The sequence below is a fragment of the Sorangium sp. So ce128 genome (genome assembly GCF_051525245.1).
In the GTDB taxonomy this organism is placed as follows: domain Bacteria; phylum Myxococcota_A; class Polyangia; order Polyangiales; family Polyangiaceae; genus Sorangium; species Sorangium cellulosum_B.
The window spans coordinates 11,651,563-11,765,337 of sequence record NZ_CP150313.1; the positions used below are offsets into that span (position 1 = coordinate 11,651,563).

The window sequence follows — 113,775 nt, forward strand, 5'->3', positions numbered from 1 at the left end:
AGGCGACTTAGCTCATCGCCGGTAAGGCCCTCGTACATCTCTCCTATTGTTGATGCATGTTTAACGTTCTGCTTATCAAGTCTTGCAGATTGGTGCCTCAGTACCTCGGAGAGCAGGTCGGCCACCGTTCTAACCGTTTGTGTCATCGCACCTACGTTCCCTATTTGATGAGCCGCTGTGAAGAAGCCGTACGAAGCTGACCACCCACGTACGGATCGTATCTGCCTTCATTACAATGGTCGCCCGGGCCGTCGCCATCTGCCTCGGATAGCCGTTCGCGTCGACCGAGTTTGCTCGGAGACATCAGCCCTGCGGTGGCCGCTTCGCGAGCCAAAGCCGGCGGTGCTGGCCGCCGTGCGGACTCCTGACGGGCGAGATGATGTTCTGATCGAGGTGCTCGGAAGAGAGCGAGCCCGAGGGGCGTCGGATGTATCGGAACCGACCATCGGCTTCGACGAACCGTCGAGCCAGGGCTTGTCGAACCGGCTCCGATCGCGAAGATCCGACAGCCTCGCCGCTTTCGCCATGCGCCCCGCGAACAGCGTCACCCGATCGAAGGATGGCGCGAACCCCGGATGCCTCCCGCCCTTGCGCTCGTGCAGCACGCCGGCGTAGCAGGACTTGCGCTGCGGACCCCAGAACTCGCAGCCGTCACAGCCCATGGTCGGGTTCACGGTGTCGTCGCACCACTGGATGCCGGTGCCCTGCATGTGCTGCTCCGGTCTACGTGCGGGTGGTGGCCCTGGTGCCACCCGGTACACAAAGTCGAAACGTCTCCACAATCCGGCCGGCCGACTTCAAGCACCCTCCGCGGGGGTGGCTACTCTGCCGCCGTGGCGTGTTTATCGGTACCTGCGTCGTTCTGCGCCTCGGTTTGCGCATCATCCGCGCCGGACGCCAGCCACGCGCCAATCTGTGCGCCCAGCTTGCTTACCCGCTCGATGAACGCTTGCTGCTGCGCGAGCGCCTGCTCGTACTTGGCCCGGAGCTCCGGCGAGGGCGGCGCGCTGCCAAGCGCCGGCAACACCTCGGTCACAAGCAGATCCACCCGATCGGTCCAGGTTTCTAGCGTCGCCTGAAGGCCGCGAAGGGCGTGCTCCGCGTCCGGCTGCAAAGACTGGTTCCTCGACGCCCTCGCCGCTGCGGGAGCGAGGCGCCGCTTCAGGTCGCGCACCGAGAGTCCCTCGGCAAGGACAGTCTCGATGTAGCCCTCGCGCTTCTTGGGGCTCGTGACCGTCGCGATGAGCTGCAAGTGCGAGAAGCTGATCGGGAGCCCGGTGACGCTCTCGCGCCGAAGGAGCTCCGACAGCTCTTTCGGCGACCAGCAAGCAGCCACTTTCGCGTGCCGGTAGAGCAGCGTCTTGTCATAGCCCAGCGCGACTGCGAGCTGCTCCACGCCGCGCTGCCCGTACTTGTCGGCGTCGTCCTGGATGGCGTTCACCAAGGCGCCCAGCCGATGCCGAACCTTCGCGTCGTCGGTACCCGCGACTGCGAGGGCCTCGCAAATCTTGTCGCACTCCTTGCGGAGCGCCGTGGTCATCTTCTGGAGCGTGCGCTCCGCACGGCTCGGCTTCGGTTCGAGGTCTTCCTTTCGCATCGCTTGGCTCCTTGCCGGGGGAATACCTCAGGCGCGGCAATCCGGGTCGTGCCTCGTGGCCATCGTGCACGGTCAGCCGCGGGACCGTCGGGCGCAAATATTTGGAATTACGAGGGATAATACTGATGAAGGAGGTCTCCGCACGGGAGATTCACGTCCATGAAGAACCACAAGCTCCTCGTGAAAGTGCTGCGCATCACCGCGGCGGTCCTGGCGATGGCCGCGCAGGTGCTCCTCGCCTGCGTGGGCTAGTCGCCCAGGCTGCCCCTGTCCACCGCGACCCTTCGTCCGGGCCGCGTTCCAATTCCGTCCAGATCGAACTGCGCTCTCATCGGCGCCCAGGAGGGATCCCCATGTCCCAGAACGACGAGAATGCCACGTCCGCTGTCTCCTCCTACGTCCTCCGCGTGTTCGCGAACGAGTCCGTGAAGAAGGGCGCCGCCGCCGCGGTCGCCGGCCTCCTGGTCGCGGCCGTGTCGGAGGCGATCTGGCCGTCGCGGTGAGCGAGCTGATCGGCGAGGCCCTGCTGGAGCTGCTCCGGCACGGTCTGCCCCGGCGCGTGCCAGCGGCTGCGAACATGCTCGACTGGCTCCGGGAGGCGGCAAGCCCGCCGCCCGGTGTCGAGCTCTTCAGCGCCGACGGCGCAGCGTTCACCGGCATCCTGATCGTCGACCGGAACCGGCCGATCTTCATGGTCGCCGCACGACAGGGCCCGGCGCCGCGCATCCACATGGGCCCGTCCGTGCCGCCCAGCACGCCGCGCTACGGTTCGCCGTACGGCCAGCGGTCCCTTTTCGACGAGGACGACGAGCCCTACTGGCGCGACGGCCATGCCGGCTGGCCGCGATGAGGCTGGCCTCGGGGCTCAGCGCCAAGGCGTGCAGCTCGGGGGCGCCCTGGCCGCGCCTGAGGACGAGCTGCTCCGCACCGTGCTGCGCAGCCGGCGCATCGCGGACCGGCTTGCCCGCGCCGCAGGCGGCTGGAGAGACCTGAGCGAGCACGAGATGGAGCGGCTCGGGCTCACGAGTGTCCAGCGCAGCGCCGTCCTGGCGTTGCAGCAGCTCGTCCGTAGCGGCTACCCCTCGCTGCCGAAGCACAAGTTCTCGTGCTCGGCGGACATTGCCCGCATCTACGCCGACCGGCTGGGCGGGCTCGTTCACGAGGTGATGCTCGGCATCGCGCTCAACGGTCGCAACGAGTTCATGGCCGAGCTCGAAGTGGCACGGGGCGGGAGGCACGGCGCCGCGCTCACCGTCGCCGACGCGCTGCGGCCGGTCATCCGTACCGGCGCCAGCGCGTTCGTCCTCGTGCACAACCACCCGGGCGGGAATCCGATGCCCAGCCCGGAGGACATCGCTCTCACGACGGCGATGAAGAGGGCTGCTGACCTCGTGAGCATTCCTCTGGTCGACCACATCATCATTGGAGGTCGCGGCGGAGGATTCAGCTCCATGCTCGACCTCTGCATCATCCAGTAAGAAGACTGCCGACAGACCGTACCGACTGCATCGTCGAGCCGCGCTGGTCGACAGCCGCGCTGACGATTCATCACATTACAAAGTCACATTCCTCAGGTCGCCCGCTGGCACGAGCTCTCGTGCTCCGGGCGCCTTTCCGTTTTCGAAGAAAGGAACATCTCATGCGCATCAACGGTCGTACGCTCCGCCCCTCGACCCTGGCCGAGCGCCGTCTGCTCTTGTCGCTCGGCACCGCCTCCCTGCGCGTGCCGCGCAGCATGAATCCATTCGCCGTCGCTCGGCGGCTGCGCCGCGCCGCGCTGGGCAACAGCCCCGATCACGAGTTCGCCCGCGACCTGGTGAAGGCGAAGAAGCGGCCCGACCAACTGCCGGTCCCCTCGCCGGATCTGGATCTTCCGGAGCCCACGAACCCCGATGAGGTTGTAGTCGTCCATGGCCGGGCGGCGTAGCGGTCTGGCAGGGCTGGAGCGCGTTCTTCGCGCGCTCCAGCCCGGGTCGCACAACATCGGGGATTACGTCGCCGAGCACGATGAAGAGCTCGCGGTGCTGCTCGGCGTCGACGCCAGCGAGCTCCGGGCGCTGGCCAGCCAGCTCGATGAAGAGGCGGCTCCACGGGTTCGCGCGCTCCTCCAGCATCGAGCTGAAGCCCGCACGATACGTCATCAGGCTTCCCGTCGCGATGCCGTCCTGGCGGCGGCCCGGCGGCTTGCCATGACCGCAGTCTGGCGGGACAGCGCGGCGCTGCTGGACATAAGCGTCCTCCTCGGCGATCTGCTCGCGGATGTGACGGTCCAGCACATCGGCCTGATGAGCCGTGTCTTCGCGGTACATCTGCCCCGCAAGAAGCTGGTCGAGGTGGCAGATGTGCTTCCGAGGCAGTTCGCTGATCTGGTGAGCTGGGTGGACCGGACCGGACTCCACTTCCGATGGCGCCAGGGGCGCGGCGGGCTGAGCCTCTACTCGCAGGCGGTGCCAGCCAGCGAGTCCGCCCACGTTCTCCACGTCAGCATCCCGGCTCCTGCCATCAGGAAGCACTGGCCAGCTCCAGCTTCCGCGGATCGCCGAAGCCGAGACGCTCCGCGCCCGAACCCCACGAACGCAGCGCTCTCTGCAGCCCGCACAACGGGATGGCTCGCCGAGGCCCTCACCGAAGCTGCGTTCTCGGCGTAGCAATCACGGCGGTCCTTCGTCCTCTGGTGGACCGCTGCTCAGGGCAGCGTGCGAGTCTCCCCGCGCAGCGCCCGCTTTCCTTCGCAACACACGCTCTCCACGACACGGAGTCCACACCATGAACAGCGCACCGGCGACGCTCGAGCGCGCCCAACGGCGGCTCGCTGCCGCTGGAGGCCGCCACATCGGCGATCTCATCTCCTGGAACACCGACCGCATCGATGTGACGCGCGAGGCAGCTCGCCGCGTCTTCGCGACTGAGGGGCTCGGCCACCTCATCCCGGACATGGAACCGGCCACCGCGCTCTCGCGCGCCGCGGCCGAGGTGAAGCGCCCGTCCGGCATCCTCGTCCGGCCCTTCGCCCGCCCCAAGGGCGACACGAGCGCCGCGGTGGGCATCTACGTGCAGAAGACCCGCGAGGGCGAGGCCGGCGACGAGTACGTCTGCGGCGCTCGCAGCCGGGTCGACCGGCACACGGGCACCATCGTGGGCCTGCCGCCCGACGGCGCGCCTTCGATCGCCGAGGCGCTCGCGCACGCCGAGGCCATGGCCGCCCACGGAAACCACCTCGTCGCGCACGCCGAGACGCGGGACATCTCCTTCGCCATGGTGGCTACGGCCAAGGCGCTCTCCGGCGTGCCGCTGCGGGACCGAGGCGGGTTCTACCTGCTGCCGCCGTCCACCTGCGGTGCCTGGCTCCGGCTCCGGCCGGGGCTCGAGCAGCTCGGCGTGAAACCGATCCGGATCGAGATGCACGACTCGCCCGACAACGTCGCGGTCGCCAGGGCGGCGGCGCAGGGCGCGCTGGAGGCGGACGTCGCGGAGCTCATCGCCGACCTCGACAAGGCGGCGTCCGAGGGCATGCGCCAGAACGCGCTCGCACGGCGGGTCGAGCTCTGCAAGGAGCTCACGGCCAAGGCCGAGCTCTACCGCGGCGTCCTGGCGGGGGTGGCGGACCGGATCACCGCACGCGTCAAGGAGCTTCAGCACAGCTTCCAGCTCCAGCTCGACGGTGGAGATGGCGTGTCGTTCACCATCCCCGTGCTCAACGACTGAGAAGGCCGGGATTGACGAAAGGAGACGCCTCGCCGTGGGTGACACCGCGGCGAGGCACCGGCGCAGCATGCCCGCTGCGCAGACACATGAGGTGATGATGAAGTCCACGACCAACAATTCGGGTGATATGGCGTCTGTACGGCACAGGTTTCGGACCGTGCGCGACAGCTTGCTTGCCGCTTTCCGGGAGCGTGAGAACGCGGTCGAGTGCATCCTGCTCGCTGCCCTCTCGGGCAATCACGCGCTTCTGGTGGGACCTCCGGGCACGGCGAAGAGCGCCATGTTCTTCGGGTTCCTGTCCTGCTTCCCCGATGCGCGGAAGTTCCAGACGCTGGTCACCAAGTTCGGGACCGAGGACGAGTACTTCGGCCCGGTGAAGCTCAGCGCCCTGAAGAACGACCTCTGGGAGCGCAACCTCGACGGCCGGCTCGCCGGGGTCGAGTGCGCGTTCCTCGATGAGGTGTTCAAGGGGTCCGACTCGGTGCTCAACGCCTTCCTGTCAGCGATGAACGAGCGGCTCTACAAGGGCCGGCCCATCCCGCTGCGGATGCTGGTTGGCGCCTCGAACGAGCTGCCCGAGGAGGAGAACCTGGCGGCGGTGTACGACCGCTTCTTGCTGCGGGACTTGGTCGAGTACGTGCAGGGGGATGCGACCTGGATGCAGCTCGTCGCGACGCCGCCGGCCTACACGGCCTCAGCTCAGATCAAGCTCGCCGAATGGGACGCGGCGCGGGCGGACGTCGGCCGGGTGACGCTGCCCGAGCGCATCGTGCAGGAGCTCCTCCGGATCCGGAACGAGCTCAAGGCCAACGGGATCGTCGTCTCCGATCGGCGCTGGATCGCGCTCACCCGCGTGCTCCGCGCCGCGGCCTGGCTCGACGACTGCGCCGAGGTCGAGCTGGACCACCTCGCCGTGCTCCGGTACGGGCTCTGGCAGAAGCCGGACGATCGCGGGCGGGTCGTCGCCGTACTCGACACGGTGGACCGGAGCGCGGTGGCGAAGGCGATCACGGTCGTGGACGAAGCCCTGCGCGCCTACGCCCACCGGCCCACGGAGGCGGCGGCTTACCTGGAGGCGCTCCCCAAGCTCGCCGCCGACATCACCGACGCAGCGAAGCGGGTGCAGGAGCAGCTCAAGGAGGGCGTGTCCCGCCGGGCGCAGGCGCGCATCCAGCCGAAGCTCGACGAGCTGAAGAAGGTCCACGATGCGCTCAAGGCCGATCTGTCGAGGCGCTACGCCCTGTAGGAGGTCGCGATGGGGACCTTCCTCCAGGCTCGGCGCGCACACCGCGCCGTGGCGGTTGCAGCGGACCAGGACGCCGCGCTCGCCGGGGACCTCTGGAACGCCATCGTCGGGGCAGGCGGCGAGCCGCTCGCGGGCTCCTTCGCCGAGGCGGTGCAGGACACCGCGCCGGTGGAGCACGCCGCGCTGCTCGCGTCCGACGACGTGGCGGCGGCGTACGCCTTCGAGCGGTTGTGGGGCACCCTCCCGGCCCTGGCCCCAAGGGCGTCGCCCTTCGAGCTGCGCGGCATCGCCCGAGAGACGTGGGCAGCCTTCGATGCGCAGGCCCGGCGCACCGAGCATCTTGCCGGGGGATTCGGCTGGGACGTCAGCGCGGCGTGGACCCACGCCCGCGATGTCGAGCTCGCCCGCGGGGATTTCCACCAGGTTGAACGCATCGCACGCCTCGCTGGCCGCATGTACGCGGCGCTGCGGGGTGCCCGGGCCAACCGGGTCCATGGCGTGCCCGCGGAGGTTTACTCGGTCGAGCAGGGCAACGACGTGTCCCGTCTGCTGCCGGCCGAGCAGGTGTTGCTCATGGAGCCCGTCCTGGAGACGGTCATCCTGGAGCGGATCGCCTCCCGGCGGGCAGCGCAGTACGCCGTGCGTGGCGAGGCGACGAAGTCGAAGGGGCCGTTGGTGATCGCGCTCGACGAGTCCGGGAGCATGCACGCCGCGCGGAACGAGTGGGCGAAAGCCGCGACCGTCGCGCTTTGCCGCGTCGCCTTCGATGAGAAGCGGCCGGTCGCCGTGGTCCACTACTCGACCTCCACCGTGGTCCAGGCCATCAAGCCCGGCGACACGGAGGCCGTGCTGCGGATGGTGCGCCACTTCCTCGGCGGGGGAACAGCCATCGGCCTCGCGCTCGGCATGGCCGTGCAGCAGGTCCGGCAGCTCGCCCAGCGGGGCCATCAGGGCGCCGACATCATCCTCGTCACCGACGGCGTGGACGGGGACCAGGCGGCTCAGGAAGCAGCCCTCCGCGAGGGCCTGGCGCTCGGGGTGCGGCTCTGGACGGTGGCCATCGAGTGCGAGGTGCCCGAGACCTCACCGCTCCGGACCAAGGCCGCGCACTACATGCGCCTCGGCGGTGCAGAGCTCGCGAAGGGTGAAAGCGTCTCTCTCCTGGCCGGCGCCACGTAATCCCAACCCGAGGAAAACAAGATGCCGGACAACGACGAGCTCGAGTTCGAGGTCATCGAGGCGTACACGCGCGCCCAGGCCATCGCCGATGGCACCCTGATGGACGTGACGTCAACGGCGCGAGAGATGGGGGTCAAGCTTCCCGTCGCCGTGACGCACTCCGTTTGGAGCCGCTACCTCATGCTGACTCCGGCAGCGCTGCGGGCCCGCAACGACGAGCGCGGCAGACTCTGGGATGTGCTGTGGATGTTCCGTGCGGCGGCCCAACGCGCACCGGAAGCAAACGAGATCATCTTCTCGCTGTACGTGGTTACCGATTCCGCCAAGCCCTCGTTGGTGGAGCTCAAGGCGGTCTGCGGTGCCGGGGACAACGCCGAGCCGGTGATCACGATCATGCTGCCGGAAGAAGATTGAGGCGACCGCAGCTTCGGGCTGGTCCCGGAGCTGCATTCTTGCTGCTCCTGCAGCTCTCGCGTGCTGCACACCGTCTCTGTGACGCCGCAGCCCGCCCATCTCCGCTTCAAGTAGTGCAGCCCGCGGCGACGCCAATCGCCCGGGCTGCGTGGCCGAAACCTCGTACCCCGAGGTCCCGACATGCTGAATGTAGTCCGCCCGCCCTCCGCGGGCCAAGGGGGCCGTACGCCGTCGCGCCGGCGCCCTCCCTCCCATCCGCCTTTCCCGACCGATATCGGAGCAATCCGGCTCCACACCGCGCCCAGCAGCCAGCTGGGGCTGTACGGCTCCCGCTCCGGCCCCGCAGGAGGCATGAGCGGGCGCGTGCGAAGCCGACGGCACACCGCTGCCGACCCGCACCTCTCGTCGCCAACCATGGCCACGCGCGCCGCACAGGCCGCTGGCACCACAGGACACAGCGGGCCGCGCGCTCCCGGGACGGCTGACCGCTACCGAAACTCTGAGAGGGGCGGGTGAGCCGCGGGCGCAATGGGGCGCGCCATCCACCCGCCGCGCCACATCCCCCGGCCCGACCGAGCATCGCGGCCGTCATGGCGGAGCGGGCCTTCATCGTGGCCACGCTCATCTCCTGCGGCGTCCCGGCGCGCGACAGCGCCGACGTTGCGCAGGCGGTCGTCCTGGGCGCCTGGAAGGCCATCGAGGCCGGCCGATATCGTCCCGACCCGGCTGCAAACGCTCGGCAGGTGCTTCGCCGCTGGCTCCGCGGTGTCGCCTGGCGGCAGGCGATGCACTACCTCGAGAGTGCTTACGTGCGTCACGAGGTCCTGCACCACGAGCCGCTCGGTCCTCTGCGCCACGTCGTGGGTCTGAATCTCGAGGCGCAACTCCAGGCGCGCGCCGAGATGGAGGCGCTTCTCGCGCTCTGGCAGATGCCGCTCTGGGCGCGCGAGGTGCTCGCCCTGGCGGCTCTGGGTCATGAGGGCGCCGAGATCGCGAGCGTGCTGCACCTGCACCGCGGAACCGCTGTCAGCCGGCTCCGCCGGGCTCGCAAGCTGCTTGCCCGCATGCGTAAGCGAAAAGGGGGGCGATGAACCTCGGGGATCCCAAGCACTGCATGAGTGTCACGTTCCCCGGCAAGCCAGTCATCCAGTGCGTATCTCCCTACGATATCGAGACCTACCTGGAGTCGAAGGACTACCAGTCGGAGCTCTCGGAAGAGCGCGACTGGCCCAGGGACATCCCCTACACCTGGTTGCCGCCCAGCTGGCCGGATCCGCGCGCCCCGCCGATCCGCATCCAGCCTCTCATCATCCGGAGACCACGGCTGTGCTCGCATCCGATGGAGAAGGTCATCGAGGTCATCGCGCACAACAAGGGACCCACGCCCGGCGAGGTGCTGCGCGAAATGGCTGTGCACTCTCAGCTAGAGAACGGCGAGAAGCTTCCTCCGCCCCGCCATCACGACACACACCGTGCCCTCTCTTCTGGAGGCAATCCACGATGACAGAGACTCGCCAGTACCCGGCGGACGACGACACATGGGACGGCCATACCGAACGCCCGCCACCGAACGGATCCACCCGACTCGACGACGCTAGCTAGTTCCCGTCCCGAAAAGCGAAAACAGCTTGCTTTGTAGGGTCCACGTGGCGCTGGGGGCGCACCCGCAGCTCGATTGGCGGCGAGCGGACCGCTGCCCTCACTGACCGCGGGATGCCGACGCGCTCGGCCGCTGAAGGCGCCAGCATCGCCGGCCGGGTCCAGGTCGCATCGATTTGGTGAGAAAACTCGCGCCCCAAGCGGAATTTGTCCATCGGAGGGATCCTGTCCGCCGTGTGGTCCCCCAGCACCGTCAGGGAGGACGGCACTCCGATGCGCAAAGCCTTTTTTCAGCAGCGACCGCTTGTTCCGCCTTCGATCGAGCATCCTCACGCCAGGGAGCTCCAGACAATCTCGGCAGTCCTGGAGCAAGTGCCTGCCGCAGCAGACGTCGTGCTCAAGGATTTGACCGGGGCAGGGATCGACGGCGACAGGGGACGGCAGGGGTTGAGCGCCGAGCAGGTACTGCGGGTGCTGCTCCTCAAGCAGATGCATGACCTCAGCTACGAGGAGCTGGAGTTCCACCTCGCTGATTCGGTGACGTACCGAGCCTTTTGCGGCTTCGGGATGGCCGATCGAGCTCCGAGCAAATCGACGCTACAGCGGAACATCAAGGCGGTCTCGGAGCAGACGCTCGAGGCGATTCATCGGATGATCGTGGCGTATGCGATTCGTGAGGGAGTTGATGATGGTAAGCGCACGCGCATCGACTCCACGGTAGTGCGTGCCGCGATCCACGAGCCGAGCGATTCCTCGCTCCTGAAGGACAGCGTTCGTGTCCTCACACGGCTGCTGCGCCGCGCTCGACGATGGGTGAAGGTCGAGTCGAAGGACCACCGCCGAGCAGCCAAGCGGCGCTCTCTGGAGATCAAGCGCGCAAGGTCTGCCGAAGAACGTCAGCCGCTGTATCGAGACCTGATCAGGCTCACAGAGAAAGTAACTAGGGCGGCGCTCCGCGCAGTGGAGGCGTTGCGGCAGGTACGCGTACAGACACCGCAACGCGACGAGATTGACCGTCTGAACAGGCAGATGCAGTACCATCTCGCGGCCGCCCGTCACGTGATCGAGCAGACCCGCCGTCGTGTGCTGGAGGGCGAGGTCGTTCCAGCGCAGCAGAAGATCGTGTCGATCTTCGAGCCGCATGTCGACGTGATTGTCAAGGACAACCGCGAGACCATGTACGGTCACAAAGTGTTCTTTTCCGCCGGCAAATCAGGCGTCGTGTTCGACGTCGTTGTGCCGCTGGGCAACCCCACGGACTCCTCGATGGCGGTGGGGATGGTTGAGCGGCACATCGAGATCTGTGGCAAGCCTCCGCACCAGGCGGCGTTCGATGGCGGCTTCACCTCGAGAGCAAATCTTGAACAGGTCAAGGGTCTCGGCGTCCGCGACGTCGCGTTCAGCAAGGGCAAAGGAATAGCCGTCGACGAGATGACCAAGAGCCCGCGGCTCTACCGAGCACTGCGCAATTTTAGAGCTGGGGTCGAGGCCACCATCTCATTCCTTAAGAGATCGTTCGGTCTCGACCGCTGCGACTGGCGCACGTTCACATCCTTCAAAGCGTATGTGTTGGGCTCGGTTCTCGCTGCCAACCTGCTGATCGTCGCACGCGCCTCCGCCGGGTAGCGCGCGCGTTCACGATCGCTGGCCGATCTTGGGCCCCGCGAGCGCGGGCCGTCAGGACTCGTGCGCCTGCTCCCCGGCCGTGGTGCGTCTGCGGCGCGCTCCGGCGCCGGGAGACGTTCCGCCCTGCCGTTCCTACTGTACGGATGCTCGTCTCCCCCACGCCGAGGCCACGCGGAGATGCGACTTTCGGGACGGGAACTAGCTACATGCGCAAGTGGATCACGGCGCTTCGGGAGTAAGTGGACCAGGGGCTCAGCGCGGCCGAAGATGCCACGCGCCCCGTCCAGGAGCGTGTTCTCTCGCGATACGAGGCGCGCCGCCGCATCGAGAAGGCGACCGAGACCATCTACAACCTGCTCGACGCTGCGGAGCGCGGCCTCCCCTGACGACCGCAGATGCAAGGGCCCCCACCTGCGCAGCCCCTGTCTGCTGCGGCGCGCACTCCTGTCTCGGCAATACCCTCACCAGCAAAGGACCTTCACCATGAACACTCACGTCAGCAAGGCTCGCGCCGTCCAGTCCGTGGTCGGTGCCATCGAGAAGCAATTCGGAAAGGGAGCCCTCATGTCCCTCGGAAATGGTGATTGCATCCCCGAGATCCGGGTCATCCGCACCGGCTCGCTCGCGCTCGACGCCTCTCTCGGCGTCGGCGGGTACCCGCGCGGCCGCGTCGTCGAGATCTACGGCCCGGAGTCGTCCGGCAAGACCACCCTCACACTGCACGCCATGCGCGAGGCCCAGCGGACGGGTGGTGTCGCGGCGTTCATCGACGCCGAGCACGCGTTCGACGTCACCTACGCGCGTGCGATCGGCGTCGACACCGACCGGCTCCTCGTCTCCCAGCCGGACAGCGGCGAGCAGGCGCTCGAGATCGCCGAGATGCTGACCCGCTCCTCGGCTGTCGACATCATCGTCATCGACTCGGTCGCCGCGCTCACGCCGAAGGCCGAGATCGAGGGGGACATGGGCGACCCGCACCTCGGGCTGCAGGCGCGGCTGATGAGCCAGGCCCTCCGGAAGCTCACGGGCATCGCGCACCGGACCGAGACCACCCTGATCTTCATCAACCAGCTCCGCCACAAGATCGGCGTCGTCTTCGGCAGCCCCGAGACGACCACGGGCGGCAATGCGCTCAAGTTCTACGCGAGCGTGCGCCTCGACGTGCGCCGGGTCGGGACCGTGAAGGCGGGCGAGGACACGGTCGGCGCCCGCACACGGGCGAAGATCGTCAAGAACAAGCTGGCGCCGCCCTTCAAGGAGGCGGAGTTCGACATCCGCTGGGGCAAGGGGATCGACGCCGCCGGCGACCTCGTCGACCACGGCCTCGCGACCGGGGTGATCCAGAAGAACGGCGCGCACCTCGCCTTCCGCGGCGAACACATCGGCCACGGGCGCGATCGAGCTCGTGAGGCGCTGCTCGCAAACGGGACGCTGGCCGCCGCTGTGCGCGCCGGCGTCGAGGCGGCTGGGCACGAGTCCCAGGCACGCCAACGGGTCGAAGCCGCGGGCACCTGAGCCCTCGGCAGCGACGACGAAGAGCAGGTGGACAGCCCGCAGCGCTCGCCGCGGGCTGTCTCCCCCGCCCCCCGCATCCGCCCGAGGTCCGCGCCTGCGCGAGCGGGCTCCTGCCGGGTGACTGCACCTCGCTGGAGTTGCCCCGCCACGGCCGCCGATCCCGTCGCGCGGCGCAGGCCGCGCTTTCCCATCAGCAACCGAGGAAAGATCATGCTTCAGAAAGTCCGAATCCAGGGTTTCAAAACGATCGTGGATGTCACGTTGGAGCTCGGGCAGTTCAACGTGTTCATCGGGCCGAACGGCGCCGGGAAGACCAACCTGCTCGAGGGTATCGCGCTGCTCGGCACGGCTGCGCAGGGCCACGTGGACCCCGAAGCCTTGAACGCACGCGGGGTGCGGGTGACGCGGACCCAGCAACGCACCCTCCTCAGGACGTCAGGGCGTCGGCAGACGAAGGTGATCATCGAGGCGTGGGCCGAGCAAGCCCGCTACGAAGCCAGGCTCCGGGAACCCAAGACTTGGTCGTGGTCATGGAACTTCGCCCGTGAGCGACTGATGGAGAACGGGGAGGAGCTTGCCGTCCGAGAGCACGAGGTGGGGCGCTTGGTGCTGGATCGAAAGACCGGAAATGTGGCCGCGATCAAGCCGGGGCATGATCGCGGGCTCGCTCCGCTGGTGTGCGCGACGCATGGCGGAGGGCCGCTCAGCACACTGCTCCGTGCCTTGGATCTGTTCGCCATCTACAGCCCGCACGGCTCCTCCCCTGAGTCGCTCAAGGGCGTGCTGCTCGAGTGCGCACCAGAGTTGCAACGAGAGCGCGTGCTCTGGCGACGGATCGTCGAAGAGGTGCGCAGGCTCGCGGAGTGGGCCGAGGATGTGTCAGACGAGGGGGTCAGCTTCGCTGACCGTCATCTGCGCAGCGATGCGCGATGGGTCTCTACTGGCGCCGCCGACGACGGCGCGCGGCTTATCCTGTACACGCTCATGCTGCTGCTGCTCCCCGAAGGCCCGTCCGTCTTGGCCCTCGAGAACGCTGACCACGCGCTGAGCCCGCGTCTGGCGTTCCGGGTTGCAGAACGGGTGCAGCATATCTTGCTGGACGAGCCCGGACGGCCGCAGGTGCTCATGGTCACGCAGCGCCCGGAGGTGCTCGATGCGCTCGACCTCAGGGACGACCGAGTGCGCCTCTTCATCGTGGATCGGAACAAGAGCGGGGCGACGGAGGTGGGTCGGATCAGGTACAGCGACGCGCTCGCCAGGTGCACGGAGAGCGGGATGACGCTCTCGCAGCTGTGGCTATCCGGTGCGCTCGGCGGGATGCCCAGCGTGTGAGAGCATGTCCTCACGTGAAGCACCTGCGCAGGTTCAAAGCACGCGGGGACAAGAGATCTCGAAAAGAACGACCGTGCACATTCTATATGGCAGTGCCGCGTTCGCTCGACATAAGCAAAATCCAAACTGCAACCGTGTTCAAGGTATATGGTCTGTTCAGTCTTTACCGGCGGCTGTACATCGTCGGTAGCTTCCCGTTGAACCTCAAGCGAGCTCGGGGATCGGCTGTTCGTGCCCGGCCACGAGGTCGTCGTGAATCAGTACGAGATCCTATGCCGGATGTGCGCGGCGACGTCGGCGGTGCGCAGATCATCGAGAAGTTGACGCCGTGATCCTCAGATCACATGGAGCGCCGCCAAACCGCCGCGATGGACCAGCCGCAGGATGTTACCCGGCTAGGTGCGGAGAGCTGGGAGGACGGACCGGGCATTCCGCCGTTCTCTTTAGCTCCAATGCCCAACTATTCACATCAAGAGGTTTGAACGTGCGATATCGAACGCAATCACACCGACTGAACTGAACGTCCCACCCGAACCTGAAGTGCGTCTCGTAGCAGTCCCATGGCCCGGGTGTCGCCGTCAATGATCATCGCTCGTCCTGCTGGAAATAGCTCGCATCGACCCACCAGCGGGGGCGGTAACTGCACCAAAAGTCGCTCAATATCGACATTGCGTCCACTTGTAAAGCGCCTGAGGTTCTCCCGGACGTCATCGGTTCCGACAACGCTAACAGTTGCGAGCGTACTCGCCGAGAGCGTCAGTCCGGTGGCCGTTGCGGCGAGCACAGTTGCATGCCCGGCACCTTTCTCGATCTCCTCGAGCCATGCCATCGGCGTAACGGTCACCTCCCGAGCTACGACTGGCGTATCGGCACACTGAGATAGGTGATCGAAGAACGAGCGCAGTGAACGCGGTGGGTCCGCAATCTGAAGCTCCGGTGTGGCGCTCTGAATCCGGAAGTTGACCTGTCGGAGCTCGACTCGATGAACTGTAAGCGATCCACCGGCTGGATCCTCGACGGTATCATCCCACTCGATGCGTTCGATGAACCTACCCGCCAGATGCTCGCGCCGGACCTCGTCGACTCGGAACCCTGTCGGCCGACGTCGGGTGTACTCCGCTTTAGCCATCCCATCGGCGAGTCGGCGAAGCGGCACGCCTGAAAGCTCGAGGCCAAGCCAGCGTGCGCGGATCTTCATGGTGCGGCTCCCGTGTCATCTTTCGTTCTATCGAGGCTCTGGATGGGCGCCTCTTTCGTTGCATCGAGGCTCTGGATGGGCGCCTCTTTCGCTGCATCGAGGCTCTGGATGGGCGCTGCTACCGACGATGAAATGACCGTGTCGACGGCGCTGCGAGCTGCCTCCTCGATAAGGCGCAGCAAGCGTGTCTTCTCCAACGGATCAGCTGCCGCCTTACTCTTCCTGTACTCGCCATCCGGGCGACGAGCAAACATTCCACGGATCGTATATGTGAACCCGGTACCCTCCTCGGGGTTGTCGAACCCGGACTCGAACTCGACGCGTGGTCCCGTCTGCTTATCTTCCGTCGCCGTCCAGACGATCGAGCGAACGAAGAAGCCCTGCTCAGTCAATTGCTTATACTGCGGAGCGTGAAGAATGCCCTCTCCCTTCAGAGCGATCTCCTTCACCTGTGCAATAAATACGGCCTCATCAGTGAGGATTTCCTCACCGTCACCCATGTCCGCCGAGGAATCCAGTTCATCGGAAATGGAGGCGTCATCATCGCCGGGCGGTGCCGTATCTCGTGTGTTCCTTGTGAAGCGGCTCGCCTTCACGGCCTTCACGTCCGCGAACTTGAAGCCCTTCACGCCTCGGATAAGAGAAAGGAAAAACTCGGTGCGGAGGGCTGGATCCTTCACGCCAGCGAGTTCAATCTTGGTCTCGAGAATCTCCTGATTGGGCTTACTCGCGAGTACACTGACGAGTTCGCCAAGCACTTCGTGGGCACGCGCTTGGTCTTGATGACGAACCACAACCTCGTCCTTCTTCGGGAGCTCGACATCGAAAGTGAAGTCGCGCTGTGTTCGCTGTACCAGCCTTGTTTTGCTCGGATCGAGCTCCGAGTAGCGAACGAAGATCCTCAGCCCCCCTTGGCGCTGCTCGATGGTGAACGCTTCACCGCGGTTCTGTCGGTTATCGCGCACGGCCTCCATCGCCTCCCTGACCTCGTCCAGCGATATAGCACCGGCCAGCGCTCGAGACGACATCTTCTCCGCGCGGTCTGCGGTATCGGTTGCCTCGATCAGGTCATTCAGGTCGTGCCAGCCGAACGGCAGAAGGGAGATCTGCTCGATGAGGTCCTCACGATCTTCGGAACTTGACAGAACCAGCCCGCGTCGCCGTGTGAAGTCGACCAACTTCTGCACCGTGAGTTTCTGGCGCGCCGCGCTCAACAGGTCGAAGATGTCCTTGTCGTCGGCAAAGTAGTTCGCCTGAATCATGCGCTTCGACATCGTCAGCGAGCCTCCATTCCGATCTCGATCTCACTGAACCTTCGGCGTACCAAGGGGACACTCTCGCACCTGACTCGGTCGAGGCGCACTTTCCCAAGTCCATAGAGAGATGTAGAGATCTGCTCCTTCGCCTTGTTGAAGTTGGCGATGCCCGCCCCGTCAGAGTCAACGAGTCGGACAGCGATCTCCGTGTCGCGGTCTACCGCTAGCATCTGGAACCTGAAGAACGAATCGATGAGGTACTTGAATTCCTCGATGCTGGTTCCGCGGTTGCGATAGTAAACGAGAAATTCGCGCTTCCCGCCGTTGTAATCCGGTCGGATGTGGATCGTGATCCAGGGGCCGGTAAGCATCTCGATCGTTGCAGCAGAACTCGACTGCTCGCGACGCTTGGGTCGGACCAGGTCCGGGTACCAGAACTCAGTTGCCACGGGCTCGAGAGGGATCTTTTTTCTCCCTCGTAGCGTCACGATATCCTGCGCCACGTTCACGAGGTACGACACATCTGGAGGGCCGATGATCGCCATGCGGCGTCTCGGAGGAAGTCGGAGGTTCGCCGGATCGACCTCTTCGACGATCTTGCAGAAGTCCTTGTCAAATTCGCCATCATGGTTGTAGACGAAGAGGAGGCCGTCGCAGCGCCACGTGTTTTCATCGTCTCCGTATAGTTGTTGCCAGCCAGCGCTGACGTTCGCACATTCCACCGACTTTCCTAGACTGGCTATTGCCCCAGCGACCTTCGCCTTCGTGATTGTGGCAGCTCCGTAGCTCTTCAGATCCACGTTCCAGTAGATCCGCTCCACGCGATACGGATCGTCGTACCAGAAGACGACGTCGCTCGGGTGTGTCAGCTTCCCATGACTTTCAACGGAACACGACCAGTTCTGGTTCACTGGTGGCCGCCGTGTCCATCCGAAGACATCGAAGATTTCCTCTCCAACCTTTTCCGCCATGCGGGCGATGTTGTCTGTTTCTGCCATGGTATCACCAGACACTATTATTGGCATCGCGGCCGGGCCTAATTCTCCGGCTCCGTGAGCCCGGGACGCCGGGCGAGCTCGTGGAGCAGGGGGTAGCACGCTGCGGCGATGTTCTCGAAATTCTCGAGGTCGATGATCAGGGCCTCTTCGCCCCGGAGCGAGCTGACCAGGGCCTACAGCGCAGCTACGTCCTTGGCTCCGAGCCCCGACGCGGTGCATGCGCCGTAGTACGCGGCCCAGATCCGCTCCGGACAGATGTAGGTGGAGGTAGCGGCGGAGGTTCTCCGTCGCGAGCTGGTCGCGCGGCTCATCGCTAACCTCGGCGGTGACTCGGTGCAGGGCCGCGAATGTGCGTGCTGAAGGGCGGGCTTGAGGCATCCGAGCTCAGACGGGAAACAGAAGACCCGGACCCCCATCGGCATCCCAGGGCGAACGCGGATCTCGTCGAGGCCGCCGCCCTTCGGGACGGAGCGGGGTCCCGGCTGGACTCGCTCACCTCGCCGATGACGCGCCAGGACAATGCTCCGCGAGCCCGGCTTGACTCGCCGCCGGCGTGGTTTCGACGCCCCGGGCCGAGCTGACCACGCGGGTCGCCTCGCAAGCCGATACGAAGGATGGCCGCTCTCCTGGTCTGGTAGCTCGCTCTGGACCAGCTCGCGTTGTGGTCATGAGAAGGACGCGACCGCCGCGTCTTTCGTCACCGTGATCAATGCGCCGCGAAACGCAGAGATAAGAACTATGAAGGAGACCTCCTCCACGGAGGTACTGCACCCATGAGCAACACCAAGTTCTTCATCAAGGCGCTACGTATAACGGTGGCTGTTTTGACGATGATCGCGCAGGTGATCCTCGCTTGCATGAGCTGAACCCGGTCGCTTCGCAGACTGATCCTCGAGCCCGCGCCCATCCTTCATTCACCCCCGGTCTTGTCTCACCGCGCGCGCCTGGGCGCCCAGGGGTCCTCATGTCCAACGTGTCCACTTTCGCCCCTCAGAGCCCCGCCCCCGCTGTCCCCTACATCATCCGCGTGCTCACCGCGGAGGCGACGAAGACGGGCGCCGCCACGGCCGTCGCCGGCCTGCTTGTGGCGGCCATCTCGGAGGCGATCTGGCCCTCGTCGTAGTGGGCCTCGACGGCGCCGTCGCCCTTGCAGGGGTTGCCTCAGGGGCGTTCCGACGCCCGCCCAGTCCTCACCGGTAAACCACAACCAGAAAAGCAGTCGAAGGCGGCGTGCGGGACTGCCGTGCACCGCCTTTGCATCTTCGGAGCCATGATATGAAGCAGTCTAAGAACGCGCTGTGTGCCGGTGCACTTTCAGTGTCACTGGCCGGGCTCGACGCGCATCTCGTTCGCATCAATGCTACGATCTCACGGGCACCGACCGCTTTCGAGATCATCGGCCTCAGCGAAGCGCGTCAGAGGGAAACCCGCATCCGCGTCCTCGCCGCCCTGCAGCAGCTCAACGTGGATCTCCACCAGCGCGGGGTCTCCGTCCGTGTTGGACCGGAGGAGGTCGCGAGCAGCGGCACCTTCGACGTGCCGATGGCTCTCACGATCCTTGCCGCGCTGGGGCAAATCACCACCGCGTTGTTGGAGGACACGGTGATCCTCGGCGAGCTCTCGCTCGGCGGCGCGATCCGGCCGGTGCGCGGCGTGCTCCCGAGCCTGCGCGGGGCCATCGTCCACGGCATCACCCGGGCGATCGTTCCCAGGGCGAACGCCCGGGAGGCCGCTAGCGTGCCCGGGATCCACGTGCTCGTGGCCAACAACCTGGACGAGCTCGCGCGCTACATCCGCGAGGGCGCCCCCCTGGAGAGCGCGGGGGAGCCACCGCTCTTCCCGATCGTTCCCCCGGCAGCAGTGCCGGACCTGGGCGACCTTCGTGGTATGCATGCCGCGCGGCGGGCCCTGGAGATCGCCGCGGCGGGCGGACATCACCTCCTGCTCATGGGCTCGCCCGGCGCCGGGAAGACGACACTCGCGCGGCGGATGTCAGGGATCTTGCTGCCGCTCTCGCTCCAGGAGGCGATCGAGGTCACCTCGGTCTACTCCGTTGCCGGGCTGCTCATGCCGGAAGTCGACTTGATAGGGGCGCGTCCCTTCCGCGCGCCCCATCACACGGTGAGCGGAGCTGGCCTCGTGGGTGGGGGTGAGCCCGTGCGGCCCGGCGAGGTCGCCCTGGCCCACCACGGGGTGCTCTTCCTTGATGAGCTGCTCGAGTTCCGGAGCAGCGTCTTGGAGACCCTGCGGCAGCCGCTGGCCGAGGGCCGCGTCACCCTCGCCCGGGGGCGCACGCGTGCGACCTTCCCGGCGCAGGCGCTCATCGTTGCCGCCATCAACCCGTGCCCCTGCGGGTTCGCGGGGGACTACGCGCGGCGCTGCGTCTGCTCCCCGGAGCGCCTGCGCGCCTACCGGGCGAGGCTGAGCGATCCGCTCTTCGACCACTTCGATGTCCAGGTGGCGCTCCCACCGGTCGACGTCGCCGCGCTCCAGAGCAGCTCGACGGGCGAGCCATCGCGCGTGGTGCAGAAGCGCGTCATCGCGGCTTGCGCTGCGCAGGAGGAGCGAGCACGACGTGGCGCCACATCCCGGGCCAACGCCCAGCTCTCCCCGCAGGAGCTCGAGCAGGTCGCGACGCCGGACGCGGCCGGGGCACGTCTCCTCGCCGAAGCAACCGAGCGGCTGGGCTTCTCCGCGGCGGCCTACAGCCGCGTGCTCCGGGTCGCGCGCACCATCGCGGACCTCGACGGGAGCGACGGCGTTCACGCCCGGCACGTCGCCGAGGCTGTGCATGCAGTACTGCTCCCCCCTTAGGGAACCGCGGCCACGCCTCCGGCCTGATTCGCCGAGCCCGTCGGCGTCCGGAGGGCACCGAACCGCGACAGCAGCGCAGCTCGCCTTCCTTGGTGAGCAACAAGAACGCGAGGGCGGCGTGCAGTCATTCCTGCGCGCCGTCGTCTTCGTTGGAGAATTGAATGCTGAGACTCGCGAAGAAGAAGACCGTAACCCCGCAGGTCGTGGATCGCGTCCTCCGTCGCTTCATCCGGAGGCTCCTTTGGGCATGCACGGCCGCGGACTCGCAGTGGGGCTACTACCACCGGTTCACGATCGCGATGATGAAGTCCTACCAGGACCTGCTCGCTGACCTCGGCCCCGTCGGCGACTGGGTGGTGCCGCTCGCCGAGGCGGATCACTGGGTCGACACCCTGACGCTCGGCTACCCAGGCGGGCGCGTGCTCGACATCCCGGACCCGTTCGAGGAGATCGGCTCGCCGCCCTTCCCTCTGCTCCACGAGGTCGTGGACTTCTTCCTGTCGATCGCGCAGGCCGTTTCACAGAAGGCCCGGATCACGGGCGCGGGACCGTCCTCGTGAACCGGAAGATCGCGACGGGGCCGTTCGCAGTGGGACCGGATGGGACGGTCTTCGTCAACCTGGCGCACGTCCGGGGTGACGTCTCAGTGGTGAAGGTCGTCCGAGAGGCTCAACGGATGGACGGGGTGCTGCTCCTCGGCATCTCCGTCTCTCGGCCGGAAAAGGGCGTGCTCGTCCAGGCCACCGACAACGCGGGCGCCGAGGCGGTCGCGAAGATGGTCGGCCTGCGCCTGCGCGAGCAGAAGCATCAAGGCCGGCGCTCTTCGTCGAGGGGGTCGCGATGAAGGTGCTGCGCGTCATCCGCATTGAGACGGCACGGGGTGGCGCGATGCACCTCATCACGGAAGCGGGCGAACGCGTCATCGTCCGCCGCAAGGAGGTCGAGGGCTACAGCACCGCCCGGGTCGTCAGCGTAACCGAAGAAGAAGTCGCCGATCGGCACCTGCTCACCGTCGAGGCTCTCCCTCGGCGCGGAGCGGAGCCGGCGCTCTTCTGAAGCATCAACGTGGCGCGCCTGGGGGAGCTTCCCTCGGGCGCGCGTCCACACGCGCCGCTCGGCGGCGCGATGGGAGAGGTCCATGTTCACGGAGAAGAAGCCAAGCGGCCCGCGGGTCGCGCTCGTGGGCTGCTCGGCCTCAAAACTGCAGCACTCAGCGCCAGCGCGCAAGCTCTACACGTCGGCGCTCTGCCGGGCCGCGTACAATTACGCCGAGAAAACTTGCGACGCGGTGCTCATCGTATCGACGTTCTACGGCGCGGTCGCACCGAAGGCGGTGATCCGCCCGTATGACCGAAGCCTGCGGCTGTACAACAAGCGCGAGCGCAAGGACTGGGGCGTGCGCACGGTCGGGCAGCTCCTGCCGTCGTTCAAGCTGCCGTCTCAGCTCGTGGTCCTCGCCGGTAAGCTGTACGCCGGCGCGCTCGCGCACGGAGCGCACTGGCACAACCTGCCACGGCCGGAGGAGCCCATGCGCGGCATCGCCGGCTGCGGCCCGCAGGTGAAGTGGCTCAGGGCGAACACCCCGGCCAACCGGACCGACGAGCGGGACTCGGGAGGTAAGCGATGACGCCGAGGGCCCGTGCGAAGGAGCTCGCCTCGTTATCGGAGCGGGTGCGGCGGCTCGTCGACAGCACGAACAAGTCCGAGGCGCTCCGGTGCACCGGGTCGATCTCGTGCCTCAAGAAAGAGCAGGCGCGAAAGTTCCGGAAGAACCTGCGACCGTTGTGGGCCGACGACACCGGTCGTCTCTGCTAGGGCCGCCGTGCGCACTGGTACATCACCATGGCGTCGGTCGAGCTCGACTCGCTCGAGGGCGCTACGTCAGAGCGAGCGCGTCCTGCCCGCTGGCGGGGAGCGCGAAGAGCGAGAGAGCTCGGTTCATCGAGGTCGACACGTTCGACAACGCCGTGATGTACGCCCGCGAGCACGGCGGAAGACTCTGGCAGGGGGACGATGACGGGCGCGTCGTCTGGTTCAACCCGCGCGTAAGCATGTCCGTGATCCTGACCCACGCCCTCCGCAAGGGCCGCCGGTTCGTCCGGTCGTGCCGTGAGTCCATCGAGCGCCGCCATCAACGGCGGGTGCTCCACTGACCCGCGCTTCTAGTAGGCCCAAAGAGACATGGCCAACTGGCCAGCACGTACTTCCACAAAAACGAATGCACGCGACACTGATTTAAGAGTGTACAGCGCGAACAGTGTAAGCTAGCCTGGACCTAGAGGAGGATGCGATGTCGATTCAGAAGGCGCTGCAATGGCGGACGCAGACTTTGCTCACTCGGGTGCGCGAGGCACGTGTTTCCGTTAATCATCAGGGTCTTTACGGCGAGAACAACGAAGGACTGCTCATCGAAGCGCTGCGCGAGCTGCTGCCTATGGAATGGGAACTGGGCAGCGGAGAAATTGTGGATGTGGACGGAGCGCACAGTCCCCAGTGTGACATCATCATCTACAACCGTCACACGCTCGCCCCTGCTTATGTCAGCCCGACCGGTCGGGTCGCCGTCCTTGCTCATGCCGTTGGAGGCGTCATTGAGGTCAAGTCGCTGTTGCACTCGGGGCCCGAAGTGGCGGAGCTATGTGAACAGACGGCGAGTTTGCAGAGGTTTTTGACGAACGCGATGACCCGTGGTCGCGACGAAGTACTGAGGGAAGCTGACGAGCAGGATGTCGACGAAACGGTGAAGGTCGAGTTGGACCGTATCTGCACAGAAAGTCACGTGTGGGGGTTCGCCTACGGTGCTGACATCCAGTTCGACACTATCAAAGACGCGCTCCCGCTGCGAGAGGGAGTCGCGCAGGTGTTCGCTCTCGATGTGCCACGCGCTTGGACGGAGATCCAGGAACTCTACAACGGTCTTGGGGATACGCCGACAAAGGATGCTGTCATGGAGTTTGCCGAAAGGATCCGGCAACCCAACGGCTTCAGCTTTTCGGTGGAGCCGTTCAACCAAGAGGGGCAAGCGACACTCGTCGCTACCGCATGGACGCACGGCTCCGATGCGCTTCGCGTATTAGTGAAAGAGGTGTCAGACCTGATTCGCAGGCGATCCCCGCTCCAGCTCGTCTGGTCACCCAAGGCGGCGGAGGTCGTGTACAGCGCCTACCATCCGTGGAAAAAAACCTACGAATAGCTTCCAGCTACGGCTACCGCTGCCTCGCGGTCAGGTTGCGATTTGGTGGGACAGAGTCATTGAGGCTCGGTTGTCTCCCGTAATCCTGCCGAAGATGCCGCTCGGACTCTGGGCGCAACAGATGCTCCGCAAGGGGAGGGTGCAGAAGGCACTGCTGACCACAGCGTCTGCGACTTGCTCGAGTACACCTTTCGTCGTCGGTCTGCGCCTAGGTAGCTGCGCCGCTTCGCGCTGGCGATCGACAAGTCGCATATCCGCACGCTCTACATCCCTCGCTCGATGCTGGTGACCCTCCTTGAGGCCCAGCGTCCGCGGGCAGCGAGCGAGCAGACCTTCCGCGAGGACGGCGCCAAAAAAAGGGATGACCCCGGCTACGAGACGCTCTCCGTCGTCGTGTTCGTCACCGGCAGGCTCGAGAAATCACAACAAGAGTTCGCTGGCCTCACCCGGTTCGGCATCCGCCCAAACGGCTCGCCGTCGCTTACTCTCATCCGGACGAGCACGCCAGCCTGGCCAAGACAGTGCTTTACGAGGTCGCGCTCTTCGCCGAGCTCACGGACGGGTAGAAGGCGTCGATCGCGGGCGGGTCGAGCAAGCGCTTCGCGTTCAGCGCGGCGCACGAGGTGACGCGGGCGCTGCTTCGCAGGTCGAACTACAACCGGGACGAGCCTAAGAAACTCACCGTGCGCTTTTGGTCTGAGGCGGCGGGCACGATGCCCTACTGGCAAGCCGTCGCGGGGGGAATGATCAAGGCGAGCGAGCTGAGGGAGCAATACGTGCGCGTGTACACCGTCGCGCTCGAGGCCACTGGCCGCGCCGGTAGCGCCCTGCTCCGAGAACGGCCGGAGACGTGGAAGACCGACCTCCGCGGCCTCGCCCCCCTCGACCGGTTGCGCACGCGCCCCGATCTGGCACGGACGGGGGATGTCTCGTCCCGGGACCCTCGCCTGCGAGGAAGAAGCTGCGAGCAGCCGACGGAGATCGCCGCGCGCTGCATCGACCGCCCCTGGTTCGGCAACTCCTCGACCGTCAGCCTCCCTGCCTCTCCGCCCCGAGGCGGCAACCGCGCCGGACCCCCGCTCGATGGGGATGAAGACGCGGCCGCCCGGACATGGAACCCGATCACTGGGACGGCTCCCCCTGGGCCGCCGCTGCCCATCGCGAGCAGGAGGACGGAGGGGGCCACGCTGGCCCACCGGGCGCACCCGCCGTAGGCTGGACGTAAGCGCCCGACCAACGCCATCGTGATCGTCGTCGTGGCGCCGGTTACCTATCCCCTTCGCGAAGGAGGAAGCGATGGCGACGAAGACGGAGTGGGCCGAGCGGGTGGAGCGATGGGAGCGCAGCGGGCTGAGCGCCGAGAGGTTCGCGCGGCGTGAAGGATACAAGCCGAAGCAGCTGTACTGGTGGCGCTGGAAGCTGCGCGCTGACCGGTCCTCACAGCCCTCGCCGTCGTCGTTGACCGAAGCACCGCGCTTTCTGCCGGTCCACGTGGTGACGGACGCATCGGCCGTCGCGCCGGAGCCGATCGAGATCGCGCTGCCCAACGGGCGGGTGGTGCGGGTCCGGCCGGGCTTCGACCCGGCCACGCTCGAGCGGGTACTGGCGCTCGCGGCCGAGGAGACGCCGTGCTGACGCTGCCGCCGTCGGTGCGCGTGTACATCGCAGCCGAGCCCACGGACCTGCGCAAGAGCTTTGATGGGCTGTCGGCCTTGGTCTCTCAGCGCTTCGGAGCCGACCCGCTCTGTGGGCATCTGTTCGTGTTCAGGAATCGGCGAGGTGACCAGGTGCGCGTCTTGTTCTGGGACCGCACCGGGTACATGATCGTGGCGAAGAAATTGGCTCGCGGGCGATTCCATCTCGCCTGCGACCTGCCCAAGGGGGCCACCCACGTCGAGGTCGAGGCGGCCGAGCTCTCGCTGATGCTCGAAGGGTTCGACCTGTCCCAGGCCGTGCGGCGCAAGCGCTGGAGGCCCAGCGTGAGAAAAATTGCTCCGTCGAAGCAAAGCTTGATGGATTCGCGCGGGATAGCTATCCCGCGCGCCACGTGACCAGTCCTGTTCAGTCCCAGGCACAACTGCCCGCCGATCTGGCGGACGTGCGGAGCAAGCTCGAGCAGCTGGCGGCCGCCGGGCAGCTTCCGGAGCTCATCGAGCTGGTGCTCGGGCTGCTGGTCCAGCTGCGCGACAAGAACACCGCGCTCTCGGCGAGGCTCGCGAGCGCGCTGCGCGAGCTGTACGGCCGCAAGAGCCAGCAGGTCTCTACCGAGCAGCTGATGCTGATGTTCGCCGAGCTCGGGGCGGGAGCGCCGCCGGGGTCGGCGGGCTCGGAGCTCGGCGCGGACGCTCCGCCGCAACCGGATCAGGGGCTGGTGCCGCAACCCCCTGAGCCGCCGAAGCCGCCGCGAGGACGGGGTGGGCGCGCGCCGCTCCCCGAGCACCTGCCGCGTGAGACGCGCGTGGTGCCCGTCCCTGAGGCGGAGCGGACGTGCCCGCAGTGCGGCGCGGACAAGAAGTGCATTGGCCATCGTACGAGCGAAGTGCTCGAGTTCGTGCCGGCGCAGTTCAAGATCATCGAGGAGAAGCGGGAGAAGCTCGCCTGCCCGCGCTGCCCGGAGCAGGGCGTAACGACGGCGGACAGCGAGAAGGTGATGGACCGAGGGCGTCCAGGACCGGGGCTGCTCGCCAGCATCCTTGTCGAGAAGTTCGAGGACTCGATGCCGCTGTACCGGCAGACGCAGCAGTACGCGCGCTTCGGCGTGTCGCTGTCGCCGTCGACGCTGGGAGACTGGTCCGCGTTCGCGCTCGATGTGCTCGCGCCCGTGGCCGAGAGGCTCGGGGAGCGGGTGCTGGACTCGTTCTATCTGCGCGCCGACGACACGGGGATGCGGGTGCTGGATCGAGATCATCCGGCGGGGGTGAAGCGAGGCCACATCTGGGCCTTCGTCGGCGCGGATCTCGTGGCGTTCCTGTACGCACCGGACTGGAAGGCGAAGCATCCAGCCGCGCTGCTGCAGGGTTTCACCGGCTACTTGCAGGGCGATGGGTACGCGGGCTATGGCGCGATGCTCCGCGGAGGCGACGACGGCGAGATGATCGTGCCCGAGGAGCGCCGGCTCGGCTGCGGGATGCACATCCGCGCCAAGTTCGAGAAGGCGGCCAAGGGCGGCGATGCGCGAGCGGCGGTGGCGCTCTCGTACTTCAAGGCCATCTACCGGATCGAGGCGACCTGCAAAGAGGAGGCGCTCTCCACGGAGGCGCGCCTGGCGCGCCGGCAGGAGCGGTCGCTCCCCGTTGTGGACGAGCTGTATCAGTGGATTAACGATCTGCACCTGCGGCTCGTGCCAGGCACGCCGCTCTGCATCGCTACCCAGTACGCCATCAATCAGGAGGCTGCGTGGCGGCGCTGCTTCACGGATGGACGCTTCGAGATAGATAACGGCGAGGTCGAGCGGCAGCTAAGACGTGTCGCGCTCGGAAGAAAGAACTACCTATTCGCGGGCTCCGACAAGGGCGCTCAGCGCCTGGCCATCGGCTACACGATCTTCGGCTCGTGTCGGATGCACGGAGTCAACCCGCTCGCCTGGGCGACAGACGTCATCGGCAAGTTGCAGGCGGGCTGGTCGCGCGACCAACTGGACGAGTTGCTGCCCGACGCCTGGGCGACATCGTCGCGCGCGGCTCCGAGCGCCAGCGACGCCGATACGACCTGAACAACGCGAGCCTCGGCCGGCGACGCAGGCGGATGCCGCCTCGCCGGGCCGTCTTTCAGGACCGCCTGTGTCCGCGCCGAGTGGTGGGCCGACGCCGCCCCGCGCCCAGCATCGTCGACCCCAGCGAGAGCCGCAAGGGACCGTGCCCATGGCGATGGCCGGGCGGTTACGGCTGGACAGCAGTGCCGGGATCGGTACTGACGTCGCTGAGACGACGAAACACTTGTGCAAGAGGAGAGTCCACGGTGGTCCGAGCACTCGTCAAAACTCGAAATTCCAGCATCAACTTCCTTACAAACTCGGCCACTGCCAGCTACTTCGCCACGAAGGAGCACGAGGTCTACTACCATGCCCTCAAGCACGTGGGGTCACGCCGGGAGTTCCACAGCGCCCTCGTCGACGTTTGCACCACGTTTATAGAGCAGGCTCTCGACGGAGCGAACGAACAGCTCATCGACGAGCTGATCGCGACTGCGAGGGCGACGGCCGTTTCCGGTCTGGCCGGGGGTGATCTGCTCGAGGAGGCGCGCAACCTCCACCCTCAGGGGTTTGCACTGCTCCAGCTTCAAGACCCGCTCTCCTACGAGTCGTTGAAGTCTGCCTATCGGGATGCCGCCAAGCGCTACCACCCCGATTGCGGAGGGTCGCACGACGCGATGAGCGCGATCAACACGGCGTACCAGATCTTCCATTCATTGCTCGAGTTCGCGACTCACTTGGACGGCGGACCCGACGATCCCGAGGCTTGCGTATCCAGCAGGGGGCACCGATACGCACCTGTCGAGACTACGTATACGCTATCGGCGTGTTGCTCTTCTCCGTCGCGCTCGACGAGTGGGCGCTCGACGAAGCGTTCAGCTGGCTAGAGCGGATCATGTCCAAGCCGTGGCAGCGGTCCCGCTACGCACGGGACGAGCACCAGCGCATCGATCTCATCGAGCCAGCCGCGAAGCTTGCCACTCGCTTCGCGCTCGCCGGGCGCCGCGCCGAGGCGGAATTTTCACTCGCCGTCGCTCGCGACGGACTGCGCATTGCGACCGCGCTAGGACTCTTTTATGACCGCGTCGTGCGGGAAGCGGAGGAAGCAGTTGTCGGCAAGCGGCGCCCGAAGGTGGTCCTCAATCACCCGGTACAGGCCGCGAACGCGTACCGGCTCGGGATTATCGACGCGAAGCGCTACGCCAAAATAACTGAGAAGTTGAGCGGCGCTGGCTCCAAGGACCAGCAGTACGAGGCGGTTCTGGCACAGTTCGTCGCTGCGGGCGGCTTCTTGCAGGCGTTGCCGACCGATGTCACGGCACATAGCAAACAGATGCGCGCACGGCTCGTGCCGGAGCCAGGGTACTTCATCGATCGCATCGCCGACCTTTCTGACGACCAGCAGGCGGAGTACCTCTCGGCGTACGGGCCTCGTCCCACCCTGCATCTTGTGCGGAAGTACGCGTCCGTTCGACTGCAGAGTCTCCTGGACACCGCGATGCTCCACCCCGGTGCCGTCCCCCTCGACCGCATAGAACGTGAGGCGCGCAGCATCAGCAAGTTGCTTCCCGGCTCCAGAGAGGGCTATGGGTCCGACGTCGCCGATGCGGTCCAGCTGCTTGCAGAGCAGCCCGAGGAGGAGCGCCGCGAGCGTCTTCTGCTTGTCGGCAGGCTGCACAAGAACGCCGGTCGACTGGCGATGGGTGAAGTGACGATCTCGATCGGTGGCATGGCAGTGCCTCCGTTCAGCCTCGGTGTGACGACGAACTACTTGGACGTCGTGCGACGCCCGCTAGCGGATCTGCGCCACGCGCTTCGGTCCGGTAATTTTCCGAAAAGTTCTGACGCTGTGCGCGAGTCGGCTGCATGGAAGCCGGATCTTGACGCTCTCGGCACCCCCGACATAGAGAACTTGAGCGTGGCCGCCTTCGCAGCGCTCCGTCTGGCCAAGGACAATCCCAGTGCTGCCGCTTCGGCCCTCCAAACCCTCGTTGAGCGACTCCTCGCCCTCGGGAAGGTGATGATCCACGTGCAGGAGCTCCAGGTGGGTTATTGGATCGACAAACTCTCCATCGCGCTGGTACGCCTCAAACGATGGGACGAGGCTCGGCAGTGGATCGAGACTTACTTTGAATTGCCAGAGCGCTATCGCGCGCGCTCCAGCCCGTCAGAGCAGGAAGGTATGCAGCGCCGATTGGAGCGGTGCCGCAAGATGCTCGGGTAGCTGTCCAGGCCCAGTGGGAGGCGCGCGTCGTTGTTGTTGTTGTTGTTGTGAACACCAGGGAACCTTCGGGGAAGCAGTAGGGCCGCTTGTTGCATATTCTGCAGACTCCAGTTTGCGCGATCCAGCGGTGCACGGACGCTTCTGCGTACAGTCGAGTTGGGCGCGGACAGAGGTTGCGCGACGAGTGAGCTCGACGGCGGGGGGTGGAGCGGTGGATCGAATGATTTCAAGTGCTTGCGAGTGGCGGGAACGCGGGGGACGTGGGGGGGGCAGCGCGGGGGAAAGCCCGTGGGTGGTGGGCCTGAGAGGCAGATGAGCGAGCCAACCCTCGCGCTTCCCCCGCCTATCCACCGGGCTCCCCCGCTCCAGCCGTTGCGCCTAAGTAGCTGAAATCGCTGCTTCCACCCCTCCACCGTGATCTCGAGACCCATCGGCTCGAAAGCGCATCGGCTCGGGGCGACCAGAAGGGACGCGGGCCTGTGCGCCTTCCTCGTGCAGCGGGCTCGTGCAGCGGCCGGAGCGCGAGCAGTCTTGCGGGGGCTCGCTGATGCCCTCGCCCAGCTGAAGCAGCGCAAGACTCGGGCGTTCTCGTTCCTGATGATAGTAACCACCACGTAGCGGCAGAGCCCGGCATCCGGAGTGAGCCGGCGAGGAAGGCCGGAGCCCGAACGGCGACGCGGACCCCGATCTCCAGGCTGAGGGAGGGGGCCGGCGCTGCCTGGCACCGGCCCCTAGTGCGGGCGAGCAGAGTGAACTCCGGCTCGTCCTCCTGAAATTTCAGTTTGTACGGCTCCATCAGGTTGTCCCTCGTCCTCGCTGCCGGCAACGCCGATAGTGCCGAGTGGGGCACAGATTGAGGTGGAGGGGTGGATTGAATGATTTCGGATACTTACGGAGGGTGGCGACGCGGGGGAAGCGCGGGGGAGCACGGGGGATGGCAGTCTGCCGAGCTGGCCCGCCAGGCCCACGGGCGGGCACCACCACCACCAAAGCCGCGCTAGGCTCGTCGGCGTGGAAGCGCAGCCGAACTCGAAGACCATCGCCACCGTCGTTGCCAAGATGCGGCCGGCTGATCGCCTGCCTCTCTTGCTGCCCGCCCACGACCTCTTCGAGCGCCTCCTGGGCGACCTGCTCCTGCTGGGCTCCACGGACGCCGGCGCCGACGTCGAGCAGTTCCTGCGTGAGCTCGATGTCCCCAGCATCCAGATGTGCGCCAGGGACTATGTCTATCAGGAAGAGTTCGGCCGGCTCCTGGCCACAACCGCATATTGCGGACCCGATCCCATCGATCCCGACTTGGTAGGGCGGCTCTGGCCCGTCAGCGGGCGTGCTCAAGCCGAGGCGGTAGCCGAGATGATGCGGCTCTTCCAGGCGGCCCTCATCGTCATGGCGGTCGCCCCCTCGGGTGAAGGGCTCCGCCGGCTCCTGATCCGCACGGAAGCGGGCTGGCCTGTGACAGATGGGTACGCGCCTTCTCCACGTGGCCGAGGCCGCCCGGCAGACCCTGTTCAGCAGAGCCTTCTCGTGCTCGGCGTGAAGGAGGGCATCTTCCGCGATGGCGCCCGCCCCTATGTCGAGATCGTCCCCGCTCTCGCCACCGTGTACGAGGGCAAGACCAACCGGGACTCAATCGTTCGGCGAATGAAAGGGATCCGCCAGGAGATGCCGATCCCGAAGGAGTGGCAGGAGACCCTGCTGTGCGAGCGCGTCTCGCCGCTCCGCTCCGGCATGTTCAGCGCGCCCGCCGACGATCCGGGTGCTGACCCGCCTATCGTCGCGGAGTGGAAGGCTGGACGCTGGCCCTGTTGACGCTCAGGCTGGCTGATGGTCCGCCGAGCAAGCTGCTTGATGGCCATCGCGGGCGTGCACGGTTGCGGTCAAGGAGAGCGATGGCCATCGCTCGGACGCGCGCCGCAGGGCAGCTCGCAATGGCCATCATGGTTGGTGGCCGTCGGCGCCGGCGAGGTGTCCCTTTACCAGCGCCGAGGTGGCGCCCGTCGTGTGGGTCAGCGTCAGCTGCCGTCCGTCCCCAGGTCGCCGACGATGCGCGCCATCACGTCACGCTCGACGAGTTTCTTCTTCCGTCGCGCCGCCTCGCGCAGCGCGGCGGTGGCCATGCGGTCGATCTCGCGCAGGCTCGAGCCAGCCGCCTCGTGGAGCAGCGTCAGAGCGTCCGCGGTGAAGACGTCGCGATCGGCGCCGGCACGGCTCATCCGGAGCCGCACGTACTCTCCGGTATCGTCGGGGACCATCGCACCAATGGACAGACGCCGCTCGATGCGGGAATATAGCGAGCGGTTTTTGCGCAGCTCAAGCCGGTCTTGGAGGTCAGAGAGCCCTACCAGGATCAGCGACAACAGGGCGCGGCTGTCCCATTCGTAGTTGAGCAAGATGTGGAGATGATCGAGCGTGTCTTGGTGGAGCAGGTGCGCTTCGTCCAGCAGGAAAACCGGGTGGATGCGCTCGCGGCCGAGGGTCTCGATATGCGCGCTGACAGCGTAGAATACGGCCGCCGCGGTCGCAGCGGGGTTGAGGCCGAGGGCATGGCAGAGCTGGCGATAGAAGTCGCGGCGGCCCAGCGTGGCGTTGTGGCAGTAGGTCAGCCGGAAGCCGGCCTGCGGCAATCGATGACGCACGGCCCGTAGCACACACGTCTTGCCGGCACCGGGCTCGCCGACCAGCAGCACTTGGGCGTGCTCGTGCACGGCCTCGCACACCTCCTCGACGAGCTGCTCCTTCGAGGGCGGCAGCCACAGCTCGCCGTCCTGGATCTCCTTGGAGAAGGGTGCGGCGGAGAGGGTGAAGAAGCGGACGTAGGACTCGCTCACGTCTCTCCTCCGCGCTCGCTCGTGTCAGCGCCAGTGCCTATCGAGCGGCCGAGCGTCCGCGCGGGGTTGAAGTCCACGGGGCGAGTCGGCTTGTTCACCGCAGGCCCGCCGCACGGCAGCCGCTTTCGGCGCGCGTTGCGCTGCGGGTCGACCGGATGCAGCACCAAGCGCTTGCCCTCGTGCTCGACCCACGGCGGCTCGTCGGGCGCGACGAAGCATCGGGCGACGGAGACGATCTGGCCGGCGAGGTAGCCTTGATCGAGCTGCCAGGCGACGCCGTCGACAGAGACGATGTTGTCGCCCGAGACGCGGCGCCGGGTGCGCTCGGTGAGCGCGACGCGCAGCGCCCTTTCGTCGACGCCGCCCTCGGCGGCGGGGCGGGCCGCGTAGACCTTCGCCGGGGTCTGGCCGAGCAGGCCCCCGTGCGGCGCCGGGTGGTAACGCCTGTCGAGGAAGGCGCGGAGCGTCGTGTTGATGTCCACGAGCGACGCCAAGGCGCCGAGATAGGTAAGGCACCCTTCGCGCAGCGTGCGCCAGAAACGCTCCATCTTGCCACGCGCCTCTGGGTCGTACGGCTTTGCGTGCAGGAGCGTGATGCCGAGCCGCGCGCACGCGGTTTTGAGGATGTCGCCGCGGTAGGTGGAGCCGTTGTCGAGATAGAGCGCGTCGGGCTTGCCGTGGCGGCGCAGGGCGTCGACGGTCATGGCGAGCATGTCGACCTCCTTCTCGGTCGTGTGCGCCTCGAGGGCCACGACGTAACGAGAGGCGTCGTCGAGCAGCCCGTGGATGCGGAGCGGCATGGCTTTGCCGCCGACGGTGCAGCCGGTCACGTGGCAGACATCGCCGTGCCAGAGCGCGCCGGGGCGCTCGGCTTGCCAGCGCAGCCGCGTCTTCGGCTCTCCCTCGGCGCGCGCGGCGCGGCGGCGAAGGCCGTGCGCCGCGTACAGTCGCCGTACGGTGGGCTCGGAGATCTGGGTGGCTTCGAGTCGCCCCTCGTCCACAAGCGTCTTGAGGATGAGCGGCACCGAGGCGTCGGGATGCTCGCGCCGAATGTCGAGCAGCAGCGTACGCAGCTCCTCCGACAGGTCCTGCGCGAAGCCGCGATCGCTGCGTGGCTGTGGGCGCAGGCCGTCGAGGCCAGCGGAGCGATACGCGTACAGCCAGCGCTCGAGCGTGGGCACCGAGTAGGTGCGGGTGCTGTGCGCGCCCGGCGGTCGAAACCGCTGCTCGCTCAGCGCACGCAGCGCTGCGGCGAGCTGGCCGTGAGTGAGTACGCGGTGCATGAGAGGGCCGATGACCGTGGCGCGATAGATCGCGACGGTCTCGGCGTGGTCGGCGGGGCCGAGGGCCATTCGGACAGGTCCTTTCTGCGCCTTGCTGGCGCGCGGTCCTTGTCCGGGATCGGCGGCGTTTTTGGCAGGGATCCTCTCAGGTGGGCTGTACGATCGGGGCTCCTCGGGGGCAAAGGCCCTCACGCCGCATGCGCGGCGCCGAAGAAGGCGCGCTGCTCGATCGGCAGCGCCCGGGTCGTCGGGTCCGCGGTTGCCGCGAGCGATGTCGCGACGGCGGCTGCCCTCTTTCGGAGCGAGGCGGACGGGCCTGGGTCGGGGGCGTCCGAAAACAGACGTCGCTGCGCGACGTCGCGCGCCCACCGACGCAGCGTGGCCCAGCCGGCGACGGCGCTGTCGCCGAGGATCTTCGCTGGGCCCACGCGCCGACGGACCTCGGCCGCCGTCGCGAGCGCCAGGCCCCAGAGCGCGAGGGCGAAGCCGATCGCGGCGGCGCTGTATACGCGAAGGCCGAGCACTCCGCGAGGAACGACGAGCAGCACAGCGCGGCAACTGAGGCAGCGGTAGCGGCGAGCTGTCACCGAGAGCACCTCGGGGCGTTGGTCCGGGCTGGTGGGGCCCCAGACCTGCCGCTCGCGCCTGCCGTGGCCTTGGAGCCGGATGGCGCCGCCCAGCGGACAGCTCGCAGCGCCGCAGACGGGGCAACGCGCAGGCCGCGCTTCGACGACCGTGGGCGGCTGCTGCTGCCAGCGCTTGATGTCGATGGCGCTCTGGATAACACTGCGACCGCTTCGATTCCTGGGCACAAGAACCGGAGCACGACGAGGAGGCTGTCCGCCAAGATCAGGTCTCCTCGTCGCCTATTTTGTGGCCGGCACCGCGCCGCTGCTCCGCTCCTGCGGTCGGCCTAACCCGTCGTGAGGCGGGCGTGGGAGCGACGAGGGGTGGTAATTTTTGACCGATGGACGGAAGTCGGGCGCCCGCGAGGGAAGGGCTTGTTTGAACCGACGCAACCGTGCTCAGAGGGAACGGAGATGAGAATCTTGAGAGGCCGGAGGTAATGCGTCGTGTGTCGCGGCGCTCCGGAGTCGTCGTCCCGGGCTGCGTACGCGGAGCGAGCATCCTCCTTGATGGCCAGCCTCGTTGGGCAGAACCCCTCACCATCAAGCAGCACGCTCGATGCGGTGCGCTGCCGCATCGATGAGAGGGCGCGGTAATAGGCCCCAACGCCAGCGATGAGCTGGTGTCCAGGGGGATAAAAATTCTCGACGCGGAGAATCGTCGGCGCGGACGACACCATTTTTATCCCCAGTGCCGGTGTTGCTGGTGCTGCGCATGATACGCGCCGATGGGCACCACCAACATGCTTCGTGCGCGCCGCCGCGAGCTCGGTCTCTCGATCGATGAGCTCGGACAGCGTGCAAACATCGAGCGCTCCCGCCTCTCCCGGGCGGAGCGCGGGTACATTCGTCTCAATGGCGACGAGCTGAAGCGGCTGAAGTTCCACCTCGGGCTCGAGGAGGAACAGGTCATCGCGACCAGCCTGGCCCCGGTCCGCAAGGAGAGCGAGCCCCCGACGGGAGGTGCGTCGTGACTGCGCCGGTTCCGACGCCCGAGGTAACCGCGCTGGCTGCGGGCGAGGACGGCAGCGCGCCGCCTCGCGATCGTAAGGACGAGGAGCTGGCGGAGATCATCGCCCGCGTCTCGTCCGCGTTCGCCATCGGCGCCGGCAGCGAGGAGGCCGTCCAGACCGTCGTCGTCTCGTTCGCCTGCATGCAAAGCAACATTGCCTTCCCCATGGAGGTCCAGGTCCGGCACGTCGCCGAGGTGCTCAACCACGTCGGCGACGCGGCGATGCTCGTGGGTCTGCACGACGTGCAGTTCTGGGTGCAGCGGCGGGCGAGCAAGAGCGCGCAGCCGGAGGCGATCCACGGCGCCGTCGTGGACGTCGATGTTCAGGCCACCGACGTCCTCGCGGAGATCGAGCGCGCGGGCATCCCGACGCCGACGGCGTACTTCCGGACCCTGAACGGCTACAAGCTCGTCTACGCCTTCGCGGCAGCGGCTGCTGCCTCCGTCTTCGAGCAGATCGCCCTCCGGCTCACCCTCGCGCTCGAGGGCGGCGATCCGGCGAGCTGGAACCCCTCGCAGGGGCAGCGGCTGCCGAAGTGCCTCAAGACCACGACGTCGGGGGTAGTAACGGTGAACTTCACCGCGCATCTCGCCAACCCTGTCGCGCTCGCACCGGTCGTCGAGGTCGTCCCGTTCCCGCGACGCCTCCAGCGCCAGCTGGGGGCCTGGAGCCCTTCGCCCGCTGACCGCGAGCAGATCCGCGAGTTCCTCGCTCAGGCGGGCATCCCGGCCCCGGACGAGCCGGGGCACGCGCTCTATGCCGCGTGCCCTGTCAGCGAGGAGCACGATTCGAAGTGCTGCTACGTCAACGTGTGCGAGGGCGGTGGGGTCCACGTCACCTGTCTCGGGGGGCACGGTGGTGAAGGGAAGAAGCACTGGTCCGAGCGCGACCTCCTGCTCCTCGCGGGCGGGGAGGCAGCGGCCGGCAATGCCTCGTTCGACTTGATGCGCGACCTGCCGGTCACCTGGGCGGCGCAGCAGCTCTTCGAGCACAAGCTCCGTGACCGGCCGGCGCCGCTGAGGCACGCCGCTTTCACGGCGTGGATGTACGACAAGGCCCTGCGCGAGGCGGAGAGCCCCGAGGCCGTCGACCGGGTGCTCTCGATCTATCGGCAGCGCCTGGCCGGAGATCCCGCGTTCGGCCCCGTGCACATGTACTTCTCCGAGGTCGAGCAGCGCCTCGCGTACCACGACGCGGCCGGGCGGCGTTACTTCGTGAACTGCAAGGAGAGCGGGCCGAGCACAAGGTCGAACCTGCATGAGTGCCAGTCGACCGCGGCGTGGGCCCTGGTCGAGGAGGAGCAGAAGGACGGTACCAGCGAGTACGTGCCTGGGTGGGTCCCGACCACGAGCTCCTTGATGAACAAGAGCCTGATGGGCCAGCGCTCGGCGCTCCGGGTCCTCGGTGTCCCCGCCATTACGCGCTACGACCTCCCTGTTGCCTACGTGAACGACGCGTGGGAGGTCGAGGCTGGCACGAAGGCTGTCACGGCAACGCTAGCGTTCACCTTTCCCCCGAACACGAAGGAGATCCCGGCGCTCGAGTTCTTCCTCGACCTCTTCCGTGCTGGCCGTCTGCCGCTCGCCACCGAGAACGATGTCCGTCTGTTCGTCGCCTGCATCGCCGCTCCGCTCCTGCGCGACATCGGCCGCGGGCAGCTCGGCATCTTCTGGTTCATCGGCCCGCCGGGCGCCGGCAAAGACTTCTTGGCCGAGATGGCCGCCGCGGTCTGGGGGGCGACGAGCCCCCACCCGGTGCGGGGCAGCTTTGACATCAACGTCACGAACGACCAGGAGACGAAGCGTTCGTTCGCCGCCGCGCAGGGCGCCGTCTACGCCCGTGCGAAGGAGGCCGGCAAGCGCCTCGGGATGGTCGAGACCCTCATTCAGGTCGCCGGCACCAGCACGCTGACCGCGCGCGGCATGCGCGAGAACGAGCGCAGTATCCCGAACTCGTTCGTCATCGTGGCCGACTCCGCCGAGGACCTGCCCGACCGCCGCGAGATCAGCCGCCGGACGGTGATGATCTCGGTCGCCGACATGGACGACTCGATCTCGAAGGGCGCCGTGCTCGAGGAGGTGAAGCGGGCCGCCCCAGGTCTGCTGCTCAACCTGCAGCGCCTCATCGAGTCGAAGAAGCCCGAGTGGTATTCGGGCCAGACCGATACCCGGTCTCGCCTTCAGATTCCGGTCGCCCTGTCCCGCCTCCTCGATGCCGTGTTGCCGGAGGTTCAGGGGCAGGATCTGAGCGACATCTTTGAGGCGATGATGGAGTTCGTCGCGACGCCAGGCGCAAAGGAGGAGGGCGAGCGCGAGAGGAAGAAGGCCATATCCCGCGGCGTCAAGGAGTCACTGGAGATGAAGACGCTCCCCTCCTACAGGATGTCGCTCTTCATCGACCAGATGAAGGGCATCGCCGGCTATCGTGAGCTGTTCGCGACCTTCGGCGACAAGGCCAGGACGCTCACGATGCGCATCATCCGCGAATCCGGTTACGCCGCCGTACGGACGGGCAAGGCGCCATATCTCGCGGTCAAGATCGGCAACGCCGAGTACGCCGTGAAGTTCACGCGCTGTAGCCGCAACTTCATCCTCGTCCCCGTCGAGGACTATGAAAAACAGGTCCTCTCTTCCGGAAAAGCCACGTCGCCGCCGCCGGCCACTCCAACGACGCAGGCAAACACCGCGGATACAAGCGCGGCGCCGCAGGCGACCACGCGTGCGCCGAGCGATGCACCGCCGAGCGACACGCCGACGGTCTTCAACGACGACGAGCTCCTCAACACCGAGGGCCCGGGTAGCGCGAAGGGTGGCACGCCGTGAGGCCGCGCGTCGAAGACTGCGTGTTCGTCGACTTCGAGACGGTCACGACGGGCGATCTGTCGTTGAAGAAGATGAGCACGTTCGAGTACCTGACCGAGCCGCGCTTCGACGTCCTCTGCGTCGCGATCGCCCTCGGACGAGGGGACGCCCACGTTTATTGGAAGGGCGCCCCCTCGTCCGCGGGCCTCGATCAGGCACAGGCCGTCTTGCGGAAAGCGGCCGAGGAGGGCCAGCGGCTCGTCGCGCACAACGTCGGCTTCGACGGTCTCGTCTGCAGGCTGCGGTGTGGTTTGGACTTCTCGGGATATTTCGACACCACCGGCTACGCCCGCTTCCTGGGCATCCAGGCGGGCCTCGCCAACGCGGCCGCGTTCTTCGGCAAGAACAAGCTCGAGGCGCCGCCCTTCACCGAGGCGAGCCTGCTGGACCCCGCTCTGCGGCAGAAGATGCTGCGGTACTGCGCGACCGACGCGGCCCTGGCGCGCTTCATCTTCAGCCGGGCTGTCGCGGATGAGCAGTACCCCGCCGCCGAGTTCGAGATCAACAGCATGACCGCCGCGGCCAATCTCCGCGGTCTCCGCGTCGACATGACAAAGGCGGCGGGGTTTGCGACGGAGCTCGCCAACCTGCGCGCTGAGACGTTGGCCGAATTCGCGTCGAGCTTCGACTTCGATACCAGCGACTTGTCGAAGACCAAGAAGGTCCTCGCCGTTCTCGAGGGCCGCTGGGGCATCAAGTTGACGTCCCTCGACAAGCGCGATCCAACCCGCGCCGATGCCATCGCGCACGCCCCTGAGGCCCAGCGGTTCCTCGCGCTTCGGCAGCGGCTTCAGACCTTGCGCAAGGCCGCGCAGAGCGCGAGCGCCTACGCCAAGATCCCGGGCGGCCGCATCTACAACTTCGCGCACTACTACGGCGCGCACACCGGCAGGTTCACCGCGGGGGGGCGCGACGCCGGCAAGCTCAACATCCACACGCTCTTCAAGACGAAGAACAGCGCCAAGATCCCGGAGCTCGGCCGCGAGCGAACCTTGATCGTGCCGACCGAGGGCTCCTCCTTCCGGGCGGCCGACCTTTCCAACATCGAGGCCCGTGTCGTCGCCTGGGTGGCGGGGGAGCAGGCGCTCCTCGACCAGTTCGCGATGCCGGGCAGCGACGTCTACATCTGGTTCGCGCAGCCGATCTTCCCGGGCGTGAGGATCGTCAAGGGCGGCGAGAACGACCACCTGCGCCAGCTCGGCAAGGAGGCCGTGCTTGGCCTCGGCTTCGGCATGGGCTTCGACAAGTTCCTCGAGCGTGTACGCGCCGCCGTGCCCGGCGTCGATGCGGAGCTCGTGAAGCGGATGTTCGGCGCGTACCAGGAGATGTTTCCGCGTATCCGCGGCGTACGTTATGCCATGCACCGGCGTTTCGCCCATGCGGTCGATCAGCACTTCGCCTCGCTCGCGGGGCCCTTCCCGATCCATCTGAGCCGCGAGCCGCCGGCGGCGGGACCGACGGTCGTAGTCGGCCTGCCCACGGGGCGCTCCCTGTTCTACCGCTCCGTCCTTGCCGAGGACGAGTTCGGGCCGCGTGGGCCACAGCGTGCCTTCTGGTACGCGCCGTCGGCAACGTGCCATCCGTCGGTCCGGTCGCGAGGGCGCGGTCAGGGACAGCGGCGATTCCTCGACGGCCAGATCCGTGCCCGGGTCACGCCCCAGGTGCTCATCGAGAACATCGTGCAGGCCATCGCCCGCGATCTGATGGTGCACCAGGCGATGCAGCTCGAGCAGGCGGGTCTCCGGGTGGCCTTCCATGCCCACGACGAAGTGGTGGTGGAGTGCAGCGCCTGCCTCTGTGTTGGTGCCGCCGCACGACGGCACGAAGACTCCTGCCCGTGGATCGCAGCCGGGAATGTCATGAAGACGATCATGTCAGCGGTCCCTCCGACGTTGCCTGGCCTGTCGGGGCTGCCCGTCGCGTGTGAGCTCAAGGAGGAGGTGAGAACAACCTACGCCGGGTGATAATCTCGAGCAGACAAGCGCTCGTAGCGCTCCAGTTTCGAATTCGCTCAAGGAGAACAAGCCAATGCAGATCTCATCTCTTGAAGATATCTATGTCGAGGTGCTCAAGGACGCGACCGCCACCGTGAAGAAGGTGAAGCGCGACTACCGTGCGGCGCTCGCCCGCATCAAGCGCGCTGAGAAGTTCCTCACCAAGAACGTCGAAGGGCTCGGGTACGAGTCGGAGCAGTGGGGGGCTCTCTATGGTGTCGAGCCGTTCACCTACCCGCCTCGGACCGCGGTCTACAACGGCGGGCTCGGCCGCGTTGCAGAGCAGACGTACATCATCCTCTTCGCCCATGACGATACCGGTTGGCCCCATGATGACACCAGCTGGCACTTCCGGATTGCTCCGACGCTTGAAACCGAGCGCGGCGTCACGATCCAGGACAACAAGTCCATGCGCCTCATCAACGCGCCGGCGGGTATCGTGCTTTGCTGCGCCGCGAACATCGAGACGACCGTGGTCGAGTTCCTCGACTTCCTCGCGGCCACGCTGGCAGCGTCGTACGATGGCAAGCCGGCGGAGGGTGCACCCTGCACGCCAGCGCGACGCCCTCAGGAGGGCAAGAGCGTGGCGGCGACGCAGGGCGGGGTGAGTGGCCGAATCAACTGAGCGGAGGACGACGTGTACGCCGCGGGGTCACCGGGCCGGCTTGGTGGCCCCGCGAGCGCGCGTTCGGACGGAGGTGGTCCGGTACGAGAAAGTGGAGACGTCTCCACAATCCTCCACGGCCGCGAGTCTGCTGCAGCAACGAAAGTTCGACGAGACCCGCCCCGACCCGGCGAGCGAAGAACCACCGGGCGCCCATCTCGATCGTACGCCGAGCTAGCGGGGAAAGCAGTCTTCTCCAACATGCTGCCGCCCAGGCAGATCGATTCGGCAGTGTCCCTAGAGGACCGATCAGGTTGATTTTGCGATAATTCTGGTCGCTTCGATGCAAGGCTCGACGGTCTCGTCGGGCCATGATCTCGTCCGCGTCCGGAGGTGCACGGATGGAACGATGGTCGCCGCCGGTGGAGCTGTCGCGGCAGGAGCAGGCGCTGATGAAGCGGCTGACGCGCGTGAGAGCACTGTTCGGCTTTCTCAGGCAGCACCGGCACGAGCTGTTCGATGAGACGTTCCAGGAGCAGCTGGAGGGCATGTACCGGACGACGGGGGCAGGCGAGGCGCCGCATCCACCGGCGCTGATGTGCATGGTCACGCTGCTTCAAGGCTACGTCGGCGCATCGGATGCCGAGGCGGTGGAGTTGTGCGTTGTCGACCTGCGCTGGCAGATGGTGCTCGGCTGCCTGGGTGCGGCGACGCCGCCGTTCTCGCAGGGCGCGCTGCAGGCGTTCCGAGAGCGGATGGTCGCGCACGAGATGGACCGGATGCTGCTGGAGCGGACCGTAGCGCTTGTTCGGTCCGGCGCGATGACGGAGGGCGAGAGGCGTGCGGTGTCCAAGGCGCTGCGCGTGGCCATCGATAGCCGCCCTTTAGCGGGGGCCGGGCGGGTTGAGGACACGATCAACCTGCTCGGCCACGCTGCACGCAGCATCGTCCGCGTCGTGTCGAAGATCACGGAGCGTCCGCCCGAGGAGATCTGCCGCAAGGCGGGCATCCCGCTGCTTCTGGCTCCCAGTATCAAGGCCGGGCTCGACCTGGACTGGAGCGACCCGAAACAGAAGGCGGCAGCGATTCAGATCCTGGAGCGGCAGGTCTCGTCGCTGCAGCAGTGGGTCGACCGCCACCTGGACGACGTCGTCGAGCAGCCGCTTCGCACCTATCTGGACGCGGTCACACAGGTTCGAGACCAGGACCTGGAAACAGCCGAGGATGGGACCGTTCGCATCCGGCAAGGCGTTGCGCCTGACCGCCGTGTCTCCATTGAAGACGCCGAGATGCGCCACGGTCGCAAGAGCCGCTCGAAGCGCTTCGACGGCTACAAGGAACATATCGCGCGCGACCTTGACCTTCCGGTCATCGTCGCCTGCGCGATCACGCCGGCGAATCGGCCCGAAGAGGAGGGGGCCGCGCCGATCGCCAAGGACATCCAGCATCAGGGGCTGCGCCTGGGTGAGCTGCACATCGATCGAGCCTACGTGAACAGTCCCGTCGTCGATGACGTGATCCGAGCGGGCGGCCAGGTGTTCTCGAAGCCTTGGGGGCAGCGGGCTCGCAGCCCGGAGCTATTCAGCAAGCGCGACTTCAAGATCAACCTGCGCGCCAAGACAATCACGTGTCCAGCGGGGCAGATCGAGGTGTTCGAACCGGGCGATACGGTCGAGTTTGATCCTGAGGAGTGTGGCGCGTGCCCCCTCCGAGCCAAGTGCACGCAAGCTGCCTCGGGGCGAGGGCGGACCGTGTCCATCGCCGAGGATGAAGCTCTGCAGGGCAAGTTCCGGAAGTTGCAGCAGACCGGAGCAGGACGCGCCGTGCTCCGGCAGCGGACAGCTGTGGAGCATGCGCTCGCCCATATCGCGGCGCGGAAAGGACACTGCGCGCGCTACATCGGCGCCAGGAGAAATCTGTTCGACCTCCGGCGCACCGCAGCCATCCAGAATCTTGAGGCGGCCCAGCGGCTGATCCAGGAGGCTGCATAACATATCGAAATTAGACGATTTTCAACATGTTCGGCGTTCTAGGGTACCCCCGTGGTGGTGGGCGCCGGCGGTGTGTCGTATAGGAAACGGGAAGAGTTCGGTAGGAGAACGCCCTGAACTGCTGGAAAGAGAACGCGTCGTCTCACTACTCTTTCGGAAGGACACAGGCTTCGGCGCGCTCAGGTTGCCCTGGTCTGCACGCAGGCGATCGCGCGATCCTCGATCTCGACCAGCCGATCAAAGTCATCCATATCCCGTTGTCCTGGCTCGCGCTTATCGCGGGGTCGAGCGCACTTCGGTGAAGCTGGGCTGCCCGCACGCTAAAGGGGAGTGCATCATGCACGCCCCTTGGCAACCCTGTGTACCCTGGCGGTCGAGCGCGCCCCGCTGCAGCTGGGCTGCCTGCACACCAAAGGGGTGTACATGATGGACACCCCTTAGCGCCCATCGACTGCCTTGCAGGCCGACCAGACGCACTCCAGCCGGTCAGCTGTCCACGGCAGGCGTGTACATCTACCCCACTCCGCAAGCACCGGGCTCCAGCGCGACCGGCCGATGCCAGTGTTGAACTTGTGGTCGCGGGTTGCCTGTCACTTAGGATTTATACGGACGTACGTGTGGCGAGCACATGATCGTCCTTCACGCTTCGCTCGTCCGGTTTCAAGTTCAAGATCCGAATTGTCCCTTCCTTGTACATCTTCCAGACGAGCTTCCCGAGCTCGGGCCTCGTGACGTGGTGCGCTTCGAGCAGCTCGGGCCACAACTTCCGGAACTCGAGCGAATTCTTCGTCGCAAGCCGGGCGAGAACATCACGCGGCGCCTGCGCGAGAGCGCGGGCATGCAGCGATTCGTAGCGCGAGTCCGTAGCCGGCGGCGCGGCGAGCAGCGTGAGCTGTCCGGTCTTCTCTTCCTTGGCTCGCAGCGCTGCCTGATCGCGAACGCTCGCCGCCTCGGCGCCGATCACCTTCCGCTCGGCGTCGCGGAAGACCTCCAGGACCGCGGGGCTGTTGCCGCCGACGACGAGGCGAAACTTCGTCCGCTCCACGGTCGGATGGGGGATCGCAAGATCCGCGGCGTACTCTACTCCGCACTGCTCCTTGAGCTGGCGACGGTAGAGCGCGAAGAGCTCCTCCTCGCTGAGGGCCGCCGGCATGTCGCGGTCCGCGAGCCCGAAGAACTCGCGCATCTGCTCGCGCAGGAAGTGCCGCGGGTCGTCCTTGAACCGGTTGATGTGATCGAACATCACGTTCACGAGTACGTCGCGCTGCCGCGAGTCTGCGAGCAGCGGCGCGATGAAGCGCATCGCCGCGCCCTTCCACCCCGTGGGGTCGACGAAGATGAAGCCCGGGTCTCCGTCAAGGAGCCGTCGGATGTTGCCGACGTGCGTGCCGAACTCGCCGGGGAACGCCTGCGTACGGACACGCCCCGTGCGCCCCTCGATGAAGCGCTGGAGGTTGGCGAACGCGTGCGGATCTTTCTCGACGAAGTAGGCGTCGACGTCGATCGGGTAGCCCTTGTCGTGCCACGTGGAGGCCGCCGCTTCGAGGGCATCGAGGCCGATGGCGATCGACGTGTCGGCGAGGGCAGCGTCGTTCGCCTGCCACGGCCCCGCGAAGCCGTCGACGTAGCAGAGGCGGACGCGGCGGTGCTGCGCGAGCGAGCCGAGCTTGTGTCCCCAGGCAAGGAGGTACTCCTTGAGGACGCGGTGCTTGAGGTAGCTCTGCTCTCGGCCCTGGTACTGCGCGGGAACTTGCACTGCTCCCCCTGTGCTCGGGCCCCCTTTCGGTCAGCCCGTCCTTGCCCTAGGATACTGCACGCGTGCCCAGATGAGCGGACTATGAGTGACCAGAGCGCGATCGAGTGGACGGACGCGACGTGGAACCCGGTGCGAGGGTGCACGAAGATCTCACCGGGCTGCAAGCACTGCTACGCCGAGACCTTCGCGGAGCGGTTTCGGGGGGTGCCCGGTCACCCCTTCGAGCAGGGCTTCGACCTGCGCCTCGTGCCCGAAGCGCTTGAGCTGCCGCTCCGCTGGAAGCGGGGCCGGTTCGTCTTCGTGAACAGTATGTCCGATCTGTTCCACGAGGACATCCCGCTCGACTACATTAAGAAGGTGTTCTCGGTGATGCGTGCCGCGAAGCAGCACCAGTTCCAGGTGCTGACGAAGAGGGCCGAGCGCCTCGAAGAGCTCGCCCCGCAGCTCGAGCTCGCGCCGAACATCTGGCTCGGGGTGAGCGTGGAGACTGCCGCCTACACGTGGCGCATCGAGCACTTGCGGCGTGTGCGCGCCGGCATCCGGTTCCTCAGCGTGGAGCCGTTGCTTGGGCCGATCGACGGCCTACCGCTCGCGGGGATCCACTGGGTCATCGTCGGGGGAGAGAGCGGGCACCGAGCACGGCCGATGGCGCCGGAGTGGGTGCGCTCGATCCGGGACCAGTGTCGGCGCGACGGAGTGCCGTTCTTCTTCAAGCAGTGGGGCGGGGTGATGAAGTCGCGGACGGGACGGGTGCTCGACGGTCGGACGTGGGACGAGATGCCGAAGATCATCCGGGGCGCCGGGCAACCAGCAGAAGCGCGCGGCGAACGGCGCGTTCATCTTCCCGTCGGCGTGTAGGGCGGCGCATCCGGCGCGGCACCTCGCCGAGGCCATCAGCAATAATCCCACGCGCCGAATCGTTTCCGCCATCAACTTGACGGCCTGGCTCGACGAGCTCACAGCGGAGGACCAGTGTCTGCTCGAGCTGCGCCGGCTCAACTTCTACAAGAAGCTCTACGCTGCCGACGGCGTGCCCGACGAGGTGGTCGCCTGCCTCGAGCAGAAGATGATCAACGCCTATGCACCGTGGCGTCGAGGAACAGCAGGTGCTCGCCTCGCGGTGGATCAATGGCGAACGCGATCTGCCCGACTTCCTCGTTCGGTACCAGGACTGGTTACACGAGCCCCTGGATCGGTGCAGCAGGATTACGATCGAGGCGCTGTGCCCGGTGGCGTGATCCGGCCGGCGTGGGGGAGAAGAGAGGCGACCGTTCGCTCTTCTTCTACCCCCCGCGACGATATGACGGCGCAGACCCTGTTCGGCACTCCGGGCGTGAAGTCCAATGGTGTACGCCGGGGGAGGGAAGAACCACCTTCAACTCGCCAGTAGCTGCGATCACAAGCCCTCGAGAACGATCAGGATTCATATGTCCTGGGACCTCCACAGGCTTCGCCGGGCGGCGGGCCTGGAATGACACGTCGGTGATGGTTGACGGCGGTGTGTCGTATTGCGGACGGGAACAGATGGGCAAAAGAACGGCTCCCGGGTCGATGAAGGGGACGAGTCATTGGGATGCCCGATCGATGACGACCGGGGCCCAGTGATGCTCTCGACCAACATGGGCAGAGCTCTACCCGTGTGAAGAGGTACGGGGAGAACGACTATGCCCTGAGCTCGTCGGGGGGACGCGGCCGGTGCAACTCGGGCGCGGTCGGCAGGGTAATTCGCGACGTCGTGACGATCTGCGGGCGAGCCTTAGCCCCGAAGCGCACCGGTGTGCAGCGGGAGCCGAAGAGCTGGCTGTCGGAGGGCCCCCCTTTGGTGTTCGTCGAACCGATCACCGCGGTCGCGCGATCGCCACTCGGTTCGATACGAGACGCGACATGAGCTGCGCCAGGATCCCCTCGTCCTCCGGACTGTATTCGCCCGCGGGGATGCCCTCGTGGATAGACGGCACCGGTTCACTTTCCGGCGCGGAGAGCGTGGCCGCCAGACGGCGCTCCAGCTGCTCACGCGCGCGATCTCCAGCGCGCCGGAGCTCCGCCTGGATCATCTCGACCACCTCGATGCGTACCGCGACGGCGATGCCGCCTTCGGCTCCGACGAGGTACTTCGGCGGGATCTCGCCGTCGCCGATGAACAGCGTCTGCGCCTGCTCGGCCAGCTCGTCGAGCACGACGACCCGGTGCTGAAGCCGCTCGATCTCCACGAGCAACGCCTTCACCGACGTGGTCCTTTGCGCACGCCCGCTCACCTTCGATTGATCATGGCGTCGGCGCGGTGACGGCGCCCTTGCCCGGGAGTTTTCTGTCGAGCTCGGGGTGGCCTCGGACGGGCTGCTCTCGGTGGTGGTCTCGGGCGTCATCGTCATCGGCCTCGTACCTCCCGGAACTTCAAGGCCGCCTCGATCCGTGGGCGGAGCGCATCGAACCGATCGCGGTCACCGCGCACGATCTCCTCGGCGAGCGCGCGAGCAAGATCCAGTCCGGCCGAGAGGAGGCCGTCACGTTGAAGCAGTCGCAGGAGACGATCCTCTTCCCGTCCGCCCAGCTTCCACGCGGTCATACGTACCTCCCGCTGCTCCCGGGTCCGCCTCCGCGAGCAGATGGAGCAGCTGAGCCCGCCGTGGCCGTTAGCGTAGAGGATCTCTTTTGGCCGGCCACAGGAAGGGCACAGCACCGCGAGGTGATCACCACGGCCGCTCTTCTTGCGCCCGAGCGACACCCGCTGCGCTGCCGGTACGCCTCCCGGCGGTGCCAGGACGCAGACGTCGACGTGGTTGATCTTCCAGATCTGGTCACCCAGCACGCGCCGCACGTCCTCGATCCGCAGTTCGCCAAGTCGGGCAAGGGGCGCATCAAGTCTCATCGCGCCCCCCTTGAAGCTCGAGGAACCTGCGCTGGGCTCGGAGGGAGGTGGCGGTCGTCAGCACGTGCTCGACACGGCGTCCGATGGCACCTGCGACCTGGGTGACCTCGCGGAGCACCTTGCTGATGGCAAGCACCCCGCGCACGTCGCCGCTCACGGCTTCGCGGAGCTCACGTGCCAGCTGCTCCTGCGCCTCGGACAGCTCGACGTAGATCGCGAGCTCGCGGCTGGCGACGTCGTACAGGAGCGTCTCGGCGGCGCTTGGGCGTGGGGCCGAGGCGAGCAAGAGCGCCCTGACCTCGTCCCGGCGCTGGGCGAAAGGATCGGCAGCGGGCGAGATCGTAGCCGGCGTTCGCCCCGAGGCGGTGCTCGCAGTGGGCTCGCCATGGGCGGCGACGCCGGGCATGTTCCCCGGACCGCTGGCCGCATGGTTGGGCACCGCACGGCTCGAGAGCAAGGCTTCGAGAGCCGGATCAAGCCGACCCTGCTGCCCGCGCTCGGAAGGTTCCAACTTCGAGCGTGATGCGCCCTGGGTTCCGCGGCGCCTGTTCGGCGGTAGCGTCTGGCTCATTGTGATGATCCTCGCGGGCCTTGCCTGAGATCGTCGGTCATCGGGTCGAAGCGCCCTCGCTGCGGAGGCATCGGCATGACGCGCCCCGCAGCTCGGTACTCGAGAGGTGATCCTGCTCAGGACGCCTGGACAGCCGCGGCGTAGCGCCCCGTACGGTGGACCCGCTCGGCCGCGTCAGCGCATTTGCGGAGGATCTCGAGCGCCCTCGGATCGAGTGCAGGAGAAGTCGGTGTGATCGGCGCCGGCGGGCTCGGAGGAGCAGCGGGCGCGACCGCGGCCTTCACACCGTGCTCCATGCGGCTCGGAGGCGCCGCACGGCATCTCTCGAACGCCTCGGCGAGCGAGCCGCCTCCGCTGGCGTTCATCCTTGCCACGGCCTCGGTGAGAGCGGCGTCTCCGCTCGCGTTCATCCTCGCCGTCGCATCGGTGAGTGCGTGCGGGCCGGTCGCCAGCTCGGCAGCCTTGGTGAGCGATCGGTCATACGCCGCGAGCGGGATCGTCGTGCCCGCGGTGGGAGTCCTGGTCTCGATCTGTTCCATCGTCACGCCTCTTTCGTGGAAGCCGCCTCAGCTGACAGCTTCAGCCGATGTCATTCGGCCACAATGTTCCGTCGAAAGAGAAGCCCCCCTGGATCACTGCGGCGGCACCGACAACGAGATGGGCCAGCGGTGTTCTGAAGCCGCCTTGTTTTCACGGCTGAATCGTCAGGTCGTCCTTCACGTCCTTGAATTACTTGCCGCACCCCCGCCCCGCGTTGTTCGGACCGAACGGTGTGCATGAACGGGCCTAGACGGTGGCCGGTGTCGAGCCTCTCTTACGCTACCCTGAGCGCGACAAGCTTGCGCTCACTGGAGCCCCGGATCGTGCCATGCCTGTGCGCGGCAGCGCAGCTCGCAAGGTCTACGAGTCCGACGACCGAACGGCATCCATGAAGGGCCGGCGGCGCGTAAGCTACGGCTCGGTCACGATGAAGCGGAAGCCATCCACAGGGAAGAACAGGCGGGAGCGGTTCTCCACCAAGGAGAAGCTCCTCGCGCAGCTCCTCCCGCAGTGCACGAAGGAGTACGAGAAGGCGTTCGGCCATGTCTGGAGCCCCGATCGCATGGCCCGGGTTGAAGCTCTCACGCAGCGATGGAGGGTCGAGGCAGAAGCCTGGCGCGTGATGTACGAGTTCCGGAAGGCCGCGGCCAAGGCCCTGGAGTTCTTCGAGAGCCGTGGGCTCGAGTTGAGACGGCCGGACAACGGGCTCTTCTACGCCTACAGGCTGCACAAGCTCGTGACGCAGCGCCGCCGCTTCCTCGAGTCGCTCGTGAACGATGTCCGGGAGGACTACGAGCGGCCGGCCGACAGGCGGCACTGGCTCGCCTGGACCATGAACTTCGCCACGCCGAACGCGTTCGCGAAGCTGCCCCAAGATCTCCCCTACGGCCGGAAGCTCTCGAACCGCGAGCTCGCGATCCTGAGCATCCTGACGACCGACGGTGAGGAGGTCGACTTCAAGCGCGACATGACCGTCAGCGATGCGATCGAGCAGGAGCTGCGACGGATGGCGAGGGCAGCGGAACGGGCGCCGCTACGTTTGAAGAAGGTGGGCTCAGGTTACGCGAGCGCGACCACGTCTGACGGAGATGACGGCGCGGGCGATGTGCCGGAGTAAGCCGGCCGGGATCTGCGGGGGTAAGCTCGGAACAGTGCGCCACGTGTAGTGTTCCGTAGCTCGCGAACCCCCGATCGCTAGCTTCGAGAGCATGAGCCAAGGGGCAAAAGATATCGGCCTTTCGGCCGAGGAACGGCGTGCGCTGTACGACCTCATCGAGAAGCTCGGCGAGCGCGCTCTCCTGGCCGAGCTCAACGTGTCGCGCCAGGCGCTGGGCCGGGCTCTCGCCGGTCTCGGCGTCCGTCGCGGCACCATCGCGCTCGTGCGCGGCGGCCTGGCTTCGCCGAAGCTCCGCGCGAGCCTCGAGAGCAGCACCGTCACCAGCTCACACCGCGATCTGTCACGAGGGGAAGGCGCGACGTGAGCGAGCACGTCCAGCCGCTCGCAACGACCGCGCGGTGTGTCGCCACGCACCTGCCCATCCTCACCACCAGCTCGGAGAGTGCTGCGCCGCTGCTCGCCACCGGTGCCGTTCGGTTCGTGCCCATGGGCCACCACCGGAAGCTCGCTCCCGTCGAGCGCCTGCCGACCGGGAGCCGTCCGCATCCGCGTGCGCAACGCGCGTTCGTGCCGACGACCGACGTAGCCATCGCGGTCGCGTGCAGCGACGCCTGTCCCTTCAGGAGCGGCGGCTGCTTCGCCAAGGCCGGCTTCACCCGCTTCAAGGCCCGGGAGCTCGACGCGGCTGCGCGTAGCCTGACGGCGGACCAGGTCATCGCGGAAGGGGTTCGCCTTGTTGACGCCGCCTTCAACAATCGACGCGTCACCGAAGACGGTGCGCGGGGCGGTCGCGACCTCCGGCTGCATGCGGGGGGCGACGTCGGCTCCGCTCTGGCGGCTCAGCTCCTTGCCGGTGCTGCTAGGCGCTGGCGAGACCGCGGCGGCAGCGCTGTCTGGTCGTTCACCCACGCCTGGCGCGAGGTGCCGCGCGAGGCGTGGGGTTCGGTCTCGGTGCTCGCATCGGTGGAGCAGCCGGAAGGCGTCGAGGTCGCGCCTGCAGGGGGCTACGCGGCCACGATCGTCGTCGATGAGCTCCCCTCCGACGAGGCGTTCTCGCTGCCGGAGTCGAACGCGAAGATCGTCTCGTGCCCCGCTGAGGGGAGGGGCAAGACGTGCGTGGAGTGTAGGTTGTGCCTCGACGCTGACAAGCTGGCCAGGCGGAACCTCGCCGTCGCGTTCGAGGCGCACGGGCCGACTGCTCGCCCAGTGCGCGAGGCTCTCGTCCAGCAGCGCGTGCTCGTCGTCGAGCGGCCGGGTGCCGATCAATCCCGAGGACGGTGAGCGAGATGAACGGGCACGACCTCATCGAGGTGAGCGAACCGCAGCTCGCCGCGGCGGCGCCGGGTGAGCAAGCTCCGGTCGCAACGCGGGATAACAAAAGTAGAGGGGACCGCGCTCGCAGCGTCAGTCTCCCGCATCTTCTTCCGGTTGCTGAGGTAGCCGCCGTTCTCGGCGTGTCCACCCGGATGGTTCGCCGCCTCATCAAGTGCGGCGAGCTCGTCGCCTACCGGATCAAGCGACAGCTCCGCGTCGATGCCGAGAGCGTGACGCACATCCTCGAGGTCTCTCGCGTCGGGGCCTTGAAGTGGACTGCACCATGCCGAAACGAAAACACATCTTTGGCCAGCATCATCTCGCCAGAAGGCGCGGCAAGAACAAGTTCTGGACCGGCTGGCTCAACGGTCGCGAGGTCTCCCTCGGCACGGCCGATCGCGTCGAGGCCCAGCGCAAGCTCGACGAACTCGCCGCCCGGCGCGCGTCAGAAGACCCTGCCGCAGAACGCGGAGGAGCTGAAACGCGAGCTCCGGCGCCTAACCCGCCGCTCCTGAGCGAGCTCGCGATGCTCTACGCCGAGCACTGCCGGCCGCCGAGGCACACGAAGAAGACGGCCAACTCGTACGCCCATCGTGTCGCGTTCTTCGTCGAGGCGATGGAGAAGAAGAATATCACGCGCGCGGACCAGGTGACGTTCAAGGTGATGTCGGCCTACGTTCGCGAGCGCTCGGCCGACGTGTCGGCCGCGACGGTCAACCGCGACCTGACGCCGATCCGGCGGATGTTCGCTTTCGCCAAGCGTGAGGGGCACATCGAGAAGAACCCGTTCAAGCACGAGGACTTCGAGGAGCTCAAGCTTCGCGAGCCGCGACCGAAGCCGAACGCCCTGGCGCTGTCGCCGAAGCAGGTCGACATCTTCCTCGCGAAGGCCGACGAGATGGCGAAGCCGGGGTACGCGGCGCTCTTCCGGCTCACAGCGGGGAGCGCGATCCGCATCGACGAGGCGCGTCACTACGAGCCCGGCAACATCGACGTGCAGCGCGGCATCTTGACGATCACGCCGAAGAAGAACTGGACTACGAAGGGGTACCGGTACCGCGACATCCCGGTCTCGAAGAACACGATCGACGCCTTGCTCGCCTTCGTCGGCGTTCGCGACAAGATCGCGCTCGACGACAAGGCCGTGTGGAACGAGATCCAGCGCGTCCGCCAGGCGGCGAGGCTGCCGAAGTTCTCCATCCACGACCTGCGGCGGGCATGGGCCAGCGCCATGCACAAGAACGGCGCGAGCATCAAGCAGGTCAGCGTCTGGCTGGGGCACTGCGCCGTCCAGGTAACGGAGCGGTACATCCGGATCTTCGAGACCGACTCCACGGGGCACGAGTTCCTACCGCGCTGACACGGGGGAGAGCGCGCCGAGATAGGCCGCTCTTTCTAGCCCCAATCTCGCGCTGCCCACCGGATGCGCACTTCGCGCATCATGAGCACCCAATCCGTGCGATCGTGAGCGGCGTTCTGGGCATCATGATCGGAGCTGTTACGGTCACGGCCACCAAGCCAAGACCGGGAGAATTTGTCCCTCGCATCGTGACGTCAACGGGTAGGAGGCGAGTGGGCCTGACGCGGCAGCGTTCGTCTCCCATGTGGCGGCGATCTCCGGCGAAGCGCAATCGGCTCGGAGCTCCGCCGTGCGCGACGAGCAAGTTCGGCTCCTCAGGTTCGTCGAGCGTCTGGAGCCGATGCGCCCTCGGCAGTAATCACGGTGTCCGAAGTGCCTTCCTCCGGTCGGGCGGCTCGCCTCTTGGCGACTTCCTCCTCCAGCTTCTTTCCGTAGAGTTCGGCGAAATCCATGACTTCCCGCGACCGAATCGGAACGCTCGGGCCCTTATAGTCCTCATAAGAGTGACCGTCGATCGCACGGATGAAACTCAGCTTGGCGCCGACCCTGACCTCTGCGTGGTGGACCACGATGAACCTGCTCATCTTGCCGTCCTCGCGCCTGATCATCGGGCTGGTCGCAACGTGCTTGTCGTACACCGATGGGTGCTTCGCTCTCGCCTGCTCCAGGTCACTCAGGGCGGCGTCGGTCATCCTCCTGTCGTCGAAGTAGAAACAGGAATACGCGTTCACCGCTTGCATCCGATTGAGTTGGGCGACGTCCGCCGGGCCTGCCTTGCAGACGGAGCTCTTGCCCCCGTACTCGTAAGTGGAGGGATCGAAGACGGCGAGCACCATGCTTGGCGATAGCGGCAGGAAGAGCTGGAGCCCCTTCAACGCCATTCCTGTACTGGTGGGATAACGCGAGAGAATCGGGTGGTGCTCAGCGAACTGGTTGTAGGCGACGACTGGATGGTCGGCGATGACGAAACCAGGTGTCCGTGCCGTCGTGATGAACTTGACATTCATGTCAAGGAGGATCGGATGCGTCTTCGCGGCGAGCCAAATCGCCTCGTGCTGCTCGCCCTGGATGCCGATCTCGACGCTCTCCAGATCCTCTGGGCTGATCTCGGTGCTCTTGTTGAGGACGAGACTGTCCCTGAGCGTCTGCTTCGCGAACGCTCCCGTGAACTTGCTGAGGTGCTCGGCCGCTCCACGGGTCCGGGCGTGCTGGTAGGCGACGAAGAGCTTCAAGCGGTGTACGTCCTCGTCGCGCAGGATCGCGAACCGCTCGGGCGCGAGGTCACCGAAAAAGGTCGCCATCTTGCCCTCCTCCTCGGCGAACGACTTCTCCATCACCTGATCGGCGCCGTAGAAGTAGTCCTCCTGGCACTGATCCCGGAGGCTGGCTCGGTCGATGCGCTTGCCGTCGATGAAGAGAGAGAGGCGTTTTCCGTCCTTCGAGAAGTTCCGAAGGATCATGCGGGGCACGTAGTGCTGGCGCTTCGTCTCGCCCTTCCGCTCGCTCATCGTGCAGCCTCCTGTGAGGCGAGGATAAGCAAAGCGGTTTCGCGCGCTTAGATCAAGGCCGGCGGCGGCCAGGCTAGGGCTCGAGGGCCGGGACGGCACTCGGGTGCGAGCGGGGAGGGGGCAAGGGGTTCGGTGGGCCCTTCGGCACTCGAAGCGCGCACACTGGAGGGGCCTGCGGGTACGCTGGCGACCCTGGAGCGCCGAGGAGGTGGAGCGCGACGAGGAGGTGGGTGGTGCTGCGTGTCGTGAGCGGAGGACTGTGGACAGAGCTGCACCGGCTTGCGAAGAAGAACCGTCCGCACCTCGGCGCGGTCGCCTACGTCACGTCCGACGAGGCGGTGAAGTTCGGGAAGGGCGACACGCTCATCTGCGACGCGACCGACGCCGCGATCAGGTCGGGCCAGACCTCGGCGGCCGTTCTTCGCCGTGCGCATGACCGCGAGGCTAGGCTCTTCTCATCCCCCGGGTCGCACGCGAAGGTCTCCCTCCTCGGGCGCGTCGCCGTCGTCGGGTCGGCGAACCTCTCGGCGATGTCGGTGAACGAGCTCGAGGAGGCGGCGCTGATCTCCGACGATGCCCGCGCCGTGTCGGGCGTGCGCCTCCTGATCGAGAACCTCGTGCAGGCGGCCGACGAGATCGACGAGAGCTTCCTCCGCCGGATCGAAAAGTTGCCCGTCGTGCAGGCTCAGCGCGGAAGTCGACGGCGGCGGTCAGTCCGACTCGTGAAACCGAGGGCCTGGTTGATCAGCGTCGTGCCGCTCGAGGGGGACAAGCACGCGGACGAAGCCCCGGTCGTCGAGAGCGAGCGCGCGAAGGCAGGGGAGGAGACGCAGTTCTCCGACAGCGAGCCCGGCTACATCCGGTTCACGGGACCTCGAGCTTCCGTCGGTCCGCCAAGCCGGGCAACTTGGTCATCGCAGTCTGGCGCCCCAACGCGAAGTCGTCACGGGCGCACGTATTCGCGCCGGAGCCTCTGGTGAGACGGAAGGACAAGAACGGGGCGACGCACCTCTTCGTCGAGGAGTATGCGGACCGCGAGGACATCTGGATCTCGTGGACCGAGTTCCTGCGCCTATGGCGGAGGACGACATCGAGCCGACCGCCGGGCGTCAGATCGACCCGTGAGCCGGAGCACCGTGAGACGGCGCCGCCGGGACAGCGGATGCGGGGCGCCGGTGGCGGCTGCATGGGGAAGTAGGCCGTGCATATGGGGCTCGGTACGGCTGTGCTGGCAACCCGGAGGGTCCGGAATGGGGGGCATGGCGCAGGTGTAGGGAAGAGAGCGACAAAGAGTTCGGGAAGGATGGAAGAGTTGGGCAATGGGTGGAGGCGGCATGATAGAAGGAGAGGGCGAATCGGCCGCGAGCGGTAGAGTGCGATGCAGATCGCGGGGGGCGCTCACAAGGTCGGCAGGTGTTTGAAAAGACGAAGGAATTCGAGATGGCCGGGGACGTGCGGAGCGCCGCCGACGCCCGGTGCCGGGGGGTGAAACGGGAACCTCTCGCAAACTGGGCTGTAAATGCGCGAAATATCTTTTAGATTGCGAGATCTATCTCTGCCCCGGAAAGGGGGCGGCTCCATTGAAGCCACAGCCATGCAGACTCCAGATCTGCGAACGTCAGGAATCTCTGCCGCTGAAAGGCGGCGGCTCCATCGAAGCAGCTCGGCCCGAATCTCCGTTCGCGTCATTCGATCCGCCTATTTCTGCCGCTGAAAGGCGGCGGCTCCATCGAAGCACTTCGAGTCCGTCCAAGAGGAACTCCTCGAGCGCCCGATCTCTGCCGCGAAAGGCGGCGGCTCCATTGAAGCAATGTTGATCCCACCGTGCCCGCGACTCTGACGTGGGCTCTCTGCCGCCGAAAGGCGGCGGCTCCATTGAAGCAATGTTGATCCCACCGTGCCTGCAACGTTTAGTTGGGGCATCTCTGCCGCTGAAAGGCGGCGGATCCATTGAAGCACACCGCGGCACAAGGTGGACCGGTGAATCCGGTCAGGATTCGGCTGCCTCATGTCGAAGTGACCGTGAAAGCCATGCTCGTCATCATCTCCGCCTACCGCTCGAGGCGCTACCGAGCACGAAGGTAGGAGCCGTTTCGAGGCGTAGCCCCTGCTGCTGGACGTTCTTGGCGATCGGCGCTGGCCCCTCTCCGTTCGCAGGCCGATTCGCCGGCGTGACCGTGCAGACGACGATGACGGGAAAGTCAAGGTCGCGCACGATATGTTCCTTGTAGCTGTCGAACCGCCTCGAGCGGCTTTTGCGGCCATAACGCATCTCGACGTCCTCAATCGAGACGCGGCCGTCACGTGCAACGCCTTGCCGGATTGCGGACGGTCCCATCCTCGGCTGTTTCCAGACCCTGGTCTCGCACCTGCGTGAGCGCATCCAAATAGGCGCGTAGCGGCTGCTTTACGACGTCGTCCAGATGGCGGTCGACCCATGGCTGCAGTGACGAAATCTGATGCTCCAGGATCCGAATCGCCGCCGCATCGCCGCCGCGTTGCTTCGGTCCGGTACATGCTCTCCAGCTGCTCCTGAAAGGTCTCATCGAACAGCGCGTGCCGGTGCAGCCTGCGAAAGCCGAACAGTGCCCTCAGGCGGATCAACCGCTTCATGAGCGCCTGTTCCTGCCGCGACATCTCCACCGGCGGCGACCATCGTTCCGCCCCAACCACCTTCGGACACGGACGAGATCATGGCCCGGTGAGACCGCCGAGCCTTCCACCGGAGCACCAAAAATTCTCACAAAATCGACCTGTTCGACGTTCTAGGAAATCGACTCGGGTTGTTCTAGTCTCCGACCGCCCCGTTTCGGCGTGCAGCGCGACGATCGGCTCGCGCGGGCGAGCTAAGGGAGATGCACTTCAATACGTTCTTCATTAAGGCCACCGGCTTCGGACCCTACCGGTGGCAGCAGCGCGTCGCGCGTGACGGACTGCCTGAGGTGCTCTCGATACCCACCGGGCTGGGTAAGACCGAGGGGGTAGCGCTGGCCTGGGCGTACCGACGCTTGGTCGCGAAGGCGCCGGCTACGCCGCGACACCTGGTCGTTTGCCTCCCGATGCGCGCCCTCGTGCGCCAGACCCACGACCGCTTGGCGCTTGCCTTCGCCAAGCTGCATGCAGCCGGGCTGCCCGAGGTGCGCGTTCATGCGCTCGTCGGCAGCACGCGGCGCGAGGAGCAAGACGCGTGGGTCGCGCATCCCGAGAGGCCGTGGGTGCTGGTCGGGACGCAGGATCAACTGCTCTCCCGTGCGCTCAACCGTGGTTACACCGCGAGCCCCTACGATTGGCCTATCCACTTCGGCGTGCTGAACAACGACTGCCACTGGGTCCTCGATGAGGTGCAGCTCATGGGCCCGGCCGTGTGGACGTCGGCGCAGCTCGATTGGATGCGGCGACTGCGGTTTGGCACGTTGTTGCCGTGCTCCACGACCTGGATGAGCGCCACCGTGGGCACGAACTTCCTCGACACCAGGGATCGACGTGACGGCGGTCTGCGCGCGCCCGTGCCGCTGGAGCTCGATGCGGCGGACGCCGAGCTCCCCCATTCGAAGCTCCGGCTCCGTGCGCGCCGGCCGATCACTTGGTTCGAGCTGAGCACCCCGCCTGCAGGCGCGAGGAGCAAGCGCTCGGCCAAGGCGAAGGAGCCAGCGCAGCAGGGCGGCAGGGCAGCGAAAAAGCCGGTTGCGCCGGAGGCCGAGGCGATCGCGGACGCCGTGCTCGCCGCGCATACGCCCGGTACGCTGTCGCTCGTTGTCTGCAACACCGTGCGTTCGGCCCAGGCGATCTTCCGCGCGCTCCCGGGAAATGCGCCGCGCGTGCTCCTCACGTCACGCTTCCGAGCGGCCGATCGCGCCGCGCACGAGGAGGCTCTCCTGCGCTTCGAGGAGGCTCGAAAAGAGGAGCCGGACCGCCCGGTCCCGGGGAGCCCCGGGCTGATCTGCGTCGCCACACAGGTCATCGAGGCGGGAATCGACGTCTCCGCGCGGCGGCTCTGGTCCGAGATCGCGCCCTGGGCGTCAATCATCCAGCGGCTCGGGCGATTGAACCGGGACGGCTGCGACAACCACGCCGCCCGCGCCGTCATCTTCGAGGCTGTGCGCAATCCGCGCCACGCTGAGCCGGTGGAAAAAGACCGTCTCGGTCCCTACACGGCCGACGCGATCGCGATCTCCAGGCAACTCCTGGCGGAGCTGGTCCCGCTGTCGCAGCGCATGCCGGCTCGTGATGCGCTCGCCAAGATCGAGCGCGGCAAGCTCCGCCCGCGCGTGACCGAGGCACTTGCCGCACCCGTCGCGCCGCTGCCGCGGGCGGTGGACGTGCACGGCCTCTTCGCCACCGAACCCGATGTGCATGGTGGCTTCACGGACGTGAGCCCATTCGTGCGTGATGCCGATCCCAACGCGGACGTGCAGGTCTTCTGGCGGGACTTCAAGTCACCTCCGTGGCGGGATGCGACGACCGGGCCGACCTTCGACCCGCGCGAGGCGTGTGCGGTCTCGGTTCACGCGCTGCGTGACTTCCTTTCCGGAGTCGATGCCTACGTGTGGGATGCAGACAGCGGTCAGTGGCAGAGGAAGACGGCCGCGGCGCTGCGACCGGGGATGGTGGTGATGCTCGCAGGCAGCGCGGGTGGGTACCATCGTGATCTCGGCTGGACCGGAGAGCGGGGCGATCGGCTCGCCGAGCTCGAGCCGCCTGGCCCGGGAGGGCGCACGTATGACGATGATCACCGGAGCCGCCGTGATGCTGGACGCGTGACGCTGGACGTCCACCTGCGGGACGCTGAGCGCGAAGCGCGCACGCTGGTGGACGGGCTCGGTCTGGCGAGCGACCCCCTCGGCCGCGCCGTGGTGCTCGCAGCCCGCGAGCATGACATCGGTAAGGCGCATCCGGCATGGCAGGGCAAGCTCGGCAAAGCGAGCACAGACATGACGCTGTGGGCGAAGTATCCCGTGGATGGCCAGTTCCGCCCGGGCATGCGACACGAGGCTGCGACGGCCCTCGCGATGATGGCTCGCCTGCTGCGCGGCGAGGCCGATTTTCCTGCGCTCAGCGTGTATCTCGCGGCGGCGCACCACGGCAAGGTCCGGACGCACCTCCGGGCGCGGACGATGGACGGCGAAGATGTATGCGGCGTGCCACGGGACTCGGGCCCGTTGCCGATCGGAGCTGGGCAGCCGCTGGATTTCGGTTGCGCCGCCGATGGGGCAGAGGGCGAGTTCACCGATCAAGGTTTCCTCGTCGCGAGCCCCGGCTGGACAGGGATCGTCTCCGATCTGCTCGGCCCCCATCGCCCCGATCGGCCATGGGACACGGGGAGTGTGCCTGCGGGTGAGCCCCGCGACCTGGGACCCTTCCGGCTCGCGTACCTCGAAGCGCTCGTGAGGATCGCGGACTGGCGTGCCAGCCGGATACCTTCGGAAATTCGCGATGATCGGTAAGCGTCAACCTCTGCCCGTCGTGTCGTGCCCTGGCCTCCACCTCGACAGCCTGGGCCACTACCTCGCCGCGCTCGGCCTCCTGGAGGTCACCGCGAAGACCTGGCCGAGCGTGCGCGGGGCGTGGCGCGAGGAGAGCTTCTGTCTGGTGGGCGGACCGCCGGATCTCGTCAGCCTCGCGCGTGCGATACGCGATACAGTTCGCCAGCGCGGGTTCCGCTCTTACCATCGTGAATGGAAGGTACCGCAGAAGCGGGACACAAAGCAGAGCTCCGCAGAAAACGTGGCGGCATGGCGCAGCACGTGCAGCGAGGAAGACCGCGATCTAGTAGATGCGCACATCGTCACTACCGCTCGACTCTGCTTCAACCCCATGCTGGGGACCGGCGGGAACAGCGGCCGCCGCGACTTCGCCGAGGGTTGGGCCAAGGCGACCGCCAAGATCGACGAGGGTAACCCCGAAATTGTTGCAGATCTCGAGAGCTTCCTCGCTGGCGGCCCGTGCGCTATTCGCGGTGATTACAATGGTGGCTCCTGGTTCTCGCAGCAGATCTCGCCGTGGGCGATGGCTTTTGCGTGCGAGGGGCTGCCCTTGCTCGCGGGGAGCGTGTCGCGGCGCCTTGGGGCCAATACGCGCCGCCAGGGAGCCTTCCCCTTCGTGATGGAAGCCGCGGCCCCTACCCGCGAGAACGAGGCCGGGAGGGCGCTCGCCGAGGTGTGGGCGCCGGTCTGGCGTCGACCGCTCGCGGTCGCGGAGGTCGCGGGTCTCTTCGCGCGCGGTCGAGCTGAAGTTGGCCGCGGACGCACGCAGGCGGCGACGTCAGCGGCCGCGTTCGCCGCCGCGATCCTCCAGCGCGGGATCGATGCCGGGATCACCAAGCTGCGCCGCTTTCAGCTCATACGAACCACCAGCTCACAGACCTTCGAGTCGACGCTGGCCAAGACGGTGTTCGTCCGACACGCGCCCGGCCGAGCGGCCGCCTTGGCGGTGGAGGGCGCCGTGAAGATCCGCGAGGCGTTGCCCAAGGACGAGCGACGCGCCAAGGGTTGGATCTTCCGCGGGCTCCGCGGCCCGATCGACGAAGCGCTGATCAACCTGGTGGCGCGGCCCGACGACCTCGACGCGGCATGTGGGCTCCTCGACGCGCTCTGGCGCGCGCTCGAGCGTGTGGACGTCAACAAGACGTTTCGCGGAGCCGAACCTGCATTCCGTCTGCTGCCCGTGTCGTGGCTGGAGGAGTTATTTCGTGACACGGCACCCCCCGCAGAGGCCACGATCGCGATGGCGCTTGCGTCGCTTCTACCCAGCGAGCAGAAGCTGGGGAAGGTCGCGCCGTTCCTGTTCTATCGATTGGGCGTGGAGCCCTCGCGCAAGCGACGCAATCATCTCGCATTTCCCAGAGATGCCCCGCAGCGCCGCGTGTGGACCGGTGCTCCGCTGGAGCGGGATCTCGGACTTGTGCTGCGCCGCCGGCTGCTCGACGCGGCCGCCGTCGAGTCGCCCTTCCGAGCCCGGGCCCTCGTCCCGAGTTCGACGATTGCAGCGTTCCTGCGGGACGAGGTCGATGATGAAGCGATCGCCCACTGGCTCGGGCGCATGTGTCTCTTCGATTGGCAGGCCTTTCAGGCCCGCGTCCCGTCACTCAAGGCGTCGGCACCGGGTCGCGTGCCCGCCGATGGGCTGCTCGCGCTCTACGGCTTTTTCAAGCCGCTTTTTCACGCGTGGCCGGCCGCGCGCGAGGGCGAGCCGGCGCCGTTCTTTCCGGCACGGTCCCCCGCGACCAGCGCCGCCGCGGTCGCGCGGATTGCGGCCCGTCTGGACGCTGGTGATCTCGAGGGCTCGCTCACGGAGGCGCGCGTGCGCTACCGCGCCGCCGGGCGCTCCCCGGCGCAGATCACCGTGCCGCCCGCCAACGTGGACACGCGCCGCCTGCTGGCGGCGCTGCTGATCCCGACATCGCCGCGGGCCATCGTGTCTCTCGCCGACCGCTGGCTCACCCCTGTCCGCCGCAAGGAGAACTCTCTATGAAAGCCGCCCTCGAACCGAACGCACTGCTCGAGTCTGGAGCTCATCGGCTCGTCCTGAGAGCCACGCTCACCCCTGTCGCGGGGCTCGATCGATTCCAGCCGGCCGGCTTCCCCGAGATCGGACACGTCATCTACGATGCTCCGCGCTCGGACGGACGGACGGAGAAGGTGTGCATCATCGACAGCGCGCCGAGCATGGCCAACCACCTCGAGACCGTGTGCCTCAATGGGCCTCATGATCCGAGCCTATCCCCAGCGCTCGCCAAGCTGCCTTACCTCCGATGCGTCACCGGCACCAACCCGAAGAATGCGAGCACCCATGAGCTCGTCGTAACCAGCTTCACTGAAGGCCACCGGCTCGCCTCGAGCTACTTCCTCGAGGGATTTCGCCTGGAGAGGGGCGACAAGGTGGAGCGCCGCTTCGCGGAGGAACTGCACGAGCGGTTCGGCCTGCGCAAGGTCGCGAAGAAATCGCATCTTTTGCCGGACGGCTGGTGGAACGTGTTCGAGACGGTGTTCCAGTACGATCCCAATTCGCTTGTTCACGGCATTTTCTTTCCCAAGTGGCAGATCAGGATCCCTCGCCTGCTGACCGCGGTGCACGAGGCGTTCGGCGCCATGCGCGTGGCCACCTCGGGCGTCAAGTTTGACAGGCTGGGGAAGTCGACGTCTGGACAGCCAATCTTCGCGAAGGACGAGGAGACCGCGGCAGCGATCCGCGCCACGTTCGTCCTGGATCTCGGGCTGGCACGCTCGTTCGGCCGCGAAGCGCGAGGCCTGAACGACAAACAGAAGGCGCTCCTTATCGCGCTCGCGCTGTGGAAGATTGGCGCGCTGCTCAGAGCGCCCTTCCGGTACCGGAGCGGGTGCGATTTGGAGTGTAAGGAGATCGAGATGGAGCTCGGGTCGGCAAAGAAGATGACGCTCGCACCAGACGGGCTGTCGATCGAGATCGGCAAGTACATCAAGGACGCGCGCTTCAAGAATGGCATCACCGACGTGTTCTGGCCGCAAACGGAGCTATTCACGGAGGCAGTAAAAGACGAAGGTGAGCAGGACGCGGGGGAAGTTGAAGAGGACGAGGCAAGCGAGTAGGCGATGCAGGTCATCCTCCGGCAGGCGTTCCCGCTCGGGCGCTTCCATGCCACGCCATGGGGCGCGAGCGCGTTCGATGATCCCTACGGCGAGTGGCCGCCCAGCCCGTTCCGCCTGGTACGCGCCATCGTGGCTCGGTTTCACCAGCTCGCCCGAGAGCGCGGCGAAGCCGCTGAGGCGCTCGAGGATCTCGTGCGCGCGCTCGTCACCTGCGAGGTGCGATACCACCTGCCGCCGACGGCATCGCGCGGGCCGGCGGTCCGCCAGTACCTTCCCGACATCGACATCAGATGGAATCCGGCCGGGTTGAAGGACCAGGCCAAGGGCGCAATGAAAGTCTCCAAGCGCTTCCTCGCGCAGGACAACTGCGTCGCCGTCCCGCCCGACGGAGCCATTTACTGGTTCCTCGACGGCCCCAACTGGACCGACGCGGGCCTGGCGCTCCTCGATGCGTGTCTCGCCCGAATAACGTACTTCGGTCGCGCCGAGGCGATCACCGACATCGACCGCGTGGTGGAGCGCCCATCTGGTATCGACGTCAACTGCGAGCTCACGGACCGGCGCGAGCGCGGGGCCGTTCCCGTTCTCTGCGCATGCCGCGACATGACGGCGGCGATGGCGAGCGACGAGGCCGCACTGCACGGCGCCACAGTGCCACCAGGGGCTGTGTGGCGCTTTGCGGTCCGTCCCCCCAAACCGGCGCCCAGGCGCGCCGCGATAACCCGCCGCTACGAGCGCACGCAGCTCGTTCAGTTTGCTCTCGGCGCGTCCGTCGAGCCCCCGATGGAGGCGATCGCCACGATCACCGGGAGGTTCCGCGGGCGCGTCCTGCGCGAGGCGCTCACCGCGCTCAATGATGGAGCGCTGACGCGATGGAACGACGCATCCCCAGGCCTCCGCGCCCGCATCGCCGGCCTGGCGGGGAAGGACGCCGCGGGGCTTCCGCTCGAAGGCAACGCGCACGCGAGCTATCTTGTGTGGTGCGACGGTCGCCGCCTCACGCGGCTCTTCGTCTACCGCGCTCGTCCTTTCGAGCCGTGGGAACAGGACGCCATGCTGCGCGCGGCCGAGGCTCCGCTCGAGTGGTCACGGACCGAGAGCGAGGGCTGGACGGTGCGGATGGTGCCGCTGGACTCGGCCGTTCCGCCGCCGTCGGGGTTCGATGGCATACCGAGTCGCGCGTGGTCGTCGGTCACGCCATTCGTCCCTGCGCGGTATTCTTTCGACCGCCGCGGGCGGGACAAGAAGGGCGAGATGCCACAGGATCAGATCGTCGAAGAGCTGGCCCGGCGCGGCTGGCCGCCGGCAGAGGTCGCGTCCATCGACGACGCCGGCTGGGTGCGCGTGCACGCGCCGAAGCGTAGCGTCGGCGGTGCGACCAACAACGCCAGACGGAGCTTCCATGTCCGGCTCACCTTTGCCAAGCCTGTCGTCGGGCCTCTCCTGCTCGGGCATTCGAGCTTCTTCGGCCTCGGCCTGTTCGAGCCTTGCGACTGACCCCGAGACGGGCCCGCGGCTGAACTCGGGTGCGTTCCGTGGGCAATGCCGTGGAAAGCGCCTGTCGGTCCCACCATCACGACCATCGCTCCCCAGTGTCCTCGCCAGCATCATCGCCTTGGACCTCTCCAATTGATGGCTCTGCTCACCGCCAGGTATCTCCGGCTAGTGCTGCTGCTGGTGGAGGTACCGCGGCCGGAGCCCGCGGCGCGGCTGCGGATCTAGGTGCCGGCGATCCGGGTGGCGCACACCGGCGGACCCTCAAGTCATGTCGTGCTGCTGACGCGAGCGGTGGCGCGCGGTCCGACTCTCCCGCGGAACCAGCGCGCCGGCGCGTTGCGCTCGCGCCCAGCGAATCGCGAGCTCGCGACGGCGGTGCCGCGCCTGATGCTACGCTGCCCGTGCGCTGTCATGACCCTGTTCGACGCCTACTTCTTCGTGGACTGGAGCGCGAGCAGCGCGCCGACGCGCCTCAAGCCGAAGAAGTACGCGGTCTGGCTCGGCGAGCTCGTTCGTGGCTCACCTCCGACGGAGCGCTATCACCGCACACGCCCGGCTGCCACGTTGCAGGGTCATGGGGCCACCACGTTGCAGGGTCATGGGGCCAGGGGGAGACGACGTGATCGGTCTCGACGATGCCCGAGACCGCGAAGCGTGTCGAGGTCCCCGGAGCCGGGCGCGAAGCGACCGGCGACGTCTCTCTTTTTTGCAGGGTCATGGGGCCACCGAGGCCCCCTGTAGGCTCCCGTGCAGGGTCCGCGACGCTCACGAGCAGGAAGGTCCACCCCGCCCCCGGCGGCGCCCGCGGTCACGTCGACGAGGGTGGGCCAGGCGCGCCGAGTGGAGCGAGGGGTCAGAGGCGCGGCCCCGGGCGTGACCTCGTCGCCGGGGCCGCAGCGGTCATCGCCGCTTGCTGCGTGGGTGGGTTGGCGGCTTGCTGCGCGCGGGCAGTGGCGGAGCCGTGTTGGTCTCGTCGAGCTTCGGCTTGAGCCGTGGCCTGTACGACTCGCCCTCGATGATGAAGTCGAACGCCGCGTTCTTGAACCGATCGACGGCGCTCTGCGCGAGTAGCACGTCGTCGAACATCGCGATCCACTCGGCTGTATCGCGGTTGCTCGTGACGATCATCGATGCATTGCCCGTACGTTCGAGGAAGAGCTGGTACACGTCGCGGCTCTCTTCCTTGTTCATCGCCTCGAGCGCGAAGTCGTCCAGGATGAGCAGGTCGACGGTCGTGAGCGCGACCATCTCGGCGTCGCGTGAGTTGTCGAGCCTGCTCTGGCGCAGCCTGCGCAGCATCGCGTCGGCGCGCAGAAAGCGCACGCTGTAGCCGTGCTGGCACGCGAGGTGTCCGAGCGCGCTCGCAAGGAAGGTCTTGCCCACGCCGACCGAGCCGAGAATGACGATGTGCTTGTGCTCCTCGAGAAAGCGCAGGCTCGTGAACCCACCGAGCAGACGCTTGTCGAAGCTGACCTTCGCGGTCTTGTCCCAGAGCTCCAGACGCATGCTGGGATTGAGCCCGGCGTCGCGCACGCGGCTCTCCGTCGCGCTCGCCTCGCGGCGCGCGATCTCGTCGGTCAGCAGCATGAGCAACATCTCCTCGTGTCCCATCGACTGCTTCTCGGCGAGCAGGAGGCGCTCGCGTAGCGTCGCGGCGATGCGGCCGAGACGCAAACGCTTGAGCGCCGTGACGAGCGCAGGGTCGACGTCACTGGAGCTCATCACGCCTCCTCCTTCGCCGCGGCAGCCGCCGGCGTGCGTGTCGCGAAGTGCTCGGTGCTGCGCGCGAACCGCGGCGTGGGGAGCGCAACGACCTTGCGCTCATCGGTCGACGGTGATGCGGGCGTCTTCGCCGTCTCGAGCATGCGCGCAACGCGCTGGACGTCGACGACATCGAACGCGAGCGCGCTCTGGCAAATCGCCTCGACACGCCCGCTTCCGAACTTGTTGCACAGCCGCAGCAGCGCGTAGACGAGCCGCATGCGCGTCCAGGGGAGCGGCACGTCGAGCAGCCGCTCGGCGTAGATGCCGACGTGCGCACCGCACTTCTTCGCGCTCGCGACGAGCGAGGCCACGTCACGCACCGCCGCGACGTCCTTGCCCGCGGGGTAGTCGCTCGGGTCGGTTGCGCGTTTGCCCGGCGCGACGCGCGCGTGCACCTTCACGAGCTCCGTGCCGGCGTAGATCCTCACCGACACGCTGTCGGCGCGAACGCGCACCGTGCTGCCGACGTAGCGCGTAGGCACGCTGTAGAGCGACCGGAGCACCTGCACGTGATGATCGGGGTGCACCTTCGCGTCAGTCCAGTGCGGCACGTCGAACGGCTCTGCCGGCGCCGGCTTCATCGCGCTCTTCTCGCGCGCTTCGAACACCTCGCGCGGCACCTCGCGTGTCGTGCCGTGGACGCGCGCGCCGGCGACGTCGCGACACCATCGCTCGGCGGACGTGCGCGCCTCGTCGAGGCTCGTGAACGACTCGCCGTCGAACCAGCTCTCCCGCACGTAGGCGACTTGGTTCTCTACCCGCGCCTTGTCTTTGGGCGACCTGACGCGCGCGGCATCGACGAACAGCCCGCGCGTCTGCGCGTAGTCGAGGAAGGCGGGCACGAGCACCGGGGCGAGCTCGTCGGCGCGCAGCACGATGGCCTTCATGTTGTCCGGGAGGATCACTCGTGCCATCGCGTCAAAGAACTTCCACGCTGCATCCAGGCCCGCGCACACCGCCGCTGTGGTCTGCTCGAACGACGGCCACACGAACTGGTAGCGGCTGTACGCGAGCGTCACCACCAGCACCCACAGGTTGCGAACCCGCTGCGTCGTCGGGTCGAACAGCCTGCCCATCAGGCCGAAGTCGACCTGCGCGACCTCGCCGGGCTCGGTGTCCGCGACGCGAACCGTCGGCGTCTTTTTACGCCACGCCAGCTCCTCCTTGGCGAAGCGTCGGAGCGTGTAGTAGCTCGCGCTGACGCCGTGGTCGCGCTTGAGCAGCGTGTGGATCTTCCGCAGCTTCAGCGGCCGAGTTTGGGTGAGCCAGGCCTCAATGCTCGCGCGATGCGCGCCGATCTGCTGCCACTCCTCACTGGCGTCGGGCACCGGGCGCGCCTGTACACGCTGGGCGATGGCGTGGATCTCCTCGTCCGTCGGCTCGCGGCCGCGCGGCAGGGGCAGCGTCGCTGCGGCATCGAAGTACCTGCCGACCGTCTTGCGGTCGAACCCCGTCTCGCGCGCCACGTGACGCGCGCTCTGACCCGCCGCACGACGGCGGAGCATCTCCTTGATGTCAACCATGATCAGCTCTCGGTAGGGCATCGGCCTCCTTCCGACGGCGACCCGCGCCGTCGTCGCAAGGAGCCCATTTCAGATCCCGACCGCGGCGTCCCGAGCTGGCCCCATGAGGCTGCAAAAAACCTCGGAAGCTGGCCCCATGACCCTGCAAAAAACTGGGTCACGCCCCCGCGCGGGTGGCCCCATCCTCCTGCAATTGGGGTGGCCCCATGACCCTGCAAAAAACGCCGTCAGGTGGCCCCATGAGGCTGCAAACTGGCACGCCCGGCCTTCATTGACGAACTCCTCGGGCGGATACGCGCGCTCGCCGCGTAGGCGACGCGTGCTCGTCGGGTTCGACTTCGCGTACAGGTCCCCACGAAGGCTCGCCGATGCGCTCGACCAAGCGCAGGTGCGGGCTCTCTGCGCGTGGGCGAACGCACCGACGCGGCGGGTCAACTCGGCGCGTTCTTCGACCGGCCGAGGGGGATGCCCGACCCCGTGGCGCAGGACGGCGTCGAGGAGGAAGGGTCATCCTTGGCCTGCCTCGGCTTGACCTCCAGCGGCGCGTCACCTCGGCGTGCGCCAATTCGCAGGTACTCGTTCGGGATCTGGCAAACTTCTGGCACGGCGAGCCACCAGCGGTTTCGTGTCACACGTAAATGATTGGAATCCCTCGTGAATAGTCCCCCAGAGGGCCCCCCAACCATCGTTTTTGAAAACCGCCGTTGGGGCAACTCAACCAGGGGTTCGAATCCCTTCTCCTCCGCTGAATTTGCTGTGGGTTCCGATAATTGCCGCGGTTGAGAAGAGGGACGGGAAGGGGTCAGCCGCCGACTGGGTGGACCCGAGATTTGGCCAACGTTGGGCACGGCAGGTCCCTGGGTCCGGCTCTAGCTGTGTGAGTGGCTCCGTTGCGCGCGGCCCAGATTCACTATCGCCCTGCGCCGAGCTATTCCGATAGCCCGTGGCTCTGATGAGGCATCGACCGGATGCGTCGTGCTTGCTTAAGGACCCTCTCCCCGGCCGGAGCTGGTCGTGTCCGAGTAGGGGCGTGCCAAGCGACGGTCATGGATCTCTCGCGGCCTTGCTGAAGGCCTTTGGAATCGCTTGAAGCTGAAGCGTGGGCTTCCTCTATCTGCGCATCAGCCACTGCCTGTACGTTACACAGGCCCGTTCCCACGCCGCCCGCACGGCCGGCTCGCTCGACATCCGCCCTGTCCAGTAAGCGTTGACATTCGTCCATTGCTCCTGCGTGAGCCCGTACCGCGACGAGATCTCCTGCGCCTGACCCGGCGCCGCCGCGAACTCCACGCAGAGCGATGCATATTGCTCCAGCGTCAGCGTGGGTGGCCCCGGCGCCGCGTCCGCGGGAAGCGCGTCGTGCGGCGCGAGTGAGGTCCGCACGTCGGGTGTCCCCTGCGGGACGGCCGACGCCGGCCTCACGGAGCTCCCCTGCGCCAGCACGGCCGCTACGACCGACGAGATATCGAGCGTTTCGCCCCCCACCCGCGGCGCGGCGGGGCCCAGCGCCCGCGAGGCCTCCGCGGGGGCAGCCGCGTGGGATGGCGAGCCAGACCTGTCGCCCGGCTCGCCGGACGAGAACGGAAGCGCCGGCTTCACGGGCGCATTTGCGAGCGCGGGCTGCGTCCCATGAATGTGGGTCCAGTGCCTCATGCCCTTCGGCATCACGAAGGCCGGCGCGACGGGCGTGGGAGGCACGGGCGGCGCCACAAGCCCGAGCGGAGGCGGCGCGAGGTTCCGTATCGGCTGGGCCGGAGGCGGCGCGCTCAGCTCGACAACCGGCCGCAGTGGCAGCTGCTGCGCCGTCGCCGGCTTCTTCTCGCGCTCGCCGAGCAGCGGACCAAGCGACGCAATGGGCGGCTTCTCGCGGGCGAGCCGGTCCTTCGTCTGCGCCACCGCGAGCCCGAACTGCCGCGAGAGTACCTCGTCCTCCCGCTCGCTCGCGTCGGCGAGCGCGTCGGTCCACGAGGAGACGGCCTCCTCCCAGTCGTCCTCGTCGACCCCGAGACGCGCGAGCACTTCATGCTTCTTGGCGCGAGGGAAATAGCGCACGTGCGCCATGATCTCTCCGTACCGCGCGATCGTGAGCCCGCCGTGCGTCGTCTCCTCGCCGTCGTCTTCTCCGCTCCCGAGCCCTTCGGGCGGCGCGCCGTTCGCGTCGGTCATCGCTCTCCTCGACTTCGTCAGCAGTTGAGCTTCACCGTGCCCCCGGTGACCGTCACCGTGCTTCCGCTGATGTCAACCGTCCCTCCCGTGATCTTCACGTCCCCTTGGATCGACACCGCGCCGCCGTTCACCAGCACGGTAGCGGCGTTGAGCTCGTAGAGCGCGGTGCCGACGCGGATCTTCGCGGAGCCGTTGATGTCGATCCAGGCGGCGTTGGCATTCAGGTTGCTGCCGGCGTTGATCTCGACGACCGCCGCGCCGGCGCGAAGCTTCTCGCCGCCTCGCACATCGATCCAGGGGGACGTCACGACAGCGTTGTTGCCGGCCTGGACGTTCACCTCCGTGCCGGCGCGCAACGAGATGTTGCTGTCGGCGCCCAGGTGCATGTCCCTCGAGGCCGTCGCCTCCAAGTCGCCCCCTTCGGCGGCGAGCTGCATGTTCGCGCCGGCAAGCTCCTTGATGTCGGTCTTCGCGATCATGGTGATCGTCGAGCCCGAGCTCACCGAGATCGAACCCGCGCTGGTCGACTGTGACCCGACCACCTCGACGCTCTGGTCGTGCTTGACCTTGGTCACGTAGTCGCGCGCCGCATGGATGTCGATCCGCTCCTGGCCCTTCTGGTCCTCGAACGACAGGAGGTTGTAGTTACCGTCGAACGGGCTCGTATAGCTCTTAAGCGCGCTGTACGTGGGCCGGCTGGCCGCGTTCTCGGGCGCTGGGTTCGCGCCGTTGTACACACGCCCCGTGACGATCGGCCGGTCCGGATCGCCCTCCAGGAAATCAACGATCACCTCGTCGCCCACGCGCGGGTTCCAGATCGCGCCGTGCCCCCGGCTGCCGGCGAAAAGGTTGCTGACGCGAACCCAGCAGGAGGTCGCCTCCTTCTCGTGACGTCCCACGTCAACATCCCAGTGAAAGCGCACCCGCACGCAGCCGGCGTTCTCGGGCCCGCCCACGTTGATCTCGGCCTCGGCCGCGTTCGGTTCCGCGGTGACGATCGCCGTCTGGCTCCCGACGATCCGCGGGCGCGGCGTGGCGCGCGCCGGGCGGAAGTTGGACTCGCCTGTCTTGGCGACGGCGCCACAGCGGATCGCCTCGAAGACGTTGGTGTACGGCGCGGTGTCTGAGCCGCGCGTCGCGAAGCTGCCGCGCTCATGGCCGTGGTGCCGGATCGCGGTCACCAGATACCTCCCGGACCAGCGCGCGTTCGGGTGATCGAGCGTGAACAGGGTGCCTGCGCCGAGCAGCCGGCAATGCCCCTCGCCGGAGGCGAATTGCCGCTCGGTGTCGAAGCGCTGCTCGATCTTCTCGGCGAGCACCTCGCCCGTCTCCCTGGAGTGCTCGTAGCGGCCCGGGTGCTGGTAAACCTGGAAGTCGGTCACGCCCGCAGGGGACGACGCGATCAGATCGAGCTGGGGCTTGCACCAGTTGAAATCGCTGAGAGAGGCTGCCTTGGGGCGCACGCGCGCGCCGACCTGGAACGCGTGCACCTCGCGCCCCAGGATGCTCGGTCCGAGCGGGCTCTTGTCCGGGAGGAGGGGGCGGCCGTCGTCGGCATCGGTGATCACCAGGCGGCACTCGTCGCGCGTGTGCTCGAAGTGGTAGGAGATCCCCTCTTCCTCGAGGAGCCGCGCGATGAAGGCGAAGTCAGTCTCCTGGTACTGCACGCAGTAGGGCCTGGCCGCGTCGTCGACGAGGCGCCTGAGGTCGTGGATCGACCACAGGTAGGTCGCCGCAGCGGGCTTGAACGCGCTCTCATCGCCGTCGTCGCCGGGCGGCGAGTCGCTCTTCGAGAGCGTGAGCCCGGCGCCCCAGGCGGCCCGCGTCAGGGCCTGCTCGAGGATGTGCTTGAGCGTCTTCTCCAGGTAAATGACGCTCTTCTTCATCATCGTGGCGCGGAAGAAGGGCGGGACCAGGGTGACACGATAGCGCGTCCCGAACGAGACATCGCCGAGCTCCCGCGCCGTGCTGATGAGGCCATGGATGATCCGGAATGGCGGGTCGGTCCAGGTGCGGATCCGCAGCGCGGCGCGCGCGCCCACCAGGTCGGAGACATCGACGTCGGGCGCGGGACCGCGGCGCACGAGATCGATCTCGAACTCGTAGAGAGCGTTGATGGCCTCGGTCCCTCGGAACTCGAGCACCTCGAGGTGGTGCCAGGGGCCTTCCGAGGAGCTGGCCCCCTCCCAGGCGAACGTGAAGTCCTTATCCATTCGACACTCCAGCGCTCTGTGACCTGTGCCGCACGCTCACTCTATCCCGATCCGAACGAGAGCTGCACCCGCGTGGGCTCGATCGCGAGGAGCCGCCCCGAGCGCGGCGCAGCGTAGGCACGGTAGATCGACCCCTCGACGACGGCCGCGAAGAGCTCGCCCTGGTGCGACACGTCGAACGAGCGATCGCCCATCAGCAGCGATCGCCGGATCCGGCCGTGGCGCTGGACCACGAGCTGCTTCGTGCACGGCCCCTCGACGGCGACGGCGCGCCCCTCGCGCGCGTCCTCCGCTTCGGCGGCTCGCGCGAAGCGCCGGAGGACGGCCGCGACGATGGCGAGCGCGAACGCACCCCCTGCGACGGCGAGCAGCGCCGGCCACCGCGCGGCGCGGCCGGCGGAGCTCGGGCCGGAGAGCCCATCCAGGAGCGCACCCCCGGTCGCCAGGAGCAGGAAGAACACGCCGGCGCACCCGAGCCTCGACGCGAACGCCGCGTCCGTGCCCCGCCGTGCCCCGAGCGCCGCGCTCTGCTCGGCGCTCATTCGGCCGCTCCGGTTCGCTGCCAGCGCCGCTTCCGTGATGTCCTGCGCGCCGCGGAGGACCGCGTGGAGGTTCGTTTGGTACACCTCGGGCGAGGCCATCGGCTCGGCGCCGACGACGGTCCGCGCGTGGGGCGCGAGGTAGAGCCGGTAAGGGCCCGGTGGGAGTCCGAGCCAGGGTGCGAGCAGCGCGGGAGCCTGCCGCGGCGCCACAGCGAAATAGGCCGCCTGCACCGGCTCAAGCCGGCCAGGTTGGGGCGCATCTGCCGAACGCTTGTCGCGGATCGCTTGAAAATCGAAGACCACCTCACCCTCGAACGCGACGACCCGCCCGTCCGCGAGATCGCGCCGCCAGCCTTCGTACTCAGGACGCGCGAGCCACGCGCCGAGCTGCGCCTCGATTTCGCGGCGCTGTCCGGGCCCGAGCTGCCCCTTCCGGTTCCATGTGAGCTCCTCGGCATCCATCGCGCGCCCGTCTCTCACCCTTCTCGCGCGCCCTCGTCCGAACGCGCGGAGCAGGTCCTCGTCCCCCGACACGTCCGATGCAGCCACGGTCGCCGGCTCGGCGGGCGCCGCGGGTGCTGCGCCGAGGGTGGCGGAGAGCTGCGCTTTCATCCAGCCCGGCACCCGCAACTCCCCGTCGCTGTTGAGCAGCACGCGCTCGCCGTTCACCTTCACGTCGTCGTTCGCGGTGATCGCCACGTCGCCCTCGGTCGCGGTGATCGCCGCGTCCTGCGCGGTGATCACCGCGACCTCGGCCGCGTCGACCTCGAAGCGGCGGGCCGCGACCTTGAAGCTGTCGCAGGCGACCGCCACCTCACGGCTCGCGCGGAGCTCGACGTCGGTCGCATCGAGCACCACCTTCGCGCCGGAGGCGGTGATCTCGAGGGTGAGCTCGACGCGCCCCGTCCCGCTCACGAGGACCACGCGCTCGTGATCGGGCGCCGAGGTCACCTGCATCGTCTTGCCCAAGCGGATCGGGATTCGCTCGTCCCGCCGCGCCGTCGCGACGGTGCCCACCGCCTCGACGAGGGGTACGTCATCGATCTCCATCGCCTGCCCGGCGAGCGGCTCACGGCGCGTGTTCATTCCCCCTCACCCAGATCATCGGCTCCACCGTACCGCGTGGCGCGTCTTCTCGAGCTGCATCTCGGTCGGCGGCCTGTCGACCGGCATCCTTCCCACCCACACGCAGACAAGGAGCTCTCTGTCCGGGCGCAGGATCACGGTGCGGAGCCCCGGCGCGAGCTCCCGGGGCGCGCCGCCGAAGAGCTCGAGGATCATCTGCGGCCGCTCGTGGGGCAAGGGCACCTCCATCGCCGGGCGCTCCGGGTGCATGTGCTCGATCCGGATCACTTCGCCGCCCGTGAAGTCGGGGAAGATCATCCGGGCGGGCGCGCCGGTGGTGCAGCTTCTGGCCCTGGCCGATCGCGAGGTCGCCGTGGGCGAGCTCATCCCGCCGGGGAGCGTCTTCAACTCCTACGAGGCTTGCCTCAAATTCACCCACGGCGGGACGACGCGATACCTCGGCGGCGGGGTACCCGCGGGAAACTTCAGCGTGCGATGATCCAGGGCCGCGTCTCGATCTACGTCGCCACCGAGCCGCGCGACTTGCGCCGATCGTTCGATGGCCTCGCCGCCGTCGTGCGCGAGGTGCTGCGGCAGGATCCGCTCTCTGGGGCGCTGTTCCTCTTTTTCAATCGAGCAGCCGACCGCTGCAAGGCCCTGTGGCGGGACCGCAGCGGGTATTGCCTGCACCCTCTTAAAAAGCAAAAAGTCACGAGTACTTACCGCCTCGTGGGCAAGTCGCTCGAAGAGCAGGTGCTGAGGCCCCTCACAGAGTGAATGCTTTGCGATGCTTACAGTTGACACACAGAACAAATCATCTCCTGATGAGAATTTTTTTTCTTCCCTCACCTTCGCCGATGCGACCTGCCGTCGGAGGCCGGCGCGTGAGAAAGATGCTGGCGCCGGGAGGGACGACTCTCGGTCGTGATATAGGGATCACTCCATGTCGAATGGGGCGCCTCATCCATCCACCTTCGAGCTTCGCGCTGGCTCTCTCGCCGCGCGAGATCTCACCGTGCTCGCGTTTCGCGGTCGCGAGTCCATCTCGCGCGGCTACCGGGTCGACATCGATGTTGCGGTGCCGTTCGCCGATCCGGCAGCCTTCGAGCCGCAGATCCTCGAGCAGCCGATGCATCTCGCGCTCCAGGGCGAGGGCGCTCCGCTCCGCGTCTTTCATGGCGTCTGCACCCACGTGGCGTGGAGCGCAGCGCTCGACGACGGCCGGAGCGCGTACCGGCTCCGCCTCTCCTCGCGCATGTCGCTGCTCGGCAGGCGCCGCGCGAGCCGCATCTTCCAGGACAGGACCGTCGACGCGATCGTCGATCTCGTCCTGGAGGAATGGCGCATCCCCCGCCGCTTCGCACGGGTCCGCGCCGCTCCGAAGCGCGCCTATTGCGTGCAGTACCGCGAGACCGACCGCGACTTCGTGACGCGGCTTCTCGCGGAGGAAGGGCTCTTCTACTACTTCGAGCACGACCCCAGCGCGGACGCCGAGCGGATGGTGATCGGCGACGACGCGAGCATCTATCCGCCGATCCCCGGCGCTCCGCGGCTCTTTCACAGGAGCGCGCCGGCAGGGACCGGCGCCCTCACGCCCGGCGAGGACCACGTCCAGCGGTTCGTCGCGGCGCGCTCCGTCCGGCCGACGGCAGCCGTCGTCCGCGACTACGACTTCGAACGTCCGCTGTTCCACCCCTCCTCGTCGGCGAGGACGACTCAGCTCGACGGCAGCGCGGAGGACGGCCGGTACGAGCACTACGAGCACCATGGCGACTACGAGAAGGTGGAGGTCGCTCGCGAGGACGCGACGATCCGGCTCGAGCAGCTGCGCCGGAAGGCCGTGGTCGCCCGCGGGGAGACTGCGTGCCGGCGGCTCGTGCCCGGCCACCGCTTCTTCCTGGAAGAGCACGACGTGGCAACGTACGACCGGGGCTGGGTCGTGACGCGCGTCGACCACGAGGGTGAGGCGCCGCAGGTCTCGGGCGCTTCGCCCACCTACCGCGCCCGCTTCGCCTGCGCGCCGGACACGGTTTGCGTCCGGCCGCGCCCCGCGCCGCGGCGCATCCAGCAGGTCGTCGAGACCGCGACCGTCGTGGGCCCCCCGGGCGAGGAGGTGCATACCGACGCCTTCGGGCGGATCAAGGTCCAGTTCCACTGGGACCGCGAGGGCCAGGGGGACGACCGGAGCTCGTGCTGGATCCGCCACGCCGAGCTCTGGGCGGGGCGCGGCTTCGGCACCCAGTTCGTCCCGCGCGTCGGCATGGAGGTGGTCGTCTCGTTCCTCGGCGGTGACGTCGACCGCCCGATCGTCACCGCCTGTGTCGCCAACGCGGTGAACCGCGCGCCGTTCCAGCTCCCGGAGGCCAGGACCCGGAGCGGCGTGAAGACGCGGAGCAGCCCGAACGGCGGCGGCCACAACGAGCTCAGCTTCGAGGATCGGAAGGGCAGCGAGCTCGTCCACCTGCGCGCCGAGCGTGAGCTCGACGTCCGCGTCGGGACCGATCAGCGGGTCGGTGTCGGCGGCGACCGCTCCGTCGCGGTGGCCGGCCGCGACGCACTCGACACGGGCGATCGGCTCACGAAGGTTCGTCGCGACGACGACCTCGAGGTCGAAGGTCGGAGGAGCGTCCGCGTCTTCGGCGAGAGCGAGGAGCACGTCCTCGGCAACCGCGCGCTGCGCGTCGACGGGATCGACAAGACCAACCTCGTCGGCGGCTCGGTGCTCACCGTCGAGGGTCCGTCCATCCTCCGCGTCACGGGCGAGTACAGCATCGACGTCGGCACGGGCGACGAAGCGGGCGCGGCGCAGATCAACGTCTCGGGCTCGCTGGTGCTCGGCGGCTCGAAGTCGCTGCGCCTCATCACGCAGGGGAGCCTCACCCTCTCCGCGGGCGAGAGCTCCCTCGAGATCAGCCCGGAGGGGATCCGGATCATGGCCGGCAGGGTGGAGATCGCCGGCACGCAGGCGCTTTCGCTGGCGGGCAAGGGACCGACCCTGTCGCTCGGGGAAGAGGCGGAGCTCGCCGCCAAGAAGATCCGCATGCTCTCCACCGACGCGGCCCTGGAGCTCGACGAGGACGCCGCGCTGTGGGGCAAGCTGGTGAAGCTGAACTGCTCGCGCGACGAACCGCCGCCCGGCGGCGACGAGGACGAGGCGAAGACGAAGCCGTTCAAGGTGCAGCTCACGGATGAGGAGCTCGAGCCGTATGCGGGCAAGCGCTATCAGCTCGTCGCCGAGGGCCGGCTGTTCGAGGGCGAGACGGACGTGGACGGGGCGATCGCGGTGGAGATCCCGGAGACGGCGCAGCTCGTCGAGATCACGATGTGGCCAGGGAAGTACCCGACGGGCCCACGGAAGCAGTGGACCGTGCGCGTCGCCGCGCTGCCCGAGGCGACGACGGTGGAAGGGGCGCTGCGACGGCTGAAGAACCTCGGCTACTATGAGGGGGCGATCAAGGAGGACCCTCCGGCGGACAAGGGGTTCCGGGCGGCGCTCGCGTGGTTCCAGAAGGACCACGAGCTCGAGGAGACGGGGGAGCTCGACGCGCAGACGGCGAGCGAGCTCGCGCGGGTACACGGCGGCTGAGGAGCATCGAGATGGCGGACGGGAACCAGGGCGGCGGTGGGCCGGCGCAGGCGCCGGCCGGCGATTTCCTGACGAAGCTCTCCGAGGCGTACCCCTACGGGGACGAGCCCCCGCGGCTGACGGTCGCGATCAACGACATGGCCGCGGGAGCGCCGGATGGCACCGAGTTCGGCGACGACGGGGTGCGCCCGGTGCGCCACGAGGTGCCGGAGGACGCCATCTACCGGCCGGAGACGATCGGCGATGTGCTCGCGTGGATCGACCAGCGGATCCGCGTCTTTCCCATGGATCAGGTGTGGCTCACGCAGGCCGGGCCGCTCATGAACTGGTGCGCGGACCCGAAGGAGGAGCAATGGGCGCAGGCGGTCACGGAGGTCCTCTTTGGCGCCACGTACGGCGGCCCCGGCAGCAGTTACGACATGGGGACGAGGAAGAAAGCGTCTCCGTTTCCGGCGTCGGAGAACTGGGAGTCGTACATCTTCAGCCGGATCCAGCGGCGGCACCGGAGCAAGCTGGCGCGGCCCACGAAGAACCAGAAGTACATCTATGGGTGCTACAATGTCGCTTCCTGGCGTACCCCGGAGCCCATTCAGGACGATCTGAACGTTCTGGGAGAGCCTCCGCCCCCGAGCAATGCCTCGAGCAGCACGCCGGAGGGCTTGGTCCGGCCCGAGGACAAGCCGCCGGTCGTGGGCCCGATGAAGGACGGCAAGCTGCTCGCGGACCCCGTGGGACCCCGCTGGAAGGAGCAGGAGAACACCGATCCCGCCGTGCCCATCGTCGTCGCCTGCCAGCATCTCGCGACCTACGGGGCGCTGACGCGGGGGTTTCGCGTCGAGCACCTGGACAGCGTCGGGTACGCGGCGCAGTTCGGGACCGGGGGCTTCGCCATCTTCTCGGGAAAGCCGGCAGCGCCCGGCGATGAACCGCCTCCGCAGGGCGGACGCTGGTACGCGCTCCAGTCCAGAGCCGGAGATGGGGACAAGGCGAGCGGGGAGCAAGCGGACGGTGGTTCACCCCCGCCCGTCGCCTACGAGGACCTGCTCAAGGTCGAGCGCGCCAGCCAGCTCTCGCCGCCGCTCGCGCCAGGGACCATCTTCGTGTTCGATCCAGACGCCGGAGCCCAGAACGTGACACTGTATCTGAGCAGGTACGAGGACGAATGCATCCAGGAAAAGATCCTCATGAAACACTTCGCGGCGCGCAAGACGCCCGGAGAGCAGGAGATCGAGAGCCCCTACTCGCAGAAAGGCAGGGTCGCCCCCGATTACCAACAAGATCTGGACCTCGCGAAGCCGAAGGAGGATCCCAGGCTCCTCGAAGAGATCCGGATCCTTGAAAAAGAGAAGCGTACCGCGCTGGCGGAGCAGAAGCGCGCGGAGATGCAGGCAAAGCTAAGCAAGGAGCTCTCGGTCTGGGAGCAACAGAGAGCGCTGGCGCTCGACACCACGACGAAGGAGATCGTCATTGCTCTCAAGAAGCAGCTCGACGGTTCGCACATCCACTACGTCCTCCGGGTGCACAAGGGCAAGCAGCTCGTGCAGCTCATGGACACCGGCAACGGAGCCAACTTCTGGGCGAAGATCAAGCGGGAACGCCCGGGGCGCGGAGCGCTCGTCGAGTACATGCAAGCCGGCATCGTCGACGGCAGCGCACAGAACAAGGTCGGCCCCGGGCAGATGCTCGGCTTCTGCGGCATGGGGGTCACGCCGCCTCCTCCCGAGGACCTCGGCGAAATGGCCGCGTTCATCAAGAAAGCGCGCCCGATCGGCCTGTTTCGCCTTGTGCTGACGCGGCGGGCCAGCAAGGCGCCGCTGACACCGGACGACGTGCTCTATGTGAGCCGGCTCGCGCGCATGTACGGCAGCTCGCCGGAGGAGAACTACACGATCGCGCAGATGCTCTGGGGGATCCGGAACACCCCCGGCTTCACGAACCTGCAGCCGTGGGTGATCTTCTTCATTCCGCGAGGGGTCCTCGCCCGGTCGATGTGGGCGCACGGCGGGCGCGAGATGACGCTGAGCATGTTCATGTCTGAAGTCGCCCCCAGCCAGGAGGACTTCGGTAAAGCTCGAAGCCTGGTATTCTACAAGCACTATCTGCCCGCCCTGGCGATCACGAACAGCGGGCAGCAGCACCCGGACTACGCGGGCAAGGCGCAGTTCCAGTGCCGATGGAAGTACATGACCGGTGGCTCAGGCAAGGCAGAACCGAGCGCCGCCTGGCCCTCGTCGATCGAGAACAAACTCAAGGCGACCGCCTGGAACAAGATCTTTGTGCACCCGAGCTTCGAAAAGGGGTCCGAGGAGCGGATCGACGCGCTCACGCCCTCGATGTTCCTGGACGGCGCCGCCTCAGCCGAGGGAGATGACGATGCTCAAGCCATTTCGTGACGGCTCGACCCTGATCACGGCAGCCATCTCGGTCCTCCTCGCCGGCTGCGGCGCAGCGAGCGCGCCCTCGAAGAAGGGTGAGGGGCGGCAGCTCGGCGTGCGTACGCCGGCGACGGCGAGCGCCGCGCCGACCGGACCAGACGAGGATCCGGGTGCGGGTCTGTTCTCGTTGCCACCAACGGAAGACCCCGCCCTCGCCTTGGGCCGCTGCGAGCGGGGAGACATGGAGTCTTGCCGCGCCGCCGGCTGGCTGTTTCTCCACGGATTCGGTGTGGTAGAGGACGCGGCGCGCGCGGAGGCTCTTTTCAAGAAGGCGTGTCTCGGCAAGGACACGAAGGCGTGCATGGATCTGGCCGTGGAGTACCGCCACTGGCATGAATGGCCCAGTAAACCGAGCGCGGCTGTCGCGGAGGCTAGCCAGCACGAGCTGGTCTGCGCACGCGGTGAGCAGCGAGGTTGCCTGGCGCTCGCTCTGGATGTGCTCCGCCATCCGGACGAGCTGACCGTTTTTCAGGGCACCGTGGGCAAGACAGCACTGAAGACCGCCGAGGACGCGTGCACGGCGTCCAACGTCGAGGCCTGCTTGACGCTGTTGGAGATCGCCGGGCAGGATGACGTCAAGCCCCGTGCGGAGGTCATGAGCGCGAGGCTCCTCGAGATGTGCCTTGCGGGCGAGGCGCGCGCGTGCGAGCCCATCGTCAACCACCACTGGCCGAATAAAACAGCAGACGAGCAGCGCAGCCTCAGGAAAGAGATCTACCTCAAAGCGTGCGAGTTCTCCCAGGCTGAGTGCCGCGCTGGCCGAGCGGAGGAATGCTCGTTCGCCGTCGCCTGTGCCGGCCAGTACGGCGACGAGCCACGCGGGCGGGAGGCTACCCGCGCGGAGCTCACTTACCACGCGTGTGTCAGTGGTCGAGACTTCAAGGAGTGCGTTGCCCTCGCATACCTGTTCGAGTCGGCCAAGGGCGTACCCAGAGACCTCGAAAAGGCGCGCTTCTTCAACCTGGCGGCTTGTCAGCACGGCATCTATGACGGGTGCTCGCGCGTCATCTCCCGCCTCCAGAAGGAGGGCCAAGGACCCGAGATCGACAAGAAGATCTTCGAGCTCGTAAAGATGAGCTGCCGCATGGACAAGCGCGACTCCGGTGGGTTGACGGGCTGCATGGAGCTCGCGGACCTGTACGAGAATGGCCGAGGAACGCAAAAGGACGTCGAGAAGGCCGTGGAGATATGGACGGCGGGGTGTCGGTTCATGGTGGCAGCATGCAACGAGCTCCGTCTCCGGAACAGGCCTGTCCCGCCGGACTCGGCCGACGCAGACGAGCCATGACAGGTAGGCCGACCGTGAGCGAAAAGGACGGGAGCGTCATGCGGCTTGAGCGGTATGCCGAGGTCCTGGCCCATGTGGTCTATTTCCGCGGCGCGGATCTCTACGAGGTGCTCACGCGCCTCGGCGTCGCGCCGGCGGACTGGGAGCGGGCCGACGCCGAGCACACGGCGGAGCTCGCGCTCTCGGCGAAGCGCAACCAGGGCATCCAGGCGCTCCGCTTCAGCTCGGCCTTCGCGAGGACCCGGCGCAGCCTCGAGGCGAAGCGGCCGTCGCTCGCGTCGCTCGGGCCGCCTCAGCGCCCGGCGGTGGAGGGCGCCGCGCCGGCGCACGCCCCGCCGCCGCCTGCAGCGCCGCCGGCGCTCGCGCCCCCTCAGGGGCCGGCGTTCGTCACGCCGCGCTCGCCGACCGAACGCGACGAGGTCTCTCCCTGGGCCGCCAGCGCGCACGCCCGGACCGCCAGCGACGGCAGCCGGCCCCCGGCACCGTCCCGCTCCGAGGTGGTCGCCACGCGGCCAAGCCCGCCAGCGCCCCTCCGGCGCGGCGGCCTGCCGAGCCCACTGGAAGGGGCGGGCATCCCCCAGGGCACGGCCGACATCAAGGAGTTCGTTCCGCGACCCGACACGCCGTTCCAGCCCGGCCAGGCGCGGGCCGCGGGGCAGAGCGCACCGGAGGGAAAGCGGCTCCAGCGGTTCGACCCGCAGACGGGCAAGCCCCTCGATCCACCCCTCGGGGTCGACGCACCGAAGCCGGGTGACGAGGGGAGCGGCTGACGCCGATCGACGCCCACGCGCCCGACAGGAGCAACATCGCCCGATGGCCCGAGCAGCACGACGACGCATGGCGCCTTCACCTGTCCTGAAGGACGCAGGCAGCTGCCGGAGTGCCGTCGGTCCGATCGAGTCGACTCGAGCAGGAGACACGCGCGGTACATCGCCCCGGTAACCAGCACAGGAGAGCACGGAGGAACATGCGATCACGATCCCCCAGGCCAGGAAAGCCAGCGGCGAAGCAGGGCGACAGGATCGTCGGCATCGACACGCATGTGCTGATGGTCCCGTCGCCGGGAGGGCCTGTGCCCACGCCGACGCCGATGCCGTTCAGCGGGAACCTGTCAGGTGATCTGAGCGCAGACGTTCTCGTCGAGGGCAAGCCAGCAGCGATCCAGGGCAGCACGGCGACGAACGCGCCCGCGCATGCGCCCGCGGGGGGCACCTTCCAGCGTCCTCCGTCAAACCAGGCCAGGGTGCACACGGGCAGCAAGACGGTGCTCATCAACAACAAGCCCGCCGCGCACCTCGGAGATCCGGCGCTGACCTGCAACGACCCGGCCGATGCCCCGAACGGGAGCGTGATCGCCGCCGGGACGGTGCTGGTCGGCGACTAGGGACCAAGAGGATGGCGGCAACCACGAAGCCCGCAGCGGGGGCGCTGGAAGCGAGCGAAGGGATCTCGCTGGCGCAGTATGCGGCCGTCAGGGCGGCGGTGGCGGAGGGGTTCCCTCTCGCAGACGTGCTCACGGTCGAGGGGCTGAAGCAGCGTACGTTCGCGCGGGCCGATCTCGCCTGGAAGCAGCGGCTGGCCGCGGAGCTGGAGCTGCTCGCGGCGTACGAGCAGGAGCTGGCGCAGGCGGAGGACTGGCTGGATCGGCAGGTCGAGCCGCTCGCGGAGGACGAGGCCGCCTGGGCGAGCTTTCTTGCTGCCTTCGGGGCGCACCCGGCCCCGTTCGATCTGCTGCAGGAGAACGACCTGGGCATGAACGACGTTGCGCGGCTCCGCCGCCGATGGGCGCGGCGCGCTGCAGAGGACGCGAAGGTCGGCGAGCTCCTCGAGGAGCTGCACGCGAAGCCCGGGAAGCTGGGGCCGCTCCGGATCGCCCGTCGGGTGCTGCGACCGTCGAGGGTAGCCGAGGCGCGGGGCTCGGCGAAGGGGCCTGCAGACGAACATTCTGCGGCGGTACCGCTCGGCGAGCCCGGGCTGGGCCTGGCCGAGTACGCTGCGCTCTGCGCGGAGCTCGATGCGCTGCCGGAGCAACGTGAACGGGTGCTGCGACGTCACGGCCTGGCCGATGAGGAGCTGCGCGCCGGGCTGGATCGGCGGTGGCAGGCGGCGCTCCGGCGTGACGCGGCGCTGGAGAAGGACTTCGAGCGGCTCCAGGCGCATCACGCGCGTCGGCTGGAGATGCTCCTCGCCCGAGCGCGGGAGGCTGGCCATGTCGAGCGCTCGCCCTCATCGACCGCCGCGTCATCTGCGCCTGCCGCGCCGTCCTCCGAGGCGATCGTCGGTCCTGCGGTGTCGGCCATGACCCCAGCGGCGCTGCAGGGCACAGGGCCCTTGCTGGATGTCTCCCGAGGCGGAGTCGTCCCCTTCGTGCCCGCGCACGCCGAGCTCGCGACCGCGACGGCCGAGCCGAAGCCTCCTCGCACTGCGGAGTCGCTCACCGGCACCGCCGCCGTGCGCGACATTCCGCGAGCGCCGGAGCTGCCGCTCCCTCAGTCCGGTGCTGCGATGGTGGTGAAGCGCCCGCTTGCTGTGATCGCGGAAACCGCACCGCTCCCGGACATTCCCCGCGGCCCCGCGCTCCCGTTCACCACCGGAGCATCGGGGACTCCCGTGCCGTCCACACCGACAGCCCAGCCGCAGCAGCCGCGAGCCCCCGGGGAGGTTGCAGAGATGTCACCGTTGCAGGCTCCCCCTCGCGGCCCGGTGAGCCCCTTCGCGGCGGTAGACCCCACGAGGCGTGCCGGAGCTCTGGCGGCATCGAGGCCCGCTCCTCAGGCGGCAGCAGACCTCCGGGAGACGTCACTGCACGTCGCGATCCCCCGTGAGCTGCTGACGCAAACCGCGTCCTCGTCGGCCCCTGTGACCGGAGCAGCCTCCCAGACCTCCAAGGCATCGCCGCCTTCCACGCCGTCGAGCACGGCCGGGGAGGGCGGCATGGCGCCCCTCCCGGAGCCGCTGGAGACGATCCTGCCGCTCGCGCAGTATGCCGCGCTCTGCGCGGAGCTGGCCTTGTCCCCCGCCATGGCCGAGTCGATCTTCCAGCGCTACGGCCTGGGTTCCGGCGAGGTCCGGTCAGTGGTCGATGCGGCCTGGAAAGAGCGGCTCCGCAGGTCCCCGGTCGAGTACGCGAGGTGGCAGGACATGGTCCAGCGCTACTACGCGCACTTCGCCAGGCGAGGTGCGCCCCCGCGGTGAACCATCTCGATCTCGCCGTGCCGCACCTGGTACAAGTGGCTCTTGGAGAACGCTTTACTGTACTTGGCGTCGATCACGCGGATGAGCGTGCGAAAGGTCCCCACTGCCCTGCCGCTTGAGCTTTAGGATAGGCCAAGGCGCGGCCGCAGATCGGCGACCAGCTCGGGATCGGGATCGACGCGCAGAAACGCGAACCGACGGCGAAGCGCGTAGTCGACGAGCGCGACCGAGCGGTCCACGGGTGAGGTGAGAGCTATCGCGTGAAACCGCTGTATTCCGCAGCCTTTCGAGAGGAGATGGCGCAACGCGCGCCCGGACCGCCCGTTGTCACGGCCGCCTCGCGGTGGCAGCCTCGGCGCATGTCCATCCGTCCAGCCGCCGACGTCGATGCCGCGGCGATCGCCGTCGTGCATGTCGCCGCGTGGAAGGCCGCCTACCGCGGCCTGATGCCCGACACCGTGCTCGACGGGCTCACCGTCGAGGCTCGGACGCAACGCTGGCAACGAAACTTCGCCAAGCCCTTGCCCGGATCACGCACCACCGTGCTCGAGCGCGACGCTCGCGTCGTGGCCTTCGCCAGCGCCGGGCCAAGCCGCGACGACCCGCGCCACGGCGAGCTCTACGCGCTCTATGCGCACCCCGACGCCTGGGGGACCGGCGCCGGGCGCACGCTCATCGTCGACGCGCTCGCCTGGCTCTCGGCGGGAGGCTTCCCGCGGGCGGAGCTCTGGGTCCTGCGCGGCAACGCGCGCGCTATCCGGTTCTACGAGCGCGCGGGCTTCGCGCTCGACGGCGGCGCGAAGACCAGCGACGGCCTCGACGAGCTCCGGATGTCCCGCGCGCTCGCCTGAGCGCGCTCGCCTGAACGGCTCCCCCACCCGGCTCCGGTGACTCGATGGGAGGGTACGCTCCCTATGCCTGCCGCTCGAAGTCGTCCTCGCGGGTGTAGTCGACGGAGGGAAGCCCTGCGCGCAGCTCGGCGTGAACGGTCCGCTCCAGGGCCTCCGGCGCCGTGACCAGCTCGATGAAGCCCAGCTCCCGCCGGATCCGGCCGCTGTCGAGGCGTACGTGGTGCTCGAAGCGTGCCTCGGGGGGCAGTTCCTCGATGGCGGGGCGTGCCCAGGCCTGCTCGCTCGCCGGAGCCACGGCGACCTCGCCCCCCCAACCGACGACGCGGGCGATCCGCTCGATCCACACGCGCTCCGAGCAGTCCTCGGGCTCGGCCACGTTGTACACGCGCCCGGGCGCGCCCCGCTGGACGACGCACGCGATCGCCTCGGCGACGTTCTCCACGTACGATCTCGAGTTCATCCAGGCCGCGCCGGCCGCGTGCAGCCAGATCGCTCGGCGCCCGTCCACCATCCGCCGCAGGTAGCCGGCGAGCCGCCGGTCCGGATCGCCCGGGCCGTAGACCATCGGCAGCCGCACCACGCTCGCCCCGGCGGCGAGGTACGCCTCCTCGGCCGGGATCTTGTCGTAGTCGTCGAGCCAACAGCGAGGGTCGGAGGCGGGTCGAGGCGAGGCGCCGCGGTAGGGGAACAGGCATGTTCGCAGAGGGGCTTGCTCGTCGCAGAGCGTATGTTCCGGCGGCCCGGCCTCCCGACCGAGCAGGCGGCCGAAGACCCGGTACACGCTGCCGCTGCTCACCGCCACGAGGCGCGGGGCGACGCTCCTCAGGACATCGAGCACGCCGCGCGCGTCCGCGCCGTTGCGGGGCATCATGTCGAGCGCCACGTCGACCCCGAGTCGCTCGAGTCGATCGCGGTGCCGGCCGATCTCGGCGCGGTCGCCGCGCAACGTAGTCGGTGAGACGTGTCCTGTCTGCCCGCGCTCGTAGGTCCAGACGTCGTGCCCGCGCAGGGCGTTCACGACGCGAGCCCCAATGAAGCCGGTGCCTCCGAGGATCAAGACCCGCACGCTGGACCTCCTGCCGCCTCTCATGACCCCAGGGTCCGGATCCCCGAGCGGCTACGCCACATCGATCGTCGAGGTACCCTGGAAGACGCTGAAGACGCCGCCGGAGCGTAGCACGGCGCTCGGCCCCGCCGACCGGTCGTCGGGCCCGCAGGCGGGGCCGACCCTGGACTTCGGGCCTCGCGACGTCTAGGCTGGCGGCCGATCGGCGATGAACATCCGGCGGACGACGATCGGCACCACCGCGGGGCACGCCGGGCAAGGCCCCACCCGCGTCGATGCGTACTCGCTCGACACGGAGAAGGGGCTCGCCGTGACCGTGTGGACCTACGGGGCGACGCTCGTCGAGCTCCTCGTCCCCGATCGCGACGGCCGGGTCGACAACGTCGTCGTTCGCCTCCCGGATCTCGAGAGCTACGAAGATCGATCGAAGAACCCTTACATCGGGTCCACGCTCGGCCGCTTCGCGCGCGCCGTCGCGGGGGGTCGGTTCGAGCTCGACGGGGTCGAGCACCAGCTCGATCGCAACTACGGCCGGCATCACTTCCACGGGGGAAGCATCGGATTCGATCGATTCGTGTGGAGCGCCGACGCCGAGCGCCGCCAGGGTGAGCTCGCGCTCCGGCTCCGGCTCGAGCGCCCCGACGGCGACCAGGGTTACCCCGGCGCGCTGTCGGCCGAGGTCACCTATCGAGTCGACGGCGACGGTCGGCTCACGCTCGACTATCGGGCGACCACCACGGCGAGCACCATCGTGGCGTTCACCAATCACGCCTTCTGGAACCTCGCCGGCTCGGGCACCATCGACGATCACCGGCTCGCGCTCAACGCGGCGCGCGTCCTCGCGTGCGACGAAGAGCTCATCCCGCGGGGCCCGCCCGCCGGCGTCGCCGGTACGCGGCTCGACTACCGGGCGCCGCGGCAGATCGGCGATGCGCGGATCGACGACTGCTTCGTGCTCGACGATCCGACGTGGGCCGCGGAGCTCTTCGAGCCCTCGACCGGCCGGCGAATGCGGGTCGTCACCGATCAGCCGGGGCTCGCGGTCTACTCGGGCGACGGCCTCGCCGGGCCGCGCGCGGGGCTGTGCCTGCAGACAGGCGCCTTCCCCGACGCGCCCAACCGCGCTGATTTCCCCTCGGCGCGGCTCGATCCCGGGATGATCCACCGCCACTCCACGACCCACGCGTTCTCGAGGTGAACGGCCATCATGCGGACCTTCGCGACCCTCGGACGACGGAAGGCCGTGCTGGGCATGATCCACCTGGCCCCGCTGCCCGGCACGCCCTTCCACGAGAAAGGCAGCTTCGAGCGGACGCTCGATGTCGCGGTCCAGTCGGCGATCGCCCTGAGCGAGGGCGGCGCGGACGGGTGCCTGGTGCAGACCGTCGAGCGCGTCTACGGCGTCAAGGACGAGTCTGATCCGGCGCGCACGACCGCGATGGGGCTGATCGTCGACGCGATCGGGCGCGCCACGGGCGACGATTTCCAGATCGGCGTGCAGCTGATGCGGAACGCGATCCGGGCGTCGCTCGCGGTGGCGAAGGTGGCCCGGGGGAGCTTCGTCCGCGCCGGAGCGCTGGTGGGCGCCACGCTCACCGAGCACGGCCTTGTCGAGGCCAACCCGCTCGAGGTGATGGAGTACCGCGACAAGATCGACGCGTGGGGCGTGAAGATCATCGCCGACGTGGCGTCGACGCAGTTCACGTGGCTCGGCGGGGCGAAGCCCGTGGCAGAGGTGGCGAGGCGCGCGAAGCACGCCGGCGCGGACGCCGTGTCGCTGGGCGACCCCGACGAGGCGAAGACGCTCGCGATGATCGCGTCCGTGCGGGCGGCCGCGCCCGATCTGCCGATCCTCCTCGCGGGCCACACGAATCACGCGAACGCGGCGAGGTTGATGGCGGCGGCCGACGGGGCCTTCGTGGGGGCCTGCCTCGAGCAGGGCGGGTGGGGCGGCCGGATCGATCGGGACCGGGTCGCGGCGTACGTGGAGATCGTCCGCGGGCTGGAGCGTTGATGGGAACGGCGGCGCAGGCGACGACGAGGGAGCTCGAGCCGGCCGTGATGGCCCGCGAGATCCAGGCGTTGGCGAGCGATCTGCGCGCCCTCGCGGGCCCGCTCGAAGAGCAGGTGCGAGCCCTGCTCTCGCCCCCGGCGTGGGCGTCGATCGACGAGGTTTACCTCGTGGGGAGCGGGGACTCCCACCACGCCGCGTGCGCCGCCGAGATGGCCTTCGAGGAGATCGGCGGGGTCGCCTGCGCGGCGATGAGCTCGCAGCGCTTCCTGGAGTACGGCGGCGCGCGGATGCGCCGACGCTCGCCGCAGAGAGCGCTGGTGATCGCGACCTCCGCCTCGGGGGGCACCCCGCGCGTGATCCAGGCCGTGGAGCGCGCCAGGGAGGGCGGGGCGGCGACGATCGCGCTGACCTGCACGGCGGACAGCGCCGTGACCCGGGCCGCCGATCGAGCCGTCGTGGCCACGCTGCCGGAAAAGGAGCGCTCGCCGGGGATTCGCACGTACCAGGCCAGCCTGCTCGGGATGCTGCTGGTCGCGATCCGGCTGTCCGAGGCGCGGGGCACCGCCGACGCGGGCGCCCTCCGCCGGGAGATCGTCGCGCTTGCCGACGCCGTGGACGCCACGCGCCGCGCCGTCGAAGGAAGGTGTCGCGAGGCCGCCGAGAGGGTCGCCGACGCCCCTGCCATGGTGATGCTGGGAAGCGGGCCGAGCCACGGCACCGCGCGCTTCGGCGCCGCGAAGATGGTGGAGGCGACCGGCCTCCTCACCGTCGGGGAAGACGTGGAGGAGTGGTGGCACGTCGAGCGGTTTGCCTATCCCGTCGACATGCCCCTCTTCGTCATCGCCCCTCCGGGGCGCGCCCACCGCCGGGCGAGCGAGATCGCGGAGGCGGCGCGAGGCCTCGGGAGGCGCGTGTTCGCGGTCGTGCACGAGGCCGACACCGAGGTGTCGAGGCACGCGATCCTCACGTTGCCCGTGGCGGGCGAGGTGCGCGAGGCGTTCTCGCCGCTGCTCTATCACCTCTTCGCCGGTTACGTGGCCTCCCATGTCGCGGAGCGGCTGGGTCGATTGCCGTTCCAGAAGAAGCGGTGAACGAGGGACATGCAGTGACCGAGAACGAGTCTCCGCAGGGATCGTGGGAGGTCGCCTCGAACGCGGAGGAGGTCCACGCGCTCCTCTGCGCCAGCGACGCCCACCACGCGACGCCCGAGAACCCGGCGCCCGCGCGGAGCGTGGAGACGACGCGGCGGCGCGTGCAGGCAGGCTCGGTGCACCTCCTGCGGCAGGGGGCGGAGGCGATTGCCATGTTCACGCTGACGTGGGAGCCGCCGTTCGAGGCCGACCTCGCGATCTTCCCGCCCGCGGGGAAGCCTGCGTATCTATCGCGCCTCGTCGTCCACCCCGCGGGGCTGGCGAGGGGCTCCCTCGCCGGCGCCCGCTGCCTCCGGAGGGCGGTCGAGCTGGCGACGGCGGGCGGGGCCGACGTGCTGCGCTCGGAGGCGAACCCGGATCTGACGCAGGTGCGGGCGTTGCTCGGGATGTTCGGCTTCGAGGAGCACGGCCGGGCTCAGTCGGAGGACGGGCGGCGCCGCGTGTACCTGCAAAAGGTCCTGCGCTGAGCGGGCGCGCCCCGCGCTCAGCGCCAGCTCCGCCCGCACACCGCCCGCAGATCCCAGGCCGCCGGCGAGTCGAGCGCGGCGAGCGGCGACGACGGATCCAGGACCCCGGTCGAGCGCAGGATGAGGCTCGGCAACTGCCAGTCACGAGTGACCTGCCCCGTGGGCTCTTTCACCTCGAAGCCGACCGAGCCCAGTCCGTGGCGGCGCCCGGGGGAGATGTCGCGCGCCCACAGGAGCACCGTGGATCCCGGCAGGTGGGTCAACGCCATCTCCAGCAGATCCAGCCAGATCTCGTCGCTCCTCGCCTCGCAGTCGAGGATCGTCGTCGGGGTCGGGTGGTCGTCCGGGTCCAGCGAGCGGTGGCCGACCAGATACCCGCACGGCGCCCCCTCCGCCTCCGCGGTGAGGTAGAAATAGCGAGCCAAGGGGTTGTGGTTCCACCACGTGATGTACTCCAGATCGCGCACATGACGCCGCACGCCGTCCGGTAACGGGACCTCCGCCGCGAGCGCGGCGATCGTCGGCGGGTGAGGCGCGCGGCTGGCGCGGATCGAGACGCCGGACCGCGAACCCTGGAGGCCGCCGCCCTCCGCGTCCGGCCAGGAGCGAGCGTCGACGACGTGCCCTCCTCGCCTGGCGCTCGCGAGCGGCCAAGGGCCGATGGCCTTCCACCCCTGCATCAGCAGGGCAGGGACCGCGAGGCCGTTCCCGAAATCCAGGAGCCACGGGATCCCGTCGGCGCGGAGCCGCGCGACCAGCTCGTCGAGCATGCGCCCGAACAGGGGCCCGCCTCTCTGGTCGGGCGCCACCACGGCGTCGGCGAGGCAGGGCAGCACCACGCGATCGCCGCCGTTCGCCTCCCAGCAGGCCCCGAAGGCGCCGACCATCCCGGCCAGCTCGTCGCCGTCCCAGGCGAGCATGAGATAGCGATGATCGAGATAGGGATTGCGGCCGTACTTCCAGTCCAGGTAGGCGGCGTTGAGGCTCGGCCCCCCGTTCCAGAGCAGCCGCTGGAAGTGGACGACGGCATCCCGGTCGCCCGGGCGATAGGCCGTGATCCGGCAGGGGCTTCGAGCGCCGCTCATCGCCCCGGAGGACCCGCCTGCTTGCCCGCCACGAACGCCGCCATCCGGGCGGCCGTGCGGAAGTGCTCGAGATCCATGTCGCCGGCCTCGATTTTGATCCCGAAGCGATCTTCCAGGAGGACGAAGAGATCCATGAAGGCGGCGGAGTCGATCAGGCCGCTCTCGACGAGATCGACGTCCGCGCCCACGGGCCCGAGGTGAAGCGACTCGCCGAGGATCTGCTGGACGGCGGCGATCGGCGGGGTTCGTTCCGACATGCGCGCTACCTCTCCTCGAGAAACCGCCGCTCGAGCGCGCGATGATCGATCTTTCCGTTCGGGTTCTTGGGCAGCCCGTCGAGCGCGAGCCAGCGCGCCGGCAGCATGTACGGGGGCAGGCAGCTCGAGAGCTCCGCGCGGAGCTCCGCCGGGCTGCGCGTGGCTCCGGGCATCGGGACGTACGCGGCGCAGATCCGCGCGCCCTCGAAGCCGTCGACGGCGACGGCGACGACCGCGCTCTCCGCGAGCCCGGCGATGCGCCCCAGCGCGACGGCGATCTCGTCGAGCTCGACGCGGCACCCGCGCGACTTGATCTGCCGGTCGGCGCGGCCGTGGAAGTGGACGATCCCCGTCTCGTCGATCCTCGCGAGATCGCCTGTCCGGTAGAGGCGCTCGCCGGAGCCGGGGGGCGCCTCGACGAACGCCGATGCGGTCTTGTCCGGATCGCGGAAGTAGCCGGGGCTCAGGCCGACGCCGCCGATGTAGAGATCGCCGATCACCCCGGGCGCCACGGGGCGGCGATCCGCGTCGAGCACCGAGAGCCGCTTGCCGGGGACCGCCTCGCCGATGGGGATGGGCGCGTCGTCGTCGGGGACGCGCGGCACCGTGTAATGGCTGGCGGTGATCGTCGTCTCGGTGGGACCGTACGTGTTCGTGAACGTCACGTGGGGCAGGCGCTCCATCCAGTAGCGAAGGGCCTTGGTGGGGAACACCTCACCATACCAGATCAGCCTTCGAAGCTCGGGGAAGTCGCCGTGGGCCACCACGTCTCTGCTCGCCATGCCGACCAGGACCGAAGGCACCGAGTCCCACTGCGTCAGCCTCGCGCCGCGGATGAACTCCGCCAGCGATCGCGGCAGGAGGTTGGCGCGCGCAGGGACGAGATGCAGCTCCGCGCCCGCGTGGAACGCGCGGAAGATGTCCCAGAGCGCGGCGTCGAAATGCAGTGGTGAATGGCAGGAGACGCGATCGTCGGCGCCGACTCCGAAATGGGTAGTGGACCACGAGACGAAGTGGAGCACCGCCTCGTGGGTGAGGGGGACACCCTTCGGCTCCCCTGTCGAGCCCGACGTGAAGAGGATGACCGCCAGATCGTCCGGAGCAGCCCCCGGCGCCGGCCGCTCGGCGCGCGCAGCCGCGATGTCCTCGCCGAGGCGGAGGACCTCGGAGACGGAGGCGTCCCCGAGCTCGTCGAGGCACCGCGCGGCGAGGCCGCCGCTCTCGGGGTGGATCACGAGCCGACAGGGCGCAAGCGCCCGGAGCATCCGGACCAGACGAGGGGCAGGGCTCGTCACGTCGAGCGGCGCGCAGACGGCCGCGGCCTTCAGGGTGCCGACGAAGGCGACGATCGCCTCGGACGACTTGGGCGCGAGGAGCGCCACGCGGTCGCCCGGCCGCACGCCGCGGGCCACGAGCGCGCGCGCGAGCTCGTCGCTCCGGCGATCGAGCTCTCCATACGAGAGCCGCGCCGAGCCGTCGACGAGCGCAGTGGCGTCGGGGTGGTGCAGGTCCTCTTTCGACACCAGCTCTTCGAGACGTCGGATCGCGCCATTGGCCACCACGGCGCGATTCAATCAGGTCCAAAAGTGGCCGTCAACGCCGGGCCACAGCCCCGGATCAGCGTCGCGGGGCCCGGGGCGCGAGCGTTGACGAGCCCCAGGCGATGTGCTCCACTCACCGCGCGAAGAGCGAGGGGCCATGATCCTTCTCATGGGAAACTGCGGTGCTTTCCGCGTCGCGCCGGCGCTCCGCCAGCTCACCGGCGCCGAGGTCAAGGTCCTCGGGTGGACGCAGGTGGACGCGGCTCTCCGCCTCGATCCGGCGCTCGTTTACGTCGATCTCTTCGGCTTCGACGTGATCGCGCCGATCTGCGTCGCCGCGATCGCCGGCCGCCCCATTCCCCGCTTCGATCTCGACCCCCTCCGGGCGGTCGTCGCCGCGCTGAGCGAGACACCCGTCGTCTACAGGGGAGTGCGCCGCCCTTCCGCAGGTGCGTTTGGGCTGCTCGGCGGAGACGCGGAGATCGACGCTGCCTTCGACGAGCTCGCGTCGGTGATACGCGCGCACCGCGTCCTCGACGTGCAGGGCCTCTGGGCCCGCCACGGGATCCCGATGGACGACGTCCTCGGCGGCCTCGGCCACGGCGAGGCCCTGGGGGCGGGCGCGGGCAAGGAGGCCGGCCCGAACGCCGTCGCCGAGGCGGTGTTCCACGAGGCGCAGTGGGTCGCGAGCCTGTGGGCCGCCCGCGCGCTCCCGCCCATCGAGTGCGTCGTCGTGGATCTCGACCTGTTGATCCGGGGAGATCTCCTCGCGGACGACTTCCACGCTCGCAACCCCGCCTGGCTCCCGCCGGATCGAGCGCCCGCGGCCACCGTCCTCGAGGCGTGGTGGTCCATGGAGCGGGGCCTCCACGAGGCGCTCCGGATCGTCGCGAGGCGGGGAGTCGCGCTCGCGCTGACGACACGCAATGATCGCGACGCGACCCAGCGCCGGTTCCAGAAGCGCGCTCCGGTCGCCGACGGCGATCCGGGGCCGTTCGCGTGGATGTACGAGGGGATCCCCGAGCAGGTACGGAGCTCGATCTTCTCTGCGCACCCTGCGTTGGTGGACGGCCTCGCGCTCGACGTCGCCGACTTCGCGGCGCTCGAGGCCGACCCTCGACGCCCCGCGTCCGAGGCGTGCCGGCGCGTCGCCGAGCGCCTGGGGCTCGAGCTCCACGCGCTGGCGTTCCTCGGCGCCACCGAGGCGGATCGCGAGGAGGTCCGAGCGAACGCGCCCGAGATCACCGTGCCGGAGGGGCCGGCGCATCGATATCGAGAGTTCCTCCTCCACGGTCCTCGGCTGGTCCGCTGGGAGAGCCCGGCCCCGAGGCCGGCGTCGATCGCCGGCTCCCCTCCGGCGGTCGCGCCGGCGGGATCGGGCGACGCCGCCGAGCGCGTCGAGGCCTTCCTGCGCGGATTGAACATCGTCGTCGACGTCCGGGCGGCCACGCCCGCGGAGTATCCGCGCGTGGAGGAGCTGCTCGTCCTGTGCACCGAGATGAACCTGACCGGCGATCGGCCCGAGCTCGACACGCTGGACGCCATCTACGTGGGGAGATGCCGCGCCTCGACCAGCGATTACGGGATCGTGGCGGCAGGGCTGGTCAAGGACGGGCGGCTCGTGAACTGGGTTTGCTCCTGCCAGGTCCTGCCGTACCGGGTCGCCGGCACGCTCCTGCACCTGACCCTCCAGACGACCCCGGGGATGGAGACGGAGTTCGTCGACGTCGGGAGCAACGCCGCGGCCCTCGACGTCATCCGGGAGGCGCGCTCCGGCTGCGCGCGCTGGGTCTCGGTGGGCGCCTGCGCGTGAAGACGTTCGACGAGCTCCGGAGGCTGGCGAAGAGGCCCTCTCCGGAATTCCGCCGAGTCCGCCTGGCCGTCCTTGCCGACTCCGCAGTTCAGCTCTACGCCCTGGCGCTCCGGGGCGAGGCCGCCGATCGCCGCCTCTCCCTCGCGGTGCTCGAGGGCGAGTTCGATCAGATCGATCAGGCGATCCTCGATCCCTCCTCCGAGCTGCGCCGCTCTCGGCCGGAGTTCGTTGTCGTCTGGCGATCCGCCGAGCGGCTGCTCTCGGCGTTTCGAGCGCTGCCCTCGACGGAGCGCGCCTCCTTCGCGGATCGGCACGTCGCGCACGTCCGGCGCCTCGCGGACGCGCTCGCGGAGAGCACCTCGGCCCGGATCATCCACGTCAACGTCCCGGAGATCGACGACGGGGTCTTCGGCAGCTTCGCCAACAAGATCCCTTCGTCCTGGGTCCATCAGCTCCGCCGGATCAACGTCCTTCTGATGGAGCTCGCGAGCTCGCGCGACGATTTCTTCGTCCTCGATCTCGCCCTCCTCTTCGCGGAGCACGGCAGGGCGGCCGCGGAGGACCGGCGGCTCGCCGCCACCGCGAGGATGGCGCTCGGCGTCGATTTCCTCCCGGTCGTCGCCGGGAGAACGCTGGACGTCGTGGACGCGATCCTCGGGCGCGCCCGAAAGTGCCTGGTCCTCGATCTCGACAACACGCTCTGGGGCGGGATCGCGGCGGAGGACGGCCTGCCGGGCATCGAGCTCGGCGAGCTCGGCCTCGGGCCCGCGTTCACGGAGATCCAGTGCTGGGCGAAGGAGCTCGAGCGGCGCGGCGTCGTCCTCGCGGTGTCGAGCAAGAACGAAGAGCGCGTCGCGAGGGAGGTGTTCGACCGTCACCCGGACATGGTGCTGCGGCTCGAGGACATCGCGGTCTTCTGCGCCGGCTGGGAGAGCAAGGTCGACCACCTCCGGCACATCCAGAGCGTGATCGGGATCGGGTTCGACGGCATGGTCTTCCTCGACGACAGCGCCGTGGAGCGGGCGGCCGTGCGCGCGGCGCTGCCCGAGGTGTGCGTGCCCGAGCTGCCCGTCGATCCTGTCGAGGTGATGCCCTTCCTCCGGCGGCTGAACCTCTTCGAGGCGGCGTCCTTCACCGGCGAGGACGCGCGGCGCACCGCGTATTATCGTGAGGAGAGCCAGAGGCGCGCCCTCCAGGGCTCGTCCGGAGCTCCGGAGGACTTCCTCCGGGGCCTCGAGATGATGGCGAAGGTCGAGGGCTTCACGCCCTTCAACCTCCCCCGCGTCGCGCAGCTCACGCAGCGATCCAACCAGTTCAACCTGCGGTCGGTGCGCCACGCGGAGGGTGAGCTGCGGCGGATCAGCGGCTCGGCGGGGCACCTCCCGTTCGCGTTCAGCCTGGAGGATCGGTTCGGCGCCTACGGTCTGGTGAGCGTGGTCATCCTCGAGGCGCGGGGAGAGGCCATGTTCGTCGACACCTGGCTGATGAGCTGCCGGGTGCTGAAGCGCGGGCTGGAGATCTTCGTGCTCGACGTGCTCGTCGAGGCGGCGCGCGGGCGAGGGGCGCGCGGGATCGTCGGCGAGCACCTGCCCACGCCGAAGAACGCGCTCGTGAGGGACCACTACGCGACGCTCGGCTTCGAGCGCCGCGGCGACCTCTGGTATCTCGATCTGGAGACCTACCGACCTCGCGAGCATTTCATCCGGAGGGCGTGACGTGGAAGGGGACGACATCCTCGCCCAGCTGACCAGGATCATCGCCGACATCCTCGACGCGGACAGCCTCGAGCTCCGCGAGGAGACGGTCGCGCGCGACGTGCCCGGGTGGGACTCGCTCTCGAACGTGCAAATCCTCCTGGCCATCGAGAAGCACTTCCGGGTCCGGTTCACGACCCGGGAGATTCGAGGTCTGGAGAACGTCGGGGCGATCTGCGCTCTGCTCCGAGCGCGGCGGGAGGGGCGGGCGCGATGATCCGGAGGGACGACGAGATCGAGGGGGCGCTGCGGGTGATCGCCGATCACTTCGGGGCGCCTCCGTGGCTGCTCCGCCGCGTGCTGGAGGGATACGGCCGCTCCTCCGCGGGCGACTCCGTGGCAGGCGCCGTCGAGCCCGGGAAGATCGCGCTCCGGACGGCGCTGGCCGGATCGAGCCTCCGCGCGCTGTCGGAGCAGCTGATTCGCCGGGATCTCGGGCCCTACGCCAGGGATCGAATCACGAAGCGCCTCTCCGAGACGCTCGCCCCCTTCTTCGGGCCGGGCGTGTGGCTCCCTTGCCCCTCGGCGACCGCGGCGGGCGCCGTCGCGGCGCGCTTCCTCGCGGGAAGCGGGCCGGGCGCGCTCTTCGCCGAGGACGTCGGACATGCGATGATCCTCGAGGCGGGCGCCGTCACGGTCATGAGCGGCGGACAGCTCTTCCCCGTCGCGATCCGGACGGACGAAAGGGGGACGATACGCCTCGAAGACCTCGAAGACGCGCTCCTCGCCCATTGCCCACGAGCGGCGGAGACGACCCTCGGGCGGGATCACTTCCCCACGCCCCGTGTGCTCCTCCTCTCGTGGCCGTCGCTGTTCGGCTTCGCGCCGTCCATCGACGAGCTCCGGGCCCTCCGCGCCGCCTGCGACCGGGAGGGGATGAAGCTCGCGCTCGATCTCGTCTGGGGCCCGCACAAGCTCGCGGAGGACTCCGATCCTCACCCTCGGCTCCTCGATCTGATGGGGCTCGCCGACGCCGTGACGTTCTCGCTCCCCAAGATCGACTGTGGGCCGGGCGCGTTCGTCTTCTTCCCCCGCGCGGAGGAGGGGAGCCTCGACCGACTCCGGGCCTCGGTGAAGCCCATCGGGCTCGCGGAGTTCGAGGCCTGGGAGACGTCGGCGCGGTGGGAGGCGGCGTGGACGTCGCACCGAGCCTTGCTCTGGGAGACGCTCCGGAGCCACGTCGATCGCGCCGCGCGCATCCGCGCGGAGCTCGGATCACGAGGCTTCGTGATGAGCCCGGAGAGCGCCGGCAATGTGGTGTTTCTCTCCGCGCCGCCCGAGACGGCGGAGGTCTTCCTGCGCCACGGAGCGGGCCGATGGCCCCTCCGGTGCGCGGATCGAGGCCACGTGATGCTGCGGTTGATGATCGCCTCGTGGTACCCCCCCGGGTGGGAGGACCGGCTCTTCGACGGGCTCGCGGGGCTGCCCGCAGGGCGGTGATCCAGCGGCGCAGCAGGCGCTCGTCAGCGCGGGCGCACGCGGCATCGGAGCGGGATCACCCGCGGGCCGGGCGACCCCTCGCGCGCCGTCCGCACCACGACCGGGCTGGCGAGCGCCGCCTCCGTGAGGCGCCGGGTCAGGATCGGCACCGCCTCCTGCAGCTCGGCGCGCGCCAGGTAGGCGCCCAGGCAGTGGTGGGGGCCGGCGCCCAGCGAGAGCGGGGCGGCGCCTCGCCGGGTGATATCGAACGTCTCCGGCGCCTCGAACACCCTGGGATCGCGGTTCGCCGCGCCCGTCGCGGCGATCACCAGCTCGCCGGCCCGGATCGGGACTCCGTCGAGCTCGAGATCGCAGGTAGCGACCCGGATCGCGACGCGCGTCCCCGGGGCGTAGCGGAGGATCTCCTCCGCCGCCGGCTCCGCCAGATCGGGCCGCTCCTGCAGGAGCCGCCGCTGGTCCGGGTGCTCCAGCATCACCAGGAATGCCTTGCCGATCGTGCGCCGGGTGGTGTCGAGGCCGCCGAAGAGGAGCGCCACGATCTGACACACGAGCTCCTCCTCGCTGAACCGATCCCCGTTCTGCTCGGCGGCGGCGAGCGTCGAGATCAGGTCGCCCCTCGGCTCGGCCCTGCGCGCCGCGATGGTCGGCTCGATGTACCCGCGGAGGCCCTCGAACGCGGCCTCGAGCCGGGGCAGGTGCTTCTTCACCTCGAGCCCGACGATGTAACCGAGATCCGAGCACCACCGCCGGAAATCGGGATCTTCGAAGGAGACCGGCAGCCCGAGCAGCTCGATGATGACCTGGCCGGGGAATCGCTCGGCGACCGCGGTGACGAAATCGAACTCGGTTCGATCGCCGATCTCGTCCAGCAGCGCGTGCATCCTCTCCCGCATCCGCGGGCGGAGCGCGTCCACGGCGTCGGGCGTGAAACCCTTCTTGAGCAGGCCCCGGAGGCGCGCGTGCGCGGCGCCCTCCGTGCTCAGGAGGAACCCCTCGTACATCCGCCGGACGAGGCCATCGGTGACTCCTTGTCTCGTGAGCACGTCGGTGCCCATGTTACGGAACCGAGCGTCGCGGAGGAGATCGTGGACCTCGCGATACCGCAGCACCGCCTTCCCCATCGAGGTCTCGGCATACCAGCAGGCCTCCTGCGCGCGCCGGACGACGTCGCCGCCTTCTTCCATGACATCGTCGGGCTGCAGCGTGTGGGGAGTCGACATGGGGAGCGTCTCCGTGTTATCGCGTGGATGGAAAATACGGTATCTCGGGAGCGGGGATGAGAGCGACGGTCGCACCCTCGTGGCGCGCTGTCAACCAGCGCTCCAAGGCGGGAGTCGCGCGCCCGCCGCTCTGCGACGCTCGTACCCGAACAGGACCGTGTACCGGGCGCCGAAGCGCGGCTGATCAGCGCCCCGGAGCGGCCCCGACGAGCGCGGCGAGCCTCCGGGCGAGATCCGCGCGGAGGAGCTTCCCCGTCGGCGTCCGCGGGATCGCCTCGAGCCTCACCAGGCGGCGGGGCAGCACCGTCGGGGCGAAGACGGCGCGGAGGTGGGCCAGGATCTCCGCGTCGCCGACGGCGCCCTGCGAGCCCACGATCGCGGCGACGATCTCCTCTCCCAGCAGGGGGTGCTGGAGCGCGACGCACGCGGCGTCCTCGACGTGCGGGAGCGCGCGGAGGACGCGGTCCATCTCGTCGAGAGACACCGACTCTCCCCGCACCTTCGCGATGTTCTTGCTCCGCCCCGTGATGGTGAAATAGCGCCGGCCGTCCCCTCGATCTTCGATCTCGTAGCCCAGATCCCCGGAGTGGAACCACCCGCCCCGGAAGGCCTCGGCCGTCGCCTCGTCGTTGCCGGCGTAACACGTCATCACGTTGTGCCCACGCATGCAGATCTCCCCGATCTCGCCGGGCGCCGCGCGCTCGCCGCCGCGGTCGAGCACCGCCACCTCGTTGCCGTACAAGGCCGTGCCGATCGAGGGGATCTCGACGTCGAGCATGTGCGCCCGATACGCGTCCTCGGAGAGGTCCGCCGGCATCGTCGTCGAGAAATTGGTGGTCTCCGTGAGCCCGTAGCCCTGGAGGATCCGCGCGCCGAGCTTCTCGCGGACGGCGCGGGCCGTGCGCGCGGTCAGCGGCGCGGCGGCCGAGACGAAGTACTCGAAATCGCCCGGCAGCGCGGGCTGCCGCCACACCCCGAGCAGCGCCTCGAGGATGCTGGGCACGACGCTGGCGATGCGCGGGCGGAACCGCTCGACGAGCCGCGGGTAGCCGAACGGATCGAAGGCGTGCGCGAGGACGGCGTGCGCGCCCGCGGCGAGCGTCGCGAAGATGGTGAAATGAAGGCAGTTCACGTGATGAATGGGGAGGCAGCCGAGGAGGCGGTCCCCGCGCTTCAGCCCGTGGTGACGGCGGAGCGCCTCCGCGTTCACGGCCGCGGCGTAGTGCGACTGCGCGACGAGCTTCGACGTCGCGGTCGACCCCGACGTCCCGAAGAACAGGGCGTCTGCCCGGGGCTCGACGGCGGGATCGGGATCGGACGCGGCGCCGTCCTCGAGCGAAGCGGCCTCGGGGACCGGGATCGCCTCCGGGAGGACGTCGGCCGCAACGTCGGGGGAGCGGAGGACCGCCTTGGCCCCGAGCGCCTCGGCGAGCTGTCGGAGCCGCCCGGCGGGGTCCGCCGGGCTGAGGAGGAGCAGCGCGCAGCCGGCGCGCAACGCGCCGAAGAGGGCGACGACCGAGCTCGCCTCGTTCGTCGGGACGAGCGCCAGGACGTCGCCGGAGCCGACCCCGAGCCGCCGGCGGGCCCACGACGACACCCGGCGGCTCAGGACCTCGAGATCACGGTAGGTGAGCGTCACGACCCCTCCGTCGGCCCGCGCCGCCGTGAGGAAGGGATCGTCGCCTTGCGACCGCGCGCGAGCGGCGACGTGCGCGAGGATCGTCGGCTCGATCGGGAGCGTTCGATCGAAGGGGACGCCGCCGTAGCTGTGGGCGAGATCGAAGTCGGTCGACATGGGGTCACCCGGGCTCGCGCAGCGCGCGCACGTGGCCGGCGATGGTCCGCGCGTCGCGGAACGTGGCGGGATCGATCAGGTCCGCGGGGAACCGGACCGCGAGGCCCCGCTCGAGATCGAGGATGAAGCCGACCATCTCGAGCGACGCGAGCCCGAGCGCCGAGAGATCCGTGTCGGGGCCCACGGCGGAGGCTCTCTCTGCGTCGACGTGGCGCGCCGCGATGTCCAACACCGCTCGTAGGAGGTCATCCATCGTCTGGAGACTACCTCTCCGGCGAGGGGTGGATCTGCACGTTTTTTCTCCCTGCCCGAGCTGCCGGCGAAGAGGCGCCGACCCGACGGAGAACCGTCGACGAATGCGCCAAGACAGCCGCGGCGGCCGCCGATTGATCCCCCGGGAGGTCCTTGATAGGCTCCGCGTGAGCCGATGGAGCGACTGCTCGCCTTGCCGGTGGCGCAGGCCGGGGACGATCCGCTGTTGAGCGACGAGCGGGGAGCTCCGGTGTGGCCCTATGCCGGCCCCGACGAGAGGGCGCTGCTCGCCCAGGTCGCGACGCTGTTCGGGCGGGAGATCGTCGATGTCCAGCCGGCCTCGAGGGGCCCACGCGACGGCGGCGAACGGCTCGTCGCGGGGTACGACGAGGGCGCCGAGCGGGCAGGCCGCCTGTATGCCCATCTCACCGGGCGCCGCTACGTTCATGTGGGCTCGCCGCGGGAGGCGACGGCGATGGGCGCGGTCGACGTCGTCGTCTGCGTCGCCCCGTCGGCGCCGCACGATCTCCTCGACGAGATCACGCGCGCGCGCAGGAATGCTCGTTTGGGGATCCTCTGGGCGGCCGACGCGGGCTCCCTCTCGCGACAGGCCCGGATCCGCGCCGCGGCCGCGCGGCTCGATCCTGCGCCGCTCGATCGGGCCACCGTGCTGAGCCCGATGACAGGGCACATCGAGCCCGTCCGCGTCGGCGCCGTCGAGCTCCGGGGGGCGCTGAAGACGCCCGGCGATCTCGAGACGGGGCCGCACGCCGTCATGGCGCTGACGACGCACTCCGACGGGATCGACGCCTTGCTCGGCGAGCGGGCGACGCTCTGTGCCCTCGTGGACCTCGACCCGAGCTCCGTCCCCGGAGGTCCGTCGCCGAAGTGCGTGATCACCGGCCAATGCCACCGGCAGAAGATGCCGGTGGCGGAGGCGCTGGCGTCCGGCCGGCTCGTGCCGGCGCGCGCGCTGTCGAGCCGGGTCCTCATGTGGAACAGCTGCTTCGGGATCATGGGGCGGCACTGGAGCGTGGTCGACGCCTGGGGGCTTATGCCCCAGCTCCTCGCCTCGGCCGAGGTCGGTTGCCTCGTCGCGCTGCGCGCGATCGTGAACACCGGGCCGGTGCAGGTCATCCCCCTCGTCGCCACGCTGCATGAAGGGGTGAGCGTGGGTGACGCGCTCGCGGCGTGGCGAGAGACGCTCGGGAGACAGTCGCACTCGATGATCCGAGATCGCCTCTTTCTGTTCGGCGATCCCGCGGTCGTCGCAAACCCGGCGCGCGAGGCCGCCCTCGACGAGGCCGCCTTCGACGAGGCCGCCTTCGACGAAACCGCCCTCGACGAGGCTGCCCTCGACATGACGGCGCCCTCGCCCTCGGCCCCCGTCGAGGCCACCGAGGCGCCGCTCATTCTGCGCTTCCTCGAGAACGTGAGAGCGTGGCAGCCCGATCTCTCCCCGGCGGTCGATGCGTGTCGGGCGGCGGTCGAGGCGAGCGAGCTCGCGCGCTCGAGCACGACGCCGGGGCCGCGCGCCGAGCTGGAGGCCGCGCTGCGACGAACGCTCCTCGGGGTGCTGACGAGGACGATGTGGTCGAGCTGGCTCGACTCGTGGCTGCCGACGGCCACTCTCCGCGAGGAGCTGGCCGGCAGGACGTGCGGCGACTGCGGCGCCGACCTCTGGGCGGGAGTCTACGACGTGAGCGCGCCCGGCGGCGCGCCCCGCTATTTCGCCAGCTGCGCCAGCTGCGGCGCCGTCGACGACCGCCCGGCGAGCTGCGAGGCCGTGATCGAGCGCGCCGATCACGGCCTCGGGCTCTCGCGGGGGGGGCCCCAGCGCGATTGGAGCGGCGCCCTCGTGTCGGCGCCGATCGGCCCCGATCTCGTGTCGACCGAGTGGCCGCGAGGCGAAGACGATCTGCCCCTACCGGAATGCCGCCTGACGGGAACATCGCAGGTGGGCCCGATATTCAGGCTGGCGATGTTCATCGAAGCTTCGCGTGTGTCGATTCATATGCGGCGCGCATTCCTCGCGACCTCCGATACGCCATGACGCAGCGCCCGGCGAGAAATCGCCCGAGGCACGGTCCCCCATCGCTCTTGACAGTCCGCCGACCGATCCCATAGCCTCTTCGATTGCTGCGATCCATCGCAGGTATGGGAGGAATCAGCCATGGCGGAACGTGACCTCAAGGATCTCGGGCACAACCTCAATCAAGATCAGTTGAAGCTCTACAGCGAAAAGCTGAAGGCGCTCGCAGAGTACCGTAAGGCGCAGGCGCGCCTCAACGAGGTGAACCTCGAGCTCATCAAGGCCGGCCTGCGAGTCAACCCGGGCTCCGTCGCCTGCTGGTAGTCGAGAGGGCTCGCTCTCACGAGGGCTCGCGACGCTAGCCCTCGACTCCACGCCCCGCGAAGCCTCCCGACATTCAGCGCGGCCCGACATTCAGCGCGGATCACCGGCGCCTCGCCCCCCGACTCCCTCTGCCCCACGACACAGCGCCGCCGCTGGCCAGCGCTCACCACGTGGCGAACGAGCAGCATCGTCCGCGGCTCCCTCTGGAGCGATCGACGTGCGAGTCCGCGCCGATCCGGTCGTGGAAATCCGGTCAAAACGGGTGACGCGCGCTCTCGCCGCTCCGGCGGGGCCGCCCTTTGCGGTTGTCAGGGGAGGGGCTTCGGGCTAAAGGAAACCCTGGATTTACCAATGGAAACGCGTAAAGGCCCTCCCTCCGACGTCGCTTCGATCATCGGGCAGCTCCGCAGGCCCAAGCGGATGGTGGTGACCGCGGGCATGCCGTACGCGAATGGCCCGTTGCACCTCGGGCACCTCGCTGGAGCCCAGCTGCCCGCCGACATCTACGCTCGGTGGTGTCGAATGCTCATCGGGGCAGAGAACGTGCTGTACGTTTGCGGCACCGACGAGCACGGGTCGACCAGCGAGATCGCCGCGGTCCAGGCCGGGCTCCCCATCCGCGAGTACATCGATCGCATCCAGCAGGCGCAGAAGAAGACGCTCGAGCGGTATTGCATCAGCCTGGACGCCTTCACGGGCACCTCGCAGCCGGAGACCTTTCCGCTCCAGCGAGAGCTGGCGCACGAGTTCCTGACGCGGTTCTCGGAGAACGGCCTCCTCGAGAAGCGCGCCACGCGGCAGTGGTTCGATCCGAAGATGGGGCGATTCCTCCCCGACCGCTACGTGCGCGGCCGCTGCCCCAACCCGCAGTGCGACAACGAGGACGCCTACAGCGACGAGTGCGACCGCTGCGGCCAGCAGCACGCCCCCGCCGCGCTCCTCAACCCGCGCAGCACGCTGAGCGACGCGGTGCCCGAGCTCCGCGAGACGGTTCACTGGTGGCTCGACATGTGGTCCGTGTCCGAGACGCTGCGCGAGTGGATCAGCGGCAAAGAGAAGACGTGGCGGCGCGCCATGCTGTCCGAGGTCCTGGAGACGGTGATGCCGTCGGTGCGCCTCGACCGGGCGCACGAGGCCACCTACAAGGAGATCAAGGCGAGCCTCCCCAAGCACAAGAGCAAGCTCGCCCGCGGGAAGGAGCTCGTTGTCCAGTTCGGCAACAAGGCCGATCTGGAGAGCGGCCGCGCGATCCTCGAGCAGCACGGCGTCCGCGTCGAGCTCGTCGACGAGTGGGCGCACCGGTCGATCACGCGCGACATCGCCTGGGGGATCCCGATCACCGAGGATCCGGACCTGGCGGGCAAGACGCTCTATGTCTGGCCCGACTCGCTCATCGCGCCCATCTCGTTCTCGAAGGTGGCGCTCCGCGACAAGGGGGTCGACCCGGCGCGCTATGCGGAGTTCTGGCGCGATCCCGAGGCCCGCGTGGTCCAGTTCCTGGGGCAGGACAACGTCTACTTCTACGTGCTCATGCAGGGGGCCATGTGGCTCGGGACCCAGGAGGACCCGCACCGGCTGCCGGCGGCGGGCGAGCTCCAGCTCACCGACGTCTTCGGCTGCTTCCACCTCCTCGTCGGCGGCGAGAAGATGAGCAAGAGCCGCGGCAACTTCTTCACCGGCAATCAGCTCCTCGACGAGAAGGGCTACTCCGTCGATCAGATCCGGTATTACCTCGCGCTCCTCTCGCTCGCGGAGAAACCCTCGGATTTCGACTTCGAGAAGCTCGACGAGCGCAACAAGTTCCTCGCCGGGCCGATGAACGCCGCGTTCGAGCGCCCCATCTCGGCGGTGCACTCCAAGTTCGGCGGCAAGGTCCCCGAGGGCGCCCTGCTCGACAAGGTGGTCGCCGACACGGTGCGCATCGTCCAGCGCTACGTGCGCGCCATGGATCGGGCCGACTACCCGAACCTTCTCTTCGAGATCGAGAACTACGCCCGCACGATCAACAGCCTCTTCACGCAGTACAAACCGCACGACGATCGGCACCCGGAGCAGGGGCGCCGCGACGCCCTCTACACGTCGTTCTACGTGCTGAAGACCCTGATGATCATGCTCTACCCGTTCGTCCCGGAGACGATGGATCGCCTCCGCGTGTCGCTCCGGCTGCCGCCCGAGGTGTTCCGCCTGGAAGAGCTCGGCACGCCCATCCCCGCGGGCCATGAGATCGGCGCCAAGCAGCCGTATTTCCCGGCGCCGTCGAGGGAGGGCGAGACCTGATCGAGGGCGTTTTCACCGAGCGCGCGGGCGACGCCCACGTCGGGCGGAGGCGAGATCTGCTCGAGGGCGGCGCCGCCCTGCCGCCGTGCGCAGACGTGCTCCGCGCGTCGGCCGCAGAGTTCCCGGACGCGGTCCGCGAGCGCCTCCTCCGCGAGCTCGGCGAGCGTGGCCTCGTCGCCGTCCAGCTCGACGAGCCGCTCTCGAACGATCGATTCACCACCCTGGGATCGCTCCTCGGGATCGCCTCTCCGGAGACGGATCCAGCGGTGCTCCCGTACGTGGAGAGGGGCGTGATCCTCAACCTCGTGGCCGAGCACGGGCGCACGGAGGACGTCTCTCTCCAGCCCTTCGCGACGAACCCGCTGACGCTCCACAGCGAGGGCAGCGGCCGGCGGGCCGAGGAGCAGCCTCGGTACATCGTCCTGATGTGCCGCGATCCCGGCGACGAAGGGACCGCGGCCCAGACAGTCCTCGTCCCGATGGCGGCCGTCGCAGAGGGGCTGTCGCCAGACGCGCTGGCGACGCTGGAGCAGACGCGATATCGAAGGAGCCCCGACGGTCCATGGATAGCGCGTCGCGTCGACGGTCGGTGGGTGTTCTCGTTCCGCGACTTCCTCTCGCAGCCGCTCGAGTGGACGCACGCGGGGCACGCCCCCTCCGCGGAAGCCATCAACGGCGCTCTTCGCGACCTGCTGGCATCGATGTACGCTCCCGGCGCCTCAATCCGCGTCCATTGGACGCGCGGAAAGCTCGTCATCCTCGACAACACGTTCTTTTTCCATGGGCGGACGGCCGGGCGAAGCGCCGGATCGAGCCGGCGCCGCCATCTCCAGCGCCTGCGGATCCTCGCCGGCCCCTCCGCCTGACGGGCCAAGGCGGCCGGAGAGCTCCACGACGTCACGAGAGGCGACAATCGACCAGGACGCCTGGTAGGCTGAGCCCATGGCGGGGATGGATCCAGCGACGGATTTTTCGGTTCACCGGATCGAGTGCGGCAGCCTGAAGAGGCTCCCGCACCCGACGTGGCCCTGCGAGCTCTGGAGCTATCGCCCGGGGCCGTGGCAACCTCCTGCGGAGGGGACTCACTACGGCGCTGTCTTCTCGGGGAGGCTGACCCTCCGTTGCCGCTCGGGGGTCTTCGAGATCGGCGCGGGGATGGTGTTCTGCGTCCCGGGAGAGCTGGCGTTGCACGGCGAGGGGGAGGCGTTCGGGATCACCCACGCTCGGAACAAAGGGTTCTTCCAGATCGCCGGGCCGATCGAGGCGTCCGGGCGGCTCCGCTACATCGACGGTTGCACCGACTCCCTGCTCATCGCCCCTCAGGTCCGGGGCGAGCCGTGCCTCAACCACCTGCATTTCCCCCCTCGTACGGACCAGACGCTCCACACCCATCCTTCGCTCCGCGCGGGGCTCATCATGCGAGGGCGCGGCGTCTGCAGGCTGGGCGACCGGCGGGTGCCGCTCTCGCCCGGGCTGGTGTTCCACCTGCCGCCGGGCTCGAAGCACGCGTTCCAGACCGAGGCGGAGAGCATGGATGTCGTCGCCTTCCACCCCGACAGCGACTTCGGCCCCGTTCACGACGATCACCCGATGATCAACCGGACCATCGTGGACGGCATCTCCGCGCGGCACGTGGAGCGGATTCGCACAGCCGAGCAGCCCAATGAGTGAGGAGCGAACCAGGGGTCCGCGGCCCCCAGCGCCGGCGGAGCTCGCTGGGCAAGAGCTCCAGCTCTTCGCCAGGGCCCCGCGCGCGCGCCCCTTCGATCTGCCCGACGAGGCGCACGAGGCCGCGCGGCGCGCCCGCTCCCTCGGGGCTTTCGACGATACGTTCGTGCCGACCGTCGACGAGCGCATGCTCGACGTGTACGCGCGGGCGAAGAACCCCGATGATCCGATCGAGCTGCGGGATCTCTGGCTCGGACGCGTCGAGCACGAGCTCGGCAGGCACGCGCACAGGCCATCGCTCGCCGAGCGCTGGCGCGCCGCGACGCTGCGGAGGCAGGTCCACCCGAGCGAGGTGCTCACCTCGCGCGCGACCGTGCGCTTCATCAAGGAGCTCTTCAACTGGTTCTTTCGCGACGACCTCTACGGGGAGCTCCGGTCAGACGATCACATCATCCTCTCGAGCGGGTCCGTCGACGAGCAGGCGTGGGGCCTCCCGGAGGCGTTGAAGGACTGCGTCCGCTTCGCGCTCGAGCGGGACTGGTACGGCTACTCCGACTCGTGCGGGCGCCGCCCCGCGCGCGAGGCTGTCGCCATGTACGAGAACGCTCGGATCGACGGGGCGGTCTACACGGCCGACAACGTCGCGCTGACGATGGGCGGGACGTTCGCGATCAGCGCGCTCGCGGACTTCATCCTCTCGGGCGCGCCGAGGGAGGGGGCGCCCGTGCTGTGCGGGATCCCCAACTATCCTCCTCTCGTGGAGTCGATAGCCCGTCGGCGCAACGTCGAGCTCGTTCCCCTCCCGTCGAGGGCTGGCCACACGTCGCTCGAGCCGCTGATCGCCGCGCTCACGCCGCGCACCCCGCTCGTCCTCCTGCAGACGGTCGCGAACCCGACGGGGGCGGCGGTCTCCGACGCCGATCTCGGGCGGCTGATCAGCGCCGCGTCTCCGTCGACGATGATCGTGCTCGACGAGTGCCACGAGTGGCTCGGCCCGCTCGGGCGGTGCTCGCAGCGGCGCGCGGCCACCAACGTGATCCGCGTCTTCAGCGCCTCGAAGACATGGTCGGCGCCGGGGCTGAAGATAGGTTGGTTCCTCGCCGACGCCGGGTTCATGGCCGACTACTACGAATACGCCTCGACGACCTTCGGCGGGCCGCCTTCCTTCTTCTACACGCTGGTCGAGGTGCTGGCGCGGATGGAGCGCTGGCTCATCACCGGCGTCACGGAGCCGGGGGCGGCCGAGGTCGACGAGTTCGAGCGCTCCTACGGGCTGGATCGCGCGCAGCTCTCGATAGCTTATGAGAGATATCGGACCGAGCGGCGCGCGCGGCAGGACGCGTTGCAGACGCTGCGCGATGCCTCCATCGGCCGGCTCGCGCGAGCGTCCGCGCGCGTCATCTCGCCGCGCTGCTCGATCAACCTCGCCGTCGAGCTACCGGGGTGGAACGACTCGTATCGGTGCTTCCGCGATCTCCTCCGGCAGAGCCGCGTGGCGGTCTTTCCAGGCATCCTGACGTTCTGCTTCTCGGGCGGGATCGTCAGGGTCACGACGGCGCGCCAATGGCACGATCTCTCGTCGGCGGTCGCGCGGCTGGAGGCCCAGCTCGGCCTCCCGGGGGGCCGCTGATCGGAAGGCGCTGCCGCCGTGGTTCACGAGCGTGAAGGCGTCTCGCATCGTCTGCTGCACGGTGCCATAGGCTTCCAACACACGCGCTGATCGCCGCCTCCACAGCCGCGATGACCGCGGGGACGGATGATCCACGGCGTCGACCTTGCTCGACGGACACGCCGCCCTGCGATAGCAATTGAGTACCCCGGGGATCACGTCGCCCGGGCGGCGCGACATGAGCGTAAGGGCGCGCATGCAGGGCACGGCTCTCGGGCACGAGGCCGCGCTCCGCGCGCGCGGGGGAGGTGGGAGCCTATGTTGAGCGGTGCTGATGTTTCCGTCCACCAGGGAAATATCCAGTGGGACGCGTTCGCCTCACGGCTCGATTTCGTCTTCATCCGGGCGACGTACGGGATCGAGGGGGTCGACAGGAGGTTCGCGACCAACCGCGCCGAGGCCGCGCGCTGCGGGGTCCTCCGGGGGTATTACCATTACGCGTTACCGCGCCTCGACGCCGCCGAGCAGGCGCAGCGGCTCTGCAGCGCGGTCGGCGACCTCGAGCCCGGGGAGCTCGACATGGTGCTCGACCTCGAGGAGACGCAGCACGCGGGCGACAACGGCCATGTCTGGACGTCGCAGGACACCCTGGCTCTCCAGGTGTGGACCCGCCGCTTCGTCCAGGAGGTGAAGTCGCGCTACCCGGGCCGCTCCGTCATCCTCTATACCCGCCACAACTTCTGGCACGATCACCTCGGCGGCAGCTCCGAGTTCGTCGACTGCCCGCTCTGGATCGCGAACTATACCTATGGCCTCGACTCGGTGCGGGCGAGGCCCCCGGCCAACCCGAAGGAATGGGCGGACTGGGCGCGCAGGAAGCCGCTCAGGGCCTGGGACCCCTGGTCCGCGTGGTCGTTCTGGCAGATCACCGCCAAGGCCGTGATGCCGGGTGTCCGGACCAACACGGTGGACGCCAACCTGTTCAATGGAACGGTGAGCGATCTGCGGCGCCTCGCCCGGCTCGAGGCCGGGTCCGTGACGTCCGAGCCGCTGCCCACGGCCGACGCGCTCTGCCAGAAGCTGCTCTCGCAGGCGGATGACAGATACATCTTCGGGCACGAGGTGCGCCTCACCGACCCCAACCCCTCCGCGTTCGATTGCTCCGAGCTCATCGAGTGGGGCTGCGCCCAGCTCGCCGTCGAGCCCACGATGCCTGACGGCTCCTGGATGCAGGCGCGCCACGTGAAGGCGGCGCGGCTGCTCATGCCGGTGGACACGGCGATCGCGACCCGCGGCGCCCTCCTGTTCCGCTTCTCGGCGGATCCGTTCACGGGCGGGCGCCCCGAGCACGCCCACGTGGCCATGAGCCTGGGCGACGGCCGCACCATCGAGGCGCGCGACACCGCGCATGGCGTCGGCGTGTTCCCGGCGCTCGACCGGGGCTGGACACACGCGGGCCGGATCCCGGGCCTCGACTACGGCGCCTCGCCGCCCGGCGGCGGGCTCGCGCGCGGCGCCAGGGGGCCCGAGGTGAAGGCCTGGCAACAGCACCTGTTGATGTGGCGCGCCGGGCTCCTGCCGCGGTTCGGCGCGGACGGCGAGTTCGGCGCGGAGACCGAGGCGGCCACGCGGATCTTCCAGCAGGAGATGGGGTTGCCCGTGACCGGCGCGGTCGGGCCCGAGACGCGCGACGCCATGCAGCGCGCGCTGCCGCGCCCGCCCTGCGCGCTCGAGCTGCCGCGCGCGCTGGGCCGAGCGCTCCTGGGCGTCGTCGCCCAGGGGGCGGCCGCGGGAGGCGCGGCGCGCGCGGCGGGGCCGCAGGCAGAGCTCCAGGGAGCGGTGAGCGGGTCGGCGGCGATGGCGACGCCGGGCCACGACGCGGCCGGCGTCCGCAGCTACACGTTCGCGGAGAGCGGCTTCCGGTTCACGGTGACCGCCACCCCCGAGCCGGTCGCGGCGGCCCGGGCGAACGACGCCGGGGGCGCCGTGGCCTTCTTCGCGTCGAGCCAGGCGCAGCCCGGGTCCGCGCGTCTGGCGCCCGTGTTCGACGGGACGGGACTCGACTGGCTGCCGCCGCGCGATCCGGGCGCGCTCACCGGCACGAGGTTCTACGAGCAGGTCCGGGGCCTGTCGCTCGCGGCGCGGGAGGAGCTCTTTCTCCAGGAGGTGCTGCGGGGGAACGTGCCCAGCTTCCTGCGCCGCTTCCATCGCGTCACGGTCGAGGCGCCCGACGGAAAGCGGGGCGTCGCGTACGTGTGCGCCGACTACCTGGCGATCGGCCCGGACACCGATTTCCTGCGCATGCCGCTCACCGGCGTCACCGCCCAGCGCGTGGCGGATGCGTGCGGCTGCGTGCTGCCGACGAAGAAGCTCGTGAAGGACATCTATGCCGCCTCGCGGAAGCAGACGGCCATCCCGTTCGATCCCCAGGACGGCACCAAGGTGGAGCGCTTTCGTGACCACCACCTGGCCATCGAGCAGCACCGGGTCGGCGAGCTCGGCGAGCTGCTCGCGGGACACAAGAAGGACGTCGTGGTGACCAACCGGCTGCACCACCACGCGCGCCGGCTGGCGATCTTCGGCTTCTACAAGGCGGACGGCAAGCCGTGGCAGCCGCTGGACACGTCGCTCCGGCGGCGGCTGCCGCACGAGGACACCTACGCCGACTACAGCCACGGGGTGCGGCTGATCGGCGGCCTGATGGCCCTCGGGTCGGAGCAGCGCTGCGTGGCCGACGTCCTGCTCGACCCGGCGCTGTGCGGCCTCGTGAGCGACGAGGGCATCATCAGCGTTCCGAGGTACGAAGTGCACCCGCTCGGGTGACCGTTGCGGTCGTTTTGCCGCGGCCGAACGTCGGGGTGAGGGGAGGGGTGGGGCTCGGCTACACTCCGCGGGTAGCAGGAGGAGTCCCCGCGATGGAGCTGAGACGCACGAAGGCCATGGGCGATCACGGCAGCCTCATCGATGCGCTCGCGTCGGTCAGCGAGGCGGAGCTGCTCGACGCGATCGTCGCGCTCGCGATGCCGCGGCACATGTTCCGCCAGCGCGCGGAGAACCGCCGCGCGGCGCAGTACGTCGCAGGTGCGCTGGAGGAGCAAGGCTATGCCGTCGAGATCGAGGGTGAGCTCGGGAACGTGGTCGCGACGCCCCGGGCCGCGGTCGATCGCCCGATGATCCTCGTCGGGGCGCACTACGACAGCGTGCCCGACACGCCCGGCGCCGACGACAACGCGAGCGGGATCGCCGCGATGCTCGCCTGCGCGAGGGCGCTCTCGCGCTTCGAGCCGGCCCTGCCGGTGGGCTTCGTGGCCTGGAACGGCGAGGAGGACGGGCTGCTCGGCAGCGTCGAGTTCGTGGCGCGCCATCGATCGCAGGGCGGAGCGCCGATCGCCGCCGTGCACGTGCTGGAGATGGTCGGCTACGCGAGCCACGAGCCGGGATCCCAGCGGATGCCGGTCCCGGTCCCCGGCGCGCCGGACGTCGGCGACTTCATCGGGCTGCTCACGAACCACCGCTCGAACCACCTCGTGGAGCTCGCCGCGAAGCAGGCAGAGGCGCTGGTGCCCGAGCTGCCGGTCGTGGGCCTCAAGGTCTACCTCGGCCTCGAAGAGTGGCTGCCCGTGCTCCACCGGAGCGATCACTCGCCGTTCTGGAAGGCGAAGATCCCCGCCATGCTCTGGACCGACACGGCGGAGTTCCGCAACCCGAACTACCACCGCCCGACGGACACCCCCGAGACGCTCGACTATGGCTTCATGCGCCGCGTGACGCAGCTCGTCCTCGCGACGGTGACGCGGCAGGTCCGGACCGGCTAGAAGGAGAACCCGATGGTCATCGAGCTGACCCCGAGCTTCAAGGTGATCGACGCGCGCTTCCGCAAGCTCGCGCTGCCGCACGTGCACGTCGAGAAGCTGTACACGGGCTGCCGCTGGGCGGAGGGGCCGGCGTGGTTCCCGGCGGGGCGCTACCTCGTCTGGTCGGACATCCCGAACGACCGCATGATGCGCTGGGACGAGACCGACGGCTCGGTCTCGGTGTTCCGCCAGCCCGCGATGAACACCAACGGCCACACGGTCGACCTGCAGGGCCGCCTCGTGTCCTGCGAGCACCGCGGCCGCTGCGTCTCGCGCACCGAGCACGACGGCTCGCGCACGGTGCTCGCGTCGCACTTCGAGGGAAAGCGGCTGAACTCGCCGAACGACGTGGTCGTGAAGTCCGACGGCAGCGTCTGGTTCAGCGACCCGAGCTACGGCATCGACAGCGACTACGAAGGCGACGCGTCGCCGAGCGAGCAGGGCGCGCAGCGCGTCTACCGCCTCGACCCGGCCTCGGGTGCGCTGACGGTCGTCGCGGCCGACTTCGTGCAGCCCAACGGCCTCGCCTTCTCGCCGGACGAGTCGCTGCTGTACATCGCCGACACCGGCGCGACGCACGTGAAGGGCGGCCCGCACCACGTGCGCAAGTTCCGCGTCGACGCGAAGGGCACGCTGACCGGCGGCGAGGTGTTCGCGATCTGCCCGGTCGGCGTGTACGACGGCTTCCGCGTCGACGTGCACGGCAACCTGTGGCTGTCGGCCGGCGACGGCGTGCACTGTCACGCGAGCGACGGCGCGCTCCTAGGAAAGGTGCTGATCCCCGAGACGGTGTCCAACGTCTGCTTCGGCGGCGCCAAGCGCAACCGCCTGTTCATCTGCGGCACGACCTCGCTCTACGCGGTCTACCTGAACACCCGCGGCGCCGGGCGCTAGAATACCGATCACGTCGAAACCCGGAGAATTTTCACAGGGAGGCGGGGAGGAAGAAAAAAATGAATCTCTCGCTCTTCCGGTCTCTCGCTCCCCGCCTCCCCGCCTCCCTGTGAAATTCCTGCTTTCTCTCGTGGTTTCAACCCGTTTGTCGCTCTAGCTAGCAGCGATGACCGCGGGCCGGCGCCTGCACCGCTTGACGCGGCCTGGAACGGGTCAGCGTCCCTCCTGATGCTGTCGGCCGTAGACCAGCAGCATGGCGATGATCACGGCGCCATAGATGATCTGGCGGCCGGCCTCGGGCATCTGCAGCACGCTGAGCATGCTCTGGAGCAGCACGATCAGGATGGTGCCGAGGACGGTGCCGAGGTACGTCCCGCGCCCGCCCATGATGTTGGTTCCGCCGATCACCACCGCGGCGATGGCCGGCATGAGGTAGTCGTTGCCCATGGCCTGATAGGCCTTGTGCGAGAAACCGGCCAGCAGCATACCGGTCATGGCGGAGCACACGCCGCACATCACGAAGGCGCCGATCAGCACCAGGTGCGTTCTGACACCCGACAGGTAGACGGCCTGCTCCTGGTTGCCCACGGCATAGATGTAGCGACCGAGCGCGGTCCTCTTCAGCACGAAGGTGGCGACGCCGCCGACCAAGATCCAGACGAACAGCGAGTTCGGGATGGAGAGCGTCTTGCCGACGGCCAGGACCTCCATCCACTCCGGCGCCTCGCTGCGCGGAGCGAAGCCGCCGGTG

At 68.3% G+C, this 113,775-nt stretch carries 104 protein-coding genes and 1 pseudogene (2 of these 105 cut by a window edge); 76 read left to right on the forward strand and 29 right to left on the reverse strand.

Going from position 1 to position 113,775, the window contains the following annotated elements:
* Both WME82_RS44155 and WME82_RS44160 read right to left on the reverse strand, forming a co-directional pair.
* Positions 1–125: the beginning of a DUF6602 domain-containing protein gene (locus WME82_RS44155; protein WP_438040209.1), read on the reverse strand. It extends 901 nt beyond the left edge of the window; only the first 125 of its 1,026 coding nucleotides appear in the window; its start codon is at positions 123–125; the stop codon falls past the left edge of the window.
* Positions 126–820: 695 nt separating this feature from the next.
* On the reverse strand, positions 821–1,597 hold the full coding sequence (locus WME82_RS44160) for a hypothetical protein (protein ID WP_438040210.1): 777 nt from the start codon (positions 1,595–1,597) through the stop codon (positions 821–823).
* Between the two features lie 353 nt (positions 1,598–1,950).
* On the opposite strand from WME82_RS44160, the gene WME82_RS44165 reads away from it, so the two are divergent.
* The 16 genes from WME82_RS44165 (at position 1,951) to WME82_RS44240 (ending at position 14,545) form a co-directional block, all read left to right on the forward strand.
* Complete coding sequence (locus WME82_RS44165; protein WP_438040211.1) at positions 1,951–2,100, forward strand: hypothetical protein; 150 nt, start codon at positions 1,951–1,953, stop codon at positions 2,098–2,100.
* Complete coding sequence (locus WME82_RS44170; protein ID WP_438040212.1) at positions 2,097–2,447, forward strand: hypothetical protein; 351 nt, start codon at positions 2,097–2,099, stop codon at positions 2,445–2,447. Before WME82_RS44165 ends, WME82_RS44170 begins: the two co-directional genes overlap by 4 nt.
* A gap of 28 nt (positions 2,448–2,475) precedes the next feature.
* A complete protein-coding gene (locus tag WME82_RS44175) occupies positions 2,476–3,075 on the forward strand; it encodes a JAB domain-containing protein (RefSeq protein ID WP_438040213.1) in 600 nt (199 codons plus the stop codon).
* A gap of 161 nt (positions 3,076–3,236) precedes the next feature.
* Positions 3,237–3,524, forward strand: coding sequence for a hypothetical protein (locus tag WME82_RS44180; RefSeq protein WP_438040214.1), 288 nt, complete (start codon positions 3,237–3,239; stop codon positions 3,522–3,524).
* Positions 3,508–4,245 (forward strand): hypothetical protein, encoded by a 738-nt coding sequence (locus WME82_RS44185; RefSeq protein ID WP_438040215.1) that lies wholly within the window; start codon positions 3,508–3,510, stop codon positions 4,243–4,245. Before WME82_RS44180 ends, WME82_RS44185 begins: the two co-directional genes overlap by 17 nt.
* A gap of 118 nt (positions 4,246–4,363) precedes the next feature.
* Positions 4,364–5,302, forward strand: coding sequence for a hypothetical protein (locus WME82_RS44190; protein WP_438040216.1), 939 nt, complete (start codon positions 4,364–4,366; stop codon positions 5,300–5,302).
* 157 nt (positions 5,303–5,459) lie between these two features.
* Positions 5,460–6,548, forward strand: coding sequence for an AAA family ATPase (locus WME82_RS44195; RefSeq protein ID WP_438040217.1), 1,089 nt, complete (start codon positions 5,460–5,462; stop codon positions 6,546–6,548).
* Positions 6,549–6,557: 9 nt separating this feature from the next.
* Positions 6,558–7,727, forward strand: a complete 1,170-nt coding sequence (locus WME82_RS44200) for a vWA domain-containing protein (protein WP_438040218.1) — start codon at positions 6,558–6,560, stop codon at positions 7,725–7,727.
* Positions 7,728–7,748: 21 nt separating this feature from the next.
* On the forward strand, positions 7,749–8,141 hold the full coding sequence (locus WME82_RS44205; RefSeq protein ID WP_438040219.1) for a DUF6573 family protein: 393 nt from the start codon (positions 7,749–7,751) through the stop codon (positions 8,139–8,141).
* A 590-nt stretch (positions 8,142–8,731) separates the two neighbouring features.
* A complete protein-coding gene (locus tag WME82_RS44210) occupies positions 8,732–9,232 on the forward strand; it encodes an RNA polymerase sigma factor (protein WP_438040220.1) in 501 nt (166 codons plus the stop codon).
* Positions 9,229–9,645, forward strand: a complete 417-nt coding sequence (locus WME82_RS44215) for a hypothetical protein (protein WP_438040221.1) — start codon at positions 9,229–9,231, stop codon at positions 9,643–9,645. The genes WME82_RS44210 and WME82_RS44215 overlap by 4 nt, the downstream gene beginning before the upstream one ends.
* Before the next feature lie 368 nt (positions 9,646–10,013).
* Positions 10,014–11,366, forward strand: a complete 1,353-nt coding sequence (locus WME82_RS44220) for an ISNCY family transposase (RefSeq protein ID WP_437851805.1) — start codon at positions 10,014–10,016, stop codon at positions 11,364–11,366.
* A gap of 239 nt (positions 11,367–11,605) precedes the next feature.
* The gene (locus WME82_RS44225) at positions 11,606–11,752 is read left to right on the forward strand and encodes a hypothetical protein (RefSeq protein ID WP_438040222.1); all 147 of its coding nucleotides are present in this window, start codon (positions 11,606–11,608) and stop codon (positions 11,750–11,752) included.
* Between the two features lie 97 nt (positions 11,753–11,849).
* Positions 11,850–12,881, forward strand: coding sequence for a recombinase RecA (gene recA, locus WME82_RS44230; RefSeq protein WP_438040223.1), 1,032 nt, complete (start codon positions 11,850–11,852; stop codon positions 12,879–12,881).
* A 210-nt stretch (positions 12,882–13,091) separates the two neighbouring features.
* Positions 13,092–14,213: an AAA family ATPase gene (locus WME82_RS44235; RefSeq protein ID WP_438040224.1), complete on the forward strand. Its 1,122-nt coding sequence runs from the start codon at positions 13,092–13,094 to the stop codon at positions 14,211–14,213.
* Positions 14,214–14,299: 86 nt separating this feature from the next.
* Complete coding sequence (locus WME82_RS44240; RefSeq protein ID WP_438040225.1) at positions 14,300–14,545, forward strand: hypothetical protein; 246 nt, start codon at positions 14,300–14,302, stop codon at positions 14,543–14,545.
* 170 nt (positions 14,546–14,715) lie between these two features.
* Here the strand turns inward: WME82_RS44240 and WME82_RS44245 are convergent, their stop codons facing one another.
* From WME82_RS44245 to WME82_RS44255, 3 genes are read right to left on the reverse strand one after another with little or no spacing between them, the layout of a single operon-like run.
* Positions 14,716–15,411, reverse strand: coding sequence for a hypothetical protein (locus WME82_RS44245; protein WP_438040226.1), 696 nt, complete (start codon positions 15,409–15,411; stop codon positions 14,716–14,718).
* The gene (locus WME82_RS44250; RefSeq protein ID WP_438040227.1) at positions 15,408–16,685 is read right to left on the reverse strand and encodes a hypothetical protein; all 1,278 of its coding nucleotides are present in this window, start codon (positions 16,683–16,685) and stop codon (positions 15,408–15,410) included. The genes WME82_RS44245 and WME82_RS44250 overlap by 4 nt, the downstream gene beginning before the upstream one ends.
* Positions 16,686–16,687: 2 nt before the next feature.
* On the reverse strand, positions 16,688–17,665 hold the full coding sequence (locus WME82_RS44255) for a hypothetical protein (RefSeq protein WP_438040228.1): 978 nt from the start codon (positions 17,663–17,665) through the stop codon (positions 16,688–16,690).
* 964 nt (positions 17,666–18,629) lie between these two features.
* Here WME82_RS44255 and WME82_RS44260 point away from each other — a divergent pair.
* The 15 genes from WME82_RS44260 to WME82_RS44330 all read left to right on the forward strand — a co-directional run bounded on the left by WME82_RS44260 (position 18,630) and on the right by WME82_RS44330 (position 31,396).
* Positions 18,630–18,788, forward strand: coding sequence for a hypothetical protein (locus WME82_RS44260; protein ID WP_438040229.1), 159 nt, complete (start codon positions 18,630–18,632; stop codon positions 18,786–18,788).
* Between the two features lie 152 nt (positions 18,789–18,940).
* Complete coding sequence (locus WME82_RS44265) at positions 18,941–20,479, forward strand: YifB family Mg chelatase-like AAA ATPase (RefSeq protein WP_438040230.1); 1,539 nt, start codon at positions 18,941–18,943, stop codon at positions 20,477–20,479.
* A 161-nt stretch (positions 20,480–20,640) separates the two neighbouring features.
* Complete coding sequence (locus WME82_RS44270; protein WP_438040231.1) at positions 20,641–21,039, forward strand: hypothetical protein; 399 nt, start codon at positions 20,641–20,643, stop codon at positions 21,037–21,039.
* Entirely contained in the window at positions 21,036–21,323 is a 288-nt protein-coding gene (locus WME82_RS44275) for a hypothetical protein (protein ID WP_438040232.1), read from the forward strand. The genes WME82_RS44270 and WME82_RS44275 overlap by 4 nt, the downstream gene beginning before the upstream one ends.
* Positions 21,320–21,535: a hypothetical protein gene (locus tag WME82_RS44280; RefSeq protein ID WP_438040233.1), complete on the forward strand. Its 216-nt coding sequence runs from the start codon at positions 21,320–21,322 to the stop codon at positions 21,533–21,535. Before WME82_RS44275 ends, WME82_RS44280 begins: the two co-directional genes overlap by 4 nt.
* 82 nt (positions 21,536–21,617) lie before the next feature.
* Positions 21,618–22,106, forward strand: a complete 489-nt coding sequence (locus WME82_RS44285) for a DUF6884 domain-containing protein (protein WP_438040234.1) — start codon at positions 21,618–21,620, stop codon at positions 22,104–22,106.
* Positions 22,103–22,294 carry a hypothetical protein gene (locus WME82_RS44290; RefSeq protein WP_438040235.1) on the forward strand — a complete coding sequence of 64 codons (192 nt, stop codon included), beginning with the start codon at positions 22,103–22,105 and terminating at the stop codon, positions 22,292–22,294. The genes WME82_RS44285 and WME82_RS44290 overlap by 4 nt, the downstream gene beginning before the upstream one ends.
* Positions 22,295–22,769: 475 nt before the next feature.
* Positions 22,770–23,672 carry a DUF6602 domain-containing protein gene (locus WME82_RS44295; protein WP_438040236.1) on the forward strand — a complete coding sequence of 301 codons (903 nt, stop codon included), beginning with the start codon at positions 22,770–22,772 and terminating at the stop codon, positions 23,670–23,672.
* Positions 23,673–24,247: 575 nt separating this feature from the next.
* Positions 24,248–24,886: a DNA sulfur modification protein DndB gene (locus WME82_RS44300; protein WP_438044990.1), complete on the forward strand. Its 639-nt coding sequence runs from the start codon at positions 24,248–24,250 to the stop codon at positions 24,884–24,886.
* Positions 24,887–24,968: 82 nt separating this feature from the next.
* On the forward strand, positions 24,969–25,307 hold the full coding sequence (tnpA, locus tag WME82_RS44305; protein ID WP_438040237.1) for an IS66 family insertion sequence element accessory protein TnpA: 339 nt from the start codon (positions 24,969–24,971) through the stop codon (positions 25,305–25,307).
* Positions 25,301–25,723, forward strand: coding sequence for an IS66 family insertion sequence element accessory protein TnpB (gene tnpB, locus WME82_RS44310; RefSeq protein WP_438040238.1), 423 nt, complete (start codon positions 25,301–25,303; stop codon positions 25,721–25,723). The genes tnpA and tnpB (WME82_RS44310) overlap by 7 nt, the downstream gene beginning before the upstream one ends.
* Entirely contained in the window at positions 25,720–27,384 is a 1,665-nt protein-coding gene (gene tnpC, locus WME82_RS44315) for an IS66 family transposase (protein ID WP_438040239.1), read from the forward strand. The genes tnpB (WME82_RS44310) and tnpC overlap by 4 nt, the downstream gene beginning before the upstream one ends.
* Positions 27,385–27,629: 245 nt before the next feature.
* The gene (locus WME82_RS44320; RefSeq protein ID WP_438040240.1) at positions 27,630–28,250 is read left to right on the forward strand and encodes a J domain-containing protein; all 621 of its coding nucleotides are present in this window, start codon (positions 27,630–27,632) and stop codon (positions 28,248–28,250) included.
* Complete coding sequence (locus tag WME82_RS44325) at positions 28,190–29,587, forward strand: hypothetical protein (protein ID WP_438040241.1); 1,398 nt, start codon at positions 28,190–28,192, stop codon at positions 29,585–29,587. Before WME82_RS44320 ends, WME82_RS44325 begins: the two co-directional genes overlap by 61 nt.
* A gap of 1,011 nt (positions 29,588–30,598) precedes the next feature.
* Positions 30,599–31,396: a hypothetical protein gene (locus WME82_RS44330; RefSeq protein WP_438040242.1), complete on the forward strand. Its 798-nt coding sequence runs from the start codon at positions 30,599–30,601 to the stop codon at positions 31,394–31,396.
* Between the two features lie 203 nt (positions 31,397–31,599).
* Here WME82_RS44330 and WME82_RS44335 read toward each other — a convergent pair whose 3' ends face one another.
* From WME82_RS44335 to WME82_RS44345, 3 genes are all read right to left on the reverse strand, one after another.
* Complete coding sequence (locus WME82_RS44335; RefSeq protein ID WP_437740784.1) at positions 31,600–32,415, reverse strand: ExeA family protein; 816 nt, start codon at positions 32,413–32,415, stop codon at positions 31,600–31,602.
* On the reverse strand, positions 32,412–33,767 hold the full coding sequence (locus WME82_RS44340; protein ID WP_437740783.1) for a DDE-type integrase/transposase/recombinase: 1,356 nt from the start codon (positions 33,765–33,767) through the stop codon (positions 32,412–32,414). Before WME82_RS44340 ends, WME82_RS44335 begins: the two co-directional genes overlap by 4 nt.
* Before the next feature lie 119 nt (positions 33,768–33,886).
* A complete protein-coding gene (locus tag WME82_RS44345; RefSeq protein ID WP_437740782.1) occupies positions 33,887–34,510 on the reverse strand; it encodes a hypothetical protein in 624 nt (207 codons plus the stop codon).
* Positions 34,511–35,052: 542 nt separating this feature from the next.
* Here WME82_RS44345 and WME82_RS44350 point away from each other — a divergent pair.
* From WME82_RS44350 to WME82_RS44370, 5 genes are all read left to right on the forward strand, one after another.
* Positions 35,053–35,298 carry a helix-turn-helix domain-containing protein gene (locus tag WME82_RS44350; protein WP_438040243.1) on the forward strand — a complete coding sequence of 82 codons (246 nt, stop codon included), beginning with the start codon at positions 35,053–35,055 and terminating at the stop codon, positions 35,296–35,298.
* Positions 35,295–38,159, forward strand: a complete 2,865-nt coding sequence (locus tag WME82_RS44355) for a hypothetical protein (protein WP_438040244.1) — start codon at positions 35,295–35,297, stop codon at positions 38,157–38,159. Before WME82_RS44350 ends, WME82_RS44355 begins: the two co-directional genes overlap by 4 nt.
* A complete protein-coding gene (locus tag WME82_RS44360) occupies positions 38,156–40,162 on the forward strand; it encodes a DNA polymerase (protein WP_438040245.1) in 2,007 nt (668 codons plus the stop codon). The genes WME82_RS44355 and WME82_RS44360 overlap by 4 nt, the downstream gene beginning before the upstream one ends.
* Positions 40,163–40,226: 64 nt before the next feature.
* Positions 40,227–40,817, forward strand: coding sequence for a hypothetical protein (locus WME82_RS44365; RefSeq protein WP_438040246.1), 591 nt, complete (start codon positions 40,227–40,229; stop codon positions 40,815–40,817).
* 380 nt (positions 40,818–41,197) lie between these two features.
* Positions 41,198–42,787 carry an IS1182 family transposase gene (locus WME82_RS44370; RefSeq protein WP_438039071.1) on the forward strand — a complete coding sequence of 530 codons (1,590 nt, stop codon included), beginning with the start codon at positions 41,198–41,200 and terminating at the stop codon, positions 42,785–42,787.
* A gap of 601 nt (positions 42,788–43,388) precedes the next feature.
* Here WME82_RS44370 and tcmP read toward each other — a convergent pair.
* On the reverse strand, positions 43,389–44,543 hold the full coding sequence (gene tcmP / locus WME82_RS44375) for a three-Cys-motif partner protein TcmP (RefSeq protein WP_438040247.1): 1,155 nt from the start codon (positions 44,541–44,543) through the stop codon (positions 43,389–43,391).
* Positions 44,544–44,624: 81 nt separating this feature from the next.
* On the opposite strand from tcmP, the gene WME82_RS44380 reads away from it, so the two are divergent.
* Together WME82_RS44380 and WME82_RS44385 are read left to right on the forward strand one after the other, a co-directional pair.
* Positions 44,625–45,401 (forward strand): DUF5131 family protein, encoded by a 777-nt coding sequence (locus WME82_RS44380; protein WP_438040248.1) that lies wholly within the window; start codon positions 44,625–44,627, stop codon positions 45,399–45,401.
* A gap of 221 nt (positions 45,402–45,622) precedes the next feature.
* Positions 45,623–45,781: a hypothetical protein gene (locus WME82_RS44385; protein WP_438040249.1), complete on the forward strand. Its 159-nt coding sequence runs from the start codon at positions 45,623–45,625 to the stop codon at positions 45,779–45,781.
* A 600-nt stretch (positions 45,782–46,381) separates the two neighbouring features.
* Here the strand turns inward: WME82_RS44385 and WME82_RS44390 are convergent.
* The 4 genes from WME82_RS44390 to WME82_RS44405 form a co-directional block, all read right to left on the reverse strand.
* Complete coding sequence (locus tag WME82_RS44390) at positions 46,382–46,753, reverse strand: hypothetical protein (RefSeq protein ID WP_438040250.1); 372 nt, start codon at positions 46,751–46,753, stop codon at positions 46,382–46,384.
* 158 nt (positions 46,754–46,911) lie between these two features.
* Positions 46,912–47,412: a hypothetical protein gene (locus WME82_RS44395; protein ID WP_438040251.1), complete on the reverse strand. Its 501-nt coding sequence runs from the start codon at positions 47,410–47,412 to the stop codon at positions 46,912–46,914.
* A complete protein-coding gene (locus WME82_RS44400) occupies positions 47,402–47,851 on the reverse strand; it encodes a hypothetical protein (protein ID WP_438040252.1) in 450 nt (149 codons plus the stop codon). The genes WME82_RS44395 and WME82_RS44400 overlap by 11 nt, the downstream gene beginning before the upstream one ends.
* Before the next feature lie 248 nt (positions 47,852–48,099).
* Positions 48,100–48,522, reverse strand: a complete 423-nt coding sequence (locus tag WME82_RS44405) for a hypothetical protein (RefSeq protein ID WP_438040253.1) — start codon at positions 48,520–48,522, stop codon at positions 48,100–48,102.
* A 329-nt stretch (positions 48,523–48,851) separates the two neighbouring features.
* Between WME82_RS44405 and WME82_RS44410 the strand changes: the two genes are divergently transcribed.
* The 5 genes and pseudogenes from WME82_RS44410 (at position 48,852) to WME82_RS44430 (ending at position 52,314) form a co-directional block, all read left to right on the forward strand.
* A complete protein-coding gene (locus WME82_RS44410; RefSeq protein ID WP_438040254.1) occupies positions 48,852–49,640 on the forward strand; it encodes a hypothetical protein in 789 nt (262 codons plus the stop codon).
* 91 nt (positions 49,641–49,731) lie between these two features.
* Positions 49,732–50,004, forward strand: a complete 273-nt coding sequence (locus WME82_RS44415; protein WP_438040255.1) for a hypothetical protein — start codon at positions 49,732–49,734, stop codon at positions 50,002–50,004.
* On the forward strand, positions 50,001–50,921 hold the full coding sequence (locus tag WME82_RS44420) for a DUF7227 family protein (RefSeq protein ID WP_438040256.1): 921 nt from the start codon (positions 50,001–50,003) through the stop codon (positions 50,919–50,921). The genes WME82_RS44415 and WME82_RS44420 overlap by 4 nt, the downstream gene beginning before the upstream one ends.
* Positions 50,922–50,926: 5 nt before the next feature.
* A pseudogene (locus tag WME82_RS44425) lies at positions 50,927–51,190 on the forward strand (helix-turn-helix domain-containing protein); the annotation flags it as partial.
* A 47-nt stretch (positions 51,191–51,237) separates the two neighbouring features.
* A complete protein-coding gene (locus WME82_RS44430) occupies positions 51,238–52,314 on the forward strand; it encodes a tyrosine-type recombinase/integrase (protein WP_438033734.1) in 1,077 nt (358 codons plus the stop codon).
* A gap of 314 nt (positions 52,315–52,628) precedes the next feature.
* Here WME82_RS44430 and WME82_RS44435 read toward each other — a convergent pair whose 3' ends face one another.
* On the reverse strand, positions 52,629–53,822 hold the full coding sequence (locus tag WME82_RS44435; protein WP_438040257.1) for a DUF4238 domain-containing protein: 1,194 nt from the start codon (positions 53,820–53,822) through the stop codon (positions 52,629–52,631).
* A 233-nt stretch (positions 53,823–54,055) separates the two neighbouring features.
* Between WME82_RS44435 and WME82_RS44440 the strand changes: the two genes are divergently transcribed.
* Positions 54,056–54,802 carry a hypothetical protein gene (locus tag WME82_RS44440; protein ID WP_438040258.1) on the forward strand — a complete coding sequence of 249 codons (747 nt, stop codon included), beginning with the start codon at positions 54,056–54,058 and terminating at the stop codon, positions 54,800–54,802.
* A complete protein-coding gene (locus tag WME82_RS44445; RefSeq protein ID WP_438040259.1) occupies positions 54,799–55,020 on the forward strand; it encodes a hypothetical protein in 222 nt (73 codons plus the stop codon). Before WME82_RS44440 ends, WME82_RS44445 begins: the two co-directional genes overlap by 4 nt.
* Positions 55,021–55,863: 843 nt before the next feature.
* On the opposite strand, the gene WME82_RS44450 is transcribed toward WME82_RS44445, so the two are convergent.
* A complete protein-coding gene (locus tag WME82_RS44450) occupies positions 55,864–56,160 on the reverse strand; it encodes a hypothetical protein (RefSeq protein WP_438040260.1) in 297 nt (98 codons plus the stop codon).
* A 517-nt stretch (positions 56,161–56,677) separates the two neighbouring features.
* On the opposite strand from WME82_RS44450, the gene cas3g reads away from it, so the two are divergent.
* The 4 genes from cas3g to csb2 are packed head-to-tail and all read left to right on the forward strand — an operon-like array spanning position 56,678 to position 63,883.
* On the forward strand, positions 56,678–59,266 hold the full coding sequence (gene cas3g, locus WME82_RS44455; RefSeq protein ID WP_438040261.1) for a type I-G CRISPR-associated helicase/endonuclease Cas3g: 2,589 nt from the start codon (positions 56,678–56,680) through the stop codon (positions 59,264–59,266).
* Positions 59,256–61,292: a type I-G CRISPR-associated protein Cas8g1/Csx17 gene (gene cas8g1, locus WME82_RS44460; protein WP_438040262.1), complete on the forward strand. Its 2,037-nt coding sequence runs from the start codon at positions 59,256–59,258 to the stop codon at positions 61,290–61,292. The genes cas3g and cas8g1 overlap by 11 nt, the downstream gene beginning before the upstream one ends.
* Positions 61,289–62,386, forward strand: a complete 1,098-nt coding sequence (locus WME82_RS44465; RefSeq protein ID WP_438040263.1) for a type I-G CRISPR-associated protein Cas7 — start codon at positions 61,289–61,291, stop codon at positions 62,384–62,386. The genes cas8g1 and WME82_RS44465 overlap by 4 nt, the downstream gene beginning before the upstream one ends.
* 3 nt (positions 62,387–62,389) lie before the next feature.
* Positions 62,390–63,883, forward strand: a complete 1,494-nt coding sequence (gene csb2, locus WME82_RS44470) for a type I-G CRISPR-associated protein Csb2 (protein WP_438040264.1) — start codon at positions 62,390–62,392, stop codon at positions 63,881–63,883.
* Positions 63,884–64,783: 900 nt separating this feature from the next.
* Here csb2 and WME82_RS44475 read toward each other — a convergent pair.
* The 6 genes from WME82_RS44475 to WME82_RS44500 all read right to left on the reverse strand — a co-directional run bounded on the left by WME82_RS44475 (position 64,784) and on the right by WME82_RS44500 (position 73,474).
* Positions 64,784–65,605: an ATP-binding protein gene (locus WME82_RS44475; protein WP_438038802.1), complete on the reverse strand. Its 822-nt coding sequence runs from the start codon at positions 65,603–65,605 to the stop codon at positions 64,784–64,786.
* Positions 65,605–67,191, reverse strand: coding sequence for an IS21 family transposase (gene istA, locus WME82_RS44480; protein ID WP_438038801.1), 1,587 nt, complete (start codon positions 67,189–67,191; stop codon positions 65,605–65,607). The genes WME82_RS44475 and istA overlap by 1 nt, the downstream gene beginning before the upstream one ends.
* Before the next feature lie 1,089 nt (positions 67,192–68,280).
* Positions 68,281–69,336, reverse strand: coding sequence for a hypothetical protein (locus WME82_RS44485; protein ID WP_438040265.1), 1,056 nt, complete (start codon positions 69,334–69,336; stop codon positions 68,281–68,283).
* A 17-nt stretch (positions 69,337–69,353) separates the two neighbouring features.
* Positions 69,354–71,549, reverse strand: coding sequence for a type VI secretion system Vgr family protein (locus WME82_RS44490; RefSeq protein WP_438040266.1), 2,196 nt, complete (start codon positions 71,547–71,549; stop codon positions 69,354–69,356).
* 41 nt (positions 71,550–71,590) lie between these two features.
* Positions 71,591–73,177, reverse strand: coding sequence for a hypothetical protein (locus tag WME82_RS44495; protein ID WP_438040267.1), 1,587 nt, complete (start codon positions 73,175–73,177; stop codon positions 71,591–71,593).
* Positions 73,178–73,192: 15 nt separating this feature from the next.
* On the reverse strand, positions 73,193–73,474 hold the full coding sequence (locus WME82_RS44500) for a DUF2169 domain-containing protein (protein WP_438040268.1): 282 nt from the start codon (positions 73,472–73,474) through the stop codon (positions 73,193–73,195).
* Here WME82_RS44500 and WME82_RS44505 point away from each other — a divergent pair.
* The 9 genes from WME82_RS44505 (at position 73,455) to WME82_RS44545 (ending at position 84,511) form a co-directional block, all read left to right on the forward strand.
* Positions 73,455–73,655: a hypothetical protein gene (locus tag WME82_RS44505; RefSeq protein ID WP_438040269.1), complete on the forward strand. Its 201-nt coding sequence runs from the start codon at positions 73,455–73,457 to the stop codon at positions 73,653–73,655. The two genes, WME82_RS44500 and WME82_RS44505, sit on opposite strands and share 20 nt — an antisense overlap.
* The gene (gene tnpB, locus WME82_RS44510; RefSeq protein ID WP_438040270.1) at positions 73,652–73,933 is read left to right on the forward strand and encodes an IS66 family insertion sequence element accessory protein TnpB; all 282 of its coding nucleotides are present in this window, start codon (positions 73,652–73,654) and stop codon (positions 73,931–73,933) included. Before WME82_RS44505 ends, tnpB (WME82_RS44510) begins: the two co-directional genes overlap by 4 nt.
* A gap of 166 nt (positions 73,934–74,099) precedes the next feature.
* A complete protein-coding gene (tssI, locus tag WME82_RS44515) occupies positions 74,100–76,742 on the forward strand; it encodes a type VI secretion system tip protein TssI/VgrG (protein ID WP_438040271.1) in 2,643 nt (880 codons plus the stop codon).
* 11 nt (positions 76,743–76,753) lie between these two features.
* The gene (locus WME82_RS44520) at positions 76,754–79,135 is read left to right on the forward strand and encodes a hypothetical protein (RefSeq protein WP_438040272.1); all 2,382 of its coding nucleotides are present in this window, start codon (positions 76,754–76,756) and stop codon (positions 79,133–79,135) included.
* Positions 79,110–80,465, forward strand: coding sequence for a hypothetical protein (locus WME82_RS44525; protein ID WP_438040273.1), 1,356 nt, complete (start codon positions 79,110–79,112; stop codon positions 80,463–80,465). The genes WME82_RS44520 and WME82_RS44525 overlap by 26 nt, the downstream gene beginning before the upstream one ends.
* Positions 80,466–80,503: 38 nt before the next feature.
* Positions 80,504–81,235: a hypothetical protein gene (locus WME82_RS44530; RefSeq protein ID WP_438040274.1), complete on the forward strand. Its 732-nt coding sequence runs from the start codon at positions 80,504–80,506 to the stop codon at positions 81,233–81,235.
* Between the two features lie 197 nt (positions 81,236–81,432).
* Complete coding sequence (locus tag WME82_RS44535) at positions 81,433–81,849, forward strand: PAAR domain-containing protein (RefSeq protein ID WP_438040275.1); 417 nt, start codon at positions 81,433–81,435, stop codon at positions 81,847–81,849.
* Between the two features lie 11 nt (positions 81,850–81,860).
* Positions 81,861–83,660: a hypothetical protein gene (locus WME82_RS44540; protein WP_438040276.1), complete on the forward strand. Its 1,800-nt coding sequence runs from the start codon at positions 81,861–81,863 to the stop codon at positions 83,658–83,660.
* Between the two features lie 359 nt (positions 83,661–84,019).
* Positions 84,020–84,511 (forward strand): N-acetyltransferase family protein, encoded by a 492-nt coding sequence (locus WME82_RS44545; protein ID WP_438040277.1) that lies wholly within the window; start codon positions 84,020–84,022, stop codon positions 84,509–84,511.
* A gap of 61 nt (positions 84,512–84,572) precedes the next feature.
* On the opposite strand, the gene WME82_RS44550 is transcribed toward WME82_RS44545, so the two are convergent.
* Positions 84,573–85,529 carry an NAD-dependent epimerase/dehydratase family protein gene (locus WME82_RS44550; RefSeq protein WP_438040278.1) on the reverse strand — a complete coding sequence of 319 codons (957 nt, stop codon included), beginning with the start codon at positions 85,527–85,529 and terminating at the stop codon, positions 84,573–84,575.
* A gap of 13 nt (positions 85,530–85,542) precedes the next feature.
* Between WME82_RS44550 and WME82_RS44555 the strand changes: the two genes are divergently transcribed.
* Genes WME82_RS44555 through WME82_RS44575 form a run of 5 tightly spaced genes read left to right on the forward strand, consistent with a single transcriptional unit; the run spans position 85,543 to position 89,209 of the window.
* A complete protein-coding gene (locus WME82_RS44555; protein WP_438040279.1) occupies positions 85,543–85,767 on the forward strand; it encodes a hypothetical protein in 225 nt (74 codons plus the stop codon).
* 18 nt (positions 85,768–85,785) lie between these two features.
* Positions 85,786–86,775, forward strand: coding sequence for an aldose epimerase family protein (locus tag WME82_RS44560; RefSeq protein WP_438040280.1), 990 nt, complete (start codon positions 85,786–85,788; stop codon positions 86,773–86,775).
* A 9-nt stretch (positions 86,776–86,784) separates the two neighbouring features.
* On the forward strand, positions 86,785–87,591 hold the full coding sequence (locus WME82_RS44565) for a BtpA/SgcQ family protein (RefSeq protein WP_438040281.1): 807 nt from the start codon (positions 86,785–86,787) through the stop codon (positions 87,589–87,591).
* Entirely contained in the window at positions 87,591–88,682 is a 1,092-nt protein-coding gene (locus tag WME82_RS44570; RefSeq protein WP_438040282.1) for an SIS domain-containing protein, read from the forward strand. Before WME82_RS44565 ends, WME82_RS44570 begins: the two co-directional genes overlap by 1 nt.
* A 14-nt stretch (positions 88,683–88,696) precedes the next feature.
* Positions 88,697–89,209, forward strand: coding sequence for a hypothetical protein (locus WME82_RS44575; protein WP_438040283.1), 513 nt, complete (start codon positions 88,697–88,699; stop codon positions 89,207–89,209).
* Positions 89,210–89,226: 17 nt separating this feature from the next.
* Here WME82_RS44575 and WME82_RS44580 read toward each other — a convergent pair whose 3' ends face one another.
* The 3 genes from WME82_RS44580 to WME82_RS44590 are packed head-to-tail and all read right to left on the reverse strand — an operon-like array spanning position 89,227 to position 92,074.
* A complete protein-coding gene (locus tag WME82_RS44580; RefSeq protein WP_438040284.1) occupies positions 89,227–90,294 on the reverse strand; it encodes a GNAT family N-acetyltransferase in 1,068 nt (355 codons plus the stop codon).
* A complete protein-coding gene (locus tag WME82_RS44585; protein WP_437854460.1) occupies positions 90,291–90,551 on the reverse strand; it encodes an acyl carrier protein in 261 nt (86 codons plus the stop codon). The genes WME82_RS44580 and WME82_RS44585 overlap by 4 nt, the downstream gene beginning before the upstream one ends.
* Before the next feature lie 5 nt (positions 90,552–90,556).
* Positions 90,557–92,074, reverse strand: coding sequence for an amino acid adenylation domain-containing protein (locus WME82_RS44590; RefSeq protein WP_438040285.1), 1,518 nt, complete (start codon positions 92,072–92,074; stop codon positions 90,557–90,559).
* A 175-nt stretch (positions 92,075–92,249) separates the two neighbouring features.
* Between WME82_RS44590 and WME82_RS44595 the strand changes: the two genes are divergently transcribed.
* The 4 genes from WME82_RS44595 to WME82_RS44610 are packed head-to-tail and all read left to right on the forward strand — an operon-like array spanning position 92,250 to position 97,099.
* Positions 92,250–93,905 carry a hypothetical protein gene (locus WME82_RS44595; protein WP_438040286.1) on the forward strand — a complete coding sequence of 552 codons (1,656 nt, stop codon included), beginning with the start codon at positions 92,250–92,252 and terminating at the stop codon, positions 93,903–93,905.
* On the forward strand, positions 93,902–95,620 hold the full coding sequence (locus WME82_RS44600) for an HAD-IIIC family phosphatase (protein WP_438040287.1): 1,719 nt from the start codon (positions 93,902–93,904) through the stop codon (positions 95,618–95,620). Before WME82_RS44595 ends, WME82_RS44600 begins: the two co-directional genes overlap by 4 nt.
* Before the next feature lies 1 nt (position 95,621).
* Positions 95,622–95,876, forward strand: coding sequence for an acyl carrier protein (locus WME82_RS44605; RefSeq protein ID WP_438040288.1), 255 nt, complete (start codon positions 95,622–95,624; stop codon positions 95,874–95,876).
* Positions 95,873–97,099, forward strand: a complete 1,227-nt coding sequence (locus tag WME82_RS44610) for a beta-eliminating lyase-related protein (RefSeq protein WP_438040289.1) — start codon at positions 95,873–95,875, stop codon at positions 97,097–97,099. Before WME82_RS44605 ends, WME82_RS44610 begins: the two co-directional genes overlap by 4 nt.
* A 23-nt stretch (positions 97,100–97,122) precedes the next feature.
* Here WME82_RS44610 and WME82_RS44615 read toward each other — a convergent pair whose 3' ends face one another.
* The 3 genes from WME82_RS44615 to WME82_RS44625 all read right to left on the reverse strand — a co-directional run bounded on the left by WME82_RS44615 (position 97,123) and on the right by WME82_RS44625 (position 100,367).
* On the reverse strand, positions 97,123–98,319 hold the full coding sequence (locus WME82_RS44615) for a cytochrome P450 (protein WP_438040290.1): 1,197 nt from the start codon (positions 98,317–98,319) through the stop codon (positions 97,123–97,125).
* Positions 98,320–98,503: 184 nt separating this feature from the next.
* Positions 98,504–100,114 carry a class I adenylate-forming enzyme family protein gene (locus WME82_RS44620; protein ID WP_438040291.1) on the reverse strand — a complete coding sequence of 537 codons (1,611 nt, stop codon included), beginning with the start codon at positions 100,112–100,114 and terminating at the stop codon, positions 98,504–98,506.
* A gap of 4 nt (positions 100,115–100,118) precedes the next feature.
* The gene (locus WME82_RS44625; protein WP_438040292.1) at positions 100,119–100,367 is read right to left on the reverse strand and encodes a phosphopantetheine-binding protein; all 249 of its coding nucleotides are present in this window, start codon (positions 100,365–100,367) and stop codon (positions 100,119–100,121) included.
* A gap of 174 nt (positions 100,368–100,541) precedes the next feature.
* Between WME82_RS44625 and WME82_RS44630 the strand changes: the two genes are divergently transcribed.
* The 9 genes from WME82_RS44630 to WME82_RS44670 all read left to right on the forward strand — a co-directional run bounded on the left by WME82_RS44630 (position 100,542) and on the right by WME82_RS44670 (position 113,024).
* Positions 100,542–102,419: a hypothetical protein gene (locus WME82_RS44630; RefSeq protein WP_438040293.1), complete on the forward strand. Its 1,878-nt coding sequence runs from the start codon at positions 100,542–100,544 to the stop codon at positions 102,417–102,419.
* A 120-nt stretch (positions 102,420–102,539) separates the two neighbouring features.
* Positions 102,540–102,722 carry a hypothetical protein gene (locus WME82_RS44635; protein ID WP_438040294.1) on the forward strand — a complete coding sequence of 61 codons (183 nt, stop codon included), beginning with the start codon at positions 102,540–102,542 and terminating at the stop codon, positions 102,720–102,722.
* Positions 102,723–103,073: 351 nt separating this feature from the next.
* Positions 103,074–104,999, forward strand: a complete 1,926-nt coding sequence (locus WME82_RS44640) for a methionine--tRNA ligase (RefSeq protein WP_438040295.1) — start codon at positions 103,074–103,076, stop codon at positions 104,997–104,999.
* 95 nt (positions 105,000–105,094) lie between these two features.
* Complete coding sequence (locus WME82_RS44645) at positions 105,095–105,865, forward strand: TauD/TfdA family dioxygenase (protein ID WP_438040296.1); 771 nt, start codon at positions 105,095–105,097, stop codon at positions 105,863–105,865.
* Positions 105,866–105,941: 76 nt separating this feature from the next.
* The gene (locus WME82_RS44650) at positions 105,942–106,670 is read left to right on the forward strand and encodes a cupin domain-containing protein (RefSeq protein WP_438040297.1); all 729 of its coding nucleotides are present in this window, start codon (positions 105,942–105,944) and stop codon (positions 106,668–106,670) included.
* Positions 106,663–108,297: a pyridoxal phosphate-dependent aminotransferase gene (locus WME82_RS44655; protein WP_438040298.1), complete on the forward strand. Its 1,635-nt coding sequence runs from the start codon at positions 106,663–106,665 to the stop codon at positions 108,295–108,297. Before WME82_RS44650 ends, WME82_RS44655 begins: the two co-directional genes overlap by 8 nt.
* A gap of 297 nt (positions 108,298–108,594) precedes the next feature.
* Complete coding sequence (locus WME82_RS44660; protein ID WP_438040299.1) at positions 108,595–111,099, forward strand: GH25 family lysozyme; 2,505 nt, start codon at positions 108,595–108,597, stop codon at positions 111,097–111,099.
* A gap of 92 nt (positions 111,100–111,191) precedes the next feature.
* Entirely contained in the window at positions 111,192–112,091 is a 900-nt protein-coding gene (locus tag WME82_RS44665; protein ID WP_438040300.1) for a M20/M25/M40 family metallo-hydrolase, read from the forward strand.
* Positions 112,092–112,103: 12 nt separating this feature from the next.
* Positions 112,104–113,024 (forward strand): SMP-30/gluconolactonase/LRE family protein, encoded by a 921-nt coding sequence (locus tag WME82_RS44670; RefSeq protein WP_437742490.1) that lies wholly within the window; start codon positions 112,104–112,106, stop codon positions 113,022–113,024.
* A 213-nt stretch (positions 113,025–113,237) separates the two neighbouring features.
* Here WME82_RS44670 and WME82_RS44675 read toward each other — a convergent pair whose 3' ends face one another.
* A protein-coding gene (locus WME82_RS44675) for an ABC transporter permease (RefSeq protein WP_438040301.1) crosses the window boundary here: on the reverse strand, positions 113,238–113,775 show its 3' portion. Its footprint extends 431 nt past the window's final position; the window shows 538 of its 969 coding nt (coding positions 432–969); its start codon lies beyond the right edge, outside the window — the gene reads right to left on this strand; the stop codon is at positions 113,238–113,240.

What these genes read in the sequence shown, in the direction of transcription:
- WME82_RS44160 (WP_438040210.1), bottom strand. Translation starts at nt 1,597, where the DNA reads ATGCGAAAGGAAGACCTCGAACCGAAGCCGAGCCGTGCGGAGCGCACG.
- WME82_RS44165 (WP_438040211.1), top strand. Translation starts at nt 1,951, where the DNA reads ATGTCCCAGAACGACGAGAATGCCACGTCCGCTGTCTCCTCCTACGTC.
- WME82_RS44180 (WP_438040214.1), top strand. Translation starts at nt 3,237, where the DNA reads ATGCGCATCAACGGTCGTACGCTCCGCCCCTCGACCCTGGCCGAGCGC.
- WME82_RS44185 (WP_438040215.1), top strand. Translation starts at nt 3,508, where the DNA reads ATGGCCGGGCGGCGTAGCGGTCTGGCAGGGCTGGAGCGCGTTCTTCGC.
- WME82_RS44190 (WP_438040216.1), top strand. Translation starts at nt 4,364, where the DNA reads ATGAACAGCGCACCGGCGACGCTCGAGCGCGCCCAACGGCGGCTCGCT.
- WME82_RS44200 (WP_438040218.1), top strand. Translation starts at nt 6,558, where the DNA reads ATGGGGACCTTCCTCCAGGCTCGGCGCGCACACCGCGCCGTGGCGGTT.
- WME82_RS44205 (WP_438040219.1), top strand. Translation starts at nt 7,749, where the DNA reads ATGCCGGACAACGACGAGCTCGAGTTCGAGGTCATCGAGGCGTACACG.
- WME82_RS44210 (WP_438040220.1), top strand. Translation starts at nt 8,732, where the DNA reads ATGGCGGAGCGGGCCTTCATCGTGGCCACGCTCATCTCCTGCGGCGTC.
- WME82_RS44215 (WP_438040221.1), top strand. Translation starts at nt 9,229, where the DNA reads ATGAACCTCGGGGATCCCAAGCACTGCATGAGTGTCACGTTCCCCGGC.
- WME82_RS44220 (WP_437851805.1), top strand. Translation starts at nt 10,014, where the DNA reads ATGCGCAAAGCCTTTTTTCAGCAGCGACCGCTTGTTCCGCCTTCGATC.
- recA (WP_438040223.1), top strand. Translation starts at nt 11,850, where the DNA reads ATGAACACTCACGTCAGCAAGGCTCGCGCCGTCCAGTCCGTGGTCGGT.
- WME82_RS44235 (WP_438040224.1), top strand. Translation starts at nt 13,092, where the DNA reads ATGCTTCAGAAAGTCCGAATCCAGGGTTTCAAAACGATCGTGGATGTC.
- WME82_RS44240 (WP_438040225.1), top strand. Translation starts at nt 14,300, where the DNA reads ATGGCAGTGCCGCGTTCGCTCGACATAAGCAAAATCCAAACTGCAACC.
- WME82_RS44245 (WP_438040226.1), bottom strand. Translation starts at nt 15,411, where the DNA reads ATGAAGATCCGCGCACGCTGGCTTGGCCTCGAGCTTTCAGGCGTGCCG.
- WME82_RS44250 (WP_438040227.1), bottom strand. Translation starts at nt 16,685, where the DNA reads ATGTCGAAGCGCATGATTCAGGCGAACTACTTTGCCGACGACAAGGAC.
- WME82_RS44255 (WP_438040228.1), bottom strand. Translation starts at nt 17,665, where the DNA reads ATGGCAGAAACAGACAACATCGCCCGCATGGCGGAAAAGGTTGGAGAG.
- WME82_RS44260 (WP_438040229.1), top strand. Translation starts at nt 18,630, where the DNA reads ATGTCCAACGTGTCCACTTTCGCCCCTCAGAGCCCCGCCCCCGCTGTC.
- WME82_RS44265 (WP_438040230.1), top strand. Translation starts at nt 18,941, where the DNA reads ATGAAGCAGTCTAAGAACGCGCTGTGTGCCGGTGCACTTTCAGTGTCA.
- WME82_RS44270 (WP_438040231.1), top strand. Translation starts at nt 20,641, where the DNA reads ATGCTGAGACTCGCGAAGAAGAAGACCGTAACCCCGCAGGTCGTGGAT.
- WME82_RS44280 (WP_438040233.1), top strand. Translation starts at nt 21,320, where the DNA reads ATGAAGGTGCTGCGCGTCATCCGCATTGAGACGGCACGGGGTGGCGCG.
- WME82_RS44285 (WP_438040234.1), top strand. Translation starts at nt 21,618, where the DNA reads ATGTTCACGGAGAAGAAGCCAAGCGGCCCGCGGGTCGCGCTCGTGGGC.
- WME82_RS44290 (WP_438040235.1), top strand. Translation starts at nt 22,103, where the DNA reads ATGACGCCGAGGGCCCGTGCGAAGGAGCTCGCCTCGTTATCGGAGCGG.
- WME82_RS44295 (WP_438040236.1), top strand. Translation starts at nt 22,770, where the DNA reads ATGTCGATTCAGAAGGCGCTGCAATGGCGGACGCAGACTTTGCTCACT.
- tnpA (WP_438040237.1), top strand. Translation starts at nt 24,969, where the DNA reads ATGGCGACGAAGACGGAGTGGGCCGAGCGGGTGGAGCGATGGGAGCGC.
- WME82_RS44340 (WP_437740783.1), bottom strand. Translation starts at nt 33,767, where the DNA reads ATGGCCCTCGGCCCCGCCGACCACGCCGAGACCGTCGCGATCTATCGC.
- WME82_RS44350 (WP_438040243.1), top strand. Translation starts at nt 35,053, where the DNA reads ATGGGCACCACCAACATGCTTCGTGCGCGCCGCCGCGAGCTCGGTCTC.
- WME82_RS44365 (WP_438040246.1), top strand. Translation starts at nt 40,227, where the DNA reads ATGCAGATCTCATCTCTTGAAGATATCTATGTCGAGGTGCTCAAGGAC.
- WME82_RS44370 (WP_438039071.1), top strand. Translation starts at nt 41,198, where the DNA reads ATGGAACGATGGTCGCCGCCGGTGGAGCTGTCGCGGCAGGAGCAGGCG.
- WME82_RS44380 (WP_438040248.1), top strand. Translation starts at nt 44,625, where the DNA reads ATGAGTGACCAGAGCGCGATCGAGTGGACGGACGCGACGTGGAACCCG.
- WME82_RS44385 (WP_438040249.1), top strand. Translation starts at nt 45,623, where the DNA reads ATGCACCGTGGCGTCGAGGAACAGCAGGTGCTCGCCTCGCGGTGGATC.
- WME82_RS44395 (WP_438040251.1), bottom strand. Translation starts at nt 47,412, where the DNA reads ATGAGACTTGATGCGCCCCTTGCCCGACTTGGCGAACTGCGGATCGAG.
- WME82_RS44405 (WP_438040253.1), bottom strand. Translation starts at nt 48,522, where the DNA reads ATGGAACAGATCGAGACCAGGACTCCCACCGCGGGCACGACGATCCCG.
- WME82_RS44410 (WP_438040254.1), top strand. Translation starts at nt 48,852, where the DNA reads ATGCCTGTGCGCGGCAGCGCAGCTCGCAAGGTCTACGAGTCCGACGAC.
- WME82_RS44415 (WP_438040255.1), top strand. Translation starts at nt 49,732, where the DNA reads ATGAGCCAAGGGGCAAAAGATATCGGCCTTTCGGCCGAGGAACGGCGT.
- WME82_RS44430 (WP_438033734.1), top strand. Translation starts at nt 51,238, where the DNA reads ATGCCGAAACGAAAACACATCTTTGGCCAGCATCATCTCGCCAGAAGG.
- WME82_RS44435 (WP_438040257.1), bottom strand. Translation starts at nt 53,822, where the DNA reads ATGAGCGAGCGGAAGGGCGAGACGAAGCGCCAGCACTACGTGCCCCGC.
- WME82_RS44450 (WP_438040260.1), bottom strand. Translation starts at nt 56,160, where the DNA reads ATGGGACCGTCCGCAATCCGGCAAGGCGTTGCACGTGACGGCCGCGTC.
- cas3g (WP_438040261.1), top strand. Translation starts at nt 56,678, where the DNA reads ATGCACTTCAATACGTTCTTCATTAAGGCCACCGGCTTCGGACCCTAC.
- cas8g1 (WP_438040262.1), top strand. Translation starts at nt 59,256, where the DNA reads ATGATCGGTAAGCGTCAACCTCTGCCCGTCGTGTCGTGCCCTGGCCTC.
- WME82_RS44465 (WP_438040263.1), top strand. Translation starts at nt 61,289, where the DNA reads ATGAAAGCCGCCCTCGAACCGAACGCACTGCTCGAGTCTGGAGCTCAT.
- csb2 (WP_438040264.1), top strand. Translation starts at nt 62,390, where the DNA reads ATGCAGGTCATCCTCCGGCAGGCGTTCCCGCTCGGGCGCTTCCATGCC.
- WME82_RS44475 (WP_438038802.1), bottom strand. Translation starts at nt 65,605, where the DNA reads ATGAGCTCCAGTGACGTCGACCCTGCGCTCGTCACGGCGCTCAAGCGT.
- istA (WP_438038801.1), bottom strand. Translation starts at nt 67,191, where the DNA reads ATGCCCTACCGAGAGCTGATCATGGTTGACATCAAGGAGATGCTCCGC.
- WME82_RS44485 (WP_438040265.1), bottom strand. Translation starts at nt 69,336, where the DNA reads ATGACCGACGCGAACGGCGCGCCGCCCGAAGGGCTCGGGAGCGGAGAA.
- WME82_RS44490 (WP_438040266.1), bottom strand. Translation starts at nt 71,549, where the DNA reads ATGGATAAGGACTTCACGTTCGCCTGGGAGGGGGCCAGCTCCTCGGAA.
- WME82_RS44495 (WP_438040267.1), bottom strand. Translation starts at nt 73,177, where the DNA reads ATGAACACGCGCCGTGAGCCGCTCGCCGGGCAGGCGATGGAGATCGAT.
- WME82_RS44500 (WP_438040268.1), bottom strand. Translation starts at nt 73,474, where the DNA reads ATGATCTTCCCCGACTTCACGGGCGGCGAAGTGATCCGGATCGAGCAC.
- tnpB (WP_438040270.1), top strand. Translation starts at nt 73,652, where the DNA reads ATGATCCAGGGCCGCGTCTCGATCTACGTCGCCACCGAGCCGCGCGAC.
- tssI (WP_438040271.1), top strand. Translation starts at nt 74,100, where the DNA reads ATGTCGAATGGGGCGCCTCATCCATCCACCTTCGAGCTTCGCGCTGGC.
- WME82_RS44520 (WP_438040272.1), top strand. Translation starts at nt 76,754, where the DNA reads ATGGCGGACGGGAACCAGGGCGGCGGTGGGCCGGCGCAGGCGCCGGCC.
- WME82_RS44525 (WP_438040273.1), top strand. Translation starts at nt 79,110, where the DNA reads ATGACGATGCTCAAGCCATTTCGTGACGGCTCGACCCTGATCACGGCA.
- WME82_RS44530 (WP_438040274.1), top strand. Translation starts at nt 80,504, where the DNA reads ATGCGGCTTGAGCGGTATGCCGAGGTCCTGGCCCATGTGGTCTATTTC.
- WME82_RS44535 (WP_438040275.1), top strand. Translation starts at nt 81,433, where the DNA reads ATGCGATCACGATCCCCCAGGCCAGGAAAGCCAGCGGCGAAGCAGGGC.
- WME82_RS44540 (WP_438040276.1), top strand. Translation starts at nt 81,861, where the DNA reads ATGGCGGCAACCACGAAGCCCGCAGCGGGGGCGCTGGAAGCGAGCGAA.
- WME82_RS44545 (WP_438040277.1), top strand. Translation starts at nt 84,020, where the DNA reads ATGTCCATCCGTCCAGCCGCCGACGTCGATGCCGCGGCGATCGCCGTC.
- WME82_RS44555 (WP_438040279.1), top strand. Translation starts at nt 85,543, where the DNA reads ATGAAGCCGGTGCCTCCGAGGATCAAGACCCGCACGCTGGACCTCCTG.
- WME82_RS44560 (WP_438040280.1), top strand. Translation starts at nt 85,786, where the DNA reads ATGAACATCCGGCGGACGACGATCGGCACCACCGCGGGGCACGCCGGG.
- WME82_RS44565 (WP_438040281.1), top strand. Translation starts at nt 86,785, where the DNA reads ATGCGGACCTTCGCGACCCTCGGACGACGGAAGGCCGTGCTGGGCATG.
- WME82_RS44570 (WP_438040282.1), top strand. Translation starts at nt 87,591, where the DNA reads ATGGGAACGGCGGCGCAGGCGACGACGAGGGAGCTCGAGCCGGCCGTG.
- WME82_RS44580 (WP_438040284.1), bottom strand. Translation starts at nt 90,294, where the DNA reads ATGAGCGGCGCTCGAAGCCCCTGCCGGATCACGGCCTATCGCCCGGGC.
- WME82_RS44585 (WP_437854460.1), bottom strand. Translation starts at nt 90,551, where the DNA reads ATGTCGGAACGAACCCCGCCGATCGCCGCCGTCCAGCAGATCCTCGGC.
- WME82_RS44595 (WP_438040286.1), top strand. Translation starts at nt 92,250, where the DNA reads ATGATCCTTCTCATGGGAAACTGCGGTGCTTTCCGCGTCGCGCCGGCG.
- WME82_RS44610 (WP_438040289.1), top strand. Translation starts at nt 95,873, where the DNA reads ATGATCCGGAGGGACGACGAGATCGAGGGGGCGCTGCGGGTGATCGCC.
- WME82_RS44615 (WP_438040290.1), bottom strand. Translation starts at nt 98,319, where the DNA reads ATGTCGACTCCCCACACGCTGCAGCCCGACGATGTCATGGAAGAAGGC.
- WME82_RS44620 (WP_438040291.1), bottom strand. Translation starts at nt 100,114, where the DNA reads ATGTCGACCGACTTCGATCTCGCCCACAGCTACGGCGGCGTCCCCTTC.
- WME82_RS44625 (WP_438040292.1), bottom strand. Translation starts at nt 100,367, where the DNA reads ATGGATGACCTCCTACGAGCGGTGTTGGACATCGCGGCGCGCCACGTC.
- WME82_RS44630 (WP_438040293.1), top strand. Translation starts at nt 100,542, where the DNA reads ATGGAGCGACTGCTCGCCTTGCCGGTGGCGCAGGCCGGGGACGATCCG.
- WME82_RS44635 (WP_438040294.1), top strand. Translation starts at nt 102,540, where the DNA reads ATGGCGGAACGTGACCTCAAGGATCTCGGGCACAACCTCAATCAAGAT.
- WME82_RS44640 (WP_438040295.1), top strand. Translation starts at nt 103,074, where the DNA reads ATGGAAACGCGTAAAGGCCCTCCCTCCGACGTCGCTTCGATCATCGGG.
- WME82_RS44650 (WP_438040297.1), top strand. Translation starts at nt 105,942, where the DNA reads ATGGCGGGGATGGATCCAGCGACGGATTTTTCGGTTCACCGGATCGAG.
- WME82_RS44655 (WP_438040298.1), top strand. Translation starts at nt 106,663, where the DNA reads ATGAGTGAGGAGCGAACCAGGGGTCCGCGGCCCCCAGCGCCGGCGGAG.
- WME82_RS44660 (WP_438040299.1), top strand. Translation starts at nt 108,595, where the DNA reads ATGTTGAGCGGTGCTGATGTTTCCGTCCACCAGGGAAATATCCAGTGG.
- WME82_RS44665 (WP_438040300.1), top strand. Translation starts at nt 111,192, where the DNA reads ATGGAGCTGAGACGCACGAAGGCCATGGGCGATCACGGCAGCCTCATC.
- WME82_RS44670 (WP_437742490.1), top strand. Translation starts at nt 112,104, where the DNA reads ATGGTCATCGAGCTGACCCCGAGCTTCAAGGTGATCGACGCGCGCTTC.